Annotated in this window: 95 protein-coding genes and 2 pseudogenes (1 of these 97 running past the window's edge); 52 read left to right on the top strand and 45 right to left on the bottom strand. The window is 48.1% G+C overall.

Annotation, left to right across the window (positions count from 1 at the left end; translation table 11 throughout):
• On the top strand, positions 1-827 hold the 3' portion of the coding sequence (locus Q1Q15_RS04735; RefSeq protein ID WP_300457195.1) for an FAD-dependent oxidoreductase. The gene continues 424 nt to the left of window position 1, outside the view; only the last 827 of its 1,251 coding nucleotides appear in the window; the start codon falls outside the window, past its left edge; its stop codon occupies positions 825-827.
• On the opposite strand, the gene Q1Q15_RS04730 is transcribed toward Q1Q15_RS04735, so the two are convergent.
• The gene (locus tag Q1Q15_RS04730) at positions 806-970 is read right to left on the bottom strand and encodes a hypothetical protein (RefSeq protein WP_300457193.1); all 165 of its coding nucleotides are present in this window, start codon (positions 968-970) and stop codon (positions 806-808) included. The genes Q1Q15_RS04735 and Q1Q15_RS04730 overlap by 22 nt on opposite strands.
• Positions 967-2,259, bottom strand: coding sequence for a kynureninase (kynU, locus tag Q1Q15_RS04725; RefSeq protein WP_300457192.1), 1,293 nt, complete (start codon positions 2,257-2,259; stop codon positions 967-969). Before kynU ends, Q1Q15_RS04730 begins: the two co-directional genes overlap by 4 nt.
• 235 nt (positions 2,260-2,494) lie before the next feature.
• Here kynU and Q1Q15_RS04720 point away from each other — a divergent pair, with 235 nt between their 5' ends.
• The 6 genes from Q1Q15_RS04720 to Q1Q15_RS04695 all read left to right on the top strand — a co-directional run bounded on the left by Q1Q15_RS04720 (position 2,495) and on the right by Q1Q15_RS04695 (position 9,183).
• Positions 2,495-3,862 carry an aminotransferase class III-fold pyridoxal phosphate-dependent enzyme gene (locus tag Q1Q15_RS04720; protein ID WP_300457190.1) on the top strand — a complete coding sequence of 456 codons (1,368 nt, stop codon included), beginning with the start codon at positions 2,495-2,497 and terminating at the stop codon, positions 3,860-3,862.
• A 249-nt stretch (positions 3,863-4,111) separates the two neighbouring features.
• Positions 4,112-4,888 carry an ABC transporter ATP-binding protein gene (locus Q1Q15_RS04715; protein ID WP_300457188.1) on the top strand — a complete coding sequence of 259 codons (777 nt, stop codon included), beginning with the start codon at positions 4,112-4,114 and terminating at the stop codon, positions 4,886-4,888.
• Positions 4,888-5,595 carry an ABC transporter ATP-binding protein gene (locus Q1Q15_RS04710; RefSeq protein WP_300457186.1) on the top strand — a complete coding sequence of 236 codons (708 nt, stop codon included), beginning with the start codon at positions 4,888-4,890 and terminating at the stop codon, positions 5,593-5,595. The genes Q1Q15_RS04715 and Q1Q15_RS04710 overlap by 1 nt, the downstream gene beginning before the upstream one ends.
• A gap of 9 nt (positions 5,596-5,604) precedes the next feature.
• Positions 5,605-6,618 (top strand): branched-chain amino acid ABC transporter permease, encoded by a 1,014-nt coding sequence (locus tag Q1Q15_RS04705; protein WP_300457184.1) that lies wholly within the window; start codon positions 5,605-5,607, stop codon positions 6,616-6,618.
• Positions 6,615-7,973, top strand: a complete 1,359-nt coding sequence (locus Q1Q15_RS04700; protein ID WP_300457182.1) for a branched-chain amino acid ABC transporter permease — start codon at positions 6,615-6,617, stop codon at positions 7,971-7,973. The genes Q1Q15_RS04705 and Q1Q15_RS04700 overlap by 4 nt, the downstream gene beginning before the upstream one ends.
• 13 nt (positions 7,974-7,986) lie before the next feature.
• Positions 7,987-9,183 (top strand): ABC transporter substrate-binding protein, encoded by a 1,197-nt coding sequence (locus tag Q1Q15_RS04695; RefSeq protein WP_300457180.1) that lies wholly within the window; start codon positions 7,987-7,989, stop codon positions 9,181-9,183.
• A gap of 246 nt (positions 9,184-9,429) precedes the next feature.
• On the opposite strand, the gene Q1Q15_RS04690 is transcribed toward Q1Q15_RS04695, so the two are convergent.
• Complete coding sequence (locus tag Q1Q15_RS04690; RefSeq protein ID WP_300457178.1) at positions 9,430-11,631, bottom strand: molybdopterin cofactor-binding domain-containing protein; 2,202 nt, start codon at positions 11,629-11,631, stop codon at positions 9,430-9,432.
• Positions 11,628-12,095, bottom strand: coding sequence for a 2Fe-2S iron-sulfur cluster-binding protein (locus Q1Q15_RS04685; RefSeq protein WP_300457176.1), 468 nt, complete (start codon positions 12,093-12,095; stop codon positions 11,628-11,630). The genes Q1Q15_RS04690 and Q1Q15_RS04685 overlap by 4 nt, the downstream gene beginning before the upstream one ends.
• A gap of 392 nt (positions 12,096-12,487) precedes the next feature.
• Between Q1Q15_RS04685 and sbtA the strand changes: the two genes are divergently transcribed.
• The 3 genes from sbtA (at position 12,488) to Q1Q15_RS04670 (ending at position 15,336) form a co-directional block, all read left to right on the top strand.
• The gene (sbtA, locus tag Q1Q15_RS25445) at positions 12,488-12,670 is read left to right on the top strand and encodes an SbtA family thio(seleno)oxazole RiPP natural product precursor (protein WP_363320864.1); all 183 of its coding nucleotides are present in this window, start codon (positions 12,488-12,490) and stop codon (positions 12,668-12,670) included.
• Positions 12,671-12,835: 165 nt separating this feature from the next.
• The gene (sbtM, locus tag Q1Q15_RS04675; RefSeq protein WP_300457174.1) at positions 12,836-14,449 is read left to right on the top strand and encodes a thio(seleno)oxazole modification radical SAM maturase SbtM; all 1,614 of its coding nucleotides are present in this window, start codon (positions 12,836-12,838) and stop codon (positions 14,447-14,449) included.
• Between the two features lie 89 nt (positions 14,450-14,538).
• Positions 14,539-15,336 (top strand): DUF364 domain-containing protein, encoded by a 798-nt coding sequence (locus tag Q1Q15_RS04670; RefSeq protein ID WP_300457172.1) that lies wholly within the window; start codon positions 14,539-14,541, stop codon positions 15,334-15,336.
• A 133-nt stretch (positions 15,337-15,469) separates the two neighbouring features.
• Here Q1Q15_RS04670 and Q1Q15_RS04665 read toward each other — a convergent pair whose 3' ends face one another.
• Positions 15,470-16,024 (bottom strand): YbhB/YbcL family Raf kinase inhibitor-like protein, encoded by a 555-nt coding sequence (locus tag Q1Q15_RS04665; RefSeq protein WP_300457171.1) that lies wholly within the window; start codon positions 16,022-16,024, stop codon positions 15,470-15,472.
• A gap of 371 nt (positions 16,025-16,395) precedes the next feature.
• Between Q1Q15_RS04665 and Q1Q15_RS04660 the strand changes: the two are divergent.
• From Q1Q15_RS04660 to Q1Q15_RS04640, 5 genes and pseudogenes are all read left to right on the top strand, one after another.
• Positions 16,396-17,166 (top strand): annotated as a pseudogene (locus Q1Q15_RS04660) (P-loop NTPase); the annotation flags it as partial.
• A gap of 229 nt (positions 17,167-17,395) precedes the next feature.
• The gene (locus Q1Q15_RS04655; protein WP_300457170.1) at positions 17,396-17,968 is read left to right on the top strand and encodes a TrmH family RNA methyltransferase; all 573 of its coding nucleotides are present in this window, start codon (positions 17,396-17,398) and stop codon (positions 17,966-17,968) included.
• Between the two features lie 59 nt (positions 17,969-18,027).
• On the top strand, positions 18,028-18,807 hold the full coding sequence (nadE, locus tag Q1Q15_RS04650) for an NAD(+) synthase (protein WP_300457168.1): 780 nt from the start codon (positions 18,028-18,030) through the stop codon (positions 18,805-18,807).
• A gap of 40 nt (positions 18,808-18,847) precedes the next feature.
• Positions 18,848-19,417, top strand: coding sequence for a cupin domain-containing protein (locus Q1Q15_RS04645; protein ID WP_300457166.1), 570 nt, complete (start codon positions 18,848-18,850; stop codon positions 19,415-19,417).
• A 15-nt stretch (positions 19,418-19,432) separates the two neighbouring features.
• Positions 19,433-21,085 (top strand): AMP-binding protein, encoded by a 1,653-nt coding sequence (locus Q1Q15_RS04640; RefSeq protein WP_300457164.1) that lies wholly within the window; start codon positions 19,433-19,435, stop codon positions 21,083-21,085.
• 87 nt (positions 21,086-21,172) lie between these two features.
• Here the strand turns inward: Q1Q15_RS04640 and Q1Q15_RS04635 are convergent, their stop codons facing one another.
• From Q1Q15_RS04635 to Q1Q15_RS04600, 8 genes are all read right to left on the bottom strand, one after another.
• On the bottom strand, positions 21,173-22,675 hold the full coding sequence (locus Q1Q15_RS04635) for an MFS transporter (protein ID WP_300457162.1): 1,503 nt from the start codon (positions 22,673-22,675) through the stop codon (positions 21,173-21,175).
• Entirely contained in the window at positions 22,676-24,934 is a 2,259-nt protein-coding gene (gene ptsP / locus Q1Q15_RS04630; protein WP_300457160.1) for a phosphoenolpyruvate--protein phosphotransferase, read from the bottom strand.
• Between the two features lie 20 nt (positions 24,935-24,954).
• A complete protein-coding gene (locus Q1Q15_RS04625) occupies positions 24,955-25,806 on the bottom strand; it encodes a DMT family transporter (protein ID WP_300457159.1) in 852 nt (283 codons plus the stop codon).
• A 210-nt stretch (positions 25,807-26,016) separates the two neighbouring features.
• A complete protein-coding gene (locus Q1Q15_RS04620; RefSeq protein ID WP_300457157.1) occupies positions 26,017-26,736 on the bottom strand; it encodes an ABC transporter ATP-binding protein in 720 nt (239 codons plus the stop codon).
• Positions 26,737-27,969 (bottom strand): high-affinity branched-chain amino acid ABC transporter permease LivM, encoded by a 1,233-nt coding sequence (gene livM, locus Q1Q15_RS04615; RefSeq protein WP_300457155.1) that lies wholly within the window; start codon positions 27,967-27,969, stop codon positions 26,737-26,739.
• A complete protein-coding gene (locus tag Q1Q15_RS04610) occupies positions 27,947-28,858 on the bottom strand; it encodes a branched-chain amino acid ABC transporter permease (protein WP_300457153.1) in 912 nt (303 codons plus the stop codon). The genes livM and Q1Q15_RS04610 overlap by 23 nt, the downstream gene beginning before the upstream one ends.
• Positions 28,859-28,947: 89 nt before the next feature.
• Positions 28,948-30,084, bottom strand: a complete 1,137-nt coding sequence (locus Q1Q15_RS04605) for a branched-chain amino acid ABC transporter substrate-binding protein (protein ID WP_300457151.1) — start codon at positions 30,082-30,084, stop codon at positions 28,948-28,950.
• A gap of 16 nt (positions 30,085-30,100) precedes the next feature.
• Complete coding sequence (locus tag Q1Q15_RS04600) at positions 30,101-30,868, bottom strand: ABC transporter ATP-binding protein (protein ID WP_300457149.1); 768 nt, start codon at positions 30,866-30,868, stop codon at positions 30,101-30,103.
• A 61-nt stretch (positions 30,869-30,929) separates the two neighbouring features.
• Between Q1Q15_RS04600 and lexA the strand changes: the two genes are divergently transcribed.
• The 7 genes from lexA (at position 30,930) to Q1Q15_RS04565 (ending at position 39,739) form a co-directional block, all read left to right on the top strand.
• Positions 30,930-31,814, top strand: coding sequence for a transcriptional repressor LexA (gene lexA / locus Q1Q15_RS04595; RefSeq protein WP_300457147.1), 885 nt, complete (start codon positions 30,930-30,932; stop codon positions 31,812-31,814).
• Entirely contained in the window at positions 31,815-32,660 is an 846-nt protein-coding gene (locus Q1Q15_RS04590; RefSeq protein ID WP_300457145.1) for a DUF72 domain-containing protein, read from the top strand. It abuts the gene before it with no gap.
• Positions 32,636-33,820 carry a hypothetical protein gene (locus Q1Q15_RS04585; protein ID WP_300457143.1) on the top strand — a complete coding sequence of 395 codons (1,185 nt, stop codon included), beginning with the start codon at positions 32,636-32,638 and terminating at the stop codon, positions 33,818-33,820. Before Q1Q15_RS04590 ends, Q1Q15_RS04585 begins: the two co-directional genes overlap by 25 nt.
• Positions 33,817-36,864 (top strand): DNA polymerase III subunit alpha, encoded by a 3,048-nt coding sequence (locus Q1Q15_RS04580; protein WP_300457141.1) that lies wholly within the window; start codon positions 33,817-33,819, stop codon positions 36,862-36,864. Before Q1Q15_RS04585 ends, Q1Q15_RS04580 begins: the two co-directional genes overlap by 4 nt.
• A 610-nt stretch (positions 36,865-37,474) precedes the next feature.
• A complete protein-coding gene (locus Q1Q15_RS04575; RefSeq protein ID WP_300457139.1) occupies positions 37,475-38,770 on the top strand; it encodes an ammonium transporter in 1,296 nt (431 codons plus the stop codon).
• A 127-nt stretch (positions 38,771-38,897) separates the two neighbouring features.
• Positions 38,898-39,467, top strand: a complete 570-nt coding sequence (locus tag Q1Q15_RS04570) for a hypothetical protein (RefSeq protein WP_300457137.1) — start codon at positions 38,898-38,900, stop codon at positions 39,465-39,467.
• Positions 39,455-39,739: a hypothetical protein gene (locus tag Q1Q15_RS04565; protein ID WP_300457135.1), complete on the top strand. Its 285-nt coding sequence runs from the start codon at positions 39,455-39,457 to the stop codon at positions 39,737-39,739. Before Q1Q15_RS04570 ends, Q1Q15_RS04565 begins: the two co-directional genes overlap by 13 nt.
• A 35-nt stretch (positions 39,740-39,774) precedes the next feature.
• On the opposite strand, the gene Q1Q15_RS04560 is transcribed toward Q1Q15_RS04565, so the two are convergent.
• On the bottom strand, positions 39,775-40,236 hold the full coding sequence (locus tag Q1Q15_RS04560) for a DUF2058 family protein (protein ID WP_300457133.1): 462 nt from the start codon (positions 40,234-40,236) through the stop codon (positions 39,775-39,777).
• Between the two features lie 595 nt (positions 40,237-40,831).
• On the opposite strand from Q1Q15_RS04560, the gene Q1Q15_RS04555 reads away from it, so the two are divergent.
• Positions 40,832-41,839 (top strand): DUF2914 domain-containing protein, encoded by a 1,008-nt coding sequence (locus Q1Q15_RS04555; protein WP_300457131.1) that lies wholly within the window; start codon positions 40,832-40,834, stop codon positions 41,837-41,839.
• A 230-nt stretch (positions 41,840-42,069) separates the two neighbouring features.
• Here Q1Q15_RS04555 and Q1Q15_RS04550 read toward each other — a convergent pair whose 3' ends face one another.
• The 5 genes from Q1Q15_RS04550 to Q1Q15_RS04530 all read right to left on the bottom strand — a co-directional run bounded on the left by Q1Q15_RS04550 (position 42,070) and on the right by Q1Q15_RS04530 (position 48,997).
• Entirely contained in the window at positions 42,070-43,083 is a 1,014-nt protein-coding gene (locus Q1Q15_RS04550) for an alpha-hydroxy-acid oxidizing protein (RefSeq protein ID WP_300457129.1), read from the bottom strand.
• A gap of 28 nt (positions 43,084-43,111) precedes the next feature.
• Positions 43,112-45,037 carry an FAD-dependent oxidoreductase gene (locus Q1Q15_RS04545; RefSeq protein WP_300457127.1) on the bottom strand — a complete coding sequence of 642 codons (1,926 nt, stop codon included), beginning with the start codon at positions 45,035-45,037 and terminating at the stop codon, positions 43,112-43,114.
• A 112-nt stretch (positions 45,038-45,149) separates the two neighbouring features.
• Complete coding sequence (locus Q1Q15_RS04540; protein ID WP_300457125.1) at positions 45,150-46,571, bottom strand: GTPase/DUF3482 domain-containing protein; 1,422 nt, start codon at positions 46,569-46,571, stop codon at positions 45,150-45,152.
• The gene (locus Q1Q15_RS04535) at positions 46,572-48,152 is read right to left on the bottom strand and encodes a DUF2868 domain-containing protein (RefSeq protein ID WP_300457123.1); all 1,581 of its coding nucleotides are present in this window, start codon (positions 48,150-48,152) and stop codon (positions 46,572-46,574) included.
• 122 nt (positions 48,153-48,274) lie between these two features.
• On the bottom strand, positions 48,275-48,997 hold the full coding sequence (locus Q1Q15_RS04530) for a DUF1847 domain-containing protein (RefSeq protein WP_300457121.1): 723 nt from the start codon (positions 48,995-48,997) through the stop codon (positions 48,275-48,277).
• Positions 48,998-49,184: 187 nt separating this feature from the next.
• Here Q1Q15_RS04530 and Q1Q15_RS04525 point away from each other — a divergent pair, with 187 nt between their 5' ends.
• From Q1Q15_RS04525 to Q1Q15_RS04500, 6 genes are all read left to right on the top strand, one after another.
• Positions 49,185-49,775 carry an FmdE family protein gene (locus Q1Q15_RS04525; protein WP_300457119.1) on the top strand — a complete coding sequence of 197 codons (591 nt, stop codon included), beginning with the start codon at positions 49,185-49,187 and terminating at the stop codon, positions 49,773-49,775.
• A gap of 8 nt (positions 49,776-49,783) precedes the next feature.
• The gene (locus Q1Q15_RS04520) at positions 49,784-50,839 is read left to right on the top strand and encodes a molybdopterin-binding protein (RefSeq protein ID WP_300457116.1); all 1,056 of its coding nucleotides are present in this window, start codon (positions 49,784-49,786) and stop codon (positions 50,837-50,839) included.
• Positions 50,840-51,364 (top strand): molybdopterin-guanine dinucleotide biosynthesis protein B, encoded by a 525-nt coding sequence (gene mobB, locus Q1Q15_RS04515; RefSeq protein WP_300457114.1) that lies wholly within the window; start codon positions 50,840-50,842, stop codon positions 51,362-51,364.
• Between the two features lie 75 nt (positions 51,365-51,439).
• Entirely contained in the window at positions 51,440-51,769 is a 330-nt protein-coding gene (locus Q1Q15_RS04510; RefSeq protein WP_300457112.1) for a LysR family transcriptional regulator, read from the top strand.
• Between the two features lie 126 nt (positions 51,770-51,895).
• Complete coding sequence (locus Q1Q15_RS04505; RefSeq protein WP_300457110.1) at positions 51,896-53,212, top strand: CHASE domain-containing protein; 1,317 nt, start codon at positions 51,896-51,898, stop codon at positions 53,210-53,212.
• A 14-nt stretch (positions 53,213-53,226) separates the two neighbouring features.
• Positions 53,227-55,503, top strand: coding sequence for a DUF294 nucleotidyltransferase-like domain-containing protein (locus tag Q1Q15_RS04500; RefSeq protein ID WP_300457108.1), 2,277 nt, complete (start codon positions 53,227-53,229; stop codon positions 55,501-55,503).
• Positions 55,504-55,591: 88 nt separating this feature from the next.
• On the opposite strand, the gene Q1Q15_RS04495 is transcribed toward Q1Q15_RS04500, so the two are convergent.
• The 10 genes from Q1Q15_RS04495 to Q1Q15_RS04450 all read right to left on the bottom strand — a co-directional run bounded on the left by Q1Q15_RS04495 (position 55,592) and on the right by Q1Q15_RS04450 (position 67,244).
• Entirely contained in the window at positions 55,592-58,336 is a 2,745-nt protein-coding gene (locus Q1Q15_RS04495; RefSeq protein WP_300457106.1) for an ATP-binding protein, read from the bottom strand.
• 73 nt (positions 58,337-58,409) lie between these two features.
• The gene (locus Q1Q15_RS04490) at positions 58,410-58,784 is read right to left on the bottom strand and encodes a response regulator (protein ID WP_300457104.1); all 375 of its coding nucleotides are present in this window, start codon (positions 58,782-58,784) and stop codon (positions 58,410-58,412) included.
• Between the two features lie 67 nt (positions 58,785-58,851).
• A complete protein-coding gene (locus tag Q1Q15_RS04485) occupies positions 58,852-61,680 on the bottom strand; it encodes a sensor histidine kinase (RefSeq protein ID WP_300457102.1) in 2,829 nt (942 codons plus the stop codon).
• A 42-nt stretch (positions 61,681-61,722) separates the two neighbouring features.
• Positions 61,723-61,974 (bottom strand): hypothetical protein, encoded by a 252-nt coding sequence (locus Q1Q15_RS04480; protein ID WP_300457100.1) that lies wholly within the window; start codon positions 61,972-61,974, stop codon positions 61,723-61,725.
• 123 nt (positions 61,975-62,097) lie between these two features.
• Complete coding sequence (locus Q1Q15_RS04475; RefSeq protein ID WP_300457098.1) at positions 62,098-62,859, bottom strand: CoA-transferase; 762 nt, start codon at positions 62,857-62,859, stop codon at positions 62,098-62,100.
• 18 nt (positions 62,860-62,877) lie between these two features.
• Positions 62,878-63,855, bottom strand: a complete 978-nt coding sequence (locus tag Q1Q15_RS04470) for a CoA-transferase (protein WP_300457096.1) — start codon at positions 63,853-63,855, stop codon at positions 62,878-62,880.
• A gap of 90 nt (positions 63,856-63,945) precedes the next feature.
• Positions 63,946-64,212, bottom strand: coding sequence for a MoaD/ThiS family protein (locus Q1Q15_RS04465; RefSeq protein ID WP_300457094.1), 267 nt, complete (start codon positions 64,210-64,212; stop codon positions 63,946-63,948).
• A gap of 75 nt (positions 64,213-64,287) precedes the next feature.
• Entirely contained in the window at positions 64,288-65,610 is a 1,323-nt protein-coding gene (locus Q1Q15_RS04460; protein WP_300457092.1) for a TRAP transporter large permease subunit, read from the bottom strand.
• Positions 65,607-66,116 (bottom strand): TRAP transporter small permease subunit, encoded by a 510-nt coding sequence (locus tag Q1Q15_RS04455; RefSeq protein ID WP_300457090.1) that lies wholly within the window; start codon positions 66,114-66,116, stop codon positions 65,607-65,609. The genes Q1Q15_RS04460 and Q1Q15_RS04455 overlap by 4 nt, the downstream gene beginning before the upstream one ends.
• Positions 66,117-66,188: 72 nt before the next feature.
• Positions 66,189-67,244, bottom strand: a complete 1,056-nt coding sequence (locus tag Q1Q15_RS04450; RefSeq protein ID WP_300457088.1) for a TRAP transporter substrate-binding protein — start codon at positions 67,242-67,244, stop codon at positions 66,189-66,191.
• 597 nt (positions 67,245-67,841) lie between these two features.
• Between Q1Q15_RS04450 and gabT the strand changes: the two genes are divergently transcribed.
• Together gabT and Q1Q15_RS04440 are read left to right on the top strand one after the other, a co-directional pair.
• The gene (gabT, locus tag Q1Q15_RS04445; RefSeq protein WP_300457087.1) at positions 67,842-69,149 is read left to right on the top strand and encodes a 4-aminobutyrate--2-oxoglutarate transaminase; all 1,308 of its coding nucleotides are present in this window, start codon (positions 67,842-67,844) and stop codon (positions 69,147-69,149) included.
• A gap of 104 nt (positions 69,150-69,253) precedes the next feature.
• Positions 69,254-71,017, top strand: coding sequence for an aldehyde ferredoxin oxidoreductase family protein (locus tag Q1Q15_RS04440; RefSeq protein ID WP_300457085.1), 1,764 nt, complete (start codon positions 69,254-69,256; stop codon positions 71,015-71,017).
• Positions 71,018-71,203: 186 nt separating this feature from the next.
• Here Q1Q15_RS04440 and ppsA read toward each other — a convergent pair whose 3' ends face one another.
• The 5 genes and pseudogenes from ppsA to Q1Q15_RS04415 form a co-directional block, all read right to left on the bottom strand.
• Complete coding sequence (gene ppsA, locus Q1Q15_RS04435; RefSeq protein ID WP_300457083.1) at positions 71,204-73,615, bottom strand: phosphoenolpyruvate synthase; 2,412 nt, start codon at positions 73,613-73,615, stop codon at positions 71,204-71,206.
• Between the two features lie 124 nt (positions 73,616-73,739).
• Positions 73,740-74,192, bottom strand: a complete 453-nt coding sequence (locus Q1Q15_RS04430; protein WP_300457081.1) for a universal stress protein — start codon at positions 74,190-74,192, stop codon at positions 73,740-73,742.
• Between the two features lie 216 nt (positions 74,193-74,408).
• Positions 74,409-76,187 (bottom strand): sigma 54-interacting transcriptional regulator, encoded by a 1,779-nt coding sequence (locus Q1Q15_RS04425; protein ID WP_300457079.1) that lies wholly within the window; start codon positions 76,185-76,187, stop codon positions 74,409-74,411.
• A 28-nt stretch (positions 76,188-76,215) separates the two neighbouring features.
• Positions 76,216-76,803: pseudogene (locus Q1Q15_RS04420) on the bottom strand (DsbA family oxidoreductase); the annotation flags it as partial.
• A 514-nt stretch (positions 76,804-77,317) separates the two neighbouring features.
• Complete coding sequence (locus Q1Q15_RS04415) at positions 77,318-78,397, bottom strand: FAD-dependent oxidoreductase (protein WP_300457078.1); 1,080 nt, start codon at positions 78,395-78,397, stop codon at positions 77,318-77,320.
• Positions 78,398-79,065: 668 nt separating this feature from the next.
• Here Q1Q15_RS04415 and Q1Q15_RS04410 point away from each other — a divergent pair.
• Entirely contained in the window at positions 79,066-79,701 is a 636-nt protein-coding gene (locus Q1Q15_RS04410; RefSeq protein ID WP_300457076.1) for a flavodoxin family protein, read from the top strand.
• A gap of 81 nt (positions 79,702-79,782) precedes the next feature.
• Positions 79,783-80,415 carry a DUF3786 domain-containing protein gene (locus tag Q1Q15_RS04405; protein WP_300457074.1) on the top strand — a complete coding sequence of 211 codons (633 nt, stop codon included), beginning with the start codon at positions 79,783-79,785 and terminating at the stop codon, positions 80,413-80,415.
• Positions 80,416-80,483: 68 nt separating this feature from the next.
• On the opposite strand, the gene Q1Q15_RS04400 is transcribed toward Q1Q15_RS04405, so the two are convergent.
• Positions 80,484-81,092, bottom strand: coding sequence for a DUF2284 domain-containing protein (locus Q1Q15_RS04400; RefSeq protein WP_300457072.1), 609 nt, complete (start codon positions 81,090-81,092; stop codon positions 80,484-80,486).
• Positions 81,093-81,222: 130 nt separating this feature from the next.
• Positions 81,223-81,534, bottom strand: coding sequence for a hypothetical protein (locus Q1Q15_RS04395; RefSeq protein ID WP_300457070.1), 312 nt, complete (start codon positions 81,532-81,534; stop codon positions 81,223-81,225).
• A gap of 301 nt (positions 81,535-81,835) precedes the next feature.
• Here Q1Q15_RS04395 and Q1Q15_RS04390 point away from each other — a divergent pair, with 301 nt between their 5' ends.
• The 3 genes from Q1Q15_RS04390 to Q1Q15_RS04380 are packed head-to-tail and all read left to right on the top strand — an operon-like array spanning position 81,836 to position 84,632.
• On the top strand, positions 81,836-82,630 hold the full coding sequence (locus Q1Q15_RS04390) for an ABC transporter ATP-binding protein (protein WP_300457068.1): 795 nt from the start codon (positions 81,836-81,838) through the stop codon (positions 82,628-82,630).
• A complete protein-coding gene (locus Q1Q15_RS04385; protein ID WP_300457066.1) occupies positions 82,627-83,814 on the top strand; it encodes an ABC transporter substrate-binding protein in 1,188 nt (395 codons plus the stop codon). Before Q1Q15_RS04390 ends, Q1Q15_RS04385 begins: the two co-directional genes overlap by 4 nt.
• Positions 83,784-84,632, top strand: a complete 849-nt coding sequence (locus Q1Q15_RS04380; RefSeq protein WP_300457064.1) for an ABC transporter permease — start codon at positions 83,784-83,786, stop codon at positions 84,630-84,632. The genes Q1Q15_RS04385 and Q1Q15_RS04380 overlap by 31 nt, the downstream gene beginning before the upstream one ends.
• A gap of 282 nt (positions 84,633-84,914) precedes the next feature.
• Here the strand turns inward: Q1Q15_RS04380 and Q1Q15_RS04375 are convergent, their stop codons facing one another.
• On the bottom strand, positions 84,915-85,154 hold the full coding sequence (locus Q1Q15_RS04375) for a hypothetical protein (protein WP_300457062.1): 240 nt from the start codon (positions 85,152-85,154) through the stop codon (positions 84,915-84,917).
• Between the two features lie 402 nt (positions 85,155-85,556).
• Between Q1Q15_RS04375 and Q1Q15_RS04370 the strand changes: the two genes are divergently transcribed.
• The 4 genes from Q1Q15_RS04370 to gtfA are packed head-to-tail and all read left to right on the top strand — an operon-like array spanning position 85,557 to position 90,306.
• Positions 85,557-85,727: a hypothetical protein gene (locus tag Q1Q15_RS04370; RefSeq protein ID WP_300457060.1), complete on the top strand. Its 171-nt coding sequence runs from the start codon at positions 85,557-85,559 to the stop codon at positions 85,725-85,727.
• Positions 85,728-85,768: 41 nt separating this feature from the next.
• Entirely contained in the window at positions 85,769-86,662 is an 894-nt protein-coding gene (locus Q1Q15_RS04365; protein WP_300457058.1) for a PfkB family carbohydrate kinase, read from the top strand.
• A 1-nt stretch (position 86,663) separates the two neighbouring features.
• The gene (locus Q1Q15_RS04360; protein ID WP_300457056.1) at positions 86,664-88,868 is read left to right on the top strand and encodes an HAD-IIB family hydrolase; all 2,205 of its coding nucleotides are present in this window, start codon (positions 86,664-86,666) and stop codon (positions 88,866-88,868) included.
• Positions 88,858-90,306 carry a sucrose phosphorylase gene (gene gtfA / locus Q1Q15_RS04355; RefSeq protein ID WP_300457054.1) on the top strand — a complete coding sequence of 483 codons (1,449 nt, stop codon included), beginning with the start codon at positions 88,858-88,860 and terminating at the stop codon, positions 90,304-90,306. The genes Q1Q15_RS04360 and gtfA overlap by 11 nt, the downstream gene beginning before the upstream one ends.
• A gap of 131 nt (positions 90,307-90,437) precedes the next feature.
• On the opposite strand, the gene Q1Q15_RS04350 is transcribed toward gtfA, so the two are convergent.
• Both Q1Q15_RS04350 and Q1Q15_RS04345 read right to left on the bottom strand, forming a co-directional pair.
• A complete protein-coding gene (locus Q1Q15_RS04350; protein ID WP_300457052.1) occupies positions 90,438-91,124 on the bottom strand; it encodes a methyltransferase in 687 nt (228 codons plus the stop codon).
• A 17-nt stretch (positions 91,125-91,141) separates the two neighbouring features.
• Complete coding sequence (locus Q1Q15_RS04345; RefSeq protein WP_300457050.1) at positions 91,142-93,589, bottom strand: heavy metal translocating P-type ATPase; 2,448 nt, start codon at positions 93,587-93,589, stop codon at positions 91,142-91,144.
• A 125-nt stretch (positions 93,590-93,714) separates the two neighbouring features.
• On the opposite strand from Q1Q15_RS04345, the gene Q1Q15_RS04340 reads away from it, so the two are divergent.
• The gene (locus Q1Q15_RS04340) at positions 93,715-94,629 is read left to right on the top strand and encodes an AEC family transporter (protein ID WP_300457049.1); all 915 of its coding nucleotides are present in this window, start codon (positions 93,715-93,717) and stop codon (positions 94,627-94,629) included.
• 1 nt (position 94,630) lies between these two features.
• Here Q1Q15_RS04340 and Q1Q15_RS04335 read toward each other — a convergent pair whose 3' ends face one another.
• On the bottom strand, positions 94,631-95,353 hold the full coding sequence (locus Q1Q15_RS04335) for an acyltransferase (RefSeq protein WP_300457047.1): 723 nt from the start codon (positions 95,351-95,353) through the stop codon (positions 94,631-94,633).
• Entirely contained in the window at positions 95,350-96,399 is a 1,050-nt protein-coding gene (locus Q1Q15_RS04330; protein WP_300457045.1) for a phenyltransferase domain-containing protein, read from the bottom strand. The genes Q1Q15_RS04335 and Q1Q15_RS04330 overlap by 4 nt, the downstream gene beginning before the upstream one ends.
• A gap of 315 nt (positions 96,400-96,714) precedes the next feature.
• On the opposite strand from Q1Q15_RS04330, the gene Q1Q15_RS04325 reads away from it, so the two are divergent.
• From Q1Q15_RS04325 to Q1Q15_RS04315, 3 genes are all read left to right on the top strand, one after another.
• Positions 96,715-99,123 carry a 3-hydroxyacyl-CoA dehydrogenase/enoyl-CoA hydratase family protein gene (locus tag Q1Q15_RS04325; protein WP_300457043.1) on the top strand — a complete coding sequence of 803 codons (2,409 nt, stop codon included), beginning with the start codon at positions 96,715-96,717 and terminating at the stop codon, positions 99,121-99,123.
• 15 nt (positions 99,124-99,138) lie between these two features.
• The gene (locus tag Q1Q15_RS04320) at positions 99,139-100,317 is read left to right on the top strand and encodes a thiolase family protein (RefSeq protein WP_300457041.1); all 1,179 of its coding nucleotides are present in this window, start codon (positions 99,139-99,141) and stop codon (positions 100,315-100,317) included.
• Positions 100,318-100,512: 195 nt separating this feature from the next.
• Positions 100,513-102,153, top strand: a complete 1,641-nt coding sequence (locus Q1Q15_RS04315; RefSeq protein ID WP_300457039.1) for a nucleotide sugar dehydrogenase — start codon at positions 100,513-100,515, stop codon at positions 102,151-102,153.
• Positions 102,154-102,414: 261 nt separating this feature from the next.
• On the opposite strand, the gene Q1Q15_RS04310 is transcribed toward Q1Q15_RS04315, so the two are convergent.
• From Q1Q15_RS04310 to Q1Q15_RS04295, 4 genes are read right to left on the bottom strand one after another with little or no spacing between them, the layout of a single operon-like run.
• A complete protein-coding gene (locus tag Q1Q15_RS04310) occupies positions 102,415-103,290 on the bottom strand; it encodes a 1,4-dihydroxy-2-naphthoate polyprenyltransferase (RefSeq protein ID WP_300457037.1) in 876 nt (291 codons plus the stop codon).
• A gap of 11 nt (positions 103,291-103,301) precedes the next feature.
• A complete protein-coding gene (locus Q1Q15_RS04305; RefSeq protein ID WP_300457035.1) occupies positions 103,302-104,054 on the bottom strand; it encodes an ABC transporter permease subunit in 753 nt (250 codons plus the stop codon).
• Positions 104,051-104,830: an ABC transporter ATP-binding protein gene (locus tag Q1Q15_RS04300; RefSeq protein WP_300457033.1), complete on the bottom strand. Its 780-nt coding sequence runs from the start codon at positions 104,828-104,830 to the stop codon at positions 104,051-104,053. Before Q1Q15_RS04300 ends, Q1Q15_RS04305 begins: the two co-directional genes overlap by 4 nt.
• Positions 104,827-105,792: a MetQ/NlpA family ABC transporter substrate-binding protein gene (locus Q1Q15_RS04295; protein ID WP_300457031.1), complete on the bottom strand. Its 966-nt coding sequence runs from the start codon at positions 105,790-105,792 to the stop codon at positions 104,827-104,829. The genes Q1Q15_RS04300 and Q1Q15_RS04295 overlap by 4 nt, the downstream gene beginning before the upstream one ends.
• A 511-nt stretch (positions 105,793-106,303) precedes the next feature.
• On the opposite strand from Q1Q15_RS04295, the gene Q1Q15_RS04290 reads away from it, so the two are divergent.
• From Q1Q15_RS04290 to Q1Q15_RS04255, 8 genes are all read left to right on the top strand, one after another.
• Complete coding sequence (locus tag Q1Q15_RS04290) at positions 106,304-107,713, top strand: sigma-54 dependent transcriptional regulator (RefSeq protein ID WP_300457029.1); 1,410 nt, start codon at positions 106,304-106,306, stop codon at positions 107,711-107,713.
• Positions 107,714-108,012: 299 nt separating this feature from the next.
• Positions 108,013-108,702, top strand: coding sequence for a response regulator (locus Q1Q15_RS04285; RefSeq protein ID WP_300457027.1), 690 nt, complete (start codon positions 108,013-108,015; stop codon positions 108,700-108,702).
• Positions 108,703-108,771: 69 nt separating this feature from the next.
• Positions 108,772-110,016 carry an ATP-binding protein gene (locus tag Q1Q15_RS04280; protein WP_300457025.1) on the top strand — a complete coding sequence of 415 codons (1,245 nt, stop codon included), beginning with the start codon at positions 108,772-108,774 and terminating at the stop codon, positions 110,014-110,016.
• A 6-nt stretch (positions 110,017-110,022) separates the two neighbouring features.
• Positions 110,023-110,415, top strand: coding sequence for a response regulator (locus Q1Q15_RS04275; protein WP_300457023.1), 393 nt, complete (start codon positions 110,023-110,025; stop codon positions 110,413-110,415).
• A 3-nt stretch (positions 110,416-110,418) separates the two neighbouring features.
• Entirely contained in the window at positions 110,419-113,472 is a 3,054-nt protein-coding gene (locus tag Q1Q15_RS04270; protein ID WP_300457021.1) for an FAD-dependent oxidoreductase, read from the top strand.
• Between the two features lie 61 nt (positions 113,473-113,533).
• The gene (locus tag Q1Q15_RS04265) at positions 113,534-113,935 is read left to right on the top strand and encodes a hydrogenase iron-sulfur subunit (protein ID WP_300457310.1); all 402 of its coding nucleotides are present in this window, start codon (positions 113,534-113,536) and stop codon (positions 113,933-113,935) included.
• 4 nt (positions 113,936-113,939) lie between these two features.
• Positions 113,940-114,782 carry a 4Fe-4S dicluster domain-containing protein gene (locus Q1Q15_RS04260; protein WP_300457019.1) on the top strand — a complete coding sequence of 281 codons (843 nt, stop codon included), beginning with the start codon at positions 113,940-113,942 and terminating at the stop codon, positions 114,780-114,782.
• Positions 114,772-115,343: molybdopterin-dependent oxidoreductase (locus Q1Q15_RS04255; RefSeq protein ID WP_300457017.1), on the top strand; the 572-nt coding region annotated here is incomplete at its 3' end. The genes Q1Q15_RS04260 and Q1Q15_RS04255, both read left to right, overlap by 11 nt.

Below are 115,343 nucleotides of genomic sequence, written 5' to 3'. Positions count from 1 at the left end.
AGCGGGTTGAACAGACCCGGCATGCCGTGATGCTGGGTGGGGGACTGTTAAATCTTAAAACAGCATTTGCATTGCTTGAACGACACCTGAAAGTGACCCTGGTGGTATATTCTCCGGAAGTGCTGTCCCAGTTGATGGCGCCGGAAGATGCCCTGTTGATCAGAAAGGCCCTGGAAAATGCCGGGCTTACGATTAAAACCGGGGTGTCAGCCACCGGCATTCTGTCTGACAGCACCGGGGTGACAGGTGTCACCCTGGATGACGGGAGCCATCTCGCCTGTCAGATGGTCTGCATCGGCAAAGGGGTCCGACCCAATGTGGATTACCTTGAAAACAGCGGCATTGCCCTTGAAAATGGGATTGTGACGGATCGCTATACCGCCTGCAATTTACCGGACACTTTTGCCGCCGGGGATGTGGCCATCACCCATGAACCGATCTCAGGCGCGCCGATATCCACGGCCTTGTGGACCAATGCCGTGGAAATGGGTCGCTGCGCCGGGCAAAATATGGCCGGGATCAAAACCGCCTATACCGGCACCTTCGGTATTCTGAACGCCACCCAGGTGGCGGATGAGCCCTTTGTTTCCATGGGGGTGGTGCACACTGAAAACAGCGACTGTCAAGTTTTCCGGCAGGCCACAAAAACCACATACAGGAAAATGGTTTTTGATGCTGACGGCACCCGGCTTATCGGGGCGGTTTTTGTGGGGGACATTACCAATGCCGGGCTGTATCGGTATGTGATCCGGGAACGGCTGCCGGTGTCCGGTTTTAAACAGCAGATCATCGACCACACCCTGAATTACGGATATTTCATGCGATAATTCATCCGGGGCATACCAAAAAAAGGGCCTGCAGAGATGTCCAGTTTCCCGGCGACCTGGTCGCTGGGAACGCCCTTCCGTTCCAGCCGTCTTAGATTCAGTTCAGATGAAATCCTTTGTACGGTCATCAAGCCTGACGTCAAGACACTGTTTTCCTTTCTGTTGAATAGTGTTTATAGGCTGTTGTATCCATTATTTTTTTCAATGTTTGAACCACTTTCCAGACTTCATGGTAGGTATTGTAAAGGGGTACCGGTGCCAGCCGAATGACATTTGGCGGTCTGAAGTCGGGAATGATATTGTGATCCAATAGTGCCTTGCTGATCCGTACGGCTTCTGTTGCATGTTCAATGGCAATATGACCGCCTCTTTTTTCCGGGTCAAGCGGTGTTCCAATGGTAAACTCATATGGCGCTTTTGACAGGTCCTTCTCAACAAGATAAGCAAGGTAAGCGGTAATGTGTTTCGATTTTTCTCTTATGTTATGCATTCCTGCATCCAGGATGATTTCCAAAGCACTTTCAACAGGGGCCGCACTTAACAGGGCCTGGGTTGAAATCTGCCATCCCCCCGCATTTTTAGCGTGCTCAAATTCAAGCGCCATATCAAATTGCTTGTCTTTACCACAGCCAAACCATCCGGACAACAGGGGTTTTTTCTCAAAGTGGGTGCTGTTTACATATAAAAAAGCAGGACTTCCCGGGCCACCGTTTATGTATTTGTAACTGCAGAAGACGGCAAAATCAAGGCCCCATTCATGAAATTTATGGGGTACCACACCTGCGGAATGGCAGCAGTCAAATCCAATTAAAATATCTCTTTTGTGCGCCTGCCGGATCAGGTATGGCATGTCAAGCAGCTGACCGCTTTTGTAAAGAACCGACGGCAGAAATATCAATGCAATGTCATCGGTCATGGATGCGACAATGTTATCTTCATCCAGGTAACGGCCATCTTCACTCCTTACGAGTATGAGTTCTTTGTCAGGATCAAGGCCTTTCATCAAGATCTGCCCCTTGAGCGCATAGATATCAGACGGAAAATTTAATTCATCGGCTAAAATTTTTGTTCGATTCCCTTGGGGAGTGTAAAATGTACTGATCAGGGAATGGATATTGACCGTTGTTGAACCGGTCAGTATCACCTCCTTTTCATCTGCACCCACAACCCGGGCACACTTTTTACCGATTTCTTCAGGGAGATAAAACCAGGGCTTATCTCCGGCCATCCATCCTTTGATGGCCGTTTGCTTCCATTCGTTTATGACCCTGTTGATATTTTTTTCAGCATCCGTTGATAACAGACCCAGAGAATTTCCATCCATATAGATGGTATCGTGGGGCATATAAAATTTATGCCTGAACCTGCTCAAGATATCTTCGCTATCCAGTTTTTTTGCAAATGCTTGGTTTGATTCAAATTTGTAGGTCATTGATGCGGGTTCCTTTTGCCTTTATTTCACTCGATTCAAGTGTCAGGATTCTCTGTCCTGTTTTTCGGGTTGAAAATTAAACTTTTAGAATTGTAAAATAGCAAAAAAACAGATAAAAATCAAAAGGCACCTTTATCTTAAGCACCATAACACTTTTATGATACAGATAGACCGTACAAAAAAGACACGTCACAAATTTGATGGCTTTGGAATGTATCCAACAGGAGGAAAGTGAATGGAAAAAAACACGTCAAAGGACCCTTCCCATGTCTTTCATTTTTTTTTAAACCGGGAATATATCTCCATTGCCGAGGCAAAGGGAATTTATCTTTACGATGATCGAGGAAACCGGTATATCGATGCTTCCGGCGGACCCATACTGTGTAACCTCGGCCATGGGATTGAGGAAATGGCCACCGTTATCGCAGATCAGGCAAAAAAGGTCTCCTATGTTCATCGCATCGATTTTACCAACCCCCCGCTGATAGAAGCGGCGCATAAGGTTTGCCAGGCTTCTGGTGATGCCATGGACAAGGTGTTTTTTGTTTCCGGGGGGACAGAAGCCGTGGAAATTGGGGTTAAAATTGCCAGAAAATACCATCTGGATAATGGCGCCCCCTTTAAAACCCGTGTGATCTCCAGGTGGCAGAGCTATCATGGAAGCACCGCAGGTGCACTGGCGTGGACAGGTGCAACCAGCCGGAGATCAGATTTTCTCCCCTATCTTCATGATTTCACCCATATTCCCCCGGCCTATTGTTACCGGTGCTGGTTTGATAAAACGCCTGACACCTGCCACCTGGAATGTGCCAATGCCCTTGAAAATGAAATCATGTGCCTGGGACCTGACAATGTATCTGTTTTTCTGGCAGAACCTGTTTCAGGCATGTCCCTTTGCGGTGCGGTGCCGGCAAAAGGATACTTTAAACGGATCAGGGAAATCTGTGACACCTATGATGTGCTGTTAATGTTTGACGAAGTCATGACCGGAATGGGGCGGACCGGTAAAATGTTTGCCTACGAACACTTTGATGTTGTGCCGGACATTCTGGCCCTGGGCAAAGGACTTGGGGGCGGTTATTTCCCCATAGGAGCCGTGGCGGTTCCAGATTATATCCATCAAAAAATAGCGGAGAATTCCGGCATGTTTGGTGCCGGTCATTCCTGGGGGGGCAATCCCCTTGGCTGTGCCGTGGTATCAAAAACCATTGATTACCTGTATGACCATAATCTCATCGACCGGAGCCATCAAATGGGGATGTATCTTGATCATAAGCTGCAGACGTTAAAATCCCATCCCCTTGTGGGGGATATCAGGGGAATCGGACTGATGAGGGGAATTGAATTTGTTGAAGACAAAAAAACCCGGAAACCCCTTGATTCAACATATGCATTTTCAGCCCGCCTGTCAGCAGAATGCCTGAAACAGGGGATGTTCATTGAATATTCCGGGGGATGCAACAGGGGGCAGTCCGGCGATATGATCATGTTTGGCCCGCCGTTTATCATCACTGAAGCCCAGATCGACGCGGCGGTTGAGATCTTAGGTCACGCCCTGGAAAAAGATCTTTTGTCGGATACCAGTCATTTTTCAACCTTTTAACGTCAGAAAGACCCCATGGAGGTAGAATTTTTCTTGACGATTTTCATCTGTCATGATCATATGAATAAACGGGCTTGGTCGTAACTTCGCCCACTTGTCATAATTGATGGTTCGACGGGGTCAGGCTTGGGTTATTGGAGGCTGAATCTTTTATCAGGCTCCATGCTGTTTATCACTTATTCATGACCGGACGGGTAAAAAGTGCCATAAAGAAAGCCTGATCCCAAACACACTTCAAAAGGCTTTGAAATGATAAAAGTAAAGGACATTTCCAAACATTTTGGGGGCATCAAGGCAGTCGACAATGTCACCTTGCAGATTAAAAAGGGGACCATTACCGGTTTGATCGGTCCCAATGGCGCAGGTAAAAGCACATTGTTTAATCTTATTGCCGGATTTTACAAACCCACATCAGGCGAAATTTATCTTGAAGGAGAAGACATCACCGGACAAGACGCCCACCAGTTATTCCACAAAGGTCTTTTACGTACGTTTCAAATTGCCCATCCCTTTCCCACCCTTACGGTGTTTGAAAATTTAATGATGGTGCCCGGTAACCAGCTGGGGGAAAAAATTATCAACACCTGGTTCCGGCGCCGGCAAATAAAAGAACAGGAAAACACCCTGAAAAAAAAGGCGGAAGACGTCATCCGGTTTCTGAATATCTCCCACCTGAAAAATGAAAAAGCGGGCCGGCTTTCCGGCGGACAAAAAAAGTTATTGGAACTGGCCCGGACCATGATGGTCGATGCCAAAGTCGTGCTGCTGGATGAAGTGGGTGCCGGTGTCAACCAGACACTGTTACGCCAGATTGGTGAGGCGATCATCCGGTTAAACTCAGAACACGGGTATACCTTCTGCATGATTGAGCATGACATGGACTTTATTTCAAAGCTGTGCGATCCTGTGATTGTGCTTGCCAATGGCAGGATTTTAACCCAGGGAACACCGGACAACATAAAAAGCAACCCCCAGGTGATTGAAGCATATTTAGGTCGAAAAAACAAAGAAAAGGGGTCCCCCTAGTGGCATATTTATCCGGAACAAATTTAGTGGCCGCATATGACCAGAGTGTACCGATATTGAACAATTGCACGATTGAGGCTGAAAAAGGCGAGGTGGCCGTTATTGTCGGGCCCAATGGCGCCGGAAAATCTACGGCCATGAAAGTGTTGCTGGGCATGCTCAAACCCAGTGCCGGGTCTGTGACACTGGAAGGCAAGGATATATCCAGACTGTCTGTACAAAAGAGAATACGCCTGGGACTTGCTTTTGTCCCCCAGACAGACAATGTTTTCCCGACGATGACGGTTCAGGAAAACCTCGAAATGGGGGCTTTTTTAAGAACAGACGATATATCGCAAACCCTGGCAGAAGTGTATGACCTTTTTCCCATCTTGAATGACAGGCGGAATCAACTGGTAGGTCAGTTGTCCGGGGGTCAACGTCAACAAGCTGCGTTTGGCAGGGCCATGATGACCCAACCAACGATCATGCTGCTCGATGAACCCACCGCCGGAGTGGCACCCAATGTAGTGGATGAAATTTTTGACAATATCTTAAATTTAAAAAATTCGGGCAGGGCCGTGTTAATGGTCGAGCAAAATGCCAGACAGGCATTAGAAATTGCCGACAAAGGGTTTGTCCTGGTCTCGGGGCGGAATGAGCACACAGGTACGGGCAAAGAACTCCTGGCAAACCCTGAAGTCCGCCGATCTTTTTTAGGAGGATAGATACCTGAGTTGACCGATATTCTCAACGCGATTGTTTTACTCTTGAATTTTGTATTCCTGCCAGGCTTGTCATATGGATCCCAACTGGCCTTAGGGGCACTTGCCGTTACCCTGGTGTACGCTATTTTAAGATTTGCCAACTTTGCCCAGGGGGATACCATGGCCTTGAGCACGGTTATGACAATTTTACTGACATGGCTGCTGCAACACTTCGGCATCACCCTGGGCTTTATGCCAACGGCTCTTTTGGCCCTGCCACTGGCCATTATTGGGTGCCTGATCTATATCATGCTGGTGGACACATTTGTATACCGATACTATCGACGACAAAAGAGCAAACCCATTACCATTGTTATGGCATCCGTCGGGGTCATGTTTGTCACCGGCGGAATTGTCAGGTTTGTTTTAGGCCCGGACCATCATATCTTTGCTGATGGCGAACGATTTATTATTACGGCCAGGGAATTTAAAGCCATGACAGGTCTTGCAGAGGGACTTGCCATTAAAACATCTCAATTTTTAACCATCACCATTGCGATTTTACTGGTGGGGTTTGTGTTTTATTTTTTACAACGCACAAAAACCGGCAAAGCCATGCGGGCATATGCGGACAATGAAGACCTGGCATTGCTGTCCGGGATTGAACCCCATAACATTGTCCGGGTGACCTGGATACTGGTGGCAATTTTGACAACAATTGCCGGGGTTTTGTATGGCCTGGATAAAGGATTTATGGCCACCTCATACCATCAATTGTTATTGCCCACTTTTGCAGCCGTTATTGTTGGGGGTATCGGCTCGCCACCCGGGGCCATTATCGGTGGTTTCGTGATTTCTTTTTCAGAGCTGATATTGACTTACGCATACAAGAAATTTTTCATTTACCTGCTGCCGGAAATATTACAACCCGATAGCCTGTTACAATTCCTTGGAACAGAATACAAATTTGCTGTTTCGTTTGTCATCCTGGTGATTGTCCTGTTATTGCGACCAACCGGAATTTTCAAAGGAAAAGTGATATGAGCCGATACACGATAAGAGTGGGGGTGACGTTTGGCACGATGTTGCTGTTGCTGCTCACGGTGGGGTTTGGCCAATCATGGTCTGTGTGTTTAAGTATTTTAAACCTGTGTTTAATTTCAGCGATAATGGCCATGGGGGTCAACATTCAATGGGGATATGCCGGATTATTTAATGTCGGCATCATGGGGTTCACCGCTTTAGGCGGCCTCAGTGTGGTACTGATTTCAAAAGACAGCGTCCAAGAAGCCGTGAATGCCGGTGGGATGAAAATGCTGATGGCCCTGATCATCTTTTCACTGTCCATTGTCTTGAGCCATTATTTTTATAAACGATTTAAAAGCAAATGGATGGTCAGTGCCACCTTACTGGCGGGTTACATAATAACCCGATATTTCTACCTGGATGCCGCCCAGTCCATTGAAGCGATAAATCCGGCGTTTAGCGGTTACCTCGGCGGTCTGGGATTACCCGTTCTGTTGTCATGGATAACGGGGGGATTGTTTGCCGCTGCTGCTGCCTGGTTGATTGGCAAGATTTCTCTGGGGTTGCGTACAGACTATCTGGCCATTGCAACCCTGGGAATTTCGGAAATAATTATCGCCATTATCAAAAATGAAGACTGGCTGAGCCGCGGTGTAAAAAATATAACTGCCATTCCACGACCGGTGCCCTATGAAATTGATTTGCAGCAAGTTGACTGGTTTAAAGAGATGGTGGCAACAGTGTATGCCGGCCGGCTGGATCTATTGCCGGTTTCTGAACAGGCATCCGCCTTAACCGCATATGCGAGTGATGCGTCAATTGTACTGGTAAAACTGTGCTATTCAGGATTGTTTATAGCGGTATTGCTGCTGATTATCTTTCTGGCCAGTCTCGCCCTTGATTCACCATGGGGAAGGATGATCCGGGCGATCCGGGATAATGAAATCGCCGCTTCTGCCATGGGCAAAAACGTAACAAAACGTCATTTGCAGATATTTGTTATCGGTTCCGCCATCGCCGGGGTATCCGGTGCCATGTTAGTGACCTATAATGGTCAGTTCACGCCAGGGTCATACATCCCCTTAAGATATACATTTTTGATCTGGGTGATGGTGATTGTGGGCGGATCGGGCAATAATCTGGGATCGGTTGTGGGGGGATTTTTAATCTGGTTTCTCTGGATTGAGGCAGAACCTTTCGGGTTTTGGCTGGCAGATGTATCCACCTCATTTTTAGACAAGGAAAATTCCATCCGACAGCATTTATTGAACAATGCACAATATATAAGATTAATCTTCATGGGGGCGGTTTTATTGGTGGTTATGCGGTTTAGTCCCGACGGCATACTGCCTGAAACAAATAAAAAATTATAACAGGGAGGATTGTATGAAAAAGTATCTTACGTTCATGGTGAGTGTTGCAATTGCAATCAATATGGTCACTGTATGTGTTGCCGCGGACACCGTAAAAATTGGTATATTACAAGCATTTACCGGGCCCATCGAGTCCCTCACCCCACCCATGGCCTCAGCAGCTGAATTTGCCATCAATGAAGCATCCGATTCCGGAATGTTTCTGGGGGGGACAAAAATAAAAGCGGTTCGTGCGGATTCAACGTGTATAGACGCCGCCGCTGCGACAGCGGCAGCGGAAAGACTCGTCACTGTGGAAAAGGTTATTGCCATTGTGGGTCCCAGCTGTTCCGGAACCAGTGCGGCTGTGGCCAACAAAGTTTCTGCCCCCAATGGGATCACCACCATCTCATCATCCGCCACATCAGCGGCATTGTCTGAACTTAATGATAACGGATATTACTTTAGGACCGCGCCTTCTGATGCCAGGCAAGGCCAGATCCTGGCCAAGATAACCATGGAAAAGGGGATTAAACAGGTGGCCATCACCTATACCAACAATGACTATGGCAAAGGGTTATCTGAATCCTTTGGAAAGCGGTATAAAGAGTTAGGCGGTAAAATTTTAATGATTTCTTCCCATGAAGACGGTAAAGCCGATTACTCGGCAGAGGTCGGTACATTATCGGCTTCCGGAGCTGATCACCTGGTCATATTCGGGTTTATTGATCAGGGTGGCAAGGGCATTATCCAAGCCTCTCTGGATTCGGGTGCGTTTGACAGTTTTATCTTTACAGATGGGATGATCGGGCCGTCATTGACCCAGCATTTTGGTAAAGCATTGAACGGTTCCTACGGGACCATGCCGGGGGGTGAAAATGAGGCCACTCAAAAATGGAAAGTGATTGCCAAATCCGCTGGAATTGCCATTGATGGCCCATTCCGGGGGGGGTCCTATGATGCTGCCGCGCTGATTATTCTGGCTGCCCAGGCAGGCAATTCCGTGGACAAAGCCAGCATCCAGAAACATGTCATGGGGGTTGCCAATGCACCTGGCGAGAAAATTTTTGCCGGAGAACTGAAAAAAGGGCTGGAAATTTTAGCCAAGGGTGGCGAAATTGATTATGTCGGTGCTGAAGATGTAGAATTTAATGACATTGGTGAAGTGTTCGGTTCCTACCAGGAAATGGAAATCAGGGATGGGGAATTTGTATTCGTCAAAACCCATTGATTGATTGACGGTGTCGATAAAGCCCATTCACGGGACAGGCTTTATCGACACGCGTCATTAACTCAACTTTCGGAGTTGGTCATTTTTAAATGGGGTCAGGCTTTCCTTATGGCACTTTTTACCCGTCTGGTAATGAAATAGTGATAAAAAGCACAATAAAAAAAGCCTGACCCCGTCCATTAGAGCTAAAGTCCGAAAGTTGAGTCATTAACCCCATTCATCCATAAGAAAAACCGGCCTGTCGTTCTATACGGATGCGGCCTTTATTGCAGCTAAAACCCGTTCAGGGGTAAACGGCATCCGCCGCAGCCGTCCGCCGGTGGCATTGAAAACCGCATTGGCCACCGCCGGGGCCAACGGCATGATGCCCGGTTCACCGATGCCACCGATATCCTCATTGCTTTTTACAATATGAACGTTAACATCGGGTGATTCACTCATCGTGGCGATTCGATAATCATCAAAATTCCCTGATGCCACACCGCCATCGGCAAACTGCACCTCCTCGAACAGGGCGGTGCTCACGCCTAAGACGACAGCCCCCTGTATCTGGGCCTCCAGGGGATCCGGATTGACCACCGGGCCGCAGTCCACCGCCACATCCACCCGGTGAACCTGAATGATGCCGGTCTTCTTGTCCACTGACACCTCTGCCACCTGGGCAATGTTTGTACCGAAACTACTGTGCTGGGCAATGCCCCGGCCCCATCCGTCCGGCAGGGGGTTTCCCCAGTTCGAGTTAAGGGCCACGCTTTCCAGAACCCGGCTGGCGCGCATATGCCCCGTCAGGTTTTCCAGACGAAAATTAAGGGGGTCTTTGCCGGCCATATGGGCCATCTCGTCCATGAAAGACTCTGTGGCAAAGGCATTTACAGCATTTTGAACGGATCGAAAAGGTGCCACCGGAATGGGCAGATCGGACAAAACCAGGTGGATGGAAAAATTCGGAAACGTGTAGGTCATGTTTGCCTTGGCAGGTGACTTGGGTGAATCCCATAATCCCCACAGACAATACCCATCAATACCGTTTTTGACCTCAGCCCCCATATGCTTTTTCAGAGACAGGCTGGCCACTTTATGGTCCCAGACGATCATCTGATTGCGGTCATCCAGACCTGCTTTGATTCTGTGGGCCATGGCCGACCTGAAATAGTCTGTTTTAATGTCCTCTTCCCGGGAATAAACCACCTTGACGGGCTTTCCCGAAACCTTGGAAGCAATGGTCGCCTCGACAATCTGATCCGGCCTGGCCCTTCTGCCGAGTCCGCACCCCAGTAGTGTGGTGTGAAGATAAACCTTTTCCGGTGGCAATCCTGATATTTGGGTTGCCACCATGTGACCCAATGTCTGGCCCTGGGTAGGGGCATAGATATCGCATTGGTCTGCCCGGACATCTGCCGTGCAGGTCTGGGGTTCCATAGTGGCATGGGAGATACACGGAATGTAGTAGGTTGCCTCGTGGATTTTTGATGCCGCATTGAATGCCGTTTTGACATTGCCCCTTGTAATCACATTGGCGCCCGGTTTTTCAAGATCCTTGATAAAACTTGATTCAATGGATGCCGTGTCCATCCCGGGATGAGATCCCTTATCCCATTTCGTGTCCAGGGCATGCCTTCCTTTCTCCGCAGCATCCAGGGTCTCTGCCACAACCGCAATTCCCCTGGGTGTGGGAACCACCTTTTTTACCCCTTTAATGGCCATGGCAGCATCTGCATTAAACGATAGATGTTTGGCGCCATACGCCGGCGGGCGGGACAAAACCGCATAATGCAGGTCCGGCAGATCCACGTCCAAACCGAAAACGGCCTTGCCGCTGACCTTTTCCGGAATGTCGACCCGGGGCATGGCCTTGCCCATATATCTGAATTCACTCGGTTTTTTAAGAACCGGATCCTGGGGAACCGGCAGTTTGGCGGCATTGAGGCTTAATTCACCATAGGTAAAGCCGGCACCGGATTTAAGGTTGACCACTGTCCCCTTGATGGCCTGGCAATGGGATGCCGGAACTTTCCATTCTCGGGCAGCCGCGTCTATCAAGACAGCTCGACCGGCAGCCCCCGCCTTTCGCAGGGGCCAGTAAAATCCCCTGACACTGGCGCTGGCAACCGTCAGTTGATTGTGTAAAATGGGATTTTTAAATTCTTCTGCAGCCGGGGCCTGAATAATTTCAAGCTGATCCCAATCCGCTTCCAGTTCATCGGCAATGATCATGGGAAGGGCGGTCTTCACGCCCTGGCCCATCTCGGAATTGGGGACCATGACCTTGATAAGGTTATCCGGGGTAATCTGATAAAATGCACTGGGCTTGAACCCATCCATGGCACCCGTTTTGGTGGCCGCGTTGACCAGTTGGATTCCCAGGGGGGTAACATAGGCGGCAATGGTCAAACCGGAAGCGGCCAGAGAGTTCTTGAGAAACGTACGGCGTGTCATATTTTTTTTCATGATGACGAGCCCTCCTTTTGCATGATGTTGATGGCCGTTTCAACCCCTTTTTTCATGCGCTGATAGGTGCCACAGCGACAGATAATATTGTCCATGGAATCGAAAATCTCCTGGGGGTTAGGATTTTTGTTTTTTGCGAGGAGGCCCGCAACCTGCATGATGGTGCCGGGCTGGCAATACCCGCATTGAACCACCTGTTCTTCAATCCAGGCCCGTTTTACCGGATGATCTTCGGGCAGTCCTTCAATGGTCGTAATGTTTGCGCCGTCAGCATCCACGGCGGTCATCATACACGATCTTTCCGGTTCACCGTCAATTAGCACCGTGCAGGACCCACACTCCCCAATACCACAACTGAATTTGGTTCCGGTGAGGTGTAAATGATCCCTCAGAACCCATAGTAATGTAACATCTTCAGGAACATCTAAGGTATAATTTTTGCCATTTACTGTTAACGAAATCATACAATCATCTCCTTTTTATGGTCTATGGTTTAATGCCGCTACTTTCGGATTTCCCTTCCCTAAAAAACGATGAGCCCAGGAAATTGAAATAATTACAGAACAGTAACAAAATTTCCCGTCTTGAATATATAGTGATATTAAACAAAAAAATCAAGCTCAGGAAATGATTATAAAAAGGGTTCTGGGATCATTCAGATCCCCTGGGAATACTTTGGCTCCCCACAATGATACGCCCCTGGGCATATCATTGACGAAATCAATCCTTTTTCTCAGTTGAAACGGCCAACCCATGTGTGATATTGTATAAAAATACAATCCTGCCTCATACAATTGTCGCTACACTGGGTGGTGACGATCATTGTTGTCTGTTAACCTAAATCAAGGAGGACGATATGGACAAAACCGATTTAAAAAAACTCCTGGCCGGCCTGAGCATTGCCGGATTGGTTGCCGGTGCAGGACTGACAGGCTTTGGATGCTCAACCGCCTGAAGTGCTGAGAAAAAAGCCGGTGCAGGTAGCACCGAAACACAGCAGACGGAAGCGGAACAAAAACCCCCGGCAAAGAGTGGCTGAGGCTAGTATCGTCAGTGCCGTTGGCATTGATTAACAATTTCCCGGGCTTTGAACCTTTCGGCAGTTTCAAAGCCCGACTATTGAAATAGAAACAGGAAAGGCCTGTGTGCTTTATGATGGCTGGCATGCGGGGCCTTATTTTTTAGCGGTAACCTGAAGTGGGATATGATGCACAAAACAGTCACAGACATACTTCTAAGGGACCCCAAAATCTTTCCTGCCACCCGGCAATGCATGGATGATGACCTGTTCCGGGAGATGGCCGCCACAACCGACGCTGTGGAAGCTTTTGTACTAGCCCTCCAGAAAAACACAAAAAAGTTCAACCTGCCGGCCTATCTTCCCGAGCTGGCGGCCATGGAAGGGCATGCCTTCAAACTTGCCAACCGCTTCATCCGTATGGATCCCTATTCAGACCATCGTGTCATCAACCCCGGACTGATGATTTTTTCAAACACCTGGAAACATCTGGCAGCACGTTTGAACGGTGACATCCAGGGACATCTGCCTGTGAAAGGGAATGAACAGGTCATGGTCTGGCCGGACCCCATTAAAAGCAAACCAATGGTGCAACCGGTCACCCGCCAGGACCTGCTGGCTTTGAAAATAACCATGGAAAACCTGAAACCGGAACAGGTGGCAGACCTGGCTGGTACGCCTATTGCCACCATTAACAGCGCTATTCTTCGGGCGCTGGACAGGGGCATCCTTCTGGGGCCGAAACCCGGCATCGTTAGGACATGCCAATGGGATCCCACAAAGGCCGCCATTGACAGTGAATCTGTACCGGCCGCCTTCAGAACTGCCAGGGTATTTGCCCTGCAATGGCATATTACCCAGGCCTGTGATCTTCACTGCCGCCACTGTTATGACCGCACGCCCTGTGAACCGCTGACCCTGTCCCGGGAAATCGCCATTCTGGACAGCCTGTACGATTTCTGCCACACCCATCACCTGTTCGGACAGGTTTCTTTCACCGGCGGCAATCCCCTGCTGCATACCAATTTTCACCGGTTGTACCGGGAAGCCTCGGACCGGGGGTTCTTCATTGGCATTCTGGGCAATCCGACAACCCGGGATAAGATTGACTCTCTCATGGCCATCCAGGTGCCTTCGTTCTATCAGGTGAGCCTGGAAGGCCTTGAGCCCCACAATGACTATATGCGCGGAAAAGGACATTTTCAACGGATACTGGCTTTTCTGGACATCCTCCGGCAAACGGGTATTTACTCCCAGGTCATGCTGACCCTGACCCGGGATAATCTGGACCAGGTGATCCCCCTGGGCGAATATCTCAAAGACCGCGTAGACCTGTTTACCTTTAACCGGCTTTCCCTGATGGGGGAAGGGGCAAACCTCATCATGACGGATCCGGACACGTACAGCGATTTCCTTGAAACCTATGCCCACGCCGCTGAAACCCATCCTGTCTTCCAGCTGAAAGACAACTTGTTCAACATCCTCCTTCACAAAAACCAATCCCCGCTGTTCGGCGGATGCACCGGTTATGGATGTGGCGCCGCCTTTAACTTTGTCAGTGTTCTGGCCACGGGAGAGGTGCATGCCTGCCGAAAATTCCCTTCACCCATCGGCGACATCACCCGGCAGTCATTGGCAGAAATATACCACTCGGATATTGCCGAGCGATACCGGAAAGGACCTGACGACTGCGGTTCCTGCCGGCTCAACCTGGTCTGCAGGGGATGCATGGCCGCCGCCCACAGTTACAGCCTGGATGTGTTTACCCGGAAGGATCCATATTGTTTTTTTCAGGGTTGACTTGCTCTGGGCAATATTATACCGATTCACATGAGACAACAATTGTTTGAATGAAAAAGAAGGCAATATCTTAATTAAGGAAACCCAATATGAGCACCTATTCCTGCACCCCACCCTCAAATACTGTTCCTGACCGCCCCCTTGAAGGGGAAGAAAAAGCCCTTGCAGACAGCATCCTGTCATCCATTATCCGGCCGGATGCCGTTGTGGAAGACATCATCGCAGGCCCCAAATTCATTGCAGTGACGGCCGGGGGCCGCATGGGGCTCTCCTCCCTGTTGGGGGCAAGTCCCCGGGAACACGAAAAGGATCTGGAACATCAAATGGTTGGCAAACCGGTCAAAGACGTGGTCGGATTGATTCGCAAACCGTCTCCTTTTGGCATTTCTCTTGGGTTTGCCGCATTGAATGCCGGCAATGCCCCGGACCCGAATCAGGTTGAACCGTCGAATTTTCCGGCGGATGATCTGATCGCCAGGCTCGGCAAAGATAAAATCACTGGACTTGTGGGAGAATTCCCTTTTGTGGACGCATTAAAAGACCGCGTGGGCACCTTTCATTTGTTTGAATTAAGGGATCTCCCCAACGCTGTTCCCCGGGATCAATGGGAAAATGTGCTGGCCGAACTGGAGGTCTTCGCTGTTACAGGGACCGCCCTTTTAACCCGCAGCATGGCCTGGTTCCTGTCCCGGGCACCCCAGGCCACCATCGTGATTATCGGCCCCACCACCCCGGTGTCCCCTGCGTTGTTCGACCACGGGGCAGACTATCTTTGCGGCTCCGTGGTGACAGACAGGGAAAAAGTGGGTCAGGGAATTCGCGCCGGCCTCCCGTTTAAAGCGGTTAAAAAAAATGGAGGGATTGTTTTCACTCAATGGGAAAAATAACTCCCTTGAATTGAAAGTTTGTTTTATATTTAATGGCACATCAAAATGAGGGATTTTTTTAAGGTGATCCGTGGAAAAGAGAAAAGCGTGCCACGAAAAAAATCCCTCTTTATTTTGTTATCTACCCATCTGCTTACCGAGAATAATAGGCCACGATAGAGGCCTTGGCCAGCACATTCTGCCCCAGATAAAAGCCCACCAGTTCCGATGTCGCGGCTGCGGGTAACCCTAATGTCTCTGTTTTAAGGGCATAAACCGTAAAGATATACTGGTGGGGACTGTCTCCCGGCGGTGGGCAGGCGCCGCCAAAACCGGGTTTCCCATAACTTGTCATGCTTTGAATACTGCCTTTGGGGGCAATGGCGGCGGTGATATTGCCGGCGTTTTTTGCAAGGGAGTGAACCGTGGCAGGAATATCATATATCACCCAGTGCCACCACCCACTTCCTGTCGGTGCATCAGGGTCATATACGGTGACGGCAAAACTTTTTGTGCCTGCCGGAGCATTTTTCCAGTTCAACTGGGGAGAGATGTTTTCACCGCTGCAGCCAAACCCGTTAAATATCTGTTGATTGGATAATTGTCCGGCAAGGTCCGGACTTGAAAGGGTGAATCCCTCTGCATGAACAATGCTTGCTGCTGCAAGAAGACTGATTCCAAACACTATTAACCATACGCTTTTTTTCATACGTTTCTCCTGTGTCATCGTTTGTTTGCTGATCAACGGCGATAGGGGGTATTTCAATTGACACCAGTTTGAAGCAGCAGAAAACAGATATGTTTTTTAAATATCAAATTTTTTCCCCATTCAACCCTGAGATCAGACAAAGTACTTATCGCTATGAATCATTAATGGGCCATTCTCTTTTCCTAGTAAAACTAGGGAAATTTAGAATAAAGAAATGCCCCTGTCAAGAGATTTGTCGCTTTTTTATAGCTGTAATTTAGCCATAATCCAGGACGATATCGGCAATTCTCCGGCTTGCATCCCGACAATAAAATCGATACACTGTCTGTGACAAATGGAAACCAAACAAATCTTTAAAAGGAGAACGTTATACGCCCATGAAACTACTGATCTGTGGAAAAGGCGGATGTGGTAAAAGTACCGTGGCCGCCATGTTAGCTGTCAGCATGCAGCAAAGAGGCAAAAGAGTTTTTTTACTGGATGCGGACGAATCCAATGTCGGTTTATACCGTATGCTGGGGTTGAATATACCTGAACCGCTCATGGACAGCCTGGGGGGGAAAAAAGGATTTCAGGAAAAAACAAAAACGTCCGGGATTTCTCTCGATGGCCGACCCCAATTGTTCCCCCAAAATTTAAAAATGGATGAACTGCCTGACAAGTGTATCGCATCATCAGAAGGGATCCGGGTGATGTCCCTGGGCAAAATCCACCATTTTGGAGAAGGCTGTGCCTGTCCCATGGGAAGACTTTTCCGTCTGCTGTTTTCATCCCTCCGCCTTGAGCAGCAGGACCTGGTGATCGTAGATACAGCTGCCGGCGTAGAACATTTCGGGCGCAATCTTGACGGACAGTGCGATCAAATCCTGTGCGTGGTGGATCCGTCTTATGAGTCCATTATGATGGCGAAACGGGTGACTGTTTTTGCCGGAGAAGCCCATCTGCCGGTATCCGTTGTCCTCAACCGGGTGACCCCGGAGAGTGAAAACCATCTCAACGCCGCACTGGCGGGTGTCAGCATTATCGGCCAGCTGCCGGACAGCCAGTCAATATTTTTAAACAATCTGAAAGGCAATCCCCTGAACGCGGCAATACCGGAAATGGAATCGGTGTGTGATGCCATTGAAATTGCATGGGTTTAACCTGAAATCAGCCGCCGCAGCGTTACCGGGTCTCCCCTCATTCTATGGGTGGGAGGCCAGGGTGGGAAAAAAGCCTGACCCTGTCCATTAAAGCTGAAGACTGAAAGAGTTATCGTGATACCAATATATATTTTGAAGGAATACAGATCCTTATCGGGTCGTTGCAATTTAATGCCGGGAAGTGTATATCAAGGGCCAGAAAAAAATGATATGAAAGGTTGAAGCCTCTATGGGACCCCATAAAGTCAGGCTGATGATGAAGGCTGAAAGAGATCGGGCCAAGAATCGGTTCAGACGACAAAAAAATAAAAATTATCTGGCCAAACCCGGTATCCATGACTGCATCATTGTACTGGATCATTTAAAGCCCTCCTATAATATCGGGAAAATTTTCAGGAGTGCCGAGGCCTTTGGTGCCCATGAAGTTCACCTGGTGGGGATCGATTTTTTTGATCCTGCGCCGGGAATGGGCGCCTTTAAATGGGTGCCCACCGTATTTCACAACACGTTTTTTTCCTGCTATACCCGCCTGATGAACAAGGGCTATGTCCCGTTTATCCTGGAACCCGGCAAAGGAGACTCCATTACCCAAACAGCAATGCCCCTTAAAAGCGCCTTTATCTTCGGTCACGAAGAATTCGGGATCAGCTTTGAACCGGACTTGTTTCCCGGGATCAGGCGGATGACTATCCCCCAGTTTGGCAAATCCCAGAGTTTGAATGTGAGTGTGGCCGCTTCAATTCTTCTGTACGAATACAGCAGGCAGCATGAAAGGATTGACAACAACCAACGGAGTTCTTAAACTTGGAAACTATTTGGAACGACTGTTACCGGCAACCATAAAAGGACGAAAAACCGCATATGAAAACACAAAAAATAATTGACCATATTGTCCAGTGGCTGGATACCTATCTTGACAAATCCGGTTTATCAGGGTTTGCCGTTGGTGTGTCAGGCGGCATCGATTCTGCTGTTACATCCACCTTGTGCGCCAAAACCGGCAAACCCGTTCTTGTGCTGAACATGCCCATCCACCAGGCAAAAGACCAGGTATCCCGATCGTTGAACCATATGGCATGGCTTGAAAAGCACTTTGATACCGTCAACGGCATAGACATGCCACTAACCCCGATTTTTGACCAGATGAAAGCAAGCTTTCCCGGTCACATACAGGACGGCCTGACCATGGCCAACACCCGGTCAAGGCTCCGCATGCTCACCTTGTATGCGTTTGCCTCCAGCCAGAAACTGCTGGTGGTGGGAACCGGCAATAAAGTTGAAGACTTTGGTGTGGGCTTTTACACCAAGTACGGGGATGGTGGCGTGGATCTTTCCCCCATTGCCGACCTGATGAAAACCCAGGTTTATGCCCTGGGAAAAACCTTGGGGATCAGTGACGATATCCTGACAGCCCCCCCAACAGACGGACTCTGGGAAGACGACCGGACCGATGAAAGCCAGATCGGGGCCACCTATGAAGAGTTGGAATGGGCCATGCAGTACCTGGAATCCCCTCAAAAAAACACTTTGAATGACCGACAGCAAAAAATCATTTCCATCTATAAAGGATTTCACGCTGCCAATAAACACAAAATGGACCCCATACCGGTTTGCCATATTCCGGATGAATTAAAGCGATAACACCTGAAAAAATAATTTTTGAAATTTGTATGGAGGAACAATGAATACCGGAAAAATAAGCCAGCGCATTAAATATTTTATGGAAAAAAGACACGTCGGCATTGAAGACCTGGCAACCGCCACCGGCCTGAAAAAAGACTTTATTGAGACCATGCTTGACGAAAACGTTTATCCGCCCCTGGGGCCTTTGATGAAAATCGCAAGGACACTGGGGGTTCGGCTGGGAACGTTTCTGGATGACCAGGAAACTACGGACCCGTATATTGTTCGCAATGCCGAAAAAAAATCTCAATTCAGTGTTCTGGCAGAAAAGAACAAACCCACTTCCCTGAACTTTTTTTCCCTGGGTAAGGGGAAAACCGACCGACACATGGAACCTTTTTTTGTTGAAATTTTTCCTGAGTCAGCCAGCCAGAAATCCCTGTCCTCCCATGAGGGAGAAGAATGGATCGCTGTTATTAAAGGCAGCATTGAAATTATCTATGGCAAAGAGACCCATGTTCTCAATGAAGGGGACAGCGTTTATTACAATTCCATTGTCCCCCACTATGTGAGCTGTCTGGGGGATGAAAAAGCACAGATCCATGCGGTCATCTATATACCTGAATAGCCGGAGGGGACAAACATGGAAAATCAACACCCGTTAAGAGACCTTACCCTGGGACAGATTCTGGATCACACCGTGGCCAGATTTCCCGACAATGAGGCCATTGTTTATGTGGACCGGGATTTTCGGCTGACCTATCGTGAATTTTCTCTTTTAGTGGATGAAATGGCCAGGGGACTGATGGCCCTGGGCATTCAAAAAGGGGAAAAAGTCGCTGTCTGGGCCACCAATATTCCCTACTGGGTCACCCTGCAATTTGCAACAGCAAAAATCGGCGCGGTTCTGCTCACCGTGAACACCAATTACAAAAAAGCAGAGCTGGAATATCTTTTAATCCAGTCTGAAACCGAAAACATTTTTCTGATTGACGGTTTCCAGGACACAGATTATGTAAACACGCTTTATGAATTGGTTCCAGAGCTCAAAACCCAGCAGAGGGGCAGCCTTTCCAGCCGAACCTTTCCCCACCTCAAACGGGTGGGATTTCTCGGGCAGGAAAAGCACAGGGGCATGTATTCCATTCCAGAAATCAAGGCATTGAGTGTCATGACAACCCATGACGAGTATCTTGAAAGGCAAAACCAATTAAGTCCCCATGATGTGGTCAACATGCAGTATACCTCGGGAACCACTGGATTTCCCAAGGGCGTGATGCTCACCCATTACAATATCGGCAACAATGGTTTTTTTATCGGTGCAAACCAGAAGTTCACTGAAAAAGACCGGGTCTGTATTCCCGTGCCCCTGTTTCACTGCTTCGGATGTGTGCTGGGGGTCCTGGCTGCTGTGAACCACGGCACCTGCATGGTCATCCTGGAAGGGTTTGATCCGCTGCTGATCATGGCCTCTGTGGAACAGGAACGCTGTACGTCCCTGTATGGGGTTCCCACCATGTTTATAGCAATCCTGGATAACCCCTTGTTTTCAAAATTTAATTTTTCATCCCTCAGGACCGGTATCATGGCCGGTTCCAATTGTCCCATCCATGTCATGGAACAGGTCATCGAGAAAATGAACATGACCGATATCACCATCATTTACGGACTCACCGAGGCATCGCCGGGCATGACCGGTACGCGGATCGGGGATGAATTACGGCTCAGGGTGGAAACCGTGGGACGGGCATTTCACCATGTTGAGGTAAAGGTCATTGATATTGAAACAGGAGAAACCGTTTCCCCGGGTGTCCAGGGAGAAGTCTGCTGCCGGGGATATAATATAATGAAAGGGTATTACAACAACCCCGAGGCAACCCGACAAGCCATTGACGCAGACGGCTGGCTGCATTCAGGTGATCTTGGTGTCATGGATGATCAGGGCTACCTGTCCATCACCGGCCGTCACAAGGATATGATTATACGGGGAGGCGAAAATATCTATCCCCGGGAAATCGAAGAATTTTTGTACCGCATGGAGGAGATCAAAGACATCCAGGTGGCTGCGGTTCCCAGCGAAAAATATGGAGAAGAAGTGGGGGCGTTTATTGTCCTTAAAGAAACCGCTGACATAGATGAAAGCGATGTCATTGATTTTTGCCGGGGCCAGATTGCCCGGTATAAGATCCCCAGATATGTTCACTTTCTGGATGCCTACCCCATGACAGCCAGTGGAAAAATACAGAAGTTCAAGCTCACTGAATTGTCAGAGGAGCTTTGGCCGGACAGGCGCTAGCGCCCCAGTCTTACACGTCATTCAACCGTATCTCAATCTCCTGAAACGAGTCACCTTTCAGGAGATTGTTTACTCAATTTTCAGTCTTCATTTGTCCTCTCCCGGAAGCAGGAAGCAACAGACAAAACTCAACAGGGAGGCAATGAAAACCACCAGGAAAATCGAAGAAACCCCTTTTAGAACTGCTTCCTGGAGAATTCTGCCTTCACTGGGGGCCATCATGGCGACAAACTCAGGTTTAAACAAATTTTCCACACCCGCCCGAAGCTGGACCAGAAGTTGCGGGTTCAATCCCTGAGTTGCCGTTTCCAGGCGATTCAACAGGCCGGATGTGGCCAGTCCCCCGCAAATCCCAACCCCGATGGTTCCCCCAAGGGTCCTTGAAAACTGATGGAAAGACGTTGCCACGCCCAGGTCTTTTATTGACAGGCTTTCCTGAACCAGAATCAGCGTTGCAAGGGTAACAAATCCCATACCCAGTCCCACCAGTTGAAAGGTGATAAACGTGTGAACCATGGTGGTGGTCAGGTTAAATCCAAGGGTCAGGGTACTGCCGACCACCAGCAGCGCCCCACCGGCCAGGGCAGCTGTTTTAGCCCCGATCCGGTCCATGATTCTGCCCAGGACAAGCGATCCCACAGACCAGCCAAGACTCAATGACAGCATGGCCCACCCCACCTGCATGGGGGTCTGGGTCAATGCCCCCTGGAGAAACAGGGGGGCGTATGCAAACAGGGAAAAAATGGAAAAACTGCTGAAAAATGTGGCCAGATTGCCATAGGCAAATCGTTTATATTTAAAAAACCGGAGATCAAGAATGGGATCTTTGGCCCTTTTTTCTGCCAGATAAAATCCTGCGGCAAAAAAAAAGGTCACAAAAACCAGGGCCGCCATCGGCCATGACGTCCATTCAAATTCCCTGCCACCCACCATAAAAAGCGTTAACAGGGACAGGATAAATCCAGACAAAAAAAGGACCCCGGCAATATCCAGATAAATGGTGGTTCTCTTTTCCCTGAAGTCCTTAAGGTAGTGCCAGATCCCGACAAACGAGACGATCCCCAGCGGCACATTGATATAAAAAATCCATCGCCATGAAAAATAGGTCACAATAAACCCGCCCAAGGTCGGTCCGATCACACTTGAAATTCCCCAGATGGAACTGGCAAAGGACAGGGTTTTTACCCGCTGCCCGGGCAGAGAGGCTTCTGAAAGTACGATATACACTAAAGCAAACACACCGCCTGCCCCGATCCCCTGGAATATACGGGCAGCAACAAGAAAAGACATGGAAGGGGATGCTCCGGCTGCCATGCTGCTCAAAATAAACAGTCCAATGGAAAATAAAAACAGTTTTTTCGTATCAAACAGGTCGCATAACTTCCCAAATACCGGCAGAGAAACGGCCCGGGCCAGGAAATAAGCGGAATACACCCATGCATACAGGTGAAGTCCACCCAGATCGGTGATAATCGTCGGCATGGCTGCGGTCATGACAAGGGCATCCATGGCGCCCAGGAACAACGCCAGAAGAGCTGCCCCAATGATCAACCGCCGACTGACCTGTGTCATTTGATTTACGTCCATCATCTACCCCCTTTTCCAGGATTCAAGAACGGCTCGGGCACCTTTTACGCTGGTCTGGGACAGCATTTTCCCGGCATATTCCCTGGTATCGGCCATGTTCAGGGTCATGATGGTTTGCTGAACCCTGGGCAAAAATTGGGGATCAACACTCAGGGAACGGATGCCAAGTCCTAGTAAAAAAGGGATATACGCATCTTCATGGGCCATTTCACCACACACCGATACATCAATGCCATGGATGACGGCAGCCGCAACAATTTTTCCGATACCGCGATTCACTGCCGGGTGATGCGGAATATAATGGTCTGCCACCATTTTGTTAGAACGATCAGCAGCCAGCATATATTGAATAAAATCATTGGTGCCGATGGAAAAAAAATCCGCTTCCCTGGCAAATTCATCCAGGGTCTCAAGCACCGAGGGCAGTTCCACCATCATCCCCAGGGCCGCGTCCCGGTTGAATTCAAGTTGTTCTTCAGAAAGACAGGCCATGCAGTCCCGGACAATCTGTTTTGCTTCCAGGAATTCATCAATGGATGAAATCAAAGGAAACATGATCCTGACCTGTTTTTTACCGGCTGCGGCCCTCAAGATGGCCCGGATCTGAAATTCAAATATATCCTTATATTTCAGAGAAAACCGAATGGACCGGAGTCCCAGCTCAGGATTGGTTTCCCGGGGTCCATCACCATAGGCAAGGGTTTTTTCACCGCCGGCATCCAATGTCCGGATGGTGATGGGATGGTCTGGCATTTCATCAAATAATTTTTTATAGATACGATATTGTTCGGCTTCCGTGGGAAAAGTGGCCCGGATTAAAAAAGGAAATTCCGAGCGGTACAAGCCGATACCTTCTGCTTTGAGTCGTCGGGCAAGGGACATTTCACTGAGCAGGTTGATATTGGCCAGCAATGTAACCCGTTCATTATCCAGGGTATGGGTCTGATGCTTCATGGACACGGAACGGGTCTGTTTTTCAGTCGTTAACCGTGTTTCAAAAAGCGCTATCGTTTCTTTTTCAGGGTTGATATAAACATTGCCCTGTTCCCCGTCCATAAGGATTTTAGTGTTTTCAGGCAGGGTTAACAACTCGGGTTCCTCAGTAATGATCAAGGGCAGTTGGAGTGACCGCGCCAGAATCGTCACGTGGGATGTGACCCCGCCACTGGCAAGGATAATCCCTTTGATTCCTCCGGAAACAAATTTCAGGATATCAGACGGATACACCTGCGTTGCAATGGCGATATTGCCTTTTTCATACCCGCGATCTTCCTGCCTGGCTGTTAACTTATTCAGGATTCGGATACTCAGGTCCTCAACATCCTGGGCCTTCTCTTTCATGTAGGCATGGGGACTGGATGAAAAGATGCCAATATACTGGGTGGCGACTTTTCGAACGGCATCACAGGGGGGGGTCCCCGCATCAATGAGCATCTCCATTTTACCCATGAAATTCTTATCTGATAATATCATAAAATGTGCTGTGAATATCAGGGAAGCACTTTCCGGCAATCTTCTGACAAAAGTTTTTTGAAGTGCTTTAAGTTCCCGGGTGGTTTTTTTTATGGCCGTGAGAAAATCGTCTTTTGAACAGACCGGTTCCGCCGGATCCGGCGCATACAACAGGGTTTTTTGCTGTTGATTCAGGATGACGGCATTTCCCATGGCATATCCCCTGGTGGCGGCTTTCCCCTTAACAAAGGCCAGGGGTGCCGACACGGTTTTGCCACCTTTGGTATGGGCAAGCTCAATCAACAGCCCTGCGTTTTTTATGGACCCGGCAACCTGGGTAACAACCGCCTTGATGGCTCTTTCATCAGAGATGTCAAAGTGATCCATATCCCTGTGCTGAACCGCCAGCACACCTATTTTTTCATCTCCCCATTTGATGGGAACACAAAGAAAAGAATGAAACGGGTCCTCTCCTGCTTCCGCAAAATATTTAAATCTCGGATTTTGGGTGGCATTGCCTTCCCGGACAATGGAAAGGGTTTCAAAGGACTGACCCACAAGTCCTTCGCCGGGTTTCATGCGTATTTTATTGACCGCTTCCGGTTTAAGCCCCTTGGTGGCCTTAAGGGTTAAGCGGGTTAATTTTTTATTGTACAGATAGATGGAACAGACCGGGGCATTGAAATGCTGTGCCACCAGGTCAACAGAAAGTTGAAGAAAATCTTCAAGATCTGAACTGCCCGTGACCAGGTCTGCCAGTTCACTGATATGAAACAAAAGATTAAGGTAACTGGAATCTTTTTCCTGCATAAGATAGTGCGACTCCCACATTAGTGTTCATAAATGGTTGAGATGACGGCCAGGAGAATCAAACCGGCACCGATATACCCTAAAAATGAAAAATATTCTCCCAACAGAACATATGCTGCGCAGGCAGCAACTACCGGTTCAAGGGTTGCAACGATGGATGCCTTGCCTGCCTCCAGGTATTTAAGGCCCTTATAATAACAAAAATTGGCCAGGAACGTGGAAAAAAATGAACACGCTATCAAAGCCGCCCAGGCAAGGGGGGTCTTGTGAACAAAGGTTACAAAGGGAAAGACGCCCAGGGCACCCAGGGGTAGCACCCATAAAAACAGGTTCGCGGAGGAATACCGGCTGGAAAAGTATTTTCCAATGGTGTAGTAAAGGGAATAGCAAAACCCGGATGCCAGTCCCGACAGGATGGCCATCCATCCCAGGGAGGTGTTGCCCTGGGAATTACCCCCGGTTTTTGATATTAAAAACACCCCCAGCATCACCAGGGTGACGGACAGCAATTTTATCACGGTCAATTTTTCTTTATATATAAAGAAAGAACAGATCACCACCCAGGCAGGTGCTGTATACAGCAAAACCGATGCAAAGGCGGCCCCGCCGGTTTTTACGGCAAATTGATAACAGATATAAAACAGGGTGATCCCCAGCAGGGCAAACAGGACAAACAAGGGAATATCCTGTTTATACAAATGGGTTTCCTGCCGGATAACTGCCTGGGTGCCAAAACAGATCCAGGTCAATAAAGCCCGCCAGAACGCCACTTCCATGGGCCCGATCCCCTGGGAAAAGGCAAGGCTTGAAAAAATCCCGATAAGTCCCCAGAGCGTGGCCGCAGATATGATAAAAAGGTAACCAATAAACATACACGTATTAATATCAGGAAAACCCGGGTTTGAAAATCAAAATAGAAATGCCCGGCTGATTTTACATGAAATCAAAACCAGTTGGACCGATAAAATAACGCCCCTATGTTAGGGGTCAGGCTTGTGTTATTGTGCTTTTGGCAACAGACTGTAATAGCGAAGAAATTCAGCAAAAGCGTCAATAACGCAAGCCTGACCCCTAACATAGGTCTACTCGCCCAGGTAGGCGGCCCTTATTTTCGGATTGGCCAACAGGGACGTTGAATCATCCTCAAGGGTGATCTGGCCGGTTTCAACCACATAGCCCCGGGTGGCTGCCTGAAGGGCAAGGTTCGCGTTCTGTTCCACCAGCAGGATCGTGGTGCCGTCTTCCTTGTTGATCCGGTCAATGATATTGAAAATCTGCTGGACAATGATGGGGGCAAGCCCCAGGGAGGGTTCATCCAGCAGGAGAACTTTGGGTTTGGTCATCAGGGCCCTTGCGATGGCCAGCATCTGCTGTTCCCCACCGGAGAGGGTACCGCCCTCCTGGTTTTTTCTTTCCCCCAGGATGGGAAACATCTCATAGGCTTTCTGGATATCTTTCAGGATCTCATCGGTGTCCTTCCGGTAAAAAGCACCCAGCCGGAGGTTTTCCATCACCGTCAACCGGGGAAAAATTCTTCTGCCTTCCGGAACCTGACAAAGCCCCAGAGTGGGAAGCTTTTCCGGCAACAGCGTGTTGATGACCTGTCCCTTGTAAATCACCTGGCCTCGTTCCGCTTTAACAATACCGCAAATGGTCATGAGGGTCGTGGATTTTCCCGCGCCATTGGCCCCGATAATGGCCACCACTTCTCCGGGGTATACTCGAAGGGAAATGCCTTTTAAGGCTTTAATGCTGCCATAACCGGAATGGACGTCTTTTAGTTCAAGAATGGGGTCTGTCATCTATCCCTCCCTTTCTTCGGACCGGGTTCCCAACCGCTTGGCAGGCAGCAGTCCTTCCGGCCTGAACAGCATCATCAGGACCATGACAGATCCAAATGCCAGCATTCGATACAGCTCAAACTCCCGGAACAACTCCGGCAGAACAATCAATGCTGCCGCACCTAAAATAATTCCCGGAATGGACCCCATACCCCCCAGCACCACCATGCAGAGAACCATGGCAGATTCCAGGAAAGTAAAACTTTCCGGGCTGACAAACTTCATTCTCGCGGCAAAAAAGGCCCCGGCGAATCCGGCAAACATCCCCCCCATGGCATAGGCCAGGAGTTTATAAATAAAGGTATTCACGCCCATGAGTTCTGCTGCTGTCTCATCTTCCCGGATGGATTCCCAGGCCCGTCCCACCCGGGAAAAATTCAGGCGATGCACACAGAGAATGGTCACCACGGCAAGCCCCAGGGCCACATAATACAGCAGCCACAATTTTTTCAGCCACAGGTGCTCCCAGGAAAATCCATCCGCAAAGGAAGGAAAGAAAATACCCGGCCGATTGATTCCCATGATGCCATTGGGCCCATTGGTCAAGGTCATCCAGTTATTCAGGATAATCCGGATGATTTCGCCGAATCCCAGGGTCACAATGGCCAGATAATCCCCCCGCATTCTCAGGGTCGGATATCCCACAATACAGGCAACCACCAAAGCCAATGCCCCGGAAACGGGCAGGCAGACCCAGAAGGGTATCCCGTAGTGAATATTGAACAGGGCATAGGTATACGCCCCCACGCCATAAAAGGCAATATACCCAAGGTCCAGCATGCCGGCCAGCCCCACTACCACATTAAGGCCCAGTCCCAGGCAGACATAGATGAGGACATTAATGGCCACATCCTGATGATATCGCCCGGTGAAAAGAGGGAAAAGCATCGCCAGCATCAGGCCAACCAGAAACCACCCCCAGACAGGCGGGACTTTTGCTGCCACAGCGCCCTTTGACCAGGCCGCGGACAATGGATTTTTCATGAGTTCCAGGTGACCGCTTTTGTTCATCAGGTATAAAATAAGACAGACGAAAGAGACCACCAGGAGATACAGCCATACAATCAGGGTTCGCTCAAAAGACAGGGTCCCGTCGGGATGAATGCCCAGAAGGGGCCACAGCAGTCCCAAAACCCATAACAAGCCCAGGGTATAGGGCTTCCATACTTTTTTAAACTCGTGTATCATCGACATTCACACCCATGATTCCGGTTGGTTTAAAATATAACACGGCAATTAAGATGATAAACGCAAACACGTCCTTGTATTGTCCCGAGATATATCCGGCACCGAAGATTTCCACCATCCCGATGATCAGCCCACCGAGCATGGCACCGGTAATATTTCCGATACCCCCCAGCACGGCTGCGGAAAACGCTTTGATGCCGGGGACAAATCCCATATCATACCGCACAGACCCGTAATAGAGTCCCACCATGATACCGGCGGCGGCGGCAAGGCCGGCACCGATGGCAAAGGTCAGGGAAATGATTCTGTTGCTGCCGATGGCGACCAGGGCGGACATGGTCTTGTCCTGGGCAGTGGCCCGCATGGCCATGCCCATTTTGGTCTTGAACACAAGGATATTCAATGACACAAGCAAGACAATGGTCATGGTTACGATCATGACCTGGAGATAAGAGATGGTCACCAGACCGAATTCCCAACCGCCATTGAACAGCTCGCCCGGATAGGGTTTATCAAACACCCCCTGGGTCAGCATCAATGCATTGGACAAAAAGATGGACACGCCCAGGGCAGACAACAGTGCGGCCAGTCTGGATTGATTCCGCAAGGGCAGGTATGCCACTTTTTCAACGCCCATGGCAAGGAAGGCGCAATACCCCATTGTTAACATAAAGGACATGCCCAGACAAATCCATGGATGGGTTTCCATGAGCCCACGGCCTGCAAAATAACTTAACAGGATCACCCCAACATAACCGCCTGCGGCAAAGAACTCGCCATGGGCAAAATTGATCAGCTGGATCACCCCGTATACCATGGTGTATCCCAGGGCAATCAAGGCATAGATGCCGCCAAGGGTGATGCCGTTTATCAACTGCTGAATAAAATAATCCATTCTTGTTTTTTATCCTTGAATGTCAGCATGTAAAAGCCGTATGAAGGGGGGGGTTCAACGCCATCATACGGCTTAAGCGGATTCTTGTCTTATTTCAGAACGCCTTGGGCCGGGGTCCAGTAAGGAACATAATCGCCGTTTTTAACCTGGAATGCGATATATGAGGATCCGGAATCTCCATTTTTTTCAAATTTCACATGCTTGGAGGCGCCGTCATAATCCAGCTTCATCATTTCGGCTTTTACTCGTTCAGGATCTGTGGAGCCGGCGGCTTTAATGGATTTTAACAATGCAATGGCGCCGTCATAGGCATAGGTTGCATAGGCACCGATTTCTCCGTATTTAGCGGTAAATATTTTTTCATATTTTTTATAGGCATCCGTGGTCTTGTCCGTATAGCCATAGGTGACATAGATCCCTTCAGCCGCTTGTTTCGCCACTTTCATAAAGTTGGGATGGAACATGGCATCGTTGGAAACGATCTTGGCTTTCAGGCCCATTCTCCGTGCCTGAATCGCCATGATACTTCCGGTGGAATGGTTCTGGAGGCTCATGTAGAAAATGTCTGCCCCTTTGGTTTTTGCCATGGTTAAAACAGCAGAAAAATCCTTGTCTCCCTGATTCACATGATCCCGGCCCACGATCTCTATTCCCATTGCTTCAGACGCTTTGGCCACACCATCTGCCAGGCCCTGGGAATAAGTGGTTTTGTCATCCAGGATAAAAATGGTTTTGGCTCCCAGGGCCTCTTTCATGAATTTTACGGCAGCCGGTGCCTGGGCATCATCTCTTCCGCACATTCGGAATACATAGGGGAGCCCCCTGTCCGTTACATCCTGGTGGGTGGATGCCGGGGTGATCACAATAATATCTTCTTCTGCCAGTGTTGCCGAAGCCGGAATGGTGGACGAAGAACAATACGCACCGATAACCCCGACCACTTCAAGGTTGATCAGTTTGTTGGCTGAGGCAACCGCCTGTTTCGGATCACATGCCGTATCCTGGGGGAAAAGCTGGATGGTGTCATACCCGGGAATACCCCCCTCATCTTCAATCACTTTGATGGCAGCGAGAACACCGTTTTTAATATCGTTTCCATCTGCGGCATAGGGACCCGTCAACGGACCCATGGAGCCGATTCTCAACGTTTTTGCAGAAACCGGACCAAACAGAAACGGCACCAGGATAAGACCCATTACCATCATTGACAACACTCTTTTTTTCATCTTTTTCTCCTTCACATTATGGGTTGGCAGGCTGACCAAGATACGCCTCAATTACCTTTGGGTTGTTCTGGATTTCATGAGAATCACCCTCAGCAATCTTAACACCATGATCAACACATACAATATGGTCGCACACGCCCATCACCACTTTCATGTCATGCTCCACCAGGAGCACATCAATACCCAAGTCTGATATGCGGGCAATGTCCTTCATTAACCTTGAGGATTCGCTGGGGTTCATTCCTGCAGCAGGTTCATCCAGCAGCAGCACCTGGGGGTTTGATGCGATGGCCCTTGCGATTTCAAGTCGTCTCTGGAGACCATAGGGCAGATTGGATGCCACGGTATCTGCGTACTGGTCAACCCCCATAAACTGCAATGCGTCCAGCGCTTTTTTTTTAATCTGGGCCTCTTCTCGTTTCTGTGAGGCGGTTCTCAAGATGGAACCGATGATACCCTTGTTGGACCGGCAGTGTCTTGCCACCATGGCGTTTTCCACTGCGGTCATGGCGGAAAACAAACGAATATTCTGAAAGGTTCTGGCAATCCCCCGTTTAAAAATCATATGCGGCCGTTTGCCCAGGATGCTCTCTCCGTTAAAGATCACATCCCCTTCCGATGCCTGATAAACCCCTGTAAGGACATTAAACACCGTTGTTTTGCCGGCACCATTGGGACCGATCAGCCCTATAATTTTTCCATTCCCAATGGTAAAACTCAAATCGGATAATGCCAGAAGTCCGCCAAACCGTACACTTATGTTTTTTAAATCTAATTGTGCCATACAGATCTCTAACCCGTTAAATTTTAAAAATTTATAACCAGTTTAAAAATCGTACCAATAGATGATGTTAGTTTCTGTAGCCCATATCCCCTGGGCTGTCAACCCAAATAAAATCAAACCCTGCAAGGAAGCGACCCGGTTCATCAACCCGGAACGAACCGCTTCAGAACCCGTTGAAAGCGGTTTCCACAACCAACGTCCGCCCTTTGTTTGTTTGTTTGATTTATTACCTTACAAAATATTTACATTTATATTGACATTATTCAAAAAGACCATTAAACTACACGAAACCTCACAAAAAAGGGATGCCATGCGACTCAAACCGACCCCAAACCAGCAAAAGGTGCTGGATTACCTGAAACAAAAAATTAAAGAGACCGGGACCTCTCCCAGTCTTCGTACGGCTGCTGCTGAACTTGCCATCAGCCATGCCGCGGTGGCCCAAACCCTGAAAGCCCTTGAAGACAAGGCCTATATCAAAAGGGAGGGCCGATACAGTCGGACCCTCCATATCCTGGATCATACCGGAGACTTACATATGGCGCAACGGCAGAAACAGGTCCCGATCATCGGCCACATCACGGCCGGGCTCCCCATGTATGCCCAGCAGGAATGGGAGGGCAGCATCCTGGTGGATGCGACCATCTTCCCGGGCCAGACCCTTTTTGCCTTGAAAATCCAGGGACAATCCATGAAAAATGCCGGTATTCTTGATCAGGACCTGGCCATTTGCGAGCCCCGGCAATATGCCCGGGACAAAGAAATCGTCGTGGCCCTGATCCACCATGAAGAGGCCACGGTCAAACGATTTTTCCTGCACCCGGATTGTATTGAGCTGCGGCCTGAAAACCCGGCATTCAACACCCAGAAATATACATTTGAAGACGTGTTGATCCAGGGCAGGGTCATTGGTATTGTCCGGGGCCCAAAGGGCATGGAAATATAGATGACAGCCCCTTCTGCATGCCAGCTTTTCGTCGGTACCAGCGGGTATTCCTATGGAGAATGGATCGATGCCGGATTTTATCCTGACGGCACCCATTCGTCCAATATGCTGGAAGCTTACACGCAAATCTTCCATACAACAGAACTCAACTACACCTGGTACCAGATGCCAAAAGCACCGGCCATTGAACGGATGTGTGCGAAAGTGCCGAAACACTTCAAATTTGCCGCCAAACTCACCCGGACCATGACCCATGAAATCAAAACCGGGGAATGGCAAAAACAAGTTCTGCTCTACCGCCAGGGCATAGCCCCGTTGCTCCGATGGGAAAAACTTTTGTGCATCCTCATCCAGCTTCCACCCTATTTCCGGCGAACCGTCCATTTCCGGCAGTATCTTGCCAGGCTTCTGGATGCGCTGTCAGGCCTGCCCGTTGCCGTGGAATTCCGGCATGATTCCTGGGCAAAGGACACGGTGTTTTCAGAACTTGAACGACGACATGTCACCCTGGTATCTGTGGATGTACCCGCGTTACCCGGCCTTTTCCCCCGGCTTGACGTGATCACCAACCCGGAGTTGTTTTATATCCGTTTCCACGGCAGGAACGCCAAAGGATGGCGATCCGGCATCATGCAAAAACAATTTGATTATGATTATGCCGACCAGGCGCTCAAGGAATGGGTCACCACCCTTCAAACCGCCATGATGCCCCAAGCCCGGTCCGGGGCTGCTTTTTTCAACAACCATGTCCGGGGGCAGGCCCCGAAGAATGCAGTAAGGCTCATGGACCTCCTGCTCACGGAAGGGTCCCGGCAAAAATCATGGACCGCGCCATCATCCATTTAAATATTGCCGATTTTGCCGTGGCCGTGGAAACCAACCGGCAACCCGCCCTCAAGGGATACCCACTGGTGATTGCCCCCCAGGGAGCCCCCCGGGCAGTGGTGTATGATATGAGTAATGAAGCCTACCGCCAGGGCATCCGGAAAGGCATGCCCCTGACCCGGGCCAGACGGCTCAATCAAAAAATCAAAATCCTCCCCCCCAGTTTCAACCGGTATGAACGGGTCATGAAAGACCTGATAAAAGAAACGATGACGTTTACCCCCCTGATTGAATCCGGCACCTCAGACGGCCATATATTTCTGGATGTCACCGGATCGGGAAGGCTTTTCGGCCCTTCTGTGGATGTGGCCTTTAAACTGAAAAAAGCCTTTAAAAAAACCTGTAATCTGGACCCCATCTGGTCTGTTGCCACCAACAAACTGGTGGCTAAGGTGGCCACCCGCATGGTCAAACCCGCCGGAGAGTATATTGTCGGCCCCGGGGAGGAAAAAGCATTTCTCGGCCCATTGCCCCTTCTCCTGATTCCCGGCCTTGGCAAAACAGCGCTGACCCGGCTCAAAGACTTTAATCTGTTTTGGGTGTTCCAGGCAAGGGCCCTTACCCTGGAACAGCTCCATGTTCCCTTTGATCACCGGGCACCCGTGATTTACGACCGGATCAGGGGGATTGATCCCACACCGGTGACAGCCCGTTGCGAATCCCATTCAACGATACGGGCAGACCATGAATTTGCCGACGATACCAATACCGCCAATTTGCTGAAAAAGGCCCTGTATCCCATGATCGAAAGCATCTGCCATACCCTGAGAAGCCGAAACCTTACCGGGGCTGCCGCACAAATGATCCTCACCTACTCAGACGGGCTGCAAACGGCTGCAACGGTGAAACTGGCCCCCGCCACTGCCAATGATATGGCCATGTTTAAAAAATGTATCCCCCTGTTGAACAAGGCCTGGACCCGGAGAATCCGCATCCGTCACATGCGCCTGATCTGTAAAAAAATTTCCTCGCCCCAGGTGCAGGCAGACCTCTTTGCGTCCAGAACAAAAGAGACAAAACAGGCTGACCTGATCCGGTCCATGGACCGGATCAGGGAAAAATTCGGCCGGCAGTCCATCCGGACCGGTTTAACCCTGACCAACACCCCCCCATACCAATGATTCCCTTAACCACCCGATCCCATTATTCGTTCATGTGGGGTACCGCCTCTGTAAAACAGCTTTGCCGCCAGGCAAAAGCCCATGGATATCGACAGCTTGCCCTCACCGATACCGACAACCTGTGCGGCATGTGGCAGTTTATCCACGCGTGCCGGTCCCAGGGGTTACAGCCGGTTATTGGTGCGGAAATCACAGACCCCCATACCGCCCACAGGGCGATCTGCCTGGTGAAAAATGATACCGGCTACAGCCACCTGACCCGCCTTATCACCCGGCGGCACAGGAATAAAACCTTTTCATTGAAGACCGATCTGCCCAGCCTTTCCAAAGGACTTGTGGTGTTAACCAAAAACCCGGATCTGTTGCCGTTCTGGCATGAAAACCAGGTGGATGTCGCAATCAATCTTACCCGGAATCCCCTGTCCCGGAACCATCCGTTATGTGTCACTGCCAGGCACTTGAACCTTCCCCTGGTGGCCACCCCGGGCAGTTTTTTTTTAAACAGGGAAGACGTCAATATCCACCGCATGCTCCGGGCCATTGAAAAAAAAACCTGTTTAAGCCGATTGCCCCAGAAGGACACGGCACCGGCGACCGCCTTTTTTGCCTCCCCGGATGTGTACCGGGAAAAATTCATCATCTGCCCCTCGGCCATAAAAAACAGTTTTGTCCTGGCAGAAAAACTGAACTTCCAGGGACCGGACTTTGGCATTGTCATGCCGCCCCTGAAAGAGGCGACACGGCTTCCTGCAGATCAGCTGTTATACAACAACACGTTACAGGGAGCCAAAATTCGTTATGGGACCCATCTGCCCGGCCCTGTCCGCCAAAGGATTGAACATGAGATGAATATCATCCGGCAAAAAAATTTCTGTGAATATTTCCTGGTTGTGGAACAAATTGTCAAAAAAGCGTCCCGCATCTGCGGCCGGGGATCGGGCGCAGCCTCCATTGTGGCCTATTGCCTGGGCATCACCAATGTCTGCCCCCTGAAACACCACCTGTATTTTGAACGGTTTCTGAACCTGGAAAGAACAGATCCACCGGATATTGACATCGATTTTGCCTGGGATGAAAGGGACGATATCTTAAACTGGGTATTAAAGACGTTTGACGGCCATGCGGCCATGGTGTCCAGCCATATCCTGTTCCAACCCAGGATGGCCGTCCGGGAGGTGGCCCGGGTCTTTGGGCTTCCCGAGGCGGAAATCAGCAAGGTCTCCCAACGGCTGCCCTGGTTCTGGAAACTCAATGAAACCGGGACAGATCTGCTGAACCGGATCCGGCACCAGCCTGAATTGGCGCTTCCGGCATTTCCCCAGCCCTGGCCCCAGATCATGGGGTATGCCCGGGCCCTCATAGGGACCCCAAGAACCCTTTCCGTCCACCCGGGCGGCATTGTCATCACCCCAGCCCCCATTGACACCTATGTGCCTGTTGAAACGGCTCCCAAGGGCGTGCCCATCATCCAGTGGGAAAAAGAGGGCGCCGAATCCGCAGGCCTTGTCAAAATAGATCTCCTGGGCAACCGAAGTCTCGGGGTGATCCGGGACTGCATCACCAGTATCCGGACAGACTCCGGACGATTCAATGACTTTAACCGCCTTGACCCGGAAGATGATGATGACACCCGGCGAACGGTTGCCCAGGGCAATACCATGGGCTGTTTTTACATTGAAAGCCCTGCCATGCGCCTGCTGCAAAAAAAATCCAAAGTAGGGGATTTTGCGCATGTGGTGATTCATTCTTCCATTATCCGGCCGGCAGCCAATGACTTTATCCAGGAATACATCAAACGGCTACATACAGGCATCTGGAAGCCCATTCATCCCCTTCTGGAAGATGTATTGGACGACACTTACGGCATCATGGTCTTTCAGGAAGATGTCTCAAAAGTAGCGGTAAAAATGGCAGGGTTCACCCATGCCCAGGCCGATGGATTAAGAAAGATTATCTCCAAAAAAGACAAGACATTGGAACTGGCAGATTATTATACCCGGTTTAAAAAAGGCGCCCTGGCCAACGGGGTATCCCCCCGAGACATTCAGTCGGTCTGGGACATGATCACCAGTTTTTCAGGATACTCTTTCTGCAAACCCCACTCGGCCTCTTATGCCCGGGTGTCTTTTCAGGCGGCTTACTTGAAAACCCATTATCCGGCAGAGTTCATGGCCGCTGTTATCAGCAACCAGGGGGGATTTTATTCCACGTTTGCCTATGTATCCGAAGCCAAACGGCTGAAGGTTCGCGTTTTCCCTCCGGATGTCACCCAAAGCGATATCCAGTGGAAGGGCTGCCAGTCCAAGCTTTGGGTGGGATTTCAGTCCATCAAGGACCTGTCCTTTACCACCATGGAAACCCTTGTGACCCAACGGAAAAAAACACCCTTTTCAAGCCTGGAGGACTTTTTTGACCGGGTCCGTCCCCGGGAAGACGAACTCCGTGCCCTGATCCACAGCGGCAGTTTGGACTCACTGGATCCGACGGGCAATCGGGCCGCCATTTTATGGGCCTTTGCCGCCTGGAAAAAACAAAAAAAAAAGACGGATCAGCCCCCCGCCTTGTTTGGTCCTGACGGGTCCCCGCCGGCCCTTCCCGACCTGCCGGCGGATAATCCCATTGAAACGCTTCGAAGAGAATTCACTGTACTGGGGTTTTTATGCGCCTGCCATCCCATTGTTCTGTTCAACGACATCCGCCGGCAGCACAACACGGTAAAAGCCCGGCACCTGCAAAAATTCATCAATAAAAAAGTCACCTTTGCCGGATGGCTTATCACCGGGAAAGTCGTCAAAACCAAACAGGGAGATCCCATGAAATTTTTGACCTTTGAAGATGAGACCGGTATAATTGAAACGGTTTTCTTTCCAAAGCCCTATGCCCTTTTCTGCCATATGCTGGATTATGGGAAACCCTACCTGCTGTATGGGACAATTAATTCAAACTGGGGTGCCATCACCTTTATCGTTGAAAGAACCCAACCCATGCCGTTGTTGACGAAAAAAACAGGGGAAGACACCCCCTCATCAAGGCACAGGAGTTGAACAACTCATTTTTATTACAACTATGTCATTTATTGCCAACACGACAAACGGTGGTTAGCTATAATGGACTGGGACCATCTTTTTTCAAGGCCCTTTTTATCCTTATTTAGTGCCTGAACGGAAACCCATGTTTGGACGAAAAGTTGCCCATATGCAAGGCGCAAGAAACTCTGAAACCGGAGTGTACTAATGTACATAAGGATTTCAGAGTTTTGCAGCAACGCAGCAGATGGGTGAGTTTTCGTCCAAACACTATTTATGACCAGACAGGTAGAAAGTGCCCTGAAAAAAGACGGCCCCATGTAAAATGGCCAACGCCGATAATTGCGTTACCCTCTATCAAGCCAAACTATGCTTATTAAGTCTCAATCTTACTCAATATAATTTTTAAGACATTTTTGTATTAAAAAATAAGATAAAAAATACAAATATGGTCTATTTTTGAATATGTCTAAATTAATGTTCCAAAAAAAATAATGTTATACGTGATGTTGTTAATATAATTTCGGTAGGTTACAACAAAAAATCAAAATAATGCTGTTTTTTGGCACACGGTTTGCTGTTAAAAACACAAACAAAACCGAACATTTTAAAACAAAGGATCTTTAACATGTTACCTAAAAACGTATTACTCTCCTTGGGAATTTTGCTGTCACTCACCCCTTGTGCCATTGCCGGAGATGGTCCCATTGATACGGGGGACACGGCCTGGGTTACCATATCAACGGCCCTGGTCATGATGATGACCCCGGCCGGCCTTGCCCTTTTTTATGGGGGCATGTCACGGTATAAGAACATGCTGAACACCATTGCCATGACGCTGGTGGCATACTGCCTGGCCAGCATTGTTTGGGTGGGCTGGGGATATTCCCTTGCCTTTGGGGAGAGCTCAAGCCTGTTAATCGGCAATTTAAAATACCTGTTTTTGAACGGCATTGATATTCATTCCGTATCCGGAACCATCCCTACCCTCCTGTTTGTGCTTTTCCAGATGACCTTTGCCTGTATCGCTGTGGCCCTTATCCTGGGCTCAGTGGTCGATAGAATGAAATTTTCTTCATGGATTATCTTTACCGTTTTATGGGTCACCTTTGTTTATGCACCGGTGTGCAATTGGGCCTGGGGCGGCGGGTGGATGCACAACATCGGTGCCCTTGATTTTGCCGGCGGAAACGTTGTCCACATCAATGCAGGGGTTTCAGGACTGGTCCTGACCCTGATTCTCGGAAAACGCAAAGGGTATGGAAAAGAACCCATGATTCCGTCCAGTGTTACCTTTACCGCCCTTGGCGCCGGACTTTTATGGTTTGGATGGTTTGGATTTAATGCCGGCAGCGCACTGGCGGCGGACGGCATTGCTGCGTCGGCATTCATGGTTACCAATACCGCCGCTGCCATGGGGGGGTTAGCATGGCTGTTCATTGAATGGCACCACAATAAAAAACCAACCCTTTTAGGCCTTGCATCCGGTGTGATTGCCGGACTTGTGGGCATTACCCCGGCCGCGGGCTTTGTCTCTCTTACCGGCGCCCTTGCCATTGGCGCCATCTCCGGTATCATCGGATTTTTTGGGGTAGCGATTCTCAAGCAGAAACTGGGGTATGACGATTCCCTTGACGCCTTTGGCATCCACGGCCTTTGCGGTATGTGGGGTGCCCTTGCCACAGGGCTTTTTGCCACCCCTTCCGTAACGGAAGGGGCAGTCGGCCTGTTTTACGGCAACCCGAAACAGGTCTGGATTCAGTTTCTGTCCATTATCGGCACCATCGCCTTTAGCGCCGTCGCGACCCTCGTAGTCGTGTTTGTGACCAAACTGGCGACCAATGGACTGCGGGTGGAAACCGAGGAAGAACTGGCCGGGCTTGACAATTCCCTCCATGGGGAACGTGCCTTTGAAATAGAATAGCATTAAAAAATCCGGATCATAAGGGCTGCCCAAACTCTTTTTATCCATATGCTGAGCGTGAAAATATTCAACCATTCAGAAAAAAAGCCAATTGAATATTTGTCAAATTCAGGATACAAAAGATCCCATGTCAAAAATGGATCATAGGATACCCTGGTGCACATCAGAAGACTGGCAGGGAGTCACCCGATTTTTTCACGCCATGACACTGGACCTAAATCCGGCGCTTGTTCAGGTTCAAACGCTTGCCGATCAAATCCGGCAGGCGTTTGAGGCGTTATCAGACCCCATGGATGTCCTGTGTAATGCAACCTGCATGGCCTGTGGGGATATCTGCTGCAAAAAGGCCACCATCTGGTATGATTTTAAAGACCTGGTCTATCTTCATTTTGCCTTTGGTCGACTGCCGGAGACCCAGATCAAAAAAGTCCTGGACAAAACAGGCACCCCCCATTGCATGCATTTCACCGAAACCGGATGCAATCTTTCCCGACTGGAAAGGCCCTTTGTCTGCACCTGGTACCTGTGCCCGACCCAGAAACAGGTCATGACATCCCATGAACAGGGACCCGATCACACCCTCCTTGAGACGGTGGACCATCTCAAGATGCTGAGACATCAAATAGAATCTGAGTTTTGCCGGATATCTGCCGGGAAACCGCACCCAAAACAAGGAAAGACCCCATGCCGCATATAATTGTGAAACTTTATCAACCCCCGGGATACGATCCTTTTTTAACAAAGCCGGATAAAAAAGAAAAAATAGACCGTTTAATGGAACATGTCAGACAGACCGCAAAGATTGCAGAACAGGAAGATACCTCTGGCAATTTTAATGCCATGTCATGGTTAGACCTTGAGTTGGAGGATAACCCGGAATCTTTCGACAGTTTTTTTGATGCCCCCTGGCATGAATTGTCAGATGCCGACAGGGAAAAAAGAAGGATGGTCGTCAGAAGGGTTTTGTGAATTGATGGAACCGCACTGACCCATCCTTTTCGGGTTTATTTCAGCATCACCAGGGCATCTGGATCACGTTTGGCGATCTGTTTGCCCACCGGGGCAGGCACAATCTCAAACCGATCATCCAGCGTTACAATGGCCAGCTGCCGCAGGGTTAACTTCTTGGCTATTTCCTCATTGACAAATAACTTTTTTATTTTCTTGCCCACAACAAAATAATACGGTTCATCGTAATCGTCCAGGTTTAAACGGTTTGATTCAATGAGCTGTCTTACCTGTTTCAGGTTTTCCAGTTTTTGTTTTTCTTTATTGAGTTGCAGGTTCAGTTCCCGGTTCAGTTTTTCTTTGGCCAATTGTTCCTGCTGTGTTTTATTTATTTCAGGAGAGGGTTTTTTCCCCTTATCTTTCTTACGGTTGGCACGTTTTTCATGCGCAACCTTCTTTACCTGTTTTTTATTCACCAGCCCTGCTTTGAGCAGTTGATCTTTAAACGATGTTCCCATAATGAGCCTCACGCTTTGGTTGTCTTGTAACCCCTGCAAATCTTTTGTCTGCCACTTCCTTTTCAAAAACGTCCCAAATTGTGCGGCCAATAGGGTCATCCATAATATATCTCTCTGGTGATGCGTGCCATATCCCTTCCCACAAGCCGACTTGAATATTTGTCGCACATATCCTTTTTTTTGTAAAGATATCCATCAAAACACAGGCACATGACACCAGGAACCCTTTCAGGAAAAACCCTCAACTTTCGGGGGTGGTCATTTTAAAAGTCCGAACGTTGAGTAAAGAATAAACCCCCATTTAACCGTTTGTGGATAATCAGTTGCCTGATGGCGTTATTTTCCGTTATAGTTTGTGCCTGAACGGAAACCCGTGTTTGGACGAAAAGTTGCCCATATGCAAGGCGCAAGAAACTCTGAAACCGGAGTGTACTATTGTACATGAGGATTTCAGAGTTTTGCAGCAACGCAGCAGATGGGTGAGTTTTCGTCCAAACAATAGTTTGATACATCATTAAGGTTATGGGTGTTATGATAATCGGATGCTCCGGGGATTATCCCGGGTGAATACACTGTTTTTATGGAGAATGGACGTTTGATTGAAAAACTTATCGCATTTGCCGAGAGTGGAAAAGGGAGAAGATTGCTGAACACTTTGAACAAGAGGGAGACTGTTTTGACTTCTTCTGAGTTGGACGACGTTTTAAGGGCATATTGTGACATCGGTCTGCCCAGGGAAGTTGAAATGTTGAAAAAAAGAAGAGGCATTCTGGACAATGATCAATATAATGCGCTGGCTGAAGCCGTCAGGCGTAATTGCTGCTCTGAGCGGTATGATGATTTTATAATTTCTTTGAAAATATTGTTGAGCAGTGGCATGAAGATGAATCCTGCAAAGATGAATATTGAAGAAAATGATCAGCACCTCACAAAAAAAATCAGAAAAATTATTGACAATAAAAAGAAACCGGTTTGGATAACAGGTTACTTCTGGGTGCCGGTTCTCTTGTTCACCGGGTTGATTATGGCTGGCCTGATGATTTTCAGAGACCCTTCGACAACAAGGGTGTCAAGCACGTCAGCGCCGGCATCCAAAGCGTCTCTTGAGACAGCAAGTCCCCTTGCTGCCAAAGGGGTCCTTCAGTCCGAAAAAAAAACAGTGTCCCTTAAGGCAACGCCAAAGCCGCCGGAAGCGATTTTAAACACTGACCGTCCAGCACCGGCAATCACCACGGCTCAGTCAAAACCAACTGAGCAAATCCATATTCCGTCAGACATTCACATCTCCGAAATCGTGACCTGCAGCAGCGTCAGGGCAAGACAATATGTCTCTGCCCGAACAACGTTTTCCCTCAAAAAAGGTCTGACACCGATGGTGTGGATGACCGTGCTGTCAGACAGCCCGCCGTTCACCCTATACCATGTATATTATGTCAATGGCCGCCGGCATTGCAGGATTCCCCTCAAAATACGCCATCCCCGCATGCGCACATGGAGCAATATAACCTTAAGCAGTCGGGATCATGTGGGAAAATGGCGGGTTGAAGTGATGACCGAAAACGGAGTAAAACTCGACCAAATCGAATTTTCCGTTACCGAATAAACGGTTGGGGGTTACCCGTTTCATGTTCCAAAAAGCGCAGCAGTGATGATACAGCCATGACAGGGTCTGCAATGGCAAACAAATGACAACCGGTTATGCCTGCTGGAGAATGTCTTGTTTGCCAGGGCAGATCAATTTTAATTTATTATGGCAATGTATTCAGTTTAAAACGATGTTAAGGCCGTCCGTGGTGGTGGCGGCGGCCTGTTTATTATGGCAATGTATTCAGTTTAAAACCCATGAAGGATCGTCCTTGAAACATGGCATACATCTGACACGCCGGTTAAGACCATTGCCTGTTCAAGTTCTATCCTGATTTTATCGATATACTGCCCCACACCTTCTTGACGGCCGCCAACAGCCGCAACAGAAAAAGGACGGCCGATCATAACCGCATCTGCTCCCAGTGCCAGCAGCTTCAGCACATCGCCACCGGTTCTGACACCGCCATCGGCCAGAATGGTGATCTTTCCTTTTACTGCATCGCAGATGCCCGGCAGGACAGTGGCGGCACCCGGTGTAAAATCCAGAACCCTTCCACCATGGTTGGACACCACAATGGCATCGGCACCGGCGTCAACAGCAGCCAGGGCATCCGCAACGGTCATAACGCCTTTAAGAATAAATTTACCAGGTGCCTGTTTGACGATCTGCCGGAGCTTTTCAATGGTTTTGGGCGAAACGGGCCGACCCATTTTCTTTAAGGTAATGAGCCCTGCCGCATCAATATCCATCCCCATGATATCTGCAGTGGTTTGTTTCACTTTTTCCAGTTTTTCAAACAGTTCTTTATCCTCCCAGGGTTTGATGAACGGTATCCCATGGCCCTGGGCTTGTTTGATTGCCCTCAATGCGGTTTCATGGATAAAATCCGGGACCCCATCGCCGGTACACCCGATAATCCCTTTTTCCCGGCATCCAAAGATAATGGCATTGATATAGGCCTCTTCAGAAATACCACCGCCCATATTAAAGGACACCCCGCCGATGGGTGCAGCAAGGACAGGCATGGAAAGGTCTTTCCCCAGGAGAGAAACACGGGTGTCCGGTTCAACCACATCATGCACCAGACGCATATTAAAATTAATCTTTCTCAAGGCAGAAACATTTGCCTTGAACGAAGATGCCGTTCCCAGTCCCCCCATGCCGGGGACTTCTCCGGCACAGGCATTCCCATCGCACTCCCTGCAGACCCGGCAAAACCCTTTCATGGATTGCCTTGCCGTGTCATAGATCTCTTTCATATCCTTTTTTCCTTTCCTTAAACACCTATCATAAAGCTCTGGCGATTTCCTCGGCTTCACTGATGCAGTACATCAAATGCCGGGGAGATTTGGCATCCCCGATCAGGTAAAACGGAACATGTGTTTTTCCTTCAAGTTTTTTCGCTTCCCGGATAGGGCGCTGCTTTTCGGAAATCACCACTGAATCAAACCCGGTCAATGTCATCTCTTCTCCCTGGGCTTTAAACACCACTCCGTCATCGATAAACCCTTTAATTGACACATTTTTATGCAGGGACACATCCCCTTTTTTCAGCCGTTCCCTCAAATAATACCGGTCATTGCTGGACATTTCCTCGGCAAAACGCTTCTTCCGGTTTAAGACAACCACCTGTTTTCCCTGGTCTGCCAGGAAATCGGCTGTAATCAACCCTGTCATACCACCTCCCAGAACGATGACCCGATGACCGACCTGGGCGTTACCGCTGATCACATCAACATTGGTTACCAAATCCATTTTTGTTTGAAAAAGCCCTTTTATCACCGGCATATCCGGCAGTGACCCTGTGGCCAGAATAATTTTATCCGGATTGATGTCATGGATCAACGCCAGGGATAGTGCCGTATCATACCGAATCTCAACATTCAACCGGTCCAATTCCTGTTTAAAAAACACCAGGATATCATTGAGTTCCTCCCGGCCGGGTGCCGTTGAGGCCAGGAACAACACCCCGCCGGTGTTCTGTTTCTTTTCACAGACAAGGACCTGATGTCCCTGAACCGCAAATTGTCTTGCCGCAGCCATGCCGGCAGGACCCGCACCGACAATGAGTATTTTCAGGGATTGGTCCGGCAGTGCTTCCTGTTTGAGTTTATATTCCCTTCCCACATCAGGATTGACCACACAGGAACCCGGCTCTTTGGCCAGCACGGCATGGATACACCCAAGACAGCATCCCACACACGGTCGAATCCGGGAAAACTCCCCTTTTCTGGCCTTTTCCGGATAATAGGGATCCGCCAGAAAAGACCTGCCCATGGCCACCATATCTGCCTTGCCCTCTTGAATAATCTGGTCGGCATGATCCGGATATTTGATCCGTCCCACGGTAATCACGGGAATGCTGACCTGTCGTTTAACGGCTTCTGCCAGGTGAACAAAACACCCGTGGGGTGTATACATGGAGGGGATGGTCAATTCTGTGGATCCGTAAACCCCGCCGGAGACATGCAGATATACAATGCCTGCTGTTTCCAGCAAGGGGGCCAGTCTCACTGCTTCATCAAGGCCCCATCCGTTTTCAATATAATCATTGCCATTGATCCGGATACCAATGGGAAAGTCTTTACCGGTTTTTGCCTGGATATCGGCTATAATGTCAAACAAAAACCGGGTCCTGTTTTCAAATGATCCCCCATATTCATCGGTCCGGATATTGGAATTGGGCGCCATGAACTGGTTGATCAAATACCCGTGGGCACCGTGAATCTCGATAAAATCAAATCCGGCTGCCTGGCATCGTCTGGCTGAATCCCCAAAACAGGACACCAGCGCCTTTATTTCATCAATGGTAAGGGCCCGGACCTCCCCTTTTACAACAGCCGGTGCGGGAAGGGCAGAAGGCGCCACTTTTTGGGGAAGATAGGACTGACGACCCCCATGCATGAGCTGCACCCCGAACAGGGTATCATACGGCTTCACCCGTTGAACCATCTCTTTAAGGGCCGGGATGCAATCGTCCCTGTACATCTGGGGAAGATCAGGCAGTTCCTGGCCCCCGGGGTGAACACCGCCACCCCCCACCAGCATCATGCCCACTCCGCCTTTGGCCCTTTCCACAAAATATTCAATTAACTGGTCTGTCACACAGCAGTTTTCATCCACACCAAAATTGATGCTCATGGCAGACATTAACAGCCTGTTTTTTGAGGTCATAGGGCCGATTTGAATCGGGCTGAAAAGTTTTGATAACATGCAATAGGCTTCCTTTTGAATTATCTGTGAATATGCTTGGTTCCACTCGTTAATATATGCAATTTAAGCATTGGGATACACGATTTTTACAACACCCTTTGTCTTGACCGGACTATGTCCCGGATATCTCATTCAAGACAGATTCAATCAATGCTTCAAAATCCGACAGGGCTGTTTTTTCCTTGAGAAACGTCCGGCTGTTTACGGCTTTGAAAAATCTGGCGCATACATTTCTCTGGCGGGCCGTTAACTCTGTGGAATATCCTTTCTTCTTGTTCTGGGTGTTCTTTGACGGGTCTTGTAAATCCCGCCGGCCATGGGGTCTGTTGATGATATGGGAATAGTAAATCAATGCCCGGTCCATGAGAATATAAAGGAATTGAAGATTTTTATTGGGGCCCAGCTGGAGCTTATCCCCGCCAAACCGGATACCGGCGGTTTTCTTTTTAGCGATCTTTTTCCCGCTGAACAGGGCGGAGCCCGCCCCTAAAATACCGCCGATGGCGGTAAACACGCCAAAGGTGATGCCGGCGGCTGCCGTATCGATCACCGCGCCCATGGTGCCGCCGATGATGGCACCGGTAGCTGCCAATTGTTCCTTTGTCAGCCCTAACAGCTCCCAGGTCTGTTTTGAAAACAAATCGTGCTTGAGGATGGAATATTCCGGCAGGTAGACCTCAAAAAGATTGTGTTTGAACAAGGTTCTGATTTGTTTAAACAGCTGTCGTTCAAGATTTTTTATATGGGCCTGGTATTTTTTAGTGAGGGCCTCCTTGATGTCCGCCTGGTCCGAAGACGTCCGGATGGGTTCGGACACAAAAAAAGCCAGGCTTTCTTCAATGCTACGGGTCATAAAAGCCGTCACCAGCCGGTTTCTTTTCTGCCAGTCTCGTTGAAAGGCCAGGATCACCCGGGACAAAACCGGTTCCCATTCCTGGTCAATGGACTTAAGGCTTTCCAGCATTCGAATGCGATCCATAAAATTGGCCGTATTGGAATTGAACACCCGGATGGCATTAAAATGCTTTCGAAATTCAGATTTCCAATCCGCTGTATAATCTTTGCCCTCGGTTTTGGAATTAATTATGGCCATTCTCGGACGTCCGGTCAGCCGTAATATTTCCATTTCAGCCAGGTCGTCATCCCTCACCGGCCGGGATCCGTCCACCACATAAATAATACCGGCTCCCCTGACCACCGGCCCTAAAAGTTCACACTCATCTGAAAAAAACGGGTCTTTTCTAAACGTGGCAATAAACTGCTCACAAACCTGGTTTGGATCCCCCTCAAATCGTTTAAACCAGGCAAGGGTCTGCCGGGGCACCTGGAACCCGGGTGTATCCACAAACCGGATGATATCTTCCCCGTCAATTTGAACCGTGTAGCGCTTGGATACCGTTGTTTCACCAGGGATACGACTGACGGTTATCTGGTCGTCTTCGGTCAGGGTGGACACCACGGAAGACTTTCCTTCATTGGGGTGACCCAGTACGGCAAACTCCGGTATCATTTTCGTTTGAAGAGAATCATTCATTTACAAAAACCTTTTCACGCCTATATCGGGATTTTCAAGTTTAAATACCGCTTTTTTCCAGACCTCAAAATTAATATCCGTATCGCTCACACACAGATCTTCCTGTCCGGCATCCTGGGTTAACAATATCCACAAGGGTTTGTTTTCCGGCATAACCGACTTTATCTGTTGAATATAATAAAGCACGCCCCTTATGGGCGGTTGCCAGACCTCATGGAGCAGGATCACCTGGTCCGCATCACTGGACGATATTTGACTGACCGCATCTGTATCCTCATCAAAATCAAAATTGATAGCTATCCTCGCGTTTACCGTTAGGCATAAATGGTCTTGAACATAAAGGACAACTTTTTGAATGGCGGCATCGGAGTAAACCTTTTTTGACGCAAGGACCACAGCTGTCGAGCCGGATGGATCCGTTTGTGTGACGGCAGCAGGGGGCGCTGTGGTCATCCCCTTGATGGGGTTGGATTCGATGGCCTGGCTTACCGGCGTTTCCCGGGTATCAATGTCCAGGACAGGCGACTGCATTCTGACCAGCACCTGCCTGAACCGGGACCGTTCAATGTTAAATTGTCTTGCGGCTTGATGTTGCCCCAGAATCCCTGCAATGAGCAGCAGTCCCCTGGGAATAACCGCGTAAAACAGGATGCCCAGGCACAGGAAGGGCCACCAGGAGATCAGATCCTGGGTTGCCAGCACGGAAATGCCGTCCTTTAAAATGATCCGGGACCCCTCGATTTGAGCAAGGCTTGGATGGGCAAGGGTCTGGGGGAGAAACCAGGACCAGGGCAGGGCCAGGAAAGCGACCAGATCATGGACCCGGTCACTGGTGGTCATGAGCGTGGACTGCCATCCAAACGCCATGTCGCTGACGATCACCCTGAAAAAGGTGCCGCAAACAGCACCCGTGGAAAAGCAAAAAGAAAACACTGAGGACAGAATGACCACCGGCCAGAAAAAAAGGTCCTTATATTCCCTGTGCTTGATCCGGATAAGGGAAGCCGTATATTCAAGGGGTTCAACGGTTTTTTTAAACAACGGGTGATTTACTTTTTTCAAAATTCCGGGCAACACCTTAAAAAGCAACGCCGATACCAGTGTATGAACAATGGAATGGCCAAACCGATTCCCTTGATGTTTCGAACTGACCCGCCGTCGCATCAACAGGATAAGCGTGAGTAGGATCAACACCACCTGCAAGGCAACAAATATGGCCATAAAAACCGCCACATTTATCGGACGGTTGCCATGGTAGGCAAGAAATGAATATGCCAGGGATACGCCTGTCATTCCCCCGGTAAAAACCATGGCATAGACCATCCAGGTGTACAGGGAAGAAAAAACAGTGCCGGGCAGCAGGGTCTCTCCCTTTTTATCTTTCCTCTGAAAAAATTCCGCTTTTCTGAACGTCAACCAGGTGAATAAAAAGGCTGTGTCTGTTTGACACGTTTGCTTACATTGATCATAGATCTTGCGATCCTTGATCGCCCGGGACCTTATTGCCTCCCTGGTGTCAAGGGCTTCATCCATACGGATAAAATAATCCAGGTCAATGATATCTTTTAATTTTATTTTCATGCGTTGTTATTAGCAGATCACAGCCTTTTTCACAATTATTCCGGGTATCTCACCTTTTTGATCACAGATGCCAGCGGTGCCGACAGCCTTTAATCTTGATGGCCGGTATTGCCGGTACCGTATCAACCCGGAAACTCTGCAGCGTCAGAGCCATCCGGAAACCTGACTTTTTTGTAATAGGAGTCTGCATTATAAATGGCTGCCAGCGGGTTGTGACCGGTGACCCGGTCCTTGACTGCCAATACTGTAGTGGGGATATCCGTAAACTTTAGAAACAGGCTATCATGTCCCACACACAATCCCAGAAGGATATTGAAATCCACCTGTTCATAGGTCAGGGCCTTGGCCTGAAATATGGGGTTGCACATGGCCTCATCCGTTCCTTTGTATATCTTTTCGTCCTCACTGATGCCGATGATATCTTTTGAACTGTTACCGGCTTTACAACAAACGGAGGCCACCTCAAATCCGTATCCTTTCAAAATTTCTTCAACAATTTTGGCTTCTTTGGTCATTCCCAGGCAAAAGGCAAGACCAAGCCGTTTATATCCCATTTTCATGGCAAACTCACAGATTTCAACAATCCGTGTTTTGCACGGCTGCATGATATACGGTTGCTGGTCCCGGTTGGCATAACACTCTGCTTCCTGCAACGATGCGTTGTAGGCAAATGTATGGACGTCTTTTGCCTCATATTCTTTATTGGCCTCTTTTAACACCGCTTTCCGGGTCAATGTCGGACACCCCTTGTGGCCCTCTCCTTGATCTGAAAAACAAATTCTTTGGGGAATTTCAACTTTACAAGATGCACAGGAAGACGGCATCTTCTTTTTTTCATCTGTCATTTTTTTCTCCTGAGTTAAGTGATGTAACCGCTCAAATTACGTGTCCGCTCTAATTTGTATGCGAACATTGCGTTGTCGTCAAGAAAGGGTTGCAAAAAAAATACCCCCTTCCTTGACCTTATGTTCAGTTTAACATAAGGTCAACCGCATCAAATTCAACAAATGATAACCAGACGGGAAGGAATTGATGGAAGAATTTGAAACCCTGCTGAAAGGATCTGCAAATGCCCATGGGCACATTTGTTCGGGACAGGTTATCGGTGTTCGCATGGCAATGGAAGGATGCCGTCTCATCGGCCTGGATACCCCCAGAGAACTGCCCCAGATAAAAAAACTCATTGTGTATGTAGAAATGGACAGATGTGCCACAGATGCCATTTCTTTTGTTACCGGTGTCAGACTGGGCAGACGGTCTTTAAAATTTGTGGATAACGGCATTATGGCAGCCACCTTTGTCAATCTTGAAACCGGCAGAGCCGTAAGGATTGTATCCACGGAAAGCGCGAGACATCTTGCAAAAAAATATGCCCCTGACATCACGGATAAAAGAGAACAGCAGCTTGTCGCTTATAAGAGAATGGACCTTGACGCGTTGTTTCACATCGAGGCCGTACGCGTTGATGTCAATGCCTCGGATATGCCTGGACCGACGCGATTCAAGGCTGTCTGCCAAAAATGCGGACAGGTTATCCGGGACAAGCGGGAAGTCATGAAAAACGATCAAATTCTCTGCAGGCCCTGTGCATTGGGAACCTATTATCAACCCGTCACAAAATAAGGAAAAAAATGGGAGACAATAAAATACTCTTGCCCTTTGAAACCCTGACTGTTGACCAGGCCGTGGGCACTCCCCTTGCCCATGACATGACCCAGATCGTCCCGGGAAAGTATAAAGGGCCGGCATTCAAAAAAGGACATAAAATAACATCCGGGGATGTGTGTCAATTGATGCGCATGGGTAAAAATAATTTCTATGTTCTTGATTTAGCGGATGATCAGGTGCATGAAGATGATGCCGTTCTGGAACTTGCATCCGCACTTTCAGGACCGGGTGTTACCTTTTCCGGGTCTCCCGGGGAGGGGAAACTGGAACTTAATGCGGCTTATCCCGGGCTTTTCAAGGTCAATATTCAGGCCCTGGAAGAGTTTAATATGTTCCAGGATGTGATGTGTGCCTCCATCCACACCAATACCCGTGTCAAACAGCATCAAAGCCTTGCTGCAACAAGGACCATCCCCCTCGTGATCCATAAAGACACGCTTGACAAGGCCCTGGATTTTGCCCGGCAGCAGTACCCTGTTTTCAGCGTCAAGCTCTTTCATCCATTGAAAATCCGGTTGATCATCACCGGAGAGGAGGTCTATAAAGGGTTGATCAAGGATCAATTTCAAGCCATTGTTGAACAAAAGACAACGGCCCTGGGGGCCACAGTGGAAGAAACCGTCATTCTCCCGGACAACAGGGAGATGATCAGCCGTCAAATCCGACGGTATCTTGAGAAAGATACCGACCTGATCATTACCACCGGCGGCATGTCTGTTGATCCCGACGACGTGACAAAAGACGGGATTGTGGATTCAGGATTCCAAGAAATTCATTATTCAGCCGCTGTGCTTCCAGGCGCCATGTTCCTTCTGGGCTACCACAAAAATACGGCCATCATGGGACTTCCTGCCTGTGGCCTGTACCATAAAACCACCATTTTCGATCTGATATTGCCCCGGTTGATGGCCGGGGAACGTCCAGGCGCAAGGGATCTGGCGCGACTGAGCCATGGGGGCCTCTGCCTGAACTGCAAGACCTGCAGATTTCCAGCCTGTTCATTTGGAAAGGCCGGATAAATGATTCCGTTCCATATCATCGGCCAGCCAGGTTCAGGAAAAACAACCCTGATAGTGGATCTCATAGGGGAAATGGTTAAAACCGGCATCACTGTTGGGTCTATCAAGCACAGTTCCCATGCCCATGAACTGGACAAACCCGGCAAGGACTCATTTCTGCACCGCCAGGCCGGTGCAGCACCCGTGACGATGATGACCCGGGACCTGGCAGCCGTTTACCTGCCCAGGACCCGGAACATGACACCAGATGCCGTCATGAAAAAATTTTATCCGCATCTGGATATCGTCCTCATAGAAGGATGGATAAGCGGCCCCCATGATAAAATCGAAATCTGGAGAGAAACGGTAAAAAAGCCCCTGCTATTTATGGATGTTCCCCGGGTCAGGGCCATTATTACCGATGACCTGTTGGATCCCAAAATCAAAAAACAGGTCAATGCCTTGAACATATCCTGCTTTAAAAGAAATGCCATTACGGAAATTACAGCCTTTCTCAAAAAAAAAAGCCAGGGTCGGAACCGTTAAAAAGGTGTACATGAAATCAAAAAAACAGTATCATTAAAGGAAAAATTAACACAGATCTCTCAGATAAGGATTCAGATGAAGATTAAATCCAGCCAGTTGCTTATCAGTAATGACGGCGGGATCATAATGGGGACGGGACGAATGACCATTCTTGAATCCATTGATCGGACAAATTCAATCAACAAGACTGCCAAAGAATTGAAAATGGCCTATAAAACCGTCTGGAGCAAAATAAAATCAACTGAAAAGAATTTTGGAAAGCCCGTTGTCCTTGCCGACAAAAGAAAAGGGACAAAACTGACCGAAGACGGCAGAACACTGCTTGAAAAATACCGGGAATTGAAACAACGGTGCATTAAAGCAGATGATATCCTTTTTGAGGATATTTTTTCAGACCGGATATGAAAACACGCCAGGTCATCTTTATACGGGAGGGCCAAGATGCAAAAAACAACGATTGCCGGACCTCACTTTCCAATATCAATGCGCCGCTATTTTCCTATCGCATGGTTGCTTGTGTCAGGGTTGACAATGTCATTTATCCTTTTTTTGCTGGTTCATAATTGGGAAAAGAAAAATCAGCGCACTGAATTTAAATCCTGGGCAAAAGCTTACACAAACGCTGTGGAATCGACTTTAAACGACTATAAAGGGGCCCTCTTGTTTCTGGGTGATTTTTTTAATAATTCCACGCTTGTGACCCGTAAGGAATTCACCAGCTTTGTGGCAAACATTCTGCCCCGTTACCCCGGAATCCAGGCCTTTGGCTGGAATCCGCTGGTAAAGGACACGAACCGTGCCCTTTATGAATCAGCGGCAAGGAAAGAGGGGTTTGCCGATTTTGAATTTACAGAACGCGCACAAACAAATGCTATGGTCAGGGCTGAGCGCAGAGAGGAATATGTCATCGTCTATTATCTCCACCCCCTGGCAGGCAACACCGCTGCCTTTGGTTTTGATATCGCGTCCGATAAGACCCGCTTAACGGCCATCAACAAAGGGTCCCATACGGGGAAAACAACGGCCACCGCCAGGCTCAAACTGGTTCAAGAGACCGGCAACCAGTTCGGGACCCTGCTCCTCCTGCCCATCTATCATTTGGACAGGCCTTTGAATACCCCGGAAGAACGACGAAAAAATCTGAAAGGATTTGTTGTAGAAGTCCTCCGTATCGGCACGGCCATCGAGACATCGCTGAAAGACTTTTCCGATGAAGGACTTTGTTTGACGATTTACGATATGTCTGCTGATAAAGGAAACCAGTTCCTTTATCAGCGACCGTCGCGAATCTTAAAATCCAGAGATCACCCCATATCTGCTGGAAAAATTCAAACCGGACTTTTCTGGAACAAAACATTTGATTTTGCAGAACGCCGGTGGAAAATGGTAATCCACCCGTTAGACGGTTACTATCACTCACGGAAAATGTGGCAGGCATGGATTGTTTCCCTTGGATTGGTTTTACTGACATCCCTTCTGGCATTCTATCTGCTGAAAAAAATTTTATACACTGCCGAGATTGAACGACGGGTTAAAACCCAGGCACAGACAAACCAGCAACTGGAAACCGAAATCAAAGACCGCACGGCAGCAGAGGCGGAACGCGATTTAACCATTCTAAATCTCCAGCATGCGCTCAATGAAGTAAAGACGTTAAGGGGCATACTTCCCATTTGTTCATTTTGTAAAAAAATCAGGGATGATAAAGGATACTGGGAACAAGTGGATGTTTATATTCACAAGCATTCACAAGCAGATATCAGTCACGGCATTTGCCCGGATTGCATAAAACAGCATTATCCAAAGGAACACAAGACTCTTTACCCGGACAAGGACAAGGATGACTGATATCAGATGGATTAATGCAAAGGTTAATCGTAAAAAAAATAATGGACCATAAAAACACCCGATTGAAAGAAAACCGAATTCTTGCTGCGTTTATTTCGAATTTGCCGGAAGCCATCCTTGTGTGTGATGTCAATGGGATGATTTTGTTACACGACAGCCAGGCAGAAACGTATCTTCTACCGGGAAACAGCAAGCCCGGGGGTGCGGTTTCCCTGGCAGGCAAATCCATTACCTCACTTGTTGACAAACATTTGGTTGAATATGCGCTTGACGAAATCAATGCGCAATTAAAGCAAGATGCCACCCATACGGTTTCAACCTTTATTTTACAAAAGCCCCCCCGGATATTACAGGCCCAGGTGGTGCCGGTTTTAAGTGCCGCCGGTTTGTTTACGGGATTTGTGCTCATCCTGGATGATATCACCCAGCAAAGCCAGGCAGAAAAAAGGGTGGAGGCCCTTTTAAACACATTATCAAAAAATGCCAGATCGCCCCTGGCCAGTATCCGGGCCGCCATTGAAGCCATGAGAGCATTTCCCCGGATGGATGAACAGCACCAGAACCAATTCAAAGAAATCATTTACACGGAATCCATCATCCTCAGCGATATCCTCAACAACCTATCAGACGAATACACCAGCCTGATCCATGCAAAAAAAACGTTAACGACGTTATTGGTAAGGGATTTTATGCAGACCGTTGCCCGGAGGGCCCAGGAAAAACTGGGCATTCGATGCCACATGAAACCCCGTTTGAATGCCGAACATATAAAAATCAATGCAGATCCCTATACGTTCATTAACACTGTTCTTTTTATACTGGACAGGTTGAAAACAGAAACCGGGCTGACGGAATTTTATTATCGATTTTATAAAAATAACGCCCTTGTCTTGATCGATATTTCCTGGAAAGGAGATCCCATCCCCCCGCGAGTGATAAAGCAATGGGAAACCCTGGATATCGGCACCCAAAACATCGTCTCAAACCTTACGCTAAAAGAGGCCCTCAATCATCACCAGAGTGCCCTCTGGACCTACACAGGACAAAATACCGAGGGTAAAGATCTGCCGTGCTTAAGGTTTTTTATCCCCATGGATGACCGTCCGGTGAAAACCCGTCTTGAACATGACCTTGCCCTGCCGGAAAGCCGGATTCAGATGAGGGATATTGAAATCTTTGATCACTCCGACCAGAGCCAGGAACTGGATAACCGGTTATTAACCGAACTTTCCTATACCGCCCTGATCCGGGAAATTAACCAGGCCCGCCGGGTTGAAGACATCATCGGCAAACACAGCCAGCTGCCAAGACTGATCCACAGCATGCTCACCAGCGGAACCAAAATCAAGACCGTGACATGGCTGGTAACGGCATTTTCAGATGCCATATTGAATAAATTACTGACCTTTGCAGCCACCGACCTTGGACCGCCACCGGTGCCGTTTGCCTTTGTTACACTGGGGAGTGAAGGACGAAAAGAACAAACCCTGAAAACAGATCAGGACAATGCCATTGTGTTCCAGGACCCAGAAGAAGGCCAGACAATGGAAACGCTTCAGCCCTATTTTCTGGAACTCGGAAAAAAAGTCTGCACCTGGCTGGACCAGTCAGGATTTGATTTTTGCCAGGGCGGCATCATGGCGAAAAATCCCAAATGGTGTCAGCCCCTTTCCGTCTGGAAAGGCTATTTTTCTGACTGGATTCATGCAGCATCACCTGAGGACCTGCTCTATACCAGTATTTTCTTTGATTTCCGGTTTGCTTATGGAGACAACCGGATCACCGAAAACCTTTTTTCCCATCTGGTGAAGACCTTATCCAACTGGACAGGGTTTTTCCGAAATATGGCGGAAAATGCCGTCTATTTCAAACCACCCATCGGGGTGTTCGGAAATTTGATCGTCCGCTCCACCCCCCCCCATAAACGGTGCATTGATATCAAGATGGCCAATACACCGATTGTTGATTATGCAAGGATTTATTCCCTGAAACATCAAATCAGGGAAACCGCCACCCAGGACAGGTTATATCACCTCTACCTGAAAAAAATTTTATCCCGGAATGCGTATAACGAATTGGAACAGGCTTATTGCTTTAACATGCAGATACGATTCATGGCACAAATCCAGGCCATCCTGGGTCAAAATCTACCCCCCCACAATTACATCAACCCCAAGGACCTTTCATCCATTGAAAAAAAATTGCTCAAAGAAGTCTTAAAAAAGATAAAAACCCTTCAGGCAAAACTGCGTTTTGACTTCATCGGCGACTCGGAACACCCTATTTCGTAACGGTAACAAACTGTCCGGGAAAAAGACATCTTCTCTCCACCATAAACCGGTTCTCCAATGGGCCCAGGAACAAAAGAAATATCAACGGTCAAGAATTGACCCTTTTGATATATTTTGATAATTCATCTGTCAGGTCCTGAACTTTAATCGGTTTTGTAAGATATCCGTCATATCCTTTTTTAACCCCACCTGTCCTTGTCCTTGACACCACATCACCGGTAAACGCAATAATGGGAATATGTTTTGTATGGGCATCCAACTTGAGCAATCGGGTGGCTTGATCCCCATCCATCACCGGCATCCGGGTGTCCATGATAATCAAATCCGGGGGATTCTCTTTTGCCATCATCAAGGCCTCCTGCCCATTACCGGCCTCAACAACATCCTGGTTAAATCGGATCAGCAATTCCCGGATCATGAAACGATTGGATTCAATATCATCGACAACCAGAATTTTCTTTTTTTCAAAACAGGACGGGCAGCGATTGTCTGCTGGTTCGGCTATTATTTTTTTCTTTATGCTGTCAGACACCCGCTGCACATCTTTAAAACAGACAAAAAACGTGCTGCCCAAACCGGTTTGACTTGTAACACGGATCTGTCCGTTCATTGCCTCGGTAAGTTTTTTACAAATGGCCAGTCCAAGGCCTGTCCCCCCCGGATGCCGGTTTATGGTTCCGTCAACCTGCTTAAAGGATTCAAATATCGAGTCCAACGCATTTTTCTCAATTCCAGGTCCTGTATCCTCAACCCTGATAGTCAGGTCAATCCTGTCCGGATCTTGGGTGGGCTGTTGTTGGGCACTCAGTTTAATCCTGCCTTTTTCTGTGAATTTGGCAGCATTGCCCACAAGGTTTAAAAGGATTTGTCTTATTCTGGCTTTGTCCAGCATCAGCGGGCTGGACGGGTCCTCTGGCAGGTCCACTTCAAAACCAATGCCTTTACCGGAAATTTTCTCGTTAAAAATAGATTCAATTTCCGCAAACACGCTGTCAAGGTTCACGGGTGCATATATAAACCCCATTTTGCCCGCCTCAATTTTTGATATATCAAGGATATCGTTTATTAAGGTCAGCAGGCTTTTCCCGGCAAGTTTCATGGCATCCAGATACCGTTCCTGTCTGGGGTTTTTCAGATCAACCGACAACAATTCGATGAATCCGAGCAATACGTTCAACGGCGTGCGTATCTCATGACTCATGGTTGCCAGGAACACTGATTTGGCATGATTTGCCGCCTGTGCCGCTTTCCATTCTCGTTGGGCGTGTTCTTTTTCCCGACGTTCGGTGATATCCCTGACAATCCCCTCAACCCCTGACCGTTTACCGTCTTTATCCATGGTAAAATAAGAATTGATTGACGCCCACCAGACAGTCCCGTCCTTGCGCTTTAATTGGGCTTCAAAATCATTTACCAAATCGGTTTGCTGGAGTTGGTATAAAAAAAGGGCTTTTTCTTCAAGATTAAAAAAAGCCGAATCCGTTATTTTCATGCCAATGGCCTCGCTAACAGCATATCCTGACAACCGATATACGGAACTGGAAATAAACGTAATTATACCGTCCAGATCGGTCCTGTAAATGATATCAGGGGAATTTTCCACAAGGATGCGGTATTTTTCCTCACTCTGTTGAAGGGACTGAACCATTGAGCTGAAAGCCCGTCCAAGACATGCGATTTCATCCTTTCCGGAAGTGATGTCAGCAATGGTATCCGGATCAAACATCCTGCCGGATTTAATACCGGCAGCAGCCGTGGTCAGGCTTCGGATAGGACGGGAAAAATTCCTGGAAAGAAAAAAGGAAATCAGTATGGAAATAATGACAACCGCTCCAATGCTCATATACGTTATTTTTTCCAAGCGCTTCAGGGGAGCCAGGAACTGGGACTCGGGAAGATCTACAACCACTGTCCAGGCCTTTTTTTCTAAAGGGAAATACCCCACCACATGATATTGATGATCCCTGGGAGAAAAGTAACGGAATGTATCCGGATCCTGGGAAACGGCGATATGGGCGGCCAGGCTTTCCATTCCCAGTCTCTCGGGCAGATACGGCGCTGTTGTGCCTTGAACAGTGCCATAGCAAAAGGTTGAAGAAATGGTTGAAACCACATCGGGGTGCAAGTCACCCAGACTGTGGTACAAGAGCTCACGATGGGGATGGGCGATAATCACCCCTTCATGATCTATTAAATAGCCAATCCCTTTTTTGCCCACTTTAACGTGATCAATAATGTCCCAGATGGGATCCGCTTTGAGCCATACAACATTAATACCCAGGATTTTTCCTTGTTTTGTTTTGACGGGATGGGTCAAAAAAATACCCGGCTTCCGGGTGACGCGCCCCAGGAGAATGTCTGAAATAAAAGGACTCCCGTTCATGGATGCATGGAAATAATTTCTATAGGACCGATCCTCCCCCACCAGATTTTTATCCAGAACCACCTGGATGATGCCCTTTGCATCCATAAAGCCGGGGGTATTCCAGTCCGGATGATGTTCAAGATAATTTTCAAATTCCTGGTGAATCCGGGGAATCAACGCCTCACGGTCCTGAACGGACCGGCTTAAAAACTGGATCGCCAAAGGAAACCCGGCAAGGGTTGCAGAATTGCGCTGATTTTCCAGCAGCAATTGGTCAATGGAATAGGCCGTGGCCCTGGAAAGGGATATCAATTCACTTCCTGCAAACTTTCCCAGCTCCTGCCGGCAGTTGACAAGGCTATAATACGAAACAATGGACATGGGAAGAATGGCGATAAACAAAAATACGATGGCCAGTTTTGTACCGAAACTCAGCCCCTTACCCCTATTCTTTGTAACGATTTCCATATGTTCCTGTTTTTTCCACTGTCACATCAATAGTCAGAGAAGGTCGGCCAAAGGGAACCTGATCTAAACGAAATTAATCCGTGTCTCCCAGCAATTCTTTAATCTTACTCACCACATAGTCATTGGCAAAGGGTTTGGTGATATAATCATCTGCAGCAAGCCCCATGCCTTTTGCAATATCAATGGAACGGGCCATGGCAGACAAAAAAATAATCCGGGTCTGGCTGAACTCTTTTTCCTGCCGGATTTTCTGACATACCTCATATCCATCCATTCCGGGCAGCATGATATCCAGTAAAATAAGGTCCGGCTTCCAGCGGGATATCAGGTCCAGGGCTTTTTCCCCGGTATCTGCGGTTTGAACATCATAGTGATTCTGCGTCATCAAAAATTCTAAAGGCACAATAATATTGGGTTCGTCATCAACAATCAATATTTTTTTTTTCATTTTGACTCCCTTTATCCTGCAAACAAGATGACATTGCCATGCTCAATTTAACGAATTTTCTTTCTGATCATTCTAACAGAGGCAGTTCAAAAAAGAAAGTTGCCCCTTTATCCAGTTCACTGTCCACCCATATTCTACCCTTATGGGCATCAATGATATGCTTACTGATGGTCAATCCAATGCCCGTCCCCAAAGGTCTTCCCTTGGAACCGGAAATCACCTGGCGGAATTCACGGAAAATGATTTCCTGGTCACCTTTGTCAATGCCAATGCCATTATCTTTGACAAAAACGGTTACCCCCCCTTTTTCGTTACCATTCCCCCCTGTTTTTTTGGTTTTCACCTGCATCCCCACCGTGATGCGGCCATTCTCCGCATGGCAGAATTTAACGGCATTGGAGATCAGGTTCACCATGACCTGAATCAAGCGGTCTTTGTCTCCGGATACAATGCCTGGCAGCGTTGAAATATCAAATGTTAAATCAATCAGTTTCTCTTTAATCAACTGACCGGTTGAAAAGAGAGCGTCCTCAATCACCTCTTTAAAATCCAGCCGGGTCATCTGCCATTGAATTTGACCTGACTCAATCTTTTGAAAGTCTAAAACATTATTAATTAACCGGGTTAACCGCTCACTCTCCTTGATAATGATACCGACAAATACGTGCTGTTTTTGGGTATCCAGGCCAGGGGTAGTGTGAACAATTTCAGCCAAAGACCGGATGGAAGTTAAAGGGGTTCGAAGTTCATGGGTAACTGTTGAAATAAATTCATTTTTCAGCCGGTCCAGCTCCTTTAAACGCACATTGGCGGCCTCCAGATCCTTTGTGGCCTTTTCAAGTTCCCGGCTGTAAATGATCATCTGCTGGGTCTCGTCCAGGATGTGCATGATCTCATCCATGCCCAGGGGCTCTTCTTCCACAACAGACCGAACCATGACAAGGGCGGATGCAGACCCGATGGCCCCTGCCAGCAGTTTTTCAACATGGCTGACGAGACCGGCATCGGCAATAAATTCCTTCTCCCAGTTGATATGATGTTCCCGGGCATACAATGCCAGGGCATCCGCGGTTCGAGTTTTTCCGAGAAATCGTTCCAGCAGCGTTCTCAAATCCACAACCGATGCCGTGGCCCGCCAGAAAGATGATTTTTCCGATTTCACGGAAGACGTGAACACATCCACAAACAGGGTGGCCTGTCTGCGCTCCATGGCATTTTGCCTGGAAAACAGTGACACCCCGATAAACAATCCGATATTTACAGCCATACTCCAGAACACGGCATGGGTATACTGGTTAAGTCCCAAACGATGAACATCCAGGCCAAACAGGTGGCTGGGATTTAACAACTCCACCCCCAAAGGCCCATAGGTCAACAAATCCCGGGAAAGGAATCCTGCCTGGGCAAGTGACGGCAACACCAGGGTGTACATCCAGGTAAAAAAACCTGCCAGCAGTCCAAAGAGTGCCCCCCGTCTTGTCGCACCTTTCCAGAAAATACCCCCGATCACGGCGGGGCTGAACTGGGCCACGGCAGCAAAAGAAATCATCCCAATGGAGACAAGAGAATAATATTCCACCACATAATGAAAATACAGATATCCCAACAATACGATGACCAGGATGCTGATACGTCGAATAATCAGGAGCAGCCGACTCAAATCACTTTGCTGCTCGAGTTTTAAAAAGGGCAGACGGAACAGTACCGGCATGACCAGGTCATTGCAGACCATGGTGGACAAGGCAATGGTTTCCACGATCACCATACCTGTTGCCGCGGACATCCCGCCAAGAAAAGCAAATAAGGCCAGGCCCTGTTGCTGTTTGGCCATCAACAGCGTGAGGGCAAAATAGTCTGCATCCACCCGTCCGTTCGCAAATTCCAGGATACCATCAAACGCCTGGGGCAGGGTTTGTTTGCACACAGGATCAGAACTGCATTGTTCAAAAAAATACATCATACCGCCAAAGGCAATGGGGATTACAAAAATATTAATGGCCAGAAGATACATGGGGAAAAGCCAGACCGCTTTTTTTAAATGATTTTCATCCACATTCTCAACGACAATCACCTGGAATTGACGGGGAAGCAGAAAAATGGCCATCATGGCCAGAAACAGGGCATTATACCAGCCTGTAAAGGTGGCTGCATTGACCTCCATGACAAAAAGCTGTCGGATATGGGGGACACGGCCGGCCTGGGCAAACAAATCCCCGAACCCTGAATAAAGGCCATAGGTGATAAACACCCCCACAGATAGTATGGCAACCAATTTGACAATGGATTCAAAGGCGATGGCCGCTACCAGTCCTTCATGGCGCTCGGTGGCTTCCAGATGGCGGGTGCCGAAAACCACGGCAAACAATGCCAGCAAAATCGCCACAAAAAAGGCAGTGTCTTTGGTGCCGGACAGGGTGGTTGCGGTTTGCACCATGTAAACATTTGGATATTGGCTGATCAATTGAAACGAAGTGGATATGGCCTTGATCTGAACCGACATGTAGGGCACAATGCCCAGCACCGCGATAATGGTAACCGCACCGGCAATGGTGGCGCTCTTGCCATATCGGGAGGCAATGAAATCCGCAATGGAGGTGATCCGATTAATTTTGCTGATACAGATAATTTTTCTGAGAATGGGCCACCCCAGGATCATCATGAGCGTGGGGCCTAAATAAATATTTAAAAATCCAGTGGCCCCGGATGTGCTGGCCGCCCCGACACTACCGTAAAAGGTCCAGGCCGTGCAGTAAACCGCCAGAGACAATGCGTAAATATAGGGGTTGCTGATAATGCTTTTACCGGCTTCTGCCCGCTTGTCCCCCCAGAAGGCAATGGCAAATAAAAGTCCCATATATCCGAAAGAAACAAAAATAATAATTTTTTGTTCTAACATAACGGCACGATCTTTAGTTTAATCAGGCAGCAGATCCGGACCTCAGCCTGATGGGGTTATCTTATTTTCGGACGTATCTGATGTTGTGGGATGAATCGGTTCCGAAAATTTCCGGCAAAAAACAATCAAGCCGATCAATACCGACCAGGTTGTGAAGATATAAAGGAAAAATAACGGAATCCCAAACAAACATACCGGCAGGTTAAACAGGGTCAAAACAGGATAGCTGAACAGGAACCAACCCAACAAAAAAAGTCCGATATACCGTCCGCTTATGGATATATTATCCAGCATAATATCACCCTTTTGTTTATACCACCGGTTTCTATCCAAACAAAAAATGAAGGGATCTCTTGTTGAATACAATAAAAAACAAAACCAAATCAAGGGGTTTATTCAGGGTGCGGTATTTTTCAGCTACAATATCAACCGCTGGGGATCACATGTTTCTCTCAAAAGGGTCAACTCCTCCGGGGTTGGGGGCAACACTTCACTGGCCCGGGAAATATCAATGTGAAACTCCATATTCTCCAGAATGTTTTCCGGTGTTATGCCGGGATAATACCCTTTCAGATACATCTGGCAGGTCACATCATCAAAGGCCATCACCCCCATGTTGGTCACGACTTTATCCGGGCCTCCCCCGGGTAGACCGGCTTTTTTTCGTGCTCCCGGCCCATCCAGATACCCGGGACTTGTCAGATAGTCCAGGCGGGTTTTAAATTTACGCTTTTCCTGTGTCATGAATATAATGGTTCTTGACACAAAAGACGCCACATCACAGGCGCCCCCGCTGCCGGAGAACCGCACATCCGGTTCATCATAATCACCGATCACGGTGGAGTTCAGATTCCCGTAAATATCAATCTGGGCTGCCCCCAGGATTCCCACGATATGCGCCCCCGTTATCTGGTTCTGCATGGTGGCAAAGGCTTCCAGAAGACCGGCATTGGATGAGGACTGGTACATGATTCTCGAATCTGCCACCGCAAGGGGAAGATCTTCGAGTTTGGAATCAATGGCCCCGGTTTCAAAGAAAATAACACTCTGGGGTGCATTGATATTTTTGGCAGCCATGGCCGCCAGCATGGAAATGCCGGTACCGCAGAAAACGATATCATTGTTCCGGATTTCCCTGGCTGCGACAAGGGTCATCATCTCTTTTAATGTATATTCCATGGACATCTCTCCGTTCTATTATCTTCGATCCAGTTTTTTTGCATAGCCCCTGTTTTTATCCGCCATAATATTTTCAAGCCGTTCTCTGCCCACTGAATTCAGCAGGTCCCGATGGCTATTCTTTTTATATATATTATTGTCCAGATAGGTTTGGAACAGGATATCCTCCTTGGCCATTCGGGAATATTCTTTCAAGTAGACCGGGTCATAATCGTAACACCCAAAGCAGGCTGTGGGATAGGCACCATAGGGAATATGAACAACAGCATCTGCATGGATAAACGGAATTTGATTCCGGTCAGGATCATTTTTCAAATAATCGTCATCCAGCAGATCCTCACAGGTGATGATCAGCACTTTTGCGGCCTTTGCCTGTTCCACATCAGCAAAGGTCAACCCGTCGATTCGGCAGTTTCCCCGGTAATCGGCCTGCTGGACATGGATAATGGTGACATCCGGATTAATGGCCGGAACCAGCACCACCCGTTTTGTGTCACACCAGTTGCCAAAGGGATTGTCCAGCACAACCAGCTTCTGGTCGGGCACCTTTGGAGTATCCTGCCGCAACTCCCGGGACAATCCCCATTTATGAATAATATCTGTGCCAAGGGAAGACCGGGTGGGAAGAAAAGGGATTCCCATGGACCCGGCCAGGAATCGAAGGGTCATCTGGTAATTGGAATAGTCTTCAATTTGTATCTTTTTTTCTTCTACGGCTTTTCGGAACCGGATACAGGTGGACATGAATTTGCCGGTCCCCCCATAGGCGATTTCAAGGCGGGCGATACAACCGGCCCCCACGAGCTCATCAACCCCCTGTCCGTTGGAATGGGCGTAAAGGTGGATATCCTTAATCTCCTGCCGGATAATTTCATAAACGGCAGCCATGGGATTCCGGTTAATGGTGAAACCACCGATGGACAGATGGCAACCCGGGGTTACATATTGATGGACGGCATCTTTTAAATTTGTAATTTTATTGCTGTTTATATCCATTCACATACCTCGTATTTGAAAATCCATTCCGTTTAGGATTTCATCATTTATTGTGCTCTCAGTTCATCCTTTTGCCCTGAAGCAACAGGATCACCCCCCGGTGATAATACTTGAAATACGAATCTCATCCCCATGATTTAACGGCTTCTCAGGATTCCACGGAAAGACGATGTCATCGTTAACCGCTATTTCCATACCGGCATAGAGCCTGTTATTTTTATCCATGACATGACCCTTCATATCCGGACAGGCATGATAAAGGGCCATTATCGCTTCTTTGAGATTTTTTGAATCTGTTTCAATCTGTTTTTGCCCATTGGCATAAATCCGATGGGTAATCGGAATAATGATCGTCACTCCCAAAAGGTTTCCTTTATGGTCTCTTCCGCAAAAAGGGAAGATCACTTGATATATTGTATAATATTCAGCAAATTACATACCAAAATAGGAAGGAAGCCACAACACGATTTCAGGAAATACCATGATCAGGATTAAACACACTGTCTGCAGTCCGATAAACGGCCAGACAGACTTATAAATATCTCCCATGGTAACGCCTGGCGGTACAACCCCTTTCATATAAAACAGAACAAACCCAAAGGGTGGTGTCAGATACGCCATTTGCATATTGACGATAAAAAGGATCCCGAACCACAGGGGATTAAACCCGAGAAGGGTAATTAACGGGACATAAATGGGGACCGTGATCATAATGATGGGAAGATCATCCATCACCATTCCCAACAAGAAGAAACTGATCTGCATGGCAATGAGGACAGACCACCGGTTGAGTCCGATGGAATCGATAAGGTCCTTTAACAACATGGGAAGTCCCAGGGTATTAACCACAGCAGAAAAGGCAAGGCATCCGATAATAATCCACAATACCATACTGGTCAGAAAAGCTGCTTTTTCAGCTGCATTGGCCACCACTGGCATGGATTTTTTAAAGGATTTCATCCTGAAAACAACAATCGCCATGGCCACAACCGCTCCCACGGCGGCCGCCTCAGTGGGGGTTGCAAGTCCTGAAAAAATAGTGCCCATAATGGAAAAAATCAAGATAAAGGGCAGGGCCAGATTTTTGACCGACACCCATTTTTCCGTCCAGGTGGCCCTTTCTTCCACGGGAATCGGCGGGGCAAGTTCCGGATTTATCAGGCTTCTGATCAGGATATAGGAAATGAAGAGAGTGGCCAGCAATAATCCCGGTATAATGCCGGCCAGAAACATTTTTCCGATGGACAGGTTGGATAAGGAGGCATACACAATCATGGTCACACTGGGCGGGATTAAAAAGCCCAGGGCACCGCCGCCGGAAATGCAACCAATGGCAAGGGAGGTCTTGTAATTTCTTTTGAGCATGGCCGGAAGGGCAATCAGGCCCATGGTAACCGTTGCAGCACCCACAATACCCACCATGGCGGCAAATATCACACAGATCAGGACGGTTCCGATAGCCAGCCCGCCGGGCACCGGACCCAGCCACTTGTAAATCATTTCAAAAATTTCATCGGCAATACCGGATCTTTCCAGTATGCAGCCGATGAAAATAAACAAGGGGATGGCCAAGAGGATGATACTGGTCATATTTTCAATGATGGACGGTGGCAGCATTTGTAAAAATCTCGGCCCGTTTATCAGGTACAACGAAACGATGCCCACACTGCCCAGGGTAAAGGCCACCGGTGTCCGCATCACAAAAAGAACAATGACGGCCACAAACATGAGTAATACGATTAATGCGGGATTCATTGTACACTCCCTTTTTTAAATTCCAAAATAGTTTTGCCCAGATCTGCCAGTATCTGAAGAATAAAAAAAACAGATCCAATGGGAAGCAGGCTTTTTACCGGCCATAAAACCGGACCGAAAAGGGTATGGGAATGCTGGCCCGTTGAAAAGGCATGCCAGGCAAATTTATATCCCTGCCAGAACAGTACCAGGAACATGAACAGGGCCACCATGGACACCACGATGTCAGCCGTGTATTTAACTTTTCTGGGAAAATACTGGTAAATAATGTCCACGGCCACATGTCCTTTTTCAAGGAGAACCCACCCACCGGTCAGGGCAATATAGGCGGCGAAAAGATAGCCGCACATTTCATGTACCCAGATGGTGGGACTTTGGAAAAAATATCGTGCAATGACTTCAAATACCATCAAAAACATGAACACAAAAATCAGGTAGCAGGATGCCTTGCCAACCTTCATGTTTATTTTTTCTATAAAATGTATCGTTCTTTCTATGGGTTGCATTTTTATTCCTATATAGTTACGCCTTTTGGATACCATTGGATATGATATCCAAAAGGAATGATGATGGGTTATTTATAGGTCATACCCCAGACTTTTCAGATGTTTTTTCGCAAGGCCAATATATTCTGCAGACAATTTATCCTGGGTCAATTCTTCATCCCACATCTGAACGGCTGTCTTTATCCATCGGCTCATCACCTCATCGGGAAGCTTTACAAATTGCGCACCCTTGGCCGTCATTTTGTCCATCACCTCTTTGTTTTCAGCGTCAAACAATTCAGCCACCTTGAGCGAACACTCTTGAAGCGCTTTTTCAAAGATGGCTTGCAGGTTTTCCGGAAGTTCATTCCACCTGTCCTGGTTGACAATCACTTCACAGTTCTGGGCACCGGATATATATGGAACGGTCTGATATTTTGCCACCTCGTAGGTCTTTGCCAGAAAACTTTCAGCATGATTGCCGCTGATCTCGGCGTCAATGGTCCCCCGGGAAAGGGCCACATAGATCTCGGAAAAGGGAATAAAAACCGTGGGGATATCCATTTTTCTCAAGGCTTTTGCAATGGAACCCGATGCCCGGACTTTCATCTTTTTCAGATCTTCCCAGCTATTAATGGGCTTTTTAGACACAATGGTATAGCCGTCCATGACAAGGGGGGCACCAAAAAAAACATTCTGGGTGGCATAGGCATTCCTGAAAAACGCCATGACCTCTTCCTGATTAATGAACTCAATAATTTCCTTTACCCCTCGAGGATCCCCGGGAAGCGCAAACGCCGTTGCTGCCACAGGCAGGATACCACTGTGGTAGCAGCTGCAGGTGGTCCCCATGTCAATGGATCCCATGCTCACGGATTCAAAGATACTGGGTCCTTTTACCAGGGCACCCGAAGGCAGAACCCGAATCGAAATCTGGCCATTGCTCTGCTTTTTCACATCTGCTGCCATTTGATTAATTGCAACGGAAATGGGATGATTCAGAGAAAACATATTCTGCATTGTTAATTTATACGTCTTGGCCGCGTGGGCGGATTTTACAAAGGACTTTTCAAATCCGGTCATCATCATCATTGAAAAAATGCATGCCATGATAAGGCTCAATGAAAAAAATTTCTTGTTCAGCAACATTGTTTTCTCCCTTTAAAATAGTGTTTTTATTCATCGTCTAAAATCATTGTTTTTTTGATCTGCAACCCCGTTTACCCGACTAACGCACCCACCATGATGCCATGGGATCTTTTGATTTGCAAAGGGTGTGCCAAGAAAGGAAAACAGCTGCTATCCCTCACTGGCGAAATTTTTTCTATCCGTTACCCCCTGCTGTGTTCCAACATTTTGGATGCGATTATGTAATATTGCATATTTATCCGTATGTTTTACCGCTGCATTCCATCGGTTACAGGGTTTCTTAATCTGTCTGCCCGGGATCTGAAGCTCTGTTTATGCAGCATTGCATTTTTATGCACAAACGCATTGATTCACCTGAAAACCCATGGTTGATTTTAATGGAAAATCAGAGAGATCCCATTGATGATAGCCCTTTCCAGTACAAAGTGGATAAATCCCGGTTGATGGCATGGGATTTGCAATATTGATCCCCGTTTGGAATTGACCCCGGGTTTGTTGATGAAGAATACCAGGAATAAAATGGGCGCTTCCTTAACTAAACCGGTCTGCCCACCAGCATACAGACAATCAATAATATATTAAAGCGGAGAATACAAGATGACTTCCACTCAATCAGAATACTTTCAAAAATTACGCCAGGAACATGTCGCCCAGGGACCGGCCAACATCACCCAGGCCATTATCAAAAAAGCGTCCGGTGCTATCATGACCGATGTGGACGGTAAAGAGTTCATCGATTTTGCAGGCGGTATTGGTGTTAACAATGTGGGCCACTCCCATCCAAAGGTGGTCAAAGCCATAAAAGACCAGGCCGATCAATTTATTCACACCTGCTTCCATGTGGGCATGTATGATTCCTATATTGAACTGGCAGCCCGGCTCAATGAACTGACCCCGGGAAATTTTGCCAAACGATCCATGTTTGCAAACAGCGGGGCCGAAGCCGTTGAAAATGCCATCAAAATTGCCAAATATGCCACCAAACGACCGGCGGTTATAGCCTTTGAAAACGGCTTCCATGGCCGGACCCTGCTGACCATGTCCCTGACCAGCAAGATCAAACCCTATAAATATGGTTTCGGACCCTTTGTCCCGGAAGTTTACCGCATCCCCTACCCCTATTGTTACCGGTGTCCTTTGGGATGTAAGTATCCGGACTGCAATATGGCCTGTGTCGACTATCTGGAATCCTATTTTATCACCCATGTTGACCCTGAAACAGTTGCTGCCATCATTGCTGAACCGATTCAGGGAGAAGGCGGATTTGTTACACCGCCGCCGGAATATTTCCCCAGACTGGCTGACATCTGTAAAAAATACGGTATCCTCCTGATCCTTGATGAAGTACAGTCCGGTGCCGGTCGAACCGGAAAATTCCTTGCCATTGAACATTGGGGAATTGAGCCGGATATCATCACCATGGCCAAAAGCCTTGCAGGCGGTATGCCCCTGAGCGCCATCACCGGCCGGCAGGAACTCATGGATGCCCCCCATCCTGGCGGACTGGGTGGCACTTACAGTGGCAACCCAATATCCTGCAAAGCGGCACTGGCTGTCCTGGAAATTTTGTTTGAGGACAAACTCCTTGAACGATCCAAAGAACTGGGAGACACACTGATCGAGCGATTTACAGACCTCCAGAAATCCCATGAAATCATCGGTGACGTCCGGGGCAAAGGTCCCATGCTGGCCCTTGAACTTGTCAAGGACAGGCACACCAAGGAGCCGGCAACCGAAGAAGCCAAGCGCCTGACCCAGATCTGCTATGATAAAGGATTGGTGCTTTTGTCCTGCGGTAACTTCGGCAATGTCATGCGAACCCTTATGCCCTTTGTCATCACAGATGAACAGCTGGATAAGGGGCTTTCCATTCTTGAAGAAAGCCTGGAAGAAGTGGCCCGATAATTTTTTAATCCTGCCGGCCTTTGCCTGAAGCGCGGGACAAAGGCCGGACCGATAGATGACCAAATTGTGAAACACCGGTTTTTCAGCCGGGTTAGGAATCATAGATGAAAGGATTTTTCAACCGTCTTGTCATCATTGATGTTACCCACCAGACAACACAGGTTCAGGACATTGATGATCAGACACTAAAAATGTACATGGGCGGCAAGGGACTGGCAACGCACCTGCTGCTAAAACACAACCCCCCCGGGGTCGATCCCCTGTCACCGGACAACCATTTTATTATCGGGTTGGGTCCTGTCACAGACAGCTTGATTTACGGGAGCTGCCGATATGGTATTTTTTCCAAATCACCGTTAACCGGTTTTTACGCAGAATCCTATTCCGGCGGAAAGGCTGCCGTATCCATCAGCCGGACGGGATATGACTGCATTCTGCTCAAAGGTGAGGCCCAAAAACCGGTGTGGCTTGAAATTTCCGACACAGCCATTTTATTCCATGATGCTGAAAATCTCTGGGGAAAGGACACCTATGAAACAGAAGACCAGTTAAAGGCGCTCTGCGGACAAAAAGATGCTGCCGCCCTGGTTATTGGGCCTGCTGGTGAGAATCTGGTGCGGTTTGCAGTGGTGGAAAACGATTATTGGCGATCTGCCGGAAGAACCGGCATGGGAGCTGTTCTGGGTTCAAAAAAAATCAAGGGTCTTGTTTTCCATGGCAGTCAGCAACGCGAATTTCATGATCCGGATCAAATAAAGCACTATTCAAAAAATATGCTCAAGAAACTGAAAAACCACGCGGCTACAGAGACCTACAGAAACCAGGGGACCCCGGTCATGGTGGCGGGGCTCAACAATGCCGGTGCCTTCCCTGCAAAATACTGGTCCAGGGGAACGTGTGACCATTGGGAAAAAATCAATGCCCAGAGCATGAAGGACCGGTTAAATGCCAAACCCCGATCCTGCAAAACATGTTTCATGGGCTGCGGAAAATATGTGACCATTAATGAAGGAAAACACAAAGGATTGAAACTGGAAGGCCCTGAATATGAGACCATCTATGCATTTGGCGGCCTGTGCATGATCGACAGCATCGAAGATATTGCATGGCTCAACGACATCTGTGACCGCCTGGGCATGGATACCATGAGTGCCGGGAATCTGGCTGCATTGACCATTGAGGCCTCCCAAAAGGGTAAAATCAATGAGACCTATACCTATGGCGATGCCGAGGCAGTGGCGGATCTTCTTTTCAAGACAGCCAAACGGGAGGGCCTGGGCGGCCTGATTGCCGAGGGGATCAAATCCGCCAGTGCAGAAATGAGCATGGCCGATGAAGCCATCCATGTTAAAGGACTTGAACCGGCCGGGTATGACCCAAGGGTCTTAAAGGGCATGGCCCTGGCCTATTCCGTCAGCCCAAGGGGGGCGTGTCACTTGAGAAGCACGTTTTACAAAGCAGAACTGTCCGGCATGATTGACCCGGACCAGATTGACCATAAGGCGGAACTGTTTCTGGATTTTGAAGACCGCTGCACCCTGTTTGATGCCTTTATCCTGTGCCGATTTTACAGGGATTTTTATCCCTGGGAAGAATTGTCCAAACTTTTCTCGATGACCACGGGGGTTGAATTTTCAAAACCCGATTTAAAGGCTCTGGCCTCCCGGATTACCAATGACACCCGCAAATTCAATCTCAGGGAAGGCCTGACCGTTGAGGATGACTTTTTGCCCAAACGGCTTCTCAACGAAAAACTTGAAAACGGAAAAGGCATTTCAGCAGACGAGTTGACCCAGATGGTACAGGAGTATTACAAATTAAGGGGATGGAATGAAAAGGGCATCCCCCAGGGAGAACCAGGCTTCTAAGTCGTACGCCACTGAAAAACATTCATTTTCCCGGTTACTGCGTTGGACGCAAATGTTAATCCTCAAAATACTGAATGGACGGCAACCATCCTCTGGCAATTACCAGTCTCGTTGAGACCGGTAATTGCCAAACAGGGCCTGGGATCATATTTGGACCCGTGTTATCCCTTTTAATTGCCAAAATATTTATACAGGGAGATGTTTTTCCAGTTCAATGATTTTCAGGGTTGTTTTCATGATGGAATCCGGTGTCAGGGAAATCGAATCAATCCCTTTTTTTACCAGAAATTCGGCAAATTCCGGATAATCACTGGGGGCCTGCCCGCAGATACCACTGTGCCGGTTATTTCGGCGGGCACCTTCAATGGCCATGGCCACAAAATTCATGACCCCGGGGTCCCGTTCTTCAAAATCATGGGCGACCAGTTCAGAATCCCGGTCAACCCCCAGTGTTAACTGGGTTAAATCATTGGACCCGATGGAGAATCCATCAAACAACCGGCTGAATTCATCCACCCTCAGGATATTATTGGGAATTTCGCACATCACATACACTTTTAACCCGTTTTCACCACGGCACAAACCGTTTTTCTGCATTTCTTCCAGCACTTTTTCGCCTTCCTCCACCCGCCGGCAAAAGGGAATCATGACAATCAGATTGGTTAATCCCATGTCATTCCGAACCCGCTTAATGGCCTTGCATTCCAGTCCAAATCCTTCTCTGTAGCGGGGATCATAATACCGGGAAGCTCCCCGGAAACCGATCATGGGGTTTTCTTCCCGGGGTTCAAAATATCGGCCGCCGATCAGGCTGGCATATTCGTTGGTCTTGAAGTCACTCATCCGTACGATGACGGGTTTGGGATAAAACGAGGCGGCAATCGTGCCCACCCCCTGGGAAAGTTTTTCAATAAAATACTCGGCTTTGTTTGCATACCCATAGGTCAGCCGGTGGATCTCGGCGATTTCGAGCTTATTTTCAACCTTTTCGGGATGAATCAATGCCATGGGATGTATTTTGATGTAACTGTTAATGATAAATTCCATGCGGGCCAGACCCACACCGTCATTGGGAATTTTGGACAACGAAAATGCTTTTTCAGGATTGCCGAGGTTCATCATAATTTTAGTCCGGGGGCGCTCAAGGTTTGTGAGACTGACCGTTTCAACATGATAGGGCAGGTACCCGTCATAAACAACCGCATTGTCCCCGTCAGCACAGCTGATGGTGATTTCCTGTCCGGTCCTAATGGTTTCCATGGCATTTTCAGCCCCCACAACTGCCGGAATGCCCAGTTCACGACTGACAATGGCAGCATGGCACGTCCTGCCCCCCCGGTTGGTAACAATGCCTGCCGCGGTTTTCATCACCGGTTCCCAGTCCGGGGTGGTGGTATTGGACACCAGGATCTCTCCCGGTTGGAATTCATCCAAATGCGAAAGATTATGGATCAGACGGGCCTTGCCCACGGCAATCTTTTCACCGACACTTTTGCCGAGGACCAGGACCGGACCTTTGCCCTCCAGAACATAGGTTTCCAGTGTATCCAATGATGTCTGGGAATGGACGGTTTCCGGTCTGGCCTGAACAATGAACAGATCACCGGTAATCCCATCTTTGGCCCATTCAATATCCATTGGCCGAACCATGCCGGCTTTTGTGGAATAATGCGTTTCAATAACATCCGCATACCTGGCCAGGGTTAAAATATCATCATCGGAAATACAGAATTGCCGCCGGTCGGTTTCAGGAACCTCAATATTTCGTGTTAATGCTTTGGAATCACCCATGCCATAGACCATTTTGATCTTTTTTGACCCGAGAAGCTTTTTGATAATCGCAGGGTGCCCTTTTCTGAGTGTGGGCTTGAATACATAAAATTCATCAGGGTTGACAACGCCCTGAACAACGTTTTCCCCCAGGCCGTAGGCGCCGGTGGTAAAAATGACGTCCCGGAAACCACTTTCCGTATCCAGCGTAAAAATAACACCGCTTGAAGCCAGATCCGAACGGATCATTTTCATCACACCGATGGAAAGCGCCACATCAAAATGGTCAAACCGATTGTCAATGCGATAGGAGATGGCCCGGTCCGTAAAAAGGGATGCAAAACATTTGCTGCAGGCCTGCCGGAGATCATGGTAACCGCGAATGTTCAGATAGGTTTCCTGCTGACCGGCAAATGATGCTGTTGGAAGATCTTCAGCCGTGGCAGAACTTCTGACAGCGACATCCGTATCCGCACCGTATTCCTGGCAAAGTTGGTCATAGGCGGTTTGAATTTTTAACCATAACCTATCGGGAATGCCGGCTCCCAGGATGAGATCCCGGGCCATTTTACCCCGCCGGGCAAGGTCATCAATGTTGGTTTTATCAAAGCCGGCCATGGTGTGTTTCAGTGGTTCCAGAATGCCGCCGGTTTCAATAACATAACGATATGCCTGGGCCGTTATGGCAAAGCCATTGGGAATTTGAATCCCCTGGGGCATGAGTTCGCGATACATTTCACCAAGAGAGGCATTTTTACCGCCCACAAGGGCGACGTCATCATTGGTGATATCTTTGAACCAGAGAATATACTTGCTGGTTTCTTTCATTTATTTGCCTCCTTCGAGATTAAAAAACGAAGAAAAAAAGGATGAAGGCACTGCCTTCCTGCTGAATTACCGCTGGATGCGGATGGGAATGATGTTTTATTTTTTAAAAGCATCCCCCCAGGTTCTATTTTTTGTGGTGACAGGACCTGATCAGTAAAATGGGAATATCGGCCGCCTGCAATACCCCTGCGGCCACACTCCCGTAGGATACCCGGGCCAGACCGCTGAAACCGTGAGTGGCCACTGCGATCAGGTCAGCGCCGGTCTCAGCGGCCACACTTAATATTACCCGAACGACCGATCCGCTTGCTACCCGTGTGACAACAGTGATTCCTTTCTCACGAAACATGGTTTTAAGGGTGTTCAGATAGGCCTTTGAGCGCTCAATTCCCGCCTCATATTCCTTCCAGTATTTCTCTGTATCAATCACCTCGTCACGTCCCAGTAAAATGGGTTCTTCCTCAACTTTTAAAAAAATCACTTTGGCATCGTTACCTTTGACCAGGTGTTCGATATGACTCAATATCGCTTCTGCCCGCTTGGATCCATCCACCGGGACCAGTATTGTTTGATACATTTTTTGTCTCCCTTCAAAAAAAATCATTACCCCTTTATCTTTGGTTTAAATCAATTATCAGCAATAAATGTGCCGGAAAAAGGGGATAAAGGCCCATTGCAGTGGGAAGGTCCCGACATCAGTCAACCCCCTATGGCCAGGCAATCGAATGTGCCTGCTGTCGCTGCCCCGGTTGACCATGAACATGTCAGCTCTTTTTACATCTTGTAAAAGTGATTACGCCAGACGGTATTTTTTAAGCTTCCTGGCAATGGTCGACTGATTGAGCCCCAGTATTTTTGCCGCATTGGCCTGGGTACGACATTTTTTTAGAACCGTCGTCAGAATATTTTTTTCCATCTCCTCAACCATTTCCTGAAGGGTTTGACCCGGGTGCCAGTCGTCAAGGGCAGGCGTGTCAGCCGTTATTTTTTTCTGAACGGAACCGGGAAGATCTTTATAAGCGATGGTGTTATTCTGGGACATGACCACCAGTCGTTCACAAATATTGATCATCTCCCTGACATTTCCCGGGTATGGATACGTCATAAGTGCATCCAGAGCCTCACTGGAAGGTGTCATTTTCTTTTTTTCATATTTTTTACAAAAAAGATTCAAGTAATAATGGATCAAAGGCACCAGACATTCTTTGCGCTGCCTCAAAGGCGGTATTTTCAACGGCACCACATTGAGCCGGTAATACAGGTCGCTTCGAAACTGCTTTTTCTCAATCATCCGTTTCAAATCCCGGTTGGTTGCCGCAATGATGCGCACGTCCACGTGTTTGTTCCCTGTTCCCCCGACACGGCTGATCACCCCGTCTTCCAGAAATTTCAGCAGCTTTACCTGGGAACCAAGGGGGAGTTCTGCTATTTCATCCAGAAAAATGATGCCCTTGTCTGCCAGTTCAAATTTACCGGGCTTCCCTTTTTGCCGGGCCCCGGTAAATGCACCGGCTGCATAGCCGAACAATTCGCTTTCCACAAGGGACTCGGGGATGGACCCACAATTGATTTTGATCATGGGGTGATCCCCCCTTGTGGAATATTTGTGAATCAGATCGGCAATCACCCCCTTACCGGTTCCGGACTCCCCTAATATGAGCACTGTGGAGTCAACTTCGCCCAGTTTTATGGCTTTTTGAATAATCTTCAGATAATTATCACTTTTTGCAATGATATGCTGTAATTCAGTTTCTTCAATCTGTTTCTCCAGGAGGTCTCTTTTATACTGGTCATTCAATTGGGCTTTTTCTTCCAGTTTCTGCTGGAGCTTTGTAATGTCGGTGATGTCTCGTTCATTCACCACGACCCGGAAAAGAGATCCATGAATATCAAACACGGGATTTCCCGTTAGAAACAATTGCTTTCCATTCCTTGTCTGCTGAATAATGCTGACTTTTTTTTTCGTCTTCAGGACTTCAAGGGTGACAGACTTGTCAATAATTTTTTTTTCAACCAGTTCCACGATATTTTTACCGACAATTTCTGCAGCTTTTATATCAGTCAGCTTTTCAGATGCTGGATTGATCCGCAATACAGTCCCTTTTCCATCACAGATCCACAACCCATCGTTACTGCTGTCGATAATCGTGTCCAGCTCAATTGAAAGATCCTGATACGACACCATCTGGTCGGATATTTTTTCAATGGTGGTCATGTCCTCAAACACACTCATTATGCCGATAAATTCAGTGCCATGATAAATGGGACTGAGCCGGGCAGAAAAGCTATTGCCTTTTTTTTTAATCTCAATGTCTGTGACTGTCTGTTTTGTTTCCAGGACTTTTCGAATTGCGGTCTTCAGGTGAGGAATGGTGGTATCCAGCAGCGCCCCCGGATAGATATCCAGACTGCTCCTGGCAATTTTATTTGATATAATCGTTTGAAAGGATTTACTGAAAACAGCAATACCATTCGGTGTTGCGTTTAACAAGGCATTGCCGAACTCTTTCCAGTTCAGGTCTATCCGCCCATCACCGGAATGGCTCCAGATGGGATATTTCGTTGAAATCATTCAATCACCCCTATTTTTTGGGGGCCGATCACCCGATGACGGTGAGGTCTTTTTTGGCTGTCCCGTTATGTTGATCGATTAATCTTTTAAGAACGTCATAGGACTGTGCCCCCACCAAGCGGTCTGTTCCCATAAAGAAACTAGGGACTGCTGTCACCCCCTTTGCTCTTGACCGTTCCCAGTCCGAATCCACGGCATCCGAAAATGCCCGTGTTTCAAGAATCGTCTGACCTTCCCGGCGATCCAGTCCGGCCCGTTCTACCAGGCTTAACAACACGTCTTTCCGGCTGATATTTTCTCCGTTTGCAAAATACGCCAGGAATGCTGCCATGTGGAAGTCATGCCCCTTCCCCTTTGTTTGGGCCCATAGACCCAATTCCTGGGCTAAACGGCTGTTATAGGTCATTGTTCTGTCACCCACCTCAACCCCAAATTTTTTGGCAGTGGCTTTCAACTGCACCATCATTTTATCCACATTAACCGGTATTCCCTTTTTTTTAAACAAGTCCTCCAGGCTCAAGCCCTGTTCCGGCGTGTCCGGATGAAGGGGAAACGCCCGCCATTTGACGCAGACACCAACTTCTTTTTCCAATCGTTCAATACTCCCGGTAATGAAATAACACCAGGGTCATACATAGTCTGAAAATATTTCAAGCGCTAAAGATGCCATTAAACTCCTCCCATAATATTCGCTATTTTTGTGAATATAACCACGATTAAGTGATCCACAAGAAAACAACGTTAAACTGGCATGCTTTCATTCCAGTGTCGATGACATCACTTTTATTTTCATCCATCTGTTTATGTTTCCAGACTAATAAAGAAAATATATACGTCACGACACATATCATTGCAATCAAGGATGCCAGGTTGAGGCGACCTTAGAACTGATCGGCGGAAAATGGAGAAAGCCTAAGAACCGTCTTGCTGATGATGCGCGACTGGGGAAGAAAACATTTCAAAATGTAGACGCGTTCCCATAGGAATCTTAGGCCAGTAAGGGACTTAAAAATAATCTTTTTTTGAATAAATAAGATTAAGAGTGTCAAGAAATATAGTTGAACATGGTTGTCAATAATTATGTAAGATGTCCCCCGATCTCGCTTCCCAGGCATTCCAGATGAATTCGGTCACGGCATCCCCTCTTTAACGGCCCGTTCGGCACTGGCCAGAGCGCCTTCCAGATAACCGCCCAGCTGGTCATCGGTTTCTGTGCCGGCCAGCAGAACCTGGTTGCCCCAGATACAAGTTTTCCCGTCCGGCGGATTGAACAGGGGATGCTCATGGGGACCTCTCTGGTCAAACTCAGTGGCAGTGAACCGTTCCTGAGCCCAATCCTTTAAATAAAAAGCCTGGGGGTGGCCGGCCGGAGGTCCGAACATCAGGTCGAGCTGAGCAAGGATGCTATTTTTTAGGGCTTTGGGCTCCCTGCGCTGGGCCGCCGGAACACTGACGAATCCCGTGAGGCCGTATGGGGCGTTGGGCTCCCGGTTGGAAGCATCGTGGATTTCACCCAGGGGACCGTATTGGCTGAAGGCCTGGCCGGAAAGGCCAACCTGCCGCCAGTGGGGAGAGGGATATAGTGCAAAAAATTTGGCGTGTCCTGCCATCCATGTTTTGGTTTTCAGCATGGCCTGGGTCAGGGCTGGAGACAAGTCCGGGGTAAACGAGATCCTTGCTGCAGCCAGCCTTGGGGGAAGAGCCAGGATCACTTTTCGGGCCTTGAACCAGGTCCGTTTTTCCTGTTCCAACTCGCCCACCCCAACCCGAATGCCGATTTCCCGCTTTTGGATTTCACAGACCGGGTGGTTCAGGCGGACAGCATCCCGGGGAAGGGTGTTAAAAAAATGGTCCACCAAGGCGATCATACCCCCTGAAATCCGCCATCCCTCAGGCACCATGGGATAGCCTGAAATGGTCCTGAGGGTGCCGTCTGACAGCTGAAATCTACCTAGTCCGTATTCATACTGAGGATAGACGTCAAGGCCCATCTCTTTGACCAGTCGGGAAATTCTCGGGTTAATGGCCGGCCAGAACCAGGACGGGCCAAGGTCGGTGGAAAAATTGTCATGTTTGGAGCAGTGGATCCGGCCGCCGACCCGGTCCCGGGCCTCCAGCAATATAAAGGATTTATTTTCCCTGGACAGAAGCCAGGCCGCATAGATGCCGCTCAGTCCCCCGCCCACAATCAGGGTATCAATATCAGTCATTTTTACTTCTTGTTTTCAATTATAAGGACTCCTTGTTAAAACTGCGCCCCGGTTAAATGATTATTCTTTCATTTCATTCAAATATCAATATTTTTCCGGTGGGTCTATGGCAAATTTTATACGCTTTTTTATGAATATTTTTTTGGCACTATTACACGAGATAGGAATACTCAGCATACTCGGTTTCATTTACCCGTAATATTCCAAATTGACTTCTTTGTTTTTTTCTGACTTCTAACATATTGTTGCCATAGTAAAGTTATCATGGCTTTTAGCGAGTGGATTCCTTAGCTGCCTGGGAGATCGATTGCGCTTTATCAAATTCTGTTCCAATTGTTGGTGTGGATATCGGCAAAAACCCTGAGGACAACATACCCAGGAAACTGGTTGGGAAAATGACGAGATATGGATGGGAATGGTTTGCCATGTTTTTTGATAGACTTTAGCCAAGTTGTTTGGGATTTGTACATGTGAGAGATAACCGGCTGTTACTGAGTGTTATTATTTATTGACTGTCAACAACATAGTTCTTATCATTACCCGGCAAACATCAATTTAAAAAGAGTGAGTTACAATCTTGTTTAACGAATCCGGAGTAGCTCAAATTATCAGCGCAAAATCCTAGTATCGGAAAAGCTGATCATAACCACAAAAAGAGGAGAATAAAGTTGAAAGTTGTTGGATTTAATGGCAGCCCCAATAAAAAGGGGAATACAGCCTGTTCATTGAACATGGTTCTTGATGAACTGGAAAATGCCGGTATTGAAACGGAAATGATCCATGTCGGCAAAGAAAAAATACAGGGATGCATTGCCTGTCATGGCTGTGTAAAAAACCAAGATGAAGCGTGCACCATGAAAGACGATCCGGTGAATGAATGGATTCAGAAGATGAAGGCGGCCGACGGCATTCTGCTTGGCTCTCCTGTCCATTTTTCCGGTGTTGCAGGGACAATGAAATCCTTCCTTGACAGAGCCTTTTTTGTTTCTTCGGTTAACGGTGGTCTGTTTCGGCACAAAGTCGGTGCTGCAGTTGCCGCTGTCAGGCGATCCGGAGGAATTTCCGCGGTTGAGACCCTCAATCATTATATCAACTACTCCGAGATGATCATGCCCTCTTCAAACTACTGGAATGTGGTTCATGGCCTTAAGCCCGGGGAAATGGAACAGGATGGTGAAGGCAAACAGATCATGGCGGTTTTAGGTAAAAATATGGCATGGATCATAAAAGTTATCGGGTACGGGAAAGAACAATTTCCCGCCCCTGGGCCGGTTGCCAAAACCATGACCAATTTTATCCGGTAATTCAGTGGGTTTTTCTGCACCTTATCCCTGCCGGACTAAAGGTCCGTCAGGGATAAGGTGCCAGGATAACAAGGAGGCATTATGAAACAAGCGCCGATTTTCGATGAAATTTACGAACAATACCTTGCCGATGTATCCGCCATCGACCTGAACCTTGTAAGCAACCGCCTGGGCATTACCGTCGATGGGAATAAAACGATTATCCCTTTTTACGGCATCCCACATCGCGTCTCGAGCACGGGGGTCATGGACGCACAGGGAAAACGACCTATTCACGGGATTAGCGTCATTTTATGCAAGTATTTGCTTTTATGCCCCAAGCAAGAGCCGCCGACCACCAGCGAATGGGTCAAGTATCACAGTTTTCAGGATGCAGCACCATTTGCGGGCGGTTTCAGGAACACGGCAGAACTGCCCATCAGCAAGACTTTCTCCGGGAAGCTGGAGGATCTCAAAGGCGCATGCCTGGCGCTGGGAGGTCAGCCAGGTGATGCACCATTCAGCTGCGACCTGGCCATAAAATTTTCAGCGCTTCCCAAAGTGAAGTTGTTACTGTTGTTCAACGACCAGGACGAAGAGTTCCCGGCTGACTGTTCGATCTTGTTCGAGAAGCATGCCGATGCGTATCTGGACATGGAATGCCTGGCCATGTTGGGCATGGTACTGGCAGTGTGGTTAAAAAATGGACCGGATTACAGGGATGGTAACATTTGATTATACCATTTGCGCTGCCGGATCAATTTTTGTTGTCCGTATTTTTGATATCGTCATGATTTACACGTTCAGGCAAGCAGGATGAGGCCCGCCACCCAGCTTGTGGATTCCGTATCAGAGGCATTTGATTTTTCAGCCTTTTGGCCCGGCCACCCGCAGGACAGCATCAATTGGGTGACATCAATACCAAACCCTGACATGGATGGGCGGGCAGACGCTATATGGCGGCAGGGTTCATTTTCCGCCAGGACACAGCAGTTTTCCTGGTCCTCACAGAACAAATCTTTACAGGACCCGCCGGCAAAGGCTTTTGATTGTTCAAACCCGTTTTCAACGGCTTTTTGCTCTACACCCGCCACGATGTGATGAAGCAGCCGCATCACATCCTTTCGTTCATCAGAAAACATCACCGATATGGGCAGCTCTATTTTCACCACAAGGGAATATCGGCTCCGGGACTGCCATTTCCTGAATTCAGCAGGGCCTTCCACATTGGGAGGGCAGCTTGCCCCAAGGCCGTAATTGGGACAGGGATACTCCCCGTTGCATAAAGCGGCAAGATCATCTTTTACCTGAATTTCACCGGAGGTTATGACCACACAGGCACTCGCCCCAAGTTTTATTGCTTCCTGGGTTAATTGTGAGTGCTGATGTTCTGATATTATGATGTTTTCCATATATTATATCCTTTCTGAGAAGATTCATTCAGTCCGCTATATAATCAATTATAGGGGCAGAAAAGACAAGTCATATTACCCTATCCTGTCTGAAACGCGTTAAATAGATGGCGTATAACAGCATATATGCTCACTGCTCATCCGTTAAGCTCATCTTCTTCTGCACTACCCCGTTCATGGATTCAGCCAGAAAGCCCTGGCAGTCAAAAGAGCCTTTATATTCGATGCTTTTTTCCTTGCATGCCGCTTTCATGGGTTCTGCAAAGCCGTCCATATCCTGTTCCGGGTAGGCAAGGGCCATATGGGTAATAAACCCAGCCATCTGCTGACCGGAAGTTGCCTTGAGAACACCCAGACAGTCTTTTACCGGGGCTGCCAGACTGCCGGAATGCAGTTCCGAATGCGGCTGTTGATTTTCCTTTCCCGTCAGCAATTCTTCCATGAGTCTTGACAACATGCCCTTAATTAAATAAACTTCTGTTTTTCGAAAAGAAAACGAAAGAGCGTAAGGTTGACAAGCGCTCCAAATTCCGGCTTACTTAAAACAGTTGAACGATCTGTCTTTAAAAAAGGTAAAAATATGATTTTGCAAGCAGCAGCATCCCCTTCCGTTGGGGAGCAAAAAGTCTCTATCACAACCCCGTGACCGGAAACGGCCGCATCATCATCCTCCAGAAGAGAAGCAGGCATTCTTCTCCAGAGACGGTCCATTTTATATAGATCCCAGGAATTGTCTGACCAAAATGACTCAAAAAATAAGCGCAAAGAACATATCCAAGACCTACTTTCTCCCTAAAAAAAGAACGGTGGCAACCCTGAAGGAAATCGACCTTTCCATCGAAGAGGGTGAGTTCCTTGTGATTTTAGGGGGATCCGGCAGCGGAAAATCAACCCTGCTCAACATCATATCCGGCATGGTGACACCCTCGTGCGGAGAGATTTGCATGGACGGAAATATCGTCACCGGCCCCCATCCCTCAAGAAGCCTTCTGTTCCAGGAGCCTTCCCTTCTGCCTTGGCTCACGGTGGAGGAAAACATCGCCTTCGGCTGCAGACTGCGGGGGGACACAAAGGACATTGACGAACGGGTAAACCGATATATTAATATGATCAAGCTTACCGGATATGAGAACTATCTCCCATCGGAACTTTCAGTGGGGATGAGCCAGAGGGTATGCCTTGCAAGAGCCCTCATGGGAAACCCCGAGGTGCTGCTAATGGACGAACCCTTCGGATCCCTGGACTCCTTCACGCGCATGGGCCTGCAGGAGGAGCTGCTTCAAATATGGAAAAAACGTAAATTCACAGTGATCTTCGTAACCCACGACTTGGATGAAGCGATCACCATAGGCTCGCGTGTGGTTCTTCTGGGAGGATCACCAGCTGAAATCAAACACCGGATACCCATAGACCTTACCCACCCAAGAAATCCCATGCAACAGGATTTCCAGAAAATCAAGGCTGGAATAATGGATCGGTTCATGACCATGATGAAAGAGAACGGAACAACCCTACAAACACCTGGAAGCAACCCATGAAACGAAGGGAATTTTTAATCAGGACTGCGGGAACAGTGGGTGCAATGGGCATGGGAGCCTTTCCCAGTATCCTTCGGGCGGAACCTTCCACAAAACTCCGTGTGGGCTATCTCCCCATCACCGATGCCACACCCCTTCTCATGGCCCACGCCCTTGGATATTTCCAGGAGGAGGGGCTGAATGTGGAAAGACCCATAAGGGTGCGAAGCTGGTCAACCCTCATGGAATCTTTTCTCTCGGGAAAATTCAATGTAACACACATGCTTCTGCCCATTCCCATATGGATGCGGTTCAAAAACCGTGTGCCCGTTAAGGTGCTTGCCTGGAACCACACAAACGGAAGCGCATTAACGGTCCGGGGCGATTCCAACATCCACAGTTTTGCGGACTTGGGTGGCCACCAGATCGCAATCCCGAACTGGTATTCCATCCACAACATTATTTTGCAGATGGGACTCCGAAAATTCGGCCTAAAACCTGTCATACAACCCCAGTCCGTGAAGCTTAAGCCCAACGAGGTGAGCCTGTTCGTCCTCTCACCACCGGAGATGCCCGCCGCCCTGACAGGTAGAAAGATAGACGGATATATAGTGGCGGAACCCTTCAATGCCATCAGTGAGATAAAAACAGGCGCACGAATAATGCGATTCACCGGGGACATATGGAAAAATCACCCCTGCTGCGTGGTTGTAATGCACGAACGTTACACCACACAAAACCCCATATTCACCCAGAAGGTGATCAACGCCATTGTACGGGCACAGCTGTGGGTAACGTCCCACCCTCACCAGACAGCACACATCCTGAGCCGGGAGGGAAAAAACTATCTCCCCATTCCTAAAAAAATCCTTCTTCGGGCATTCACCGGCTATGACCTTGCTCAATACGGAAAAAAACAGACTTCCCATGCCATACACCACCCGGAATGGAACATAGGGCGTATTGGTTTTCAGCCATGGCCTTACCCATCTGCCAGCAGGATGATCATTAGGGAAATGCAACAAACCCTCATGGAGGGGGATGCAAACTTTCTAAACCGGCTAAACATAGAATCCGCAGCCATGGATCTTGTGGATGACAGGTTCGTCAGACAGGCGATAATAGCCTTGGGGGGCCAGCAACTGTTCCAGGGACCTGGGGGGGGATCCGGAACATGGGAAAGAGAAGAGATCATAGAAATATGAACATCATAGAAAAATATTTCAAAAAACACTCCAACTACGGCGATATACACCAGGACAAAAAAAGACAATACGGCCTGGGGATAACAGGGATACTCCTGTTTATCTGTGCCTGGGCAGCCGGCGGCTACGCAGTGTTCAGCAAACCGGAATTCAAACATTTTTCAGGTTTTCTGCCCGGCCCAACCCTGGAATCACTCCTGGGTCTCAGCACAAGCCTTGATTTCTGGCATGCGGTTGCGGCAAGCCTCAGAAGGGTTTTCATAGGAATCCTGGTGGCCTTTTCCATCGGATTTCCTTTCGGTATACTAATAGGTTTCTATAAAAACATAAGGATCCTCACCTACCCGCCCATACAGCTTCTTCGCATGGTGAGCCCACTTTCATGGATGCCCATAGCCCTCCTTATTTTCGCTAGTTTCGAAGGGGCGATCTATTTTCTCATAACCATGGCCACTGTCTGGCCAATCATGATAAACACAACCCTGGGGGTGTCGCGAGTGAACCCACGCTGGCTCATGATGGCCAAAAACCAGGGAGCACGAGACTCACAGCTGATCTGGATGGTGATCATCCCAGCATCGGTGCCATATATCCTCACAAGCCTTCGCCTGGCACTGGGAGTTGCATGGATAGTACTGGTTCCTGCGGAGTTCCTGGGGATCTCCAGCGGACTTGGATATCTCATCAACGATGCCCGGGACACAATGGAATACGACCGGCTCATGGCAATTATAATCGCCATAGGCATCATAGGTTTCATCCTTGACAGCCTTATTCAGCTTATCAGGAAATACCTGGACTGGATATGGCCGAACTGAAACAAAATCAGATTCGGATCCCACACGTTTTCAGGCCTTGGCAGAATATCGGCATCATATTCTCCTATTTCATCAAAAGAAAAATGTCCTGAATACAACATATGATCTTCCTTTCTAAATCTTTTTACAAGTTTTTCCTTGAACAATAAATCAATTTTGTTTTAATTTTATAACTTTCATTGGGACCTGCTATATTTTAATATGGATCGGGTCTCTGGTCGGCTATTGCATACATGGTGAACAATCTGATCCGTATATCCTGACGGACTGGGAATTTGAAGCTTAGAGTATAACTTCGGTATCGCCTTTTGAGTAAAACGTGTATCCCAATTGCTTCAAATCGCTTCGAAGGTTTTCATAATTATAGATAGCGCCATTGAAAACCAGTGTTAATCCCAACGTTGGATCAATGAAGGGCTGATTGGATTCATCACTCAAATCTATGATTTTTAAACGACGATGACCCAATAAAGTCCAGATGCCGTGATAAATATCTTCATGATCCGGCCCTCGTTTTGCCATGGTTTTGCCATGGTTTTGCCATGGTTTTGTTCATGGTTGTTACAGATTGTTCATTTACAGGGTGACCATTAAAAAAAAGTTCACCACAAATGCCACACATATCATCTCCTATAATTCGTGTTAATGGTGTTGTACCCATTCATTTTCATTGTTCATGCGTATTTTCCTCTCAGTTGAATTCATAACCGCGGTAGGAAAATCTAATTTGTAAAAAGATTTTTGGGAACAATTTAAAAATTCATTTGATTTCATTTGATAAAAATATATAGTTCTCTATGTATTTTATCAACTGACAAGACTTTGAAAATATAAAACAGCCTGAAAAAATTGATATATTATCTATGAGATGCCATAAATGAAACATAGACAACTATGTTTCATTGTGGACAAAGGGCTTTGGATATGGTAAAAAACTTTTGTCTTCAGGATAGCAGATTGCATGGAAAATTCATTTTAGAAAAAGTACCGCCGTTGCTTCAGGAAAAATTCACTTCTAAATTTTCAAAACTGAAAGATGGGGAACAACTGCTGATAGAAAATACATTCAAATGGTTAGAAGCACAAATAAAATGATTCAATTTAAGTTTGTATCAGACAAGGCAATAGGTTAAAAAATGGTTCTAGTGATTGGTGAAATTTTGTTTGATATCTTTTCTACCTATAAATGCATCGGTGGGGCTCCTTTTAATTTTGCCTTCCACATGAAAAAGCTTGGATTCCCGGTCAAGTTTATTTCAAGAGTCGGTGATGATAGCCTTGGTCGTGAGATCCTGGGTTTTCTGGCCGGTCATGGGTTTGATCTTGAAGATATCCAAATTGATCAGGATTACCCGACTGGATCAGCAACAGTGGATATGTCAATGAAAAGTGATCATTCATTCATCATTGCAAAAAACACAGCATACGATCATATAGATTATGATGAAATCAGGCGATTGCTATCAAGGTATCAGCCGGATATCATCTATTTTGGAACGCTTATCCAACGTACCCGGAATAGTTTTGAACTATTTCAGAAAATATTAAATCAAAAATCCTCAAAAACCATATCCTTTTGTGACATTAATTTGAGACCCGGCTGCTATACAGAACAAACGATCACGGCCTCGCTGAATGCCTCGGATATCCTGAAACTCAATACGGATGAACTGGCAGAGCTGATGCCAGGGTCAGGCGATATGGCTTCCCATAAGGTTCTTGTCCAAAAATTGATGAAACCCCATTGTATTGAAACGATGATTCTTACCAAGGGGGAAAAGGGAAGCCAGTGGTTTACCGCAGACCGGTATTACAAGGGGCTGCCTGAATATTCTTTAGACATTATTGATACTGTGGGAGCCGGGGATGCCTATGCTGCAATGTCTGTGGCTGGAATCCTGAAAAATCTACCTTTTGAGCGTATACTACCCCTTGCAGGCCTTTTTGCTGCCCATGTCTGTGGGATTCAGGGCGCATTGATTCAGGATTCGGCGATTTATGGGGAATTTAAAAAAAGATTGGAGAATTAAAATGAAACAAAAAGGCCTATATATTCAGATGTTCAGCATTCACGGACTGGTACGGGCTGAAAACATGGAACTGGGATATGATGCAGACACCGGCGGTCAGATCAAATATGTGGTGGAATTGTGCAGGACCCTGTCTGCCAGTGATCAGATCCGAAAAATAGATTTGTTCACACGGCTGATCAAGGATAAATCCTATTCTGATGATTATGGACAGCCCCTGGAACAGGTGAATGAAAAATTCCGTATCGTGCGGATTCAGTGTGGGGGGAAAAAGTATATTCGCAAAGAATTGCTCTGGCCCCATTTGGATGAATTTGTGGATAAAACCATTATTTTTATCCGGCAGGAAAAAGATATTCCGGATGTTGTTCACGGCCACTACCCGGACGCGGGGCATGTGGCCATGGAGCTGGGCAGTTTTTTTGGGGTTCCCCTGGTCTATACCGGGCATTCCCTGGGCCGGTCCAAGCGGGCACGGCTGCTTGAGGATGGACATGATCTCATCGAGATGAATCGAAAACTGAAAATTGATCACAGAATTGATACAGAGGAACATATCCTTAAATCCGCAGACCGGGTCATTACCAGCACCCACCAGGAAATTGAATATCAATATGGGATGTACCGCAACCGGACCCTGCCGACGTATACGGTCATTCCGCCGGGTATCGGTATTGAGCGGTTTTATCCCTATTACCATGACACCTTTTCCAGCAGCAGTGAAGAAGAAGAGGCTTTATTTGCCAAGGCATCGGTAATTCAGGAATTGAACCGATTTTTTACGCACCCGGACAAACCTTTGATTCTGGTTCTCTGTCGTCCGGACAAGCGGAAAAATATCCAGGGTCTGGTAAAAGCCTATGGTGAAGATGCTGAACTTCAGGCCATGGCAAACCTTGCCATATTTGCCGGTATCCGGAAAGATATTTCCGATAAGGAAGAAACAGAGCGGGATGTCCTTACCCGGATGCTGCTGTTAATGGACAAGTACAATCTGTATGGACGAATGGCCATTCCCAAGAAACATGATTTTGAGCACGAGGTCCCTGAACTCTACCGGATTGCCGCGGAAAAACGGGGCGTATTTGTCAATCCCGCGTTAACAGAGCCGTTTGGCTTGACCCTGCTGGAAGCACTGGCCTGCGGTCTGCCCATTGTTGCCACCAATGACGGCGGTCCAAGGGATATCGTTCACAACTGCCAGACCGGCACACTGGTGGATCCCACAGACACAAAGGAAATGGCTTCCGCTATCAAGGATATCATTGTTCACCCGGACAAGTGGAATCAATTTTCAAAAAACGGCATCCTGAATACCCGGAAATTTTATTCCTGGGTGAGTCACGCCAAATCCTATTGCACTGAGATGAAAGAAGTCTGCCGAAAATATGAAAAATCGTTTATCACCGCAGTAGAACCAAGAGAGAGTATTGGCAAGCGGCTTGCAAAACTCGATTATATGCTGATCACCGATATTGACAACACTCTTTTGGGGGGAAACCCGGAAGAACTCAATGCTTTAATGGATCTGCTTGAAAAAAACGCAGGGAAGATAGGGTTTGGTGTGGCCACGGGAAGAATGTTTGAATCTGCCCTGGATATTTTGAACACTCACGGTATACGGATACCGGACATTATTGTTTCCGGTGTGGGCAGCCGGATCAGTTATGGTGATTCCCTGGACCTTGACAAGGGGTGGGAAACCCACATTTCAAAAAACTGGGACCCGGGCCTGATCGCATCCCGGCTCAAAGAGATTAAGTTTATCCGTCCCCAGGAAGCAAGTGCTCAAAGTGCGTATAAACTCAGTTATACCATGGCACCGGGCAAGGACAGACTGGCCAGGATTCACCACATATTGACCCAGAAAAGATTTAAGTACACCCTGATCTATTCCCAGGATCAGCATCTGGATATCTTACCGTACAGGGCCTCAAAGGGAAAAGCCATCCGGTACCTGAGCTATAAATGGGGAGTCCCTTTGAAAAACATCCTGGTGTGCGGTGATTCAGGCAATGATGCAGAAATGCTCAAAGGAGAACCCCTGGGGGTTGTCGTGGGAAATTACAGCCCTGAACTTGAGGCGCTGAGACCTGCAAAACAGATATATTTTGCCCAAAAAAGCCATGCCGGCGGCATGATGGAGGGTATCCTTCATTATCAATTTATCCAGAAAGCAAAGGAAATGGTGCCTGATGACCATTAAAAATAAAATTCAATTGATTACATATCCTGACAGTTTCGGTGCCAACCTTCCGGAATTGCACTATGTGCTGCGCAAATATTTTTTAAAAGCCATTGGCGGCGTTCACCTGCTTCCCTTTTACCCGTCCTCCTCAGACAGGGGATTTGCCCCCTTGACCTATGATGAAGTAGACCCTGCATTCGGCACCTGGGAGGATGTGGAAAAAATTGGTCAGGATTTTGACCTGATCATCGATTTTATGGTCAATCACATCTCGCGTCAGTCTGTTTTTTTCCAGGACTATATTGAAAAAGGACCTGACAGCGAATATGCAGATATGTTCCTTAGTTTTGATAAACTTGCTCCCAATGGCTGGATAAAGGATGAGGACCTGGAAAAAGTTTACACCCGGAAACCCCGACCGCCCTACCAGACATTGGAACGGCCCAATGGTACCCTGGAAAAAATATGGTGTACCTTTGATCATGAACAAATTGATCTGGATTATAATTCGCTCAAAACCCTTGAAATCATGCGTAAATTTTTGATCCGGCTGGTCAGGAACCGTCCCAAAATGATCCGGCTGGATGCCATTGCTTATACCACCGTGGAACTGGGTACCAACTGTTTTTTTCTGGAGCCTAAGATCTGGGAACTGCTGGAGTGGTTTAACGATTATGCCACGGCCTTTGACACCCAAATCCTGCCGGAAGTGCATGAACATTATTCATATCAGTTAAAACTTTCGGCAAAAGGGTACTGGTGCTATGATTTTTCCCTGCCCATGCTGGTTCTTCATGCCCTGTATGTGGGGAAAACCCGGACGTTGAAGTCCTGGTTGAAAAAATGTCCCAGAAAGCAGATTACTACCCTGGATACCCACGACGGCATCGGTGTGGTGGACGTAGACGGTTTGTTAAATCAGAATGAGATTGATCAGACCATTGAAAAATTGTATGAAAAAGGCTCCAATATAAAGAAAACCTATTCCGGGCCAGACTATCAGAATCTGGATGTTTATCAGGTGAATTGTACCTATTATTCTGCGTTGGGATGTAATGATGACGCATATATTGCGGCAAGAACCATACAGTTTTTTTCACCGGGAATCCCCCAGGTATATTATGTCGGTCTGCTGGCTGGAGAGAATGATATTGAACTGTTGGAAAAAACAAAGCTGGGCAGAAATATCAACCGTCACAATTATACGATAGAAGAAATTCGGGAGGATATTCAAAAGCCGGTGGTTCAACGGCTTTTAAAACTTATGGAATTTCGCAACAGTTATCCTGCATTTAATGGAGAATTTAAATTGTTTAAATCCAGGGATACGGAGTTGAATTTAGAATGGACCTTTAAAAAATATATTGCCACCGCCTATATCAATGTAAAATCCTATAAGATAAAAATTACCTATACAGATCCTGTTGCTTCTCGAATAGTCGATTTTGAAGTTTAAAAAGCAAACCATTTAAAAAAAAGACGGTTCTATCCGGAACGCGCTTCATAGGGTGTGTCTCCTTGGAAGCATCAAATGATTTTTAACCTTCCTTCTCTCGACATGGGGAGACATCACTGCACGAAGAATGCTTAAAGACAGGTACAACATGCAGGGGTTGAAGGCAAATATTCTCCCATGAGCAGCCTGTTTTTAGGCGTGATCGTGTCAGGAATCGTCTGGGTCACAATCCGGTATCCCTTTGAACTAAGCCGCAAAGCCCTTACCGTATCCACAGCAAGGGATTTGTCCATCCAGCCGTCAAGCCCGGCTGTGGAAGATGTCTTTATATTATGGCAGCAGGGCAGAACCGCCACCCTGGCATGCTGTTCAATGGCCTTATCCATAATCAGGTCGGTTAAGGATCCACAGGCATGGGCAGAGACCACCATATCCCCGAAAAGAACAGGGGTCTCCTGGATTAATGCCTCTTTATAGACAATCCTGTGATTCAGTCTTGGCCATACGTCAATCAAGGCCGCAGATAACTTTTTTGCATTTAAAGGGATGGTCTTGTCCACGGCAATGGCCGTTGGTGAACTGTCATCAAGGATGAGCATGATATGCGCCAGAAGGCCATGCCCGCAGGCCAGATCCAGCACCCTGCCGCCCCGGTATCTGCGCCGCACCCGTTTGGCCACCTCCCATGCCTCATGGAGTTCTTTTCTTGGCAGGGTCCCGGCCCGGCACACCGCCCTTGCAATTTTATCAAAAAGGGTGTTGCCGGGGAAAAGGGGCTGCTGTTGCGGGGTCAACCTGTTCTTTGAAGATTTTTTCATGAGTCAATAAATGCAGCCTACCGGATATCGGCATTGTACAACCGCAGGCTGTTGGTCACCACAGAGATGCTGCTGGCAGCCATGGCCAGGGCCGCAAGAATCGGGTGGAGCTGCCGTAAAAATTCCGGGAACATGTCAAACGGTGCCAGGATTCCGGCTGCCACGGGAATCAGGACAATATTATACACAAATGCCAGAAACAGGTTCTGTCGTATGGTGGCAATGGTTTTCCGGCTGATGGTGATGGCCTTGGGAATCCCGGTTAATTTCCCGCTGGAAAGGATCACATCCCCGGTTTCAATGGCAATATCGGTTCCCGTGCCAATGGCAAAGCCAATGTCGGCCTGGGCCAGGGCAGGTGCATCATTGATCCCGTCTCCCACCATCCCGACCAAAACATTGTTTTGCTGAAACGCTTTCACTTTTCCGGCTTTTTCCCCAGGCTTTACCTCGGCTTCAACTTCATCTATCATCACTTCACCGGCAATGGCATTGGCGGTCTGAACATTATCCCCCGTGAGCATGACGACCTTGAGATGGTCTGCATGGAGTTGCTGTATGACCTGCTTAGACTCAGGTTTCACCACATCGGAAACCGACAGGATTCCCAGTATGTCCGTGTTTCTTGCCAGCACCATCACGGTTCTGCCCCTGCTCTGCAATGCCCGTATCTGCGCCTGGATGGCATCGGGTATGCCTGGGTCCTGTTCAAACCATCCGGGTTTACCCAATCTGAAGACCTGATCATTTATCGTTGCTTCCACACCCAAACCGCTGTGGGCTTTAAAATTTATCGGATCGGTCAATACCCGTCCCCGTTCCATGGCAAAGGCCACAATGGCTTTACCAATGGGATGTTCAGACCCTTTTTCCATGGAAGCGGCAAGGGTCAGGAGATCATCGGCAGACAAACCCGATGACGCAGAAGCAAGAAAGTCAACCACGGTGGGTTTGCCCATGGTGATGGTACCGGTTTTGTCCATTACAATGATGTTCAGCTTGGCTGCAGTTTCAAGGGCTTCACTGTGTTTGAACAAAATGCCGTTTTCTGCGCCTTTCCCGGTTCCCGCCATAATGGCGGTGGGGGTTGCAAGCCCCAGTGCACACGGGCAGGCAATGACCAGAACCGCTACCATTCGGATCATTGACGGAACAAACTCTCCGGTGATCCCCCACCAGATGCCAAAGGTAATAACAGCGATACCGATGACCGCCGGAACAAATATGGCCGCCACGCGATCGGCCAATGCCTGGATGGGCGCCTTGCTGCCCTGGGCCGTCTGGACAAGCCGTATGATCTGGGACAGGGCCGTGTCTTTGCCCACCCGGGTGGCTGTAAATTTTAACAGGCCCTCGCCGTTAACCGTCCCCCCTGTCACCCGGTCTCCTTTTGTCTTATCCACCGGGATGGGTTCCCCGGTAAGCATGGATTCGTCAATGGCGGATGTGCCTTCAATGATAACCCCATCCACGGGAATCCGTTCCCCGGGTCTGATCACAATGGTATCATTGAGTTGAACCATGGAGATGGGAATCTCTTTTTCCACACCCTTCTCAACAACAAAGGCTGTTTTTGGCTGCAACCCGATCAGTTTTTTTATGGCACCGCCTGTTTTGCCTTTGGTTCTGGCTTCAAGCAGCTTGCCGAATTTTATGAGCGTAATGATCACAGCAGAGGTTTCAAAATAGACATGCCCGCCAAGTCCGGGAAGCACAAGGATGCAAACCGAATAAAAATACGCCACGGAAGACCCCAGGGCAATCAGTACATCCATGTTGGCACTTTTATTTCTTAAGGATTTATACGCGCCCACGTAATAGTCCACACCCGTATAAAACTGAACCGGTGTGGCCAGGAACAGGAAGAACCAGTTCATCCATGGCGCATGACTCCAGGCACCGGTCAGGCCGAAATCCCTTGACATGCTGATGAGAAACAAAGGCAGGGCAAAAATAACCCCCACAATGAATTTCTGCGTCTGGTCGCGGATTTCTCCATGCCGGGCAATCGCTTCCACATCGTCTTCATCCTGATCCCCCTGGGCCAGAATCACATCAAACCCGATTTTTTGAATCTCTGCCACGATGGTGTCAAGGGAAACAAGGGAGGGGATATACGCCACGAGCAATCTTTCCGATGCGAAATTCACCGATGCCGAGACCACTCCCCCTACTTTTTTGTTCAACGTTCGTTCGATGTTTGCAGCACAATTGGCACAACTCATGCCAGTGACCGGCAATTCCTTTCGGCTGACAGGGACCTTAAACCCCAGATCATGGATTTTATGAATAATGTCTGTTGAAAGAATTTTATCCGCATCAAATGACACCATGGCCTGTTCAGTGGCAAAATTCACATTGGCCTCTGTCACGCCCTCCAGTTGACTGACGGTGCGGGTAATATTGGCGGCACAATTAGCACAGCTCATGCCGGTAACGGGCAGGGTCAAGGTTTGTTCGTTCATCAAAGATCTCCTAAAATCAAGTCCAGGTAGCAGCAAAACATCTCTTTGTCTCTTTGCCATATGACCCAAATATAACCACAAATTATTCATTTGCAAAATCTGCAAAATTTCCATACGCTGGGACAATGATCGTCATCAACGCCATATTCCCCATATTTATACTGCTGTTTCTCGGCAACCGTCTCAAACGATTCAAGATCACCAATGACACGTTCCTGAAAACCGCTGACCGGTTGGTATACTTTATTTTTTTTCCTGTCATGCTGTTCTGGAAAATCGGGGGTTCTGCCCCGGATAAAGGAATCAGTGTTTCCTTATGTGCGGCTGCCGTTCTGGCAGTGGCGGGTGTTTATCTGGTGAGCCTTGCAGCCATTCGGGGGTGCCATATCACACGGTTTCAAGCCGGTTCTTTTTCCCAGTCCTGTTACCGGTTTAACACGTATATTGGCATGGCCATTGTCATGACAACCCTTGGAGAATCCGGCATCCGATACTTTGGTATCCTCATCGGATTTGTCATCCCCCTTATCAATGTCATGGCCGTTTCAACATTGATCTGGTATTCCGGAAAAAAGGGAAGCCCGGTACAACTCATAACCTGGCTTGTAAAGGCATTGATTTCCAACCCGTTGATCCTTGGATGTGCTGCCGGTATTTTCTTTTCCAGGTTCCAGATACCCTTTCCGGTTTTTATGGATAACACGTTTCAATTGATGAGCTCGGTGACCTTGCCCCTGGCCCTGATTTCCATTGGCGGATCACTCAGTATGACCGGGCTTAAGGATCATGCAAAGGTGTCGTTTATTGCGGCCGGATTAAAATTACTGGTGCTGCCAGTCATTGGATTTTTCCTGTTAAAATCATTTTCCATCACCGGAATCCCGTTCAAGGCCGGAATGATCTTTTTCACCTTGCCCACCTCAACTGCCATATATGTTCTGTCAGCCCAGTTGAACAGTGATACCCAGCTGGCTTCCGCAGCCATCATGGTATCAACCATGCTTTCTTTTATATCCCTGTCAGTTGCATTGTTAATTTGAACTATTGATTTTTTTCCGGAAAGACGAGGGATCTGGCCCACCCGAAAATCGTATTGCCCTGGAGCCCTTTTTTTTCTGCAAATTCAAGATCCCGGGTCATTTTATCGGCATCGGCAAACCGATCTTTCCGGGTGATCATGGGTTTATCCGGGTCCAGTTGCTTGACAATTTTTGCCGGATTTCCAGCGGCAATCACATTGGCCGGGATATCTGAAGTGACAACAGACCCGGCACCAACAATACTGTTTTTTCCAATGGTCACCCCTTTGCAGACAATGGCACTGTCCCCAACCCAAACGTTTTCTTCCAGCGTCACAGGGCTTGCCACTTCCGGCGGCAAAGACCGGTCATAAATACCGTGCCAGTCGGAATCGGTGATATAGACATGGCTTGCCAGCATGCACGAATCGGCAATGGAGATAGAACTGGCCGCGCTGATCCTGACCCCGGGAGCGATCAGGACATGATCGCCTATCCTGATGCCGTTGATATTGTCCTGATCTGACCACACCGTCAACCGGGTCTTTTTATCAGAACATCCCAAAAGGGTGATATGGTTTCCGATACGGACGGGCCCGCCAAATATTTCAATGTGCCAGGGTTTGACAATAAATGAATGGCGGCCAATGGATGTCAACTGGGGGGCAAGCTTATGACGGACATATAGCTTCAACAGCCTGTACCATGCGCATTTGATGTAATACGGACGATAATCCTTTATCAATTTAACAGCCCCTTATAGACAAATCCCTCCCACGATTGGTGGCTGAAAAGCTTGGATGCCGGGGTGATGGCGTATATCGCATCTGCCGCGATCATCGCCACGGCATTGGTCCAGGAAATCTTTTCTTCGGGCCAGATCACCATGTCAGGATAGGTGTACCCGCACCAATAGGTTTTATCCTCATATCGCCTGTCCTGGATCCAGGAAAAGACAATGCCGGCTTTTTCAGTCCGCCCCATGCCATGTAACGCAAGGACAAGTTCCGATGTTTCAGCGATGGTGACCCAGGGCTGGTCAGACACACACCTGACCCCCTGGCCGTCTATGACATATTTGTTCCAGTACTTATCCATTCGGTGTTCTGCTGTTTCGCCTGTCACCGCACCGCTTAAAATGGGGTAAAACCAGTACATGGAAAACCTGGATTTGCTGACATTATAATGATGGGGGGTCTTTCTGATGGAGTGTCCCAGTCGGCTAAAGGCGGTCTCCCAGGATCGTCTTTTTTTTCCAAGGAGGGTGGCAACGGCCAGGGCGCATTTTAAACTCATGAAAATAGAACTGGCACCGGTCAGAAGAGACATGGAATCCACTTTTCCTTCAGGGCTTTTCGCCCAGTAAATTTCTCCGCCGCTGGTCTGCAGACTGATGGCATAATTGATGCCGTTTTCCATTGTCGGCCAATACGCCTCAAGCAATGCTATATCCCCAGTCATCAGCCAGGTATGAAACAGGCCCACAGAAAAATACGCTGCCATATGGGTTTCCCGGGTTCGGTCGGAGGGGGTGCCGTTCATATAGGCGGAATACCAGGAGCCATCGGGATTCTGAATGTTTTTCAGCCATTCAAATGCCCGGCAGGATATATCAAATCGGTTGCCAATATTCAGCCCCATTATCGTTTCGATAAGGTCCCAGGGATCTGTTTTCCCTTCCGTATGCCACGGAATATCCCCGGACTCCCTTTGAAGGAACTCAATGAAAGCGACAATTGAGTCGATGTTCAGGGCATCGGACAATTTAATTTTGGGGTCTTTTAGCGCCATCAAACCTCTCCGGTTAAAAAATGTCCTTAAAAATTAAAAACTCACATTAACAAACCCATTTATTTTTTACAAGAAAGACCCTTATTAATCATGAATGATTATTCATATCACTTTATATTTGTTCAACCCAATATCATCTGCACAATCCCCAAAATGATAATATGCCTAACATTTTGAATTTGAATGTAAATTTTTCGAATAAACCCGACGCTTTTTCCAAATTATTTTCCTTGACAACCCCCATGATTATCTGTTAATCAAAAATGAATACTCATTCATATTTTTTAATCAACACCCTTGCATTAGGAGGCAATCATGATAAGAAAAGTCAGACAGGCTGCAGTTATCGGTTCCGGAATCATGGGAGGCGGTATTGCCGCCCTTCTTGCCGGTGCCGGCGTAAAAGTGCAGCTGCTGGATATCGTTCCCTTTGATTTAAAAGCGGAAGAAAAAAATGATCCCACCGCCCGCAACCGCCTGGTGAAGGCCGGTCTTGATGGGGCATTGGCATCCTTTCCCTCTTTATTTTTCAACAAAAAAGATGCGGGCCTTATCACCATCGGCAACCTTGAAGACGACATTGAAACCCTGTCTGAATGTGACTGGATCATTGAAGTTGTGGTGGAAAACCTGGGCATCAAAAGAGACCTTTTCACAAAAATAGAACATGTCAGAAAACCCGGCGCCATTGTTTCAACAAACACATCGGGCATTCCCCTGAAAGACATTTGCGAGGGCTTTTCCAAAGACTTCAAATCCCATTTTATGGGCACGCACTTTTTCAACCCAGTGCGCTATATGCACCTTCTCGAACTGATCCCGGGCGCAGACACCCTGCCTGAAATCCTTGAATTTATAGCGGCATTCGGTGAGAAAAATCTGGGCAAAGGCATCGTCTGGGCAAAAGATACACCCAACTTTGTCGGCAACCGCATCGGCATACAGGGTATCGGGGCCATCATGAAAGCCATGGTGGAAGAAGGAATGACCATTCCCGAGGTGGATGCGATATTTGGCCCTGCCCTGGGCCGACCGAAAACCGCCATTTTCAAAACCGTTGACCTGGTGGGTCTGGATACAGTGATCCATGTCTGTAAAAATTCGTATGATCTCTGCCCGGACGACGAACAGAGAGCGGCCCTGATATTACCGGAATTCATTGACAAAATGGCTGAAAAAAATCTTCTGGGCAACAAAACCCAGGCCGGATTTTATAAAACCGACCTGACCCCGGAATGGAAAAAATTAAGAAAAGTATTAAATCCGTCCACCATGGAATATGAAGACCTGGTCAGGCCCAGCTTCCCCTGTATTGATGCGGCAAAAAAACGAACAACCCTGAAAGAAAAAGTGGACTGCGTCCTGAACGGGGATGACAAGGGGGGTAAATTTGCCTGGAAAATGGCAGCCAATAGTTTCCAGTATGCCGCCAACAGGGTGCCTGAAATCGCCGATACCATCATTGAAATCGACAACTCCATGAAATGGGGATACAATTTTGAAATGGGCCCCTTTGAAATCTGGGATGCCTATGGGGTTAAGGCAGCAGTGGACAGGATGGACAAAGAGGGCCTGGATGTTCCGGCCAATGTTAAACAGATGCTGGAAAAAGGCAACACCTGCTTTTACAAACTGGAAAATGGTATCAACTATTATTATGATTTTTCATCTGATGCCTATAAAGTGGTACCCACCGGCAAAAGCCGGGTGTCCATTGCTGCGGCAAAGGGCAATAACAAGACCGTAATGGCGAACAAATCCGCCAGTCTCGTGGATATCGGGGATGATGTTTTCTGTATTGAATTTCACACAAAAATGAATGCCATCAATGAAGAAATCATGGATTCCATTGGCGAAGCCCTTGATTATGTGGATAAAAACGGGGTTGGACTGGTCATCGGCAATGAAGCCGGCGGCATGCCCGGGGCATTTTCCGCCGGGGCTGACCTGTCCTTTGTATCCAAACTCTGTCATGACAAACGCTACACGGATATCGAGGCGTTCCTGAAAAAAGGACAAGCGGGCATCCAAAGGGCCAAGTATTCACCTTTTCCCATTATTGCCGCACCCTACGGAATGGTTCTGGGGGGGGGGTGTGAAGTCTGCCTGGGGGCGGATCGAATCGTGGCCCATTCAGAACTTTACATGGGGCTGGTGGAAATCGGTGTAGGCCTTCTTCCCGCCGGTGGCGGCACCATGAACCTGTGGAAAAAATATATCACTGCCCTGCCGGCCAAGACAGCCCAAGACACGGACCTGGCGAAATTTTTTGTCCCGGCCTTTATGAAAATTGCCATGGCAGCGGTTTCCATGTCAGCAGCCCAGGCAAGGGGGAACGGTTTCCTGGGTCAGGCCGACAGGATCGTGTTCAACCGTGACAATCTGATCGGCGAAGCCAAAAAAGAAGTGCTGAAAATGGTGGATGACGGATATATCCCCCCGGCCAGGCAACCCCTTATTGTCATGGGAGATGCAGGCCAGGGCATGGTGGATTCTGAAATCTTCAACCTGCTCAACGGTGGCTTCATGAGTGAGTATGATGCATTCCTTGCCAAACGAATTGCCTATGTGATGAGTGGGGGAGAAGTTAAAACCGGTAGTGCCATCGATGAAGAGACCCTGCTGAAACTTGAAAGGGATGCATTTGTAGACTTCTGCAAAGAAGAAAAAACCATTGCCAGAATCGATCACATGCTGAAGACCGGCAAACCACTCAGAAACTAAAGGAGGATGTAAGTCATGAGAGACGCATATATCGTACAATCCATCAGAACCCCTGGTTGCAAACAGAACAAAGGTCTGTTCAACCAGACAAGACCCGAAGAGCTTATTTCCTTTATCATGAAGACGGCTGTGGAACGAACCCCCAACCTTACACCCGATCACATTGACGATGTCATGCTGGGGTGTGCTTTTCCAGAAGCAGAACAGGGACTTAATCTCGGCAGAGTTGCCGCGAAGATGGCCGGATTTCCCGACAAGGTATCCGGTGCCACCGTTAACCGGTTCTGTGCATCGGGTCTTGAGGCCATTGCCCTTGCCTTCATGAGAGTCCGGATGGGATGGTCAGACATCACCATAGGCGGCGGTGTTGAGTCCATGAGTTTTGTTCCCATGCCGGGAAACATGCCCCGCCCTCACCCTGAATATGCCCGGACCAACCCTGAAATGTATGTTTCCATGGGCATCACAGCAGAAAATGTCGCCGCCCGTTACAACATCTCCCGGGAAGACCAGGATAACTTTGCCGCAGACTCCCAGGCAAAAGCAGCCAACGCCAGAGATAACGGCCTGTTTACGGAAATCATTCCCACACCCGCCTATAAATATGTCAAACAGGCAGACGGGACCTACACGAAAGAACAATTTATGGTTGAACATGATGACGGCATCAGGGTCTCCACCGCGGAAGGACTGGGAAAACTTCGACCGGCTTTTTCTGCCGGCGGTGTTGTCACAGCAGGAAACTCTTCCCAGACCACGGACGGGGCCGCGGTGAGCATTATCGCATCAAAGGAAAAATGTGATGCACTGGGGCTTAAACCCATGGCCAAACTGGTCGCCTACACCACCATCGGGTGTAAATCCGATGAAATGGGCGTGGGCCCCCGCTACGCCATTCCCAAGGTCCTGGCGCAGGCCGGGCTTACCATTGCCGATATGGATATCATTGAGCTCAACGAGGCCTTTGCCTCCCAGGCCCTTTACTGCATCCGGGAACTGAAACTGGAACCCTACATGGATAAAATCAATATTCATGGCGGTGCCATTGCATTGGGGCATCCGTTGGGATGTACCGGGGCGAAACTCACCGCCACCTGTCTGGCCAACCTCAAAGAGGTCAACGGACGATACGGTATTGTTTCCATGTGCGTGGGGGGCGGCATGGGGGCGGCAGCCATATTTGAACGACTCTAAGCCACACCCGCCTTGGTCTTAAAAAAAGGGCTGTTTCCTTCGTCAGTGGGGAAACAGCCCTTTTTCTGCATTGGCATTGTGAACGGTTAACCCCAAAATATCAAAGTCCTTGCTATCCCCATAAGAATATTATATCCAAAATAAATTTGGTTAACAGGCAAATACTATTTCACGAATCATTGAGCGGGAGGAAAGATGACCGAACAAGAATATTCCTTTAGTCCATCAGGAGAAAAGTTTCCAATTCCCAGTGAGCAGGCGCATCAGGAGGAATTTGAAACCCTGACAAAAATCGTTGACCAGCAGCGGCAGAAAGGCCGGGAGATCGTGGTGGTGGTGGGCGTCGGCTTTGTCGGTGCGGTCATGGCAGCCGTGGTTGCGGACTCAACAGATGAACATGGGGAGCCCAAAAAATTTGTCATTGGCATGCAGCGCCCCAGTGTCCGGAGTTATTGGAAAATTCCGTTGTTGAACCGGGGACTGTCACCGGTCAAGTCTGAAGACCCCGAGGTGGATGTGCTGATTCACAATTGTGTAAAAGAAAAAAAGACCCTGATGGCCACCTATACCTATGATGTGCTGAGCCTGGCAGATGTTGTGGTTGTGGACGTTCAGTGTGATTACCTGAAAGAATCCCTGGGAGACTGCCGAACCGGTTCTGCCGACATGGCCGCCCTGGAAACCTCTCTGGGTTTCATTGCAGAAAAAATCAAACCGGAAGCACTGGTGCTTATCGAGACCACCGTCGCACCCGGCACCACTGAGCAAGTCGCTTATCCGATCATGAAAAAAATCTTTCGGCGGCGAAATATAGATACCGACCCGTTGCTGGCCCATAGTTATGAACGGGTGATGCCCGGCAAAAATTATGTTGCCTCCATCCGTGACTTCTGGCGGGTCTGCAGCGGGGTAAACCAGTCAGCCAAAGACAAAGTAAAAAAATTTTTAGAGGATGTGCTGAACACCGATGATTTCCCGTTGACCGTTCTTGACAAACCCATTGAATCGGAAACAGCCAAAATCATTGAAAATAGTTATCGGGCCACTATCCTTGCCTTTATGGATGAATGGTCCCTTTTTTCCGAGCGGAACGGTGTAGACCTGAAAAAGGTAATCGAGGCCATTAAGATGCGCCCCACCCATTCAAACATGCTTTTTCCGGGTCCGGGTATTGGTGGCTACTGCCTTCCCAAAGATGGTGGCCTGGGTGTGTGGGCGTATAAACACATCCACGGCTGGGAAGATGACATTTTCAAAATCACCCCCCTGGCCATTGACATTAATGACACCCGGTCCCTGCATGCGGCCCAGCTTGTCCGGGATGCCCTGCGAAATATGGGCCGGCCCATAGCAGCCGCAGACATCCTGCTGCTGGGGGCTGCCTACCGGGAAGATGTTGGGGATACCCGTTACAGCGGCTCCGAGATGATTGTTCGCAAACTAACGGAAATGGGTGGGGAAATCCGGGTGCATGACCCGTTTCTGGAACACTGGTGGGAGCTTGAGGCCCAGGACACCTACCCCCAACCCCAATATTCATGGTCCCGTTTCTTCCACCGGCAGGAGAAATTAAAAGAACTCACCATTGAAAAAGATTTGTGGGGCGCCATGAAGGGCGTTGAGGCCATCGTTTTAGGGGTGCGCCATTCCCACTATCTGGACATGGACCCGGAAGCGGTCGTGAACGCAGTGGGTAAACCCTGCGCCATTATCGACTGTTTCTGTATTTTGGATGATGAGAAGATAGAACAATACTTCAAATTAGGCTGTGAAGTAAAGGGAATGGGACGGGGTCATATTCAACGCATCAAGGAGAAGGTCCGTAAAGCCCTGTAAAAATAAAGGCCCGCTATTTCCTCCATGTATCAAATCATCAGGCGGGCCTTTTTTTGCAATCTCTCACAGAAAAAACCAAACCCAGCGGTGAAATAAGGACACGATCATTTGCTTGTATTGTCATTAACGCGTTTACTATCCCATTTAGGCAGGTCTTTCCTTTGTCAAACAAAAAAGACATCATAAAACGGCCAAAAATTCCAGATAGCTTTCTTGCTTGCTTGTTTAGAAAAAATGCCAAAAAAAATTCCGAGACGGTGATCAGCTGAAAAGTATGCCGCAAGAAAACAGCGCACAATAGGCCAGGGCCATCTTTGCCGTCCCTGCAAGGCAAAGGTTCAGTGCTTCGCCTTTTTCTTCGGATATGGCCCTCAACAGGGGAAAAGAAAGGTGAAATACCAGCAGAGGCAAAAGAATAGCTGCCCGGTACCATCCTGAGGCAAACATCAGGCAGGGCAGCAGGAAAGAAAGTAAAACCAGAATAAAATATTCGGTTTTGGTCCGGGCATATCCAAGGATCACGGGAAGGGTTCTCTTGCCGGCCTTGGCATCGGTCTGGATATCCCTTAAGTTGTTCACCACGATAATGGCGGTAATCAATAGCCCTACCGGGATTGATACGGCCATGCATTCCCATGACCCCATACCTGCCATGAGATAATAGGTGCCGCACACGGCCACAGGTCCAAAGAAAAGAAACACAAACACCTCTCCCAGACCGTTGGAGGCAATGGGGTAGGGTCCGCCGCTGTAGCAGACCGCACAGATCAGGGAAGCAATAACAATGACCAGGATCACCACGCCCCCTTTCATGATCAGAAACAGCCCCAGGATCAGGGACAGCAAAAGCGTGAAAATCGTGGCGTTTCTAACGGTCTCAGGTTTGATCAATCCGCTCTGGGTAACCCTGACCGGCCCTTTTCGTTCATGGGTATCAATCTTGTTTTTAAAATCAAAATAATCATTGGCCAGATTTACCGAAATCTGCAGCAGCAACGCCCCTGAAAGTGCTGCCACGAACATTACAAAAGAAAAGGCATTGTCTGATGCGGCACAGGCGGCACCCACCAGCACAGGGCAGACGGCTGCCGGCAGTGTTTTGGGCCGGATGGCCAAAAGCCAGTGTTTTATTTGCATTATTTGATTTCCTAATTGATGTACAGGTGTTTATTCACCTTCAGTTCAATGGCATAGATCACAAAATAGATGGCCACGCCCAAAAGTCCCATGGCCATGATACCAGTATACATCTCCTTGTACAACAGGATCTGGTAGGTTTCCACCACAATATAATATCCCAGCCCATATTCGGTCAATGACTGCTCTGCAATAAACAACACCGCTATGGCCGTGCCCGTAGATACCCTCAATGCCGTGAGCACGGCCGGCACACAGGCCGGAAGGTAGACGTAGCGGAACAATGCCAACCGCCCCGCCCCCAGCGACTGCACCGACAGGATCAACTCTTTCTTAAGCCCGGCAGCCTCGTCCCTGACCACCACCAGAATCTGGAAAAATATGATCAGGGCGATCAGGGTGATCTTTGACAGGTCTGTAATCCCCATGAGTACATAGATCACCGGCAGAAAAATAATTTTGGGTATGGGATAGGCAATGGCGATCAACGGCCCAGCAATCCGGTCCAGCAGGGCAATTTGACCAAGGGCCAGGCCCGCAGGAGCGGCAAGCAGCGTTGCAATGGTGATGGCCGCCATGACCCTGGCACCGCTGGCCAGAAAATGAAGCCCCAGTTCATTGAAAAAAGAGGTAAAAAAAAGCGGCACCACTGTAAAGGGAGAGGGCAGTATGGGCCGGTTCACAATGACGGCCACCAGCCACCACCCCCCCAGCAGCATCAATGTACCGGTAACTGCCCCGGCCAGGGTGGCTTTTTTCTTCATTGCAATGCCCCCAGACAGTTGTGAAGCCTGTCACACATCTGCTCAAACTGTTGTGATTTCACATTGCCCCTGCTGCCGGCATGGGGGTTGTCAATCACCTGGGCCGCTGTGTTGACACCGGTGCTCAGCACGAGGATATACCGGCCCATGATGACAGCCTCTTCAATGTCATGGGTCACCACAATACTGGTCCTGTTGGTCTGTTCATGAAGGGTGTTCATCACCTGCTGCAGTTCTTTTCTGATGGGGGCATCCAGAGCGGAAAAGGGTTCGTCCATGAGCAACAGGTCCGGCGCCAGCACCAGGGTCCTGGCAATGGCGGCCCGCTGCCGCTGTCCCCGGGACAACTGTGCAGGGTAGCTTTGGCCGTACTGATCAATGCCGAGCCTTGCCAGCCATTGATCGACCTGCTGTTTTTCTTTTTTTCTGTCCGGCAGGCTGTTCAAGGGACTGTGGATGCCGTCCGGTCCGTAGAATTTTCTGATTTTAAACCCCAGCATGCTGTTTTCCACCACCGTGGCCCAGGGCAGCAGCCCATGATCCTGCAACACCAGACCTGTCTGCGGCCTTGGCCGTGTGACGGGTTCCCCTTTTATTCGGATACAGCCCTTTTGCGGCATGATCAGCCCTGCAATCAGATAGAGCAGCGTGGTCTTTCCGCACCCGGATGGTCCGATAATAGTCCATGACTCGCCTTTGCCTATGCTTAACCCGAATCCCTTGAATATCTCCTGCCCGCCGGCATGGGTGAATATCAGATCTTCAATGGTAATCATTGAAGAAATGCGTTGCTTACCGAAGACGCATAGTCAATCTTTTTGGTGATCATCTTTTTCTCGGTCATCCAGGCAATGACATCCGCCCATTGTGCCTGGCTGGGAACTTCATTGACCGGATATGAGGGGATAAGAAAAGACTGCCTGATATTTTCGGGCACCCTGATTTTCTTGAGCATGAGTGACCGGTAGCGTTCAGGGTTGGTGTTCAAATCCTGGGCCGCCCGCATCCAGGACTTAATATACAGGGCCACAGCCTGCTGTTTTGTTTGAAGAGATGCCCTACTGAACGTCAGCACACTGACACTGTGTTCAGGCATCTGAAGATCGGCTGCCAGCACCTTTGCCCCAGCACTGACAGCGCTTGTGGCAAGGGGATCCGGCAAGGTGGCTGCCTGGATCCGGCCGGACATGAGAAGCTGCATCCTCTCGGGCAGGACAGGAACGGATCTGGTCTTAATCTGATCGTCGGTGAAACCCGAATTCTGTAGCAGCCGGTCTGTGATATATTCGATAATGGTATTCTTTGACACGGCAATGGGAACCCCTTTCAGGTCGTCCACACTGGAAAGGGAACTTTTCGGAGATGCCAAAATTCTGAAAAGGGCAGAATTATTAATGGGTTTTCTGGCAGAGGCAATGATTTTCATTTTGGCCCCTTCCCGGTTAAAGCTTGCCGTACCTGCCATTTCGTTGAGCATACCGTCGATGCGGCCGGCCTGCATGAGCTGATCCCGCTCAAGCCCGCTGCTCACGGGCAGCATTTTAACGGTGATACCGTATTCTTCGAAATAACCGTTTGCTTCGGCCACAAAAGAGGGAAGCACATCAGGTATGGGCAGCAATGCCAGAGTCAAAACGGTTGACGTCTGGTCCTTATCGGCCAGGGACACGCCTGCTGCGGCCAGCACCATGCTGGCTGAAAGCAATACAGCCACGGTCATTTGTTTAATTTTTTTCATCCGGCTCACTCCATTTTTATCGGGTTTATTTCATTTAAAACCAACCTTGGGGATATTCGCATTTTGACAGGGGTCATACCATATTTCAGTGACATTTTCCAGTCCCCTGATCTTTGTATCAGCCTTGGCTGCAAAGGAGACCACCAATACAAAACGGTAAGCTACCCTGTAAAATTCGGCAGGTTCTCACGGATAGAGACAACAGACCATCTCTTTGAATTCGACCTGAATCACGAAATCCGTTACGCAAAAAGAAAAAAGAGCCAAAAAACCAGGTCGTCTGGTTTATGGCCGGAAAACAATGCCGTCCCTTCATCCCCATCATCGGCTTATCCTCCTTTTCGGATGATGCACCTGTTCCTTGAAAAAAGCCTGGGCCCATCTATTGACCTGACGTCATTGCATGTTATTATCAAGGCGTATAAAAAAATAAATGGTAGTAAATGGTTTACCAGCTTAAAAACATGAACCGGTGTAAAAAGATACCGGATGAAACATATTGAGTGACAAAATGAGTGACCCACAAAAAATATTGATCATTGATGACGAACCGTCCATCTGCAGCGGATGCAAAATAATTCTTACGGAAAATGGATATGATGTAGAAACAGCCCTTTCCGGACAAAAAGGGCTTGAAAAAATATTTAATGACCCATTTGACCTGATCCTGCTGGATATCCGGCTGCCAGATATAACCGGTATTGAAATTTTAAAAAAAATCAATGAAAAAAAAATGGATGTCTCTGTCATCATTATGACAGGCCATGGCACGGTGGAAAATGCAGTGGAAGCGATGAAAAACGGGGCCTTTGATTTTATTACCAAACCCTTTAATGAAAAAGAACTTGAAAAATCCATCCTCAAAGCCCTGGAAAGCCGAGCCCTGGTGCAGGAAAACCTGTCGTTGAAAAAACAGCTTTATGACAAATTCAGCTTTGATAACATCATTGGCAACAATCGGCTGATGGCTAAAATTTTCAACAAAATCGAACGGGTGGCCCCCCTGGACAGTACCGTGCTGCTGGAAGGTGAAAGCGGCACCGGCAAAGAACTCTTTGCAAATGCCATTCATGCCCACAGCAACCGATCCGCCAAACAGATCATCGCCATGGATTGCAATACATTTTCCGCCTCCCTTATGGAAAGCGAACTTTTTGGCCATGAAAAAGGGGCCTTTACCGGGGCCGACCGAACCATGCCGGGAATTTTTGAAATTGCCTCAAACAGCACCTTGTTTTTAGACGAGGTGACCAACCTGGATCTGGACATACAGGGCAAACTTCTCCGGGTCCTGGAAACCGGTGAATACAAATCCGTGGGGTCCAACCAGGTCAAAAAAACAAATGCCCGAATCATTACAGCGACAAATATGGACTTAAAAAAGATGGTGGCGGAAAAAAAATTCCGGGAAGACCTCTTTTATCGGTTAAATGTATTCCCGATACACATTCCCCCGCTGCGGGACAGAAAAAATGACATCCCCAAACTGGCCTATCATTTTTTAAAGCGGTTCTGCCGAAAAACAGGCAAGCAAATATCAGGTTTTTCCGATGATGCCCTTAAGGTCCTTGTAAATCATGACTGGCCCGGCAATGTCCGACAATTAAAAAATGTGGTGGAACGATTGATCATCATGTCCGATGGCAATCAATTGAATCAAAAATTTTTGTATGACCACCTGGAAATACGCTCGGAGAGCACGCCGGATGAGATTCCGGTTCCCCGGACCCTTGATGAACTCAAGGCCGCAAAAAAACAATTTCTTGAAACGCATTTCAGTAAAACCGAAACCTCGTTTTTAAAACGGGCCCTCCTGGAAAACGATGGAAATATTACCCGGGCGGCAAAAATGGTGGGAATGCAGCGGTCCAATTTTTCAACCCAAATGAAAAAATACAATATAACATATTCAAAAACCTAAGCCCCTGCAGCCTGCATATATTTATTTATATGGCATATATTTTTTTATACAGCCGCTCCCTTACCTTTTCGTCCAGGAAAAGCCGCTAAACCTGCAAACCACATATAATTTTTTATACGAAACAGTCCCTCTGCACCGTTATCCACCCGCGCTTCTTTAAAACACATCAACACATAACACTCTGTTTTAATAGAAATAATTTAATTTTATCAATTATTTTAAGTCCCACAACCCACCTGGTATGCCATATGCTATTGTATTTCACAACCAAACAAAACCCCAAAAAAAAGGATAGTGATATGGCCGCTTTAAAAGAACACAGCACAGCTCAGAACAGTGTCGCCCCACATATATTGATCATGGAAGATGATTTACATGTGGCAAAAGGCTTAAAAATGATTCTGGATGAACAAGGGTATACCGTTGACCTTGAGGCAACAGGCCAGGGTGCCATGGAGGCCATGGGACGATATGACTATGATCTTCTGATGGCGGATTTACGGCTGCCTGACATTGACGGCATGCAGGTGGTCAAACAGATTAAAGAAACCAGACCCGAAACAGAAGTAATTGTCATGACCGGCTATGCCACCAGCAGTCTGGCCGTCAATGCAATGAAGCTGGGTGCCCATGATTTTATTGCCAAACCGTTTACCGAGGAACAAATCAAATCGTCTATAACTGAGGCCCTTCATCAAAACAGCTTAGCCCTTGACCAGGATACAGCATCTTCTATTGATCCGGACAATGTCATTTCCATCCAGAAAAGAGAGGTCTTAAATGTGTTGAACCGAACCTGTGAAGATGAACAATTCTGGACGGATCTCATGGAAAAAGGCAGTTTGGCCCTGGATCAATACACCTTGTCCGTCGAGGCAAAGGGCGCCGTTGCATCCGGCGACCTGAAATGGATCAATGAAAACATCGGTGAACTCACACAGAAGCAACTCATGTTTGTTTACAAACGCCTTGAAAGGGAAGCGTGGTAAGATGAAAAATCAGGCAATCACAGGATGTTTTTACCTGTTAATTTTTAACAAAAAGCAGACACCAATACCATGACTGAATTAAAACAATTTAAAATTTTTTATCGAGCCATCAGGGACGTAAGTAAAGTGGTTCATTCCAAAACCGGAACAGACCTGAATGAAGTCCTGAAACTCATGGTTTCAAATACCACCCAGGGCCTCAACGGCAAGGGCGCTGCATTGTGTATTTTTAATAAAGAGACGGCTTCTTTCACGATCCGTGCGTCCTATGGAATTGATGAAAAATATCTGGCACTGGAACCTTTGGCGGGAAAACGATTCTTCTCGTGGCCCAACAAAGAATACACCCCGCATATTATCACGGACATTTCAAATGCCCCCCGGGTTAAATATCCCAAAGAAGCCTGGGATATCGGCATCCGGATGATGCTGGACGTACCATTGATGTTTGATAATTTACTGTTTGGATTTCTCAGGACATATTTTGAGGAAAAAAAAGTGTTTTCCGATGATGAACTGGATTTCATGAATGCGGTGACGGAACAATGTGCCTGCGCCATCAACCATGACAGCAAAATAAAATTCCATATCCTGCAGTACAATAAGCTTGCCACCAAAATTGACCGGCTGTCTTCCCTGGGAAGAATGGCTGCCGGGATTGCCCATGAAATTAACAATCCCCTTACCGGAATACTGCTTTACAGTTCAAATCTGTTTAAAAAAGCATCGCCGGACGGGCCATTTAAAGAAGGGCTTGAAATTATCATGCAGGAAACCCAACGGTGTAAGGTGACCATCCAGGGACTGCTGGATTTTTCCCGGGAAAAAAAGCCTGAAAAGGTGGATGCAAACCTCAACACGGTCATTGAAAAATCGCTTGCACTGATGGATAATGAATTTCTCATCAAACGCATTCAGATCATCAAAAATCTTGATCCGGCCATTGTCAATTTCCAACTGGATCCCAACCAGATTGAACAGGTGTTGATCAACCTGCTGCTGAATGCTGTCCATGCCATCGATGGAAAAGGAACCATCGGCATCCGGTCCAGAATGGACACGGAAAATAATACTGTTCTCATAGAAATCCAGGATAACGGATACGGTATTCCCCAGGACAAACTACAAAAAATATTTGAGCCGTTCTATACCACCAAATCCGATGGCACCGGGCTTGGCCTGTCCGTCAGTTATGGCATTATCAGGAATCACCAGGGTACGGTAAATGTACTGAGCGAACCCGGCATTGGAACATTGATTAGAATCGAGTTACCCATCATGGACGATACAAATGAAGACAACACGAAAGGCTGATGAAAGATGCAACAAAGGGTACTGATTATTGATGATGAAAATGTAATATGCCAGGGCTGTAAAATGATTTTAAGTGAAATGGGATACCAGTGTGACCATTTCTTATCCGGTGCAGAAGGGCTCAAATCCATTTTAAACACCCCCTATGATGTCCTTCTGCTGGACATGAAATTGAAAGACATGAATGGAATGGAAATTCTGGCAACCATTAAAGACGCCAAGCCGGAACTTTATGTTATTGTTATAACAGGATATTCAACAGTTAAAAATGCTGTCACCGCCATGAAACTTGGCGCCAATGACTATATATCAAAACCATTTGATGACGACGATATTATTATTGCCGTTCAAAATGCCTTTAAAAAACAATCGATCACATATAACATCACGGAGTCATAAAAAATGAACATACAAACGATAAATCCAGAACCGCTTCAAGGATCAGTCATGGTTGTCGGCGGGGGTATTTCTGGTATGCAGGCCGCTTTGGACCTTGCCAACTCAGGCTTTTATGTTTACCTGGTTGAACGATCTCCTGCCATTGGCGGGCGAATGGCCCAGCTGGATAAAACATTTCCAACCAATGACTGTGCCATGTGAATTATCTCCCCAAAACTGGTCGAGGTCGGCCGGCACTCCAACATTGAACTGTTAACACTGACTGAAGTTTCCGGGTTGTCCGGGTCTGAAGGGAATTTCAAGGTTTCCCTCGTTCAGCATCCCCGATACGTGGATACCAATAAATGCATCGCCTGTGGCATTTGTGCGGAAAAATGTCCCAAACGAGTGGATGATGCCTATAATGAAGGGCTGGGGAAAAGAAAAGCGATTTATGTCCCCTATTCCCAGGCCGTTCCCTTGAAATATGCCATTGATGACACCCAGTGTATTTATTTGAACAAGGACAGATGCGGTATTTGTGAAAACGTCTGCCCGTCCGGTGCCATCAATTTCAAGGACACCCAAAAAGAGCGGTCCCTCCATGTGGGGTCCATTATCCTTTCCACCGGGTTCACCTCTTTTGATCCTTCAAAACTGGATAATCTCGGGTTTGCCCGACACCCTGATATTGTCACGTCAATGGGATTCGAACGTATGCTTTCCGCCACAGGCCCGTTTGGCGGTCACCTGTGCCTGCCGTCGGAAAAAAAGCACCCCCGCCATCCCGACCGAATTGCCTGGCTGCAATGTGTTGGTTCCCGGGATGAAAACAGATGCAGCAACGGGTATTGCTCGTCTGTCTGCTGCATGTACGCGGTAAAACAGGCCGTCATGGCCAAAGATCACAGCCAGGATCCCCTGGAATGTGCCATTTTCTATATGGACATGAGAACCCAGGGCAAAGATTTTGACCGGTATGTTGACACCGCCAGGGAAAACGGGGTGCGGTTTATACGATCCAGGGTCCACTCGGTGGTTCCCCTGATGGACAAAACCGGCATTGAAATGAAATACATAGACGATTCAGGCCATATTCAAACGGAAATTTTTGATCTGGTGGTGCTGTCCACCGGTCTTGAAATCGGGAAATCCGCCGTTGAATTGTCAAACACCATGGGGATAGAATTAGATCAATTTAATTTCATTCAAACCGGCAGCTTCAACCCGGTTTCAACATCTGTGCCGGGCGTGTATGCCTGCGGGGTTTTAACCGGCCCCAAAGACATTCCCCAGTCCGTGATGGAAGCCAGCTCTGCTGCTGCGGCGGCCACGGAAAACATCGCGCCTGCCCGTCATACGAAAACCAAAAGTATCCGTGTTCCCCAAGAACGCGATACCTCCCGGGAATTTTCTAAAATCGGTGTGTTTGTCTGCAATTGCGGCACCAATATCGGCGGGGTGATCAATGTCCCCGAGGTGGTTGAATATGCCAGAACCCTTCCCGGTGTCACCTATGTTGAAGAGAATCTTTTCACCTGTTCCCAGGATACCCAGGACAAAATGGCCCGGGTGATCAAGGAACAGGGATTAAACAAGGTTGTGGTGGCGGCATGCTCACCGAAAACCCATGAAACCCTGTTCCGGGAAACCCTGGTGAGTGCCGGTCTGAACAAACATGTGTTTGAAATGGCAAATATCCGAAACCATGATTCATGGGTCCACGCCCGGACACCGGAACAGGCCACCGAAAAAGCCAAAAAACTGGTAAGAATGGCCGTGGCCAAAAGTGTTCTGTTAACCCCCTTGTTTGAAAGCAGGCTGCCTGTCACCCAGTCCGCCCTTGTCGTGGGCGGGGGGGTTGCCGGGATGACGGCCGCGCTCACCCTTGCCCGTCAGGGCTTTCCTGTCACACTTGTGGAAAAAAATCAAAATTTAGGCGGAAATGCCAGGCAGTTGAACAAAACCTATCTGAATGAAGATATCGGCGCCTATGTCAAACAGCTCATCCACACGGTTGAAAAAAATGAACGGATCCGTCTGTTCGCGGGCGCCACAGTCAAGCAGGTGGATGGGTTTGTGGGCAATTTTGACACCACCATTGTTGCAGAAGGCGTTGAACAACAGATTTCCCACGGGGTGGCCATACTTGCCGTTGGTGCCCGGGAATCAAAACCGGAGGAATACCTCTATGGCACCCATGATGCTGTCCTGACCCATCTGGATCTGGACACGGTGTTTAAAACGGATGAGAACCGCATCAAAACAGCAGACAATATTGTGTTTATTCAATGTGTCGGATCAAGGGACAAAACCCACCCGTATTGTTCAAAGGTCTGCTGCACCCACTCCATACAAAGCGCCATTGAGATTAAACGCTTAAACCCTGACGCCAATATTTATATCATATACAGGGATATCCGGACCTATGGGAAACGGGAACTGATTTATAAACAGGCAAGGGATCTTGGCATTTTATTTTTCAGGTATGATCTGGACAACAAACCGGTTGTCAGCCCGAACGACGGGTGTGTCACCATTGAATTTGACGACCCTATTTTAAACAGAAGGGTGTCGGTTGATGCGGACATCCTCTGTCTTGCCTCAAGGATCGAAGCCCGGGATAATTTAGACCTCTCCCGGGCATTTAAAGTGGTCAGCGACAGCGACGGCTGGCTCTTGGAAGCCCACCAGAAATTGCGGCCGGTTGATTTTGCCACTGACGGCGTTTTCCTGTGTGGTATGGCCCATTATCCAAAACCCATTGATGAAAGTATTGCCCAGGCAAAAGCGGCGGCATCCAGGGCCATCACCACCCTTGCCCAGGACAGCATCAGTGTCGGGGGAATCGTATCCACCGTCAATCCGCGATTTTGTTCAGGCTGCGGTGCCTGTATCAACGTCTGCCCCTACGGGGCCATTGCAATGAATGATGAAAAAAACATCGTTGACATCAATAGCGCGCTTTGCAAGGGATGTGGTGCCTGTGCGGCGACATGCCCATCTGAAGCCCTGACACTTGACGGATTTAATAATGAACAATTGTATGCACAGATTAAAAGTGCAATGACCGCATAAATAATAAAAAAGGAAACCGCTTTTGAAAACAGATATATTTGAACCCAAGATTATTGCTTTTATGTGCAACTGGTGTACCTATGGTGCTGCCGACCTGGCCGGTGTCTCACGGCTTCAGTACCCCCCCAATATCATACCGGTGAGGGTCATGTGTTCAGCATCCATATCCCCCCACCATATCTTAAGAGCATTGCAGAGCCATGCGGACGGTGTCCTGGTGGGCGGCTGACATATCGGCGACTGTCATTACCTGTATGGTAATCATATGACCATCAAACGAATACGGTTTATGCAGGAACTTTTAACCTTTTTCGGGCTTGAAGGACGACTCCATCTTGAATGGATTTCTTCTGCCGAGGCCCAGAAATATGTACAGGTTGTTACTGATTTTACAGAAAAAATACGGCAGATGGGACCCAATCCCTTAAAAAAAATCGACGCAGCTGTTAAAGGAGCAATATAAAAAAATGAACCTCATCGATCAAGTTGAACAATTGTTCATACAGGACAAGATTGATATTTTTTTAGGATATAAGGCATTGGACGGGCACCTGCTCCCCCACGGGTTTACCCGGGACAGGATGGAGGAACTCAAAGCGCTTCAGGTCAGTGAAGGCCGGTACTCACTTGAAAAAATAGCCACACATTTAACTGAAAAACACCCGGATATTCGCATCGGTATGATCGCAAGGGAATGTAATCTACGGACATTAAACCTTCTTTACACCTGGAAACAATTGAACCCTGAAAATATTGAAACCATCAATATCAGTTGCTGCCCGTCCCCCCTCAAGCCCCACAGTGACTGTTCATACCTTGAACCCAAACAGACCGGGGCGTATAAAAAAACCCACGGCATTGATTTTAATGCAGATCCGGACACTTTTTTAGATGACTTCAACAATAAAAACCGGTTTTCCCGGTGGATGTATGAGTTCAATAAATGCATCAAATGCTATGGGTGCAGAAATATCTGCCCGGTATGTTTCTGTGATGAATGCAGCCTTGAACATGCCAGCCTTGTGGAACCGGGCACCCTTCCGGTGGATGTCCCGATTTTTCATCTGATCCGGGCGACCCACATGGCAGGAAGATGCATTGACTGCGGATTATGCGAGGATGCCTGTCCCATGGACATTCCGTTGCGCCTCCTGTACAGGCAAGTCAATGCCATTGTATCGGATATTTTTGATTACCGACCCGGGAATGGCACGGATCAATCCCCGTTTACCATCATCGGAGAAAAAACAGTGCTGGAGCCCAAACCCATGGATGCTCAACTAGAAGGAGAAAAAGAATATGGACTGTAAATTTGTACCGGCAGTCTGCTCTTATTGCGGAACCGGCTGCGGCGTTCTGTTTGAAGTGATTGATGGAAAAATAAACGCCACCCTTCCCATGAAATCCCACCCTGTCAACCACGGGAAACTGTGCATAAAAGGATGGAATCTTCATGAATATATTAACAGTTATATGCGATTGAAAACGCCTTTAATAAAAGAGGACGGCCGGTTTCAAAAAGCGACCTGGGATGAGGCCATTGGCCATGCCGCCGTTAAATTCAACCAGATCAAAGACCAATTCGGCCCGGACGCCATCGGGGTCCTGGTCTCTGCTAAAATCACCAATGAGGAAAACTACCTTGCCCAGAAATTTACCCGGGCCGTCATTGGTACCAACAATGTCGATCATTGCGCTCGATTGTGACACTCTTCCACAGTGGCAGGTCTTGCCGCTGCTTTTGGAAGTGGAGCCATGACAAATTCCATTGCAGAATTTGAACGAGACTCCAACGTCATTTTTGTTATCGGATCCAATACCACCGCCTGCCATCCCATGATTGCCAGCCGGATTATCAAGGCCAAAGAAAA

Source organism: Desulfobacula sp. (assembly GCF_030145145.1).
Classification (GTDB): Bacteria; Desulfobacterota; Desulfobacteria; order Desulfobacterales; family Desulfobacteraceae; genus Desulfobacula.
Note: the sequence above shows the minus strand (reverse complement) of the source record. Positions and strands in the feature narration are given on the sequence as shown.

Coding starts and splice junctions, on each gene's coding strand:
- kynU (WP_300457192.1), bottom strand. CDS start 2,259: ATGACCTACAAATTTGAATCAAACCAAGCATTTGCAAAAAAACTGGAT.
- Q1Q15_RS04720 (WP_300457190.1), top strand. CDS start 2,495: ATGGAAAAAAACACGTCAAAGGACCCTTCCCATGTCTTTCATTTTTTT.
- Q1Q15_RS04715 (WP_300457188.1), top strand. CDS start 4,112: ATGATAAAAGTAAAGGACATTTCCAAACATTTTGGGGGCATCAAGGCA.
- Q1Q15_RS04700 (WP_300457182.1), top strand. CDS start 6,615: ATGAGCCGATACACGATAAGAGTGGGGGTGACGTTTGGCACGATGTTG.
- Q1Q15_RS04695 (WP_300457180.1), top strand. CDS start 7,987: ATGAAAAAGTATCTTACGTTCATGGTGAGTGTTGCAATTGCAATCAAT.
- Q1Q15_RS04690 (WP_300457178.1), bottom strand. CDS start 11,631: ATGAAAAAAAATATGACACGCCGTACGTTTCTCAAGAACTCTCTGGCC.
- Q1Q15_RS04685 (WP_300457176.1), bottom strand. CDS start 12,095: ATGATTTCGTTAACAGTAAATGGCAAAAATTATACCTTAGATGTTCCT.
- sbtM (WP_300457174.1), top strand. CDS start 12,836: ATGATGCACAAAACAGTCACAGACATACTTCTAAGGGACCCCAAAATC.
- Q1Q15_RS04670 (WP_300457172.1), top strand. CDS start 14,539: ATGAGCACCTATTCCTGCACCCCACCCTCAAATACTGTTCCTGACCGC.
- Q1Q15_RS04665 (WP_300457171.1), bottom strand. CDS start 16,024: ATGAAAAAAAGCGTATGGTTAATAGTGTTTGGAATCAGTCTTCTTGCA.
- Q1Q15_RS04655 (WP_300457170.1), top strand. CDS start 17,396: ATGGGACCCCATAAAGTCAGGCTGATGATGAAGGCTGAAAGAGATCGG.
- nadE (WP_300457168.1), top strand. CDS start 18,028: ATGAAAACACAAAAAATAATTGACCATATTGTCCAGTGGCTGGATACC.
- Q1Q15_RS04645 (WP_300457166.1), top strand. CDS start 18,848: ATGAATACCGGAAAAATAAGCCAGCGCATTAAATATTTTATGGAAAAA.
- Q1Q15_RS04640 (WP_300457164.1), top strand. CDS start 19,433: ATGGAAAATCAACACCCGTTAAGAGACCTTACCCTGGGACAGATTCTG.
- Q1Q15_RS04635 (WP_300457162.1), bottom strand. CDS start 22,675: ATGATGGACGTAAATCAAATGACACAGGTCAGTCGGCGGTTGATCATT.
- ptsP (WP_300457160.1), bottom strand. CDS start 24,934: ATGCAGGAAAAAGATTCCAGTTACCTTAATCTTTTGTTTCATATCAGT.
- Q1Q15_RS04625 (WP_300457159.1), bottom strand. CDS start 25,806: ATGTTTATTGGTTACCTTTTTATCATATCTGCGGCCACGCTCTGGGGA.
- Q1Q15_RS04620 (WP_300457157.1), bottom strand. CDS start 26,736: ATGACAGACCCCATTCTTGAACTAAAAGACGTCCATTCCGGTTATGGC.
- livM (WP_300457155.1), bottom strand. CDS start 27,969: ATGTCGATGATACACGAGTTTAAAAAAGTATGGAAGCCCTATACCCTG.
- Q1Q15_RS04610 (WP_300457153.1), bottom strand. CDS start 28,858: ATGGATTATTTTATTCAGCAGTTGATAAACGGCATCACCCTTGGCGGC.
- Q1Q15_RS04605 (WP_300457151.1), bottom strand. CDS start 30,084: ATGAAAAAAAGAGTGTTGTCAATGATGGTAATGGGTCTTATCCTGGTG.
- Q1Q15_RS04600 (WP_300457149.1), bottom strand. CDS start 30,868: ATGGCACAATTAGATTTAAAAAACATAAGTGTACGGTTTGGCGGACTT.
- lexA (WP_300457147.1), top strand. CDS start 30,930: ATGATGTTAGTTTCTGTAGCCCATATCCCCTGGGCTGTCAACCCAAAT.
- Q1Q15_RS04590 (WP_300457145.1), top strand. CDS start 31,815: ATGACAGCCCCTTCTGCATGCCAGCTTTTCGTCGGTACCAGCGGGTAT.
- Q1Q15_RS04585 (WP_300457143.1), top strand. CDS start 32,636: ATGGACCGCGCCATCATCCATTTAAATATTGCCGATTTTGCCGTGGCC.
- Q1Q15_RS04580 (WP_300457141.1), top strand. CDS start 33,817: ATGATTCCCTTAACCACCCGATCCCATTATTCGTTCATGTGGGGTACC.
- Q1Q15_RS04575 (WP_300457139.1), top strand. CDS start 37,475: ATGTTACCTAAAAACGTATTACTCTCCTTGGGAATTTTGCTGTCACTC.
- Q1Q15_RS04570 (WP_300457137.1), top strand. CDS start 38,898: ATGTCAAAAATGGATCATAGGATACCCTGGTGCACATCAGAAGACTGG.
- Q1Q15_RS04565 (WP_300457135.1), top strand. CDS start 39,455: ATGCCGCATATAATTGTGAAACTTTATCAACCCCCGGGATACGATCCT.
- Q1Q15_RS04560 (WP_300457133.1), bottom strand. CDS start 40,236: ATGGGAACATCGTTTAAAGATCAACTGCTCAAAGCAGGGCTGGTGAAT.
- Q1Q15_RS04550 (WP_300457129.1), bottom strand. CDS start 43,083: ATGAAAGAGATCTATGACACGGCAAGGCAATCCATGAAAGGGTTTTGC.
- Q1Q15_RS04545 (WP_300457127.1), bottom strand. CDS start 45,037: ATGTTATCAAAACTTTTCAGCCCGATTCAAATCGGCCCTATGACCTCA.
- Q1Q15_RS04540 (WP_300457125.1), bottom strand. CDS start 46,571: ATGAATGATTCTCTTCAAACGAAAATGATACCGGAGTTTGCCGTACTG.
- Q1Q15_RS04535 (WP_300457123.1), bottom strand. CDS start 48,152: ATGAAAATAAAATTAAAAGATATCATTGACCTGGATTATTTTATCCGT.
- Q1Q15_RS04530 (WP_300457121.1), bottom strand. CDS start 48,997: ATGACAGATGAAAAAAAGAAGATGCCGTCTTCCTGTGCATCTTGTAAA.
- Q1Q15_RS04525 (WP_300457119.1), top strand. CDS start 49,185: ATGGAAGAATTTGAAACCCTGCTGAAAGGATCTGCAAATGCCCATGGG.
- Q1Q15_RS04520 (WP_300457116.1), top strand. CDS start 49,784: ATGGGAGACAATAAAATACTCTTGCCCTTTGAAACCCTGACTGTTGAC.
- mobB (WP_300457114.1), top strand. CDS start 50,840: ATGATTCCGTTCCATATCATCGGCCAGCCAGGTTCAGGAAAAACAACC.
- Q1Q15_RS04510 (WP_300457112.1), top strand. CDS start 51,440: ATGAAGATTAAATCCAGCCAGTTGCTTATCAGTAATGACGGCGGGATC.
- Q1Q15_RS04505 (WP_300457110.1), top strand. CDS start 51,896: ATGTCATTTATCCTTTTTTTGCTGGTTCATAATTGGGAAAAGAAAAAT.
- Q1Q15_RS04500 (WP_300457108.1), top strand. CDS start 53,227: ATGCAAAGGTTAATCGTAAAAAAAATAATGGACCATAAAAACACCCGA.
- Q1Q15_RS04495 (WP_300457106.1), bottom strand. CDS start 58,336: ATGGAAATCGTTACAAAGAATAGGGGTAAGGGGCTGAGTTTCGGTACA.
- Q1Q15_RS04490 (WP_300457104.1), bottom strand. CDS start 58,784: ATGAAAAAAAAAATATTGATTGTTGATGACGAACCCAATATTATTGTG.
- Q1Q15_RS04485 (WP_300457102.1), bottom strand. CDS start 61,680: ATGTTAGAACAAAAAATTATTATTTTTGTTTCTTTCGGATATATGGGA.
- Q1Q15_RS04480 (WP_300457100.1), bottom strand. CDS start 61,974: ATGCTGGATAATATATCCATAAGCGGACGGTATATCGGACTTTTTTTG.
- Q1Q15_RS04475 (WP_300457098.1), bottom strand. CDS start 62,859: ATGGAATATACATTAAAAGAGATGATGACCCTTGTCGCAGCCAGGGAA.
- Q1Q15_RS04470 (WP_300457096.1), bottom strand. CDS start 63,855: ATGGATATAAACAGCAATAAAATTACAAATTTAAAAGATGCCGTCCAT.
- Q1Q15_RS04460 (WP_300457092.1), bottom strand. CDS start 65,610: ATGAATCCCGCATTAATCGTATTACTCATGTTTGTGGCCGTCATTGTT.
- Q1Q15_RS04455 (WP_300457090.1), bottom strand. CDS start 66,116: ATGCAACCCATAGAAAGAACGATACATTTTATAGAAAAAATAAACATG.
- Q1Q15_RS04450 (WP_300457088.1), bottom strand. CDS start 67,244: ATGTTGCTGAACAAGAAATTTTTTTCATTGAGCCTTATCATGGCATGC.
- gabT (WP_300457087.1), top strand. CDS start 67,842: ATGACTTCCACTCAATCAGAATACTTTCAAAAATTACGCCAGGAACAT.
- Q1Q15_RS04440 (WP_300457085.1), top strand. CDS start 69,254: ATGAAAGGATTTTTCAACCGTCTTGTCATCATTGATGTTACCCACCAG.
- ppsA (WP_300457083.1), bottom strand. CDS start 73,615: ATGAAAGAAACCAGCAAGTATATTCTCTGGTTCAAAGATATCACCAAT.
- Q1Q15_RS04430 (WP_300457081.1), bottom strand. CDS start 74,192: ATGTATCAAACAATACTGGTCCCGGTGGATGGATCCAAGCGGGCAGAA.
- Q1Q15_RS04425 (WP_300457079.1), bottom strand. CDS start 76,187: ATGATTTCAACGAAATATCCCATCTGGAGCCATTCCGGTGATGGGCGG.
- Q1Q15_RS04415 (WP_300457078.1), bottom strand. CDS start 78,397: ATGACTGATATTGATACCCTGATTGTGGGCGGGGGACTGAGCGGCATC.
- Q1Q15_RS04405 (WP_300457074.1), top strand. CDS start 79,783: ATGAAACAAGCGCCGATTTTCGATGAAATTTACGAACAATACCTTGCC.
- Q1Q15_RS04400 (WP_300457072.1), bottom strand. CDS start 81,092: ATGGAAAACATCATAATATCAGAACATCAGCACTCACAATTAACCCAG.
- Q1Q15_RS04395 (WP_300457070.1), bottom strand. CDS start 81,534: ATGGAAGAATTGCTGACGGGAAAGGAAAATCAACAGCCGCATTCGGAA.
- Q1Q15_RS04390 (WP_300457068.1), top strand. CDS start 81,836: ATGACTCAAAAAATAAGCGCAAAGAACATATCCAAGACCTACTTTCTC.
- Q1Q15_RS04385 (WP_300457066.1), top strand. CDS start 82,627: ATGAAACGAAGGGAATTTTTAATCAGGACTGCGGGAACAGTGGGTGCA.
- Q1Q15_RS04380 (WP_300457064.1), top strand. CDS start 83,784: ATGGGAAAGAGAAGAGATCATAGAAATATGAACATCATAGAAAAATAT.
- Q1Q15_RS04375 (WP_300457062.1), bottom strand. CDS start 85,154: ATGGCAAAACGAGGGCCGGATCATGAAGATATTTATCACGGCATCTGG.
- Q1Q15_RS04370 (WP_300457060.1), top strand. CDS start 85,557: ATGGTAAAAAACTTTTGTCTTCAGGATAGCAGATTGCATGGAAAATTC.
- Q1Q15_RS04365 (WP_300457058.1), top strand. CDS start 85,769: ATGGTTCTAGTGATTGGTGAAATTTTGTTTGATATCTTTTCTACCTAT.
- Q1Q15_RS04360 (WP_300457056.1), top strand. CDS start 86,664: ATGAAACAAAAAGGCCTATATATTCAGATGTTCAGCATTCACGGACTG.
- gtfA (WP_300457054.1), top strand. CDS start 88,858: ATGACCATTAAAAATAAAATTCAATTGATTACATATCCTGACAGTTTC.
- Q1Q15_RS04350 (WP_300457052.1), bottom strand. CDS start 91,124: ATGAAAAAATCTTCAAAGAACAGGTTGACCCCGCAACAGCAGCCCCTT.
- Q1Q15_RS04345 (WP_300457050.1), bottom strand. CDS start 93,589: ATGAACGAACAAACCTTGACCCTGCCCGTTACCGGCATGAGCTGTGCT.
- Q1Q15_RS04340 (WP_300457049.1), top strand. CDS start 93,715: ATGATCGTCATCAACGCCATATTCCCCATATTTATACTGCTGTTTCTC.
- Q1Q15_RS04330 (WP_300457045.1), bottom strand. CDS start 96,399: ATGGCGCTAAAAGACCCCAAAATTAAATTGTCCGATGCCCTGAACATC.
- Q1Q15_RS04325 (WP_300457043.1), top strand. CDS start 96,715: ATGATAAGAAAAGTCAGACAGGCTGCAGTTATCGGTTCCGGAATCATG.
- Q1Q15_RS04320 (WP_300457041.1), top strand. CDS start 99,139: ATGAGAGACGCATATATCGTACAATCCATCAGAACCCCTGGTTGCAAA.
- Q1Q15_RS04315 (WP_300457039.1), top strand. CDS start 100,513: ATGACCGAACAAGAATATTCCTTTAGTCCATCAGGAGAAAAGTTTCCA.
- Q1Q15_RS04310 (WP_300457037.1), bottom strand. CDS start 103,290: ATGCAAATAAAACACTGGCTTTTGGCCATCCGGCCCAAAACACTGCCG.
- Q1Q15_RS04305 (WP_300457035.1), bottom strand. CDS start 104,054: ATGAAGAAAAAAGCCACCCTGGCCGGGGCAGTTACCGGTACATTGATG.
- Q1Q15_RS04300 (WP_300457033.1), bottom strand. CDS start 104,830: ATGATTACCATTGAAGATCTGATATTCACCCATGCCGGCGGGCAGGAG.
- Q1Q15_RS04295 (WP_300457031.1), bottom strand. CDS start 105,792: ATGAAAAAAATTAAACAAATGACCGTGGCTGTATTGCTTTCAGCCAGC.
- Q1Q15_RS04290 (WP_300457029.1), top strand. CDS start 106,304: ATGAGTGACCCACAAAAAATATTGATCATTGATGACGAACCGTCCATC.
- Q1Q15_RS04285 (WP_300457027.1), top strand. CDS start 108,013: ATGGCCGCTTTAAAAGAACACAGCACAGCTCAGAACAGTGTCGCCCCA.
- Q1Q15_RS04280 (WP_300457025.1), top strand. CDS start 108,772: ATGACTGAATTAAAACAATTTAAAATTTTTTATCGAGCCATCAGGGAC.
- Q1Q15_RS04275 (WP_300457023.1), top strand. CDS start 110,023: ATGCAACAAAGGGTACTGATTATTGATGATGAAAATGTAATATGCCAG.
- Q1Q15_RS04260 (WP_300457019.1), top strand. CDS start 113,940: ATGAACCTCATCGATCAAGTTGAACAATTGTTCATACAGGACAAGATT.